108 protein-coding genes, 1 tRNA gene and 1 riboswitch (1 of these 110 only partly in view) are annotated in these 115,343 nt (G+C 42.8%); of the genes, 40 read left to right on the forward strand and 69 right to left on the reverse strand.

The genetic code is table 11. The features are described from left to right. Window positions 1–556: 556 nt before the first annotated feature. Together pyrE and rph are read right to left on the reverse strand one after the other, a co-directional pair. Window positions 557–1,201 carry an orotate phosphoribosyltransferase gene (pyrE, locus tag D0907_RS13855; RefSeq protein WP_118844632.1) on the reverse strand — a complete coding sequence of 215 codons (645 nt, stop codon included), beginning with the start codon at window positions 1,199–1,201 and terminating at the stop codon, window positions 557–559. A 23-nt stretch (window positions 1,202–1,224) separates the two neighbouring features. Continuing rightward, window positions 1,225–1,938: a ribonuclease PH gene (gene rph, locus D0907_RS13860; RefSeq protein WP_036973003.1), complete on the reverse strand. Its 714-nt coding sequence runs from the start codon at window positions 1,936–1,938 to the stop codon at window positions 1,225–1,227. A 180-nt stretch (window positions 1,939–2,118) separates the two neighbouring features. Between rph and D0907_RS13865 the strand changes: the two genes are divergently transcribed. After that, window positions 2,119–2,979, forward strand: a complete 861-nt coding sequence (locus D0907_RS13865; RefSeq protein WP_036973004.1) for a YicC/YloC family endoribonuclease — start codon at window positions 2,119–2,121, stop codon at window positions 2,977–2,979. Window positions 2,980–3,085: 106 nt separating this feature from the next. Here D0907_RS13865 and D0907_RS13870 read toward each other — a convergent pair whose 3' ends face one another. The 7 genes from D0907_RS13870 to D0907_RS13900 all read right to left on the reverse strand — a co-directional run bounded on the left by D0907_RS13870 (window position 3,086) and on the right by D0907_RS13900 (window position 14,739). Beyond that, complete coding sequence (locus tag D0907_RS13870; RefSeq protein WP_118844633.1) at window positions 3,086–5,551, reverse strand: S8 family serine peptidase; 2,466 nt, start codon at window positions 5,549–5,551, stop codon at window positions 3,086–3,088. 99 nt (window positions 5,552–5,650) lie between these two features. Further along, window positions 5,651–6,289 (reverse strand): response regulator transcription factor, encoded by a 639-nt coding sequence (locus D0907_RS13875; protein WP_036973006.1) that lies wholly within the window; start codon window positions 6,287–6,289, stop codon window positions 5,651–5,653. Window position 6,290: 1 nt separating this feature from the next. Further along, window positions 6,291–7,007 (reverse strand): sensor histidine kinase, encoded by a 717-nt coding sequence (locus D0907_RS13880; RefSeq protein WP_036973007.1) that lies wholly within the window; start codon window positions 7,005–7,007, stop codon window positions 6,291–6,293. Next, entirely contained in the window at window positions 7,000–10,326 is a 3,327-nt protein-coding gene (locus D0907_RS13885; protein ID WP_118844634.1) for a serine/threonine-protein kinase, read from the reverse strand. The genes D0907_RS13880 and D0907_RS13885 overlap by 8 nt, the downstream gene beginning before the upstream one ends. Before the next feature lie 19 nt (window positions 10,327–10,345). Beyond that, on the reverse strand, window positions 10,346–11,242 hold the full coding sequence (locus D0907_RS13890; RefSeq protein WP_051501919.1) for an FHA domain-containing protein: 897 nt from the start codon (window positions 11,240–11,242) through the stop codon (window positions 10,346–10,348). Window positions 11,243–11,271: 29 nt separating this feature from the next. Further along, the gene (locus D0907_RS13895) at window positions 11,272–12,108 is read right to left on the reverse strand and encodes a DUF6689 family protein (protein WP_065978361.1); all 837 of its coding nucleotides are present in this window, start codon (window positions 12,106–12,108) and stop codon (window positions 11,272–11,274) included. Between the two features lie 165 nt (window positions 12,109–12,273). Then, window positions 12,274–14,739, reverse strand: a complete 2,466-nt coding sequence (locus D0907_RS13900; RefSeq protein ID WP_065978360.1) for a S8 family peptidase — start codon at window positions 14,737–14,739, stop codon at window positions 12,274–12,276. Between the two features lie 269 nt (window positions 14,740–15,008). Here D0907_RS13900 and D0907_RS13905 point away from each other — a divergent pair, with 269 nt between their 5' ends. Beyond that, the gene (locus D0907_RS13905) at window positions 15,009–15,590 is read left to right on the forward strand and encodes a hemerythrin domain-containing protein (RefSeq protein WP_051501920.1); all 582 of its coding nucleotides are present in this window, start codon (window positions 15,009–15,011) and stop codon (window positions 15,588–15,590) included. A gap of 33 nt (window positions 15,591–15,623) precedes the next feature. On the opposite strand, the gene nrdD is transcribed toward D0907_RS13905, so the two are convergent. Further along, window positions 15,624–17,423, reverse strand: a complete 1,800-nt coding sequence (gene nrdD, locus D0907_RS13910) for an anaerobic ribonucleoside-triphosphate reductase (RefSeq protein ID WP_065978359.1) — start codon at window positions 17,421–17,423, stop codon at window positions 15,624–15,626. A 5-nt stretch (window positions 17,424–17,428) separates the two neighbouring features. Next, a complete protein-coding gene (gene nrdG, locus D0907_RS13915; RefSeq protein WP_074989800.1) occupies window positions 17,429–17,881 on the reverse strand; it encodes an anaerobic ribonucleoside-triphosphate reductase activating protein in 453 nt (150 codons plus the stop codon). 266 nt (window positions 17,882–18,147) lie between these two features. Between nrdG and mog the strand changes: the two genes are divergently transcribed. After that, window positions 18,148–18,675: a molybdopterin adenylyltransferase gene (mog, locus tag D0907_RS13920; RefSeq protein WP_036973017.1), complete on the forward strand. Its 528-nt coding sequence runs from the start codon at window positions 18,148–18,150 to the stop codon at window positions 18,673–18,675. Between the two features lie 85 nt (window positions 18,676–18,760). On the opposite strand, the gene D0907_RS13925 is transcribed toward mog, so the two are convergent. Both D0907_RS13925 and D0907_RS13930 read right to left on the reverse strand, forming a co-directional pair. Next, the gene (locus tag D0907_RS13925; protein ID WP_036973021.1) at window positions 18,761–20,233 is read right to left on the reverse strand and encodes a NarK family nitrate/nitrite MFS transporter; all 1,473 of its coding nucleotides are present in this window, start codon (window positions 20,231–20,233) and stop codon (window positions 18,761–18,763) included. A 331-nt stretch (window positions 20,234–20,564) separates the two neighbouring features. After that, window positions 20,565–21,755, reverse strand: coding sequence for an alginate export family protein (locus D0907_RS13930; protein ID WP_036973023.1), 1,191 nt, complete (start codon window positions 21,753–21,755; stop codon window positions 20,565–20,567). A 183-nt stretch (window positions 21,756–21,938) separates the two neighbouring features. Between D0907_RS13930 and D0907_RS13935 the strand changes: the two genes are divergently transcribed. Continuing rightward, on the forward strand, window positions 21,939–22,682 hold the full coding sequence (locus D0907_RS13935; protein WP_118844635.1) for a HesA/MoeB/ThiF family protein: 744 nt from the start codon (window positions 21,939–21,941) through the stop codon (window positions 22,680–22,682). Between the two features lie 16 nt (window positions 22,683–22,698). Here D0907_RS13935 and D0907_RS13940 read toward each other — a convergent pair whose 3' ends face one another. The 3 genes from D0907_RS13940 to D0907_RS13950 form a co-directional block, all read right to left on the reverse strand. After that, entirely contained in the window at window positions 22,699–23,142 is a 444-nt protein-coding gene (locus D0907_RS13940) for a putative zinc-binding protein (protein WP_051501921.1), read from the reverse strand. 147 nt (window positions 23,143–23,289) lie between these two features. Beyond that, a complete protein-coding gene (locus D0907_RS13945) occupies window positions 23,290–24,492 on the reverse strand; it encodes an NnrS family protein (RefSeq protein WP_196857407.1) in 1,203 nt (400 codons plus the stop codon). Continuing rightward, window positions 24,489–25,757: an MFS transporter gene (locus tag D0907_RS13950; RefSeq protein ID WP_065978355.1), complete on the reverse strand. Its 1,269-nt coding sequence runs from the start codon at window positions 25,755–25,757 to the stop codon at window positions 24,489–24,491. Before D0907_RS13950 ends, D0907_RS13945 begins: the two co-directional genes overlap by 4 nt. Window positions 25,758–26,078: 321 nt before the next feature. Between D0907_RS13950 and D0907_RS13955 the strand changes: the two genes are divergently transcribed. After that, entirely contained in the window at window positions 26,079–27,797 is a 1,719-nt protein-coding gene (locus tag D0907_RS13955; RefSeq protein WP_036973029.1) for a bifunctional protein-serine/threonine kinase/phosphatase, read from the forward strand. Here D0907_RS13955 and D0907_RS13960 read toward each other — a convergent pair. Together D0907_RS13960 and ubiU are read right to left on the reverse strand one after the other, a co-directional pair. After that, on the reverse strand, window positions 27,794–28,663 hold the full coding sequence (locus tag D0907_RS13960; RefSeq protein ID WP_118844636.1) for a U32 family peptidase: 870 nt from the start codon (window positions 28,661–28,663) through the stop codon (window positions 27,794–27,796). The genes D0907_RS13955 and D0907_RS13960 overlap by 4 nt on opposite strands. An 8-nt stretch (window positions 28,664–28,671) precedes the next feature. Beyond that, window positions 28,672–29,664 carry a ubiquinone anaerobic biosynthesis protein UbiU gene (gene ubiU / locus D0907_RS13965; RefSeq protein WP_065978354.1) on the reverse strand — a complete coding sequence of 331 codons (993 nt, stop codon included), beginning with the start codon at window positions 29,662–29,664 and terminating at the stop codon, window positions 28,672–28,674. Window positions 29,665–29,744: 80 nt separating this feature from the next. Here ubiU and ubiT point away from each other — a divergent pair, with 80 nt between their 5' ends. Then, window positions 29,745–30,263: a ubiquinone anaerobic biosynthesis accessory factor UbiT gene (ubiT, locus tag D0907_RS13970; protein ID WP_036973036.1), complete on the forward strand. Its 519-nt coding sequence runs from the start codon at window positions 29,745–29,747 to the stop codon at window positions 30,261–30,263. 134 nt (window positions 30,264–30,397) lie between these two features. On the opposite strand, the gene D0907_RS13975 is transcribed toward ubiT, so the two are convergent. After that, window positions 30,398–30,769 carry a ribonucleotide reductase subunit alpha gene (locus D0907_RS13975; protein WP_118844637.1) on the reverse strand — a complete coding sequence of 124 codons (372 nt, stop codon included), beginning with the start codon at window positions 30,767–30,769 and terminating at the stop codon, window positions 30,398–30,400. 69 nt (window positions 30,770–30,838) lie between these two features. Continuing rightward, the gene (locus D0907_RS13980) at window positions 30,839–32,452 is read right to left on the reverse strand and encodes an MFS transporter (protein WP_036973039.1); all 1,614 of its coding nucleotides are present in this window, start codon (window positions 32,450–32,452) and stop codon (window positions 30,839–30,841) included. Window positions 32,453–32,730: 278 nt separating this feature from the next. Between D0907_RS13980 and narL the strand changes: the two genes are divergently transcribed. Genes narL through D0907_RS13995 form a run of 3 tightly spaced genes read left to right on the forward strand, consistent with a single transcriptional unit; the run spans window position 32,731 to window position 34,943 of the window. After that, window positions 32,731–33,384, forward strand: a complete 654-nt coding sequence (narL, locus tag D0907_RS13985; RefSeq protein WP_036973040.1) for a two-component system response regulator NarL — start codon at window positions 32,731–32,733, stop codon at window positions 33,382–33,384. A gap of 2 nt (window positions 33,385–33,386) precedes the next feature. Continuing rightward, window positions 33,387–34,643: a molybdopterin molybdotransferase MoeA gene (moeA, locus tag D0907_RS13990; protein ID WP_118844638.1), complete on the forward strand. Its 1,257-nt coding sequence runs from the start codon at window positions 33,387–33,389 to the stop codon at window positions 34,641–34,643. A 15-nt stretch (window positions 34,644–34,658) separates the two neighbouring features. After that, the gene (locus D0907_RS13995; RefSeq protein WP_036973042.1) at window positions 34,659–34,943 is read left to right on the forward strand and encodes a hypothetical protein; all 285 of its coding nucleotides are present in this window, start codon (window positions 34,659–34,661) and stop codon (window positions 34,941–34,943) included. On the opposite strand, the gene D0907_RS14000 is transcribed toward D0907_RS13995, so the two are convergent. From D0907_RS14000 to D0907_RS14045, 10 genes are all read right to left on the reverse strand, one after another. Next, entirely contained in the window at window positions 34,940–36,115 is a 1,176-nt protein-coding gene (locus D0907_RS14000; RefSeq protein WP_162898056.1) for an ATP-binding cassette domain-containing protein, read from the reverse strand. The genes D0907_RS13995 and D0907_RS14000 overlap by 4 nt on opposite strands. Window positions 36,116–36,129: 14 nt before the next feature. After that, window positions 36,130–36,822 carry a molybdate ABC transporter permease subunit gene (gene modB, locus D0907_RS14005; protein WP_118844640.1) on the reverse strand — a complete coding sequence of 231 codons (693 nt, stop codon included), beginning with the start codon at window positions 36,820–36,822 and terminating at the stop codon, window positions 36,130–36,132. A gap of 4 nt (window positions 36,823–36,826) precedes the next feature. Next, window positions 36,827–37,579 carry a molybdate ABC transporter substrate-binding protein gene (gene modA, locus D0907_RS14010; protein ID WP_075593990.1) on the reverse strand — a complete coding sequence of 251 codons (753 nt, stop codon included), beginning with the start codon at window positions 37,577–37,579 and terminating at the stop codon, window positions 36,827–36,829. A gap of 10 nt (window positions 37,580–37,589) precedes the next feature. Beyond that, the gene (locus D0907_RS14015) at window positions 37,590–38,039 is read right to left on the reverse strand and encodes a molybdenum cofactor biosynthesis protein MoaE (RefSeq protein WP_065978350.1); all 450 of its coding nucleotides are present in this window, start codon (window positions 38,037–38,039) and stop codon (window positions 37,590–37,592) included. A gap of 2 nt (window positions 38,040–38,041) precedes the next feature. Next, window positions 38,042–38,287, reverse strand: coding sequence for a molybdopterin converting factor subunit 1 (moaD, locus tag D0907_RS14020; RefSeq protein WP_065978349.1), 246 nt, complete (start codon window positions 38,285–38,287; stop codon window positions 38,042–38,044). A gap of 15 nt (window positions 38,288–38,302) precedes the next feature. Continuing rightward, on the reverse strand, window positions 38,303–38,773 hold the full coding sequence (gene moaC, locus D0907_RS14025) for a cyclic pyranopterin monophosphate synthase MoaC (RefSeq protein WP_118844641.1): 471 nt from the start codon (window positions 38,771–38,773) through the stop codon (window positions 38,303–38,305). Continuing rightward, window positions 38,773–39,324 carry a molybdenum cofactor biosynthesis protein B gene (gene moaB / locus D0907_RS14030; protein WP_036973048.1) on the reverse strand — a complete coding sequence of 184 codons (552 nt, stop codon included), beginning with the start codon at window positions 39,322–39,324 and terminating at the stop codon, window positions 38,773–38,775. The genes moaC and moaB overlap by 1 nt, the downstream gene beginning before the upstream one ends. Continuing rightward, window positions 39,312–39,884: a molybdenum cofactor guanylyltransferase gene (gene mobA, locus D0907_RS14035; protein ID WP_118844642.1), complete on the reverse strand. Its 573-nt coding sequence runs from the start codon at window positions 39,882–39,884 to the stop codon at window positions 39,312–39,314. The genes moaB and mobA overlap by 13 nt, the downstream gene beginning before the upstream one ends. A 1-nt stretch (window position 39,885) precedes the next feature. Further along, entirely contained in the window at window positions 39,886–40,857 is a 972-nt protein-coding gene (gene moaA / locus D0907_RS14040) for a GTP 3',8-cyclase MoaA (RefSeq protein WP_075593988.1), read from the reverse strand. Next, window positions 40,845–40,976: riboswitch (molybdenum cofactor riboswitch) on the reverse strand. (Overlaps the previous gene by 13 nt.) Window positions 40,977–41,099: 123 nt before the next feature. Continuing rightward, complete coding sequence (locus tag D0907_RS14045; protein WP_083202715.1) at window positions 41,100–42,923, reverse strand: histidine kinase; 1,824 nt, start codon at window positions 42,921–42,923, stop codon at window positions 41,100–41,102. Between the two features lie 267 nt (window positions 42,924–43,190). Between D0907_RS14045 and D0907_RS14050 the strand changes: the two genes are divergently transcribed. From D0907_RS14050 to D0907_RS14095, 11 genes are all read left to right on the forward strand, one after another. Continuing rightward, window positions 43,191–46,916, forward strand: a complete 3,726-nt coding sequence (locus tag D0907_RS14050) for a nitrate reductase subunit alpha (RefSeq protein ID WP_118844643.1) — start codon at window positions 43,191–43,193, stop codon at window positions 46,914–46,916. Window positions 46,917–46,930: 14 nt separating this feature from the next. After that, window positions 46,931–48,466 carry a nitrate reductase subunit beta gene (narH, locus tag D0907_RS14055; protein ID WP_036973051.1) on the forward strand — a complete coding sequence of 512 codons (1,536 nt, stop codon included), beginning with the start codon at window positions 46,931–46,933 and terminating at the stop codon, window positions 48,464–48,466. Window positions 48,467–48,469: 3 nt separating this feature from the next. Then, complete coding sequence (gene narJ / locus D0907_RS14060) at window positions 48,470–49,183, forward strand: nitrate reductase molybdenum cofactor assembly chaperone (protein ID WP_036973052.1); 714 nt, start codon at window positions 48,470–48,472, stop codon at window positions 49,181–49,183. Window positions 49,184–49,193: 10 nt separating this feature from the next. Beyond that, entirely contained in the window at window positions 49,194–49,877 is a 684-nt protein-coding gene (narI, locus tag D0907_RS14065; protein ID WP_036973053.1) for a respiratory nitrate reductase subunit gamma, read from the forward strand. 45 nt (window positions 49,878–49,922) lie between these two features. After that, complete coding sequence (locus D0907_RS14070; RefSeq protein ID WP_036973054.1) at window positions 49,923–50,699, forward strand: peptidylprolyl isomerase; 777 nt, start codon at window positions 49,923–49,925, stop codon at window positions 50,697–50,699. 15 nt (window positions 50,700–50,714) lie between these two features. Next, window positions 50,715–50,855: a hypothetical protein gene (locus tag D0907_RS21060; RefSeq protein ID WP_162898057.1), complete on the forward strand. Its 141-nt coding sequence runs from the start codon at window positions 50,715–50,717 to the stop codon at window positions 50,853–50,855. A 112-nt stretch (window positions 50,856–50,967) separates the two neighbouring features. Further along, window positions 50,968–51,588, forward strand: coding sequence for a guanylate kinase (gene gmk, locus D0907_RS14075; RefSeq protein ID WP_036973055.1), 621 nt, complete (start codon window positions 50,968–50,970; stop codon window positions 51,586–51,588). A gap of 110 nt (window positions 51,589–51,698) precedes the next feature. Next, window positions 51,699–51,974: a DNA-directed RNA polymerase subunit omega gene (rpoZ, locus tag D0907_RS14080; RefSeq protein WP_036973056.1), complete on the forward strand. Its 276-nt coding sequence runs from the start codon at window positions 51,699–51,701 to the stop codon at window positions 51,972–51,974. A 130-nt stretch (window positions 51,975–52,104) separates the two neighbouring features. Continuing rightward, entirely contained in the window at window positions 52,105–54,210 is a 2,106-nt protein-coding gene (gene spoT, locus D0907_RS14085; RefSeq protein ID WP_036973057.1) for a bifunctional GTP diphosphokinase/guanosine-3',5'-bis pyrophosphate 3'-pyrophosphohydrolase, read from the forward strand. Window positions 54,211–54,221: 11 nt separating this feature from the next. Next, window positions 54,222–54,614, forward strand: coding sequence for a RidA family protein (locus tag D0907_RS14090; RefSeq protein WP_036973059.1), 393 nt, complete (start codon window positions 54,222–54,224; stop codon window positions 54,612–54,614). A 157-nt stretch (window positions 54,615–54,771) separates the two neighbouring features. Then, entirely contained in the window at window positions 54,772–56,376 is a 1,605-nt protein-coding gene (locus D0907_RS14095; protein ID WP_118844644.1) for a DUF342 domain-containing protein, read from the forward strand. A 48-nt stretch (window positions 56,377–56,424) separates the two neighbouring features. Here D0907_RS14095 and asnA read toward each other — a convergent pair whose 3' ends face one another. Further along, window positions 56,425–57,420, reverse strand: a complete 996-nt coding sequence (gene asnA / locus D0907_RS14100; protein ID WP_036973062.1) for an aspartate--ammonia ligase — start codon at window positions 57,418–57,420, stop codon at window positions 56,425–56,427. A gap of 187 nt (window positions 57,421–57,607) precedes the next feature. On the opposite strand from asnA, the gene asnC reads away from it, so the two are divergent. From asnC to recG, 3 genes are read left to right on the forward strand one after another with little or no spacing between them, the layout of a single operon-like run. Beyond that, window positions 57,608–58,066, forward strand: coding sequence for a transcriptional regulator AsnC (asnC, locus tag D0907_RS14105; protein ID WP_036973064.1), 459 nt, complete (start codon window positions 57,608–57,610; stop codon window positions 58,064–58,066). Window positions 58,067–58,120: 54 nt separating this feature from the next. After that, window positions 58,121–58,837 (forward strand): tRNA (guanosine(18)-2'-O)-methyltransferase TrmH, encoded by a 717-nt coding sequence (gene trmH, locus D0907_RS14110; RefSeq protein WP_065978344.1) that lies wholly within the window; start codon window positions 58,121–58,123, stop codon window positions 58,835–58,837. Window positions 58,838–58,875: 38 nt separating this feature from the next. Further along, a complete protein-coding gene (gene recG, locus D0907_RS14115) occupies window positions 58,876–60,957 on the forward strand; it encodes an ATP-dependent DNA helicase RecG (RefSeq protein ID WP_118844645.1) in 2,082 nt (693 codons plus the stop codon). Between the two features lie 54 nt (window positions 60,958–61,011). Here recG and D0907_RS14120 read toward each other — a convergent pair whose 3' ends face one another. Together D0907_RS14120 and D0907_RS14125 are read right to left on the reverse strand one after the other, a co-directional pair. Then, a complete protein-coding gene (locus D0907_RS14120) occupies window positions 61,012–61,944 on the reverse strand; it encodes a porin (RefSeq protein WP_036973069.1) in 933 nt (310 codons plus the stop codon). A 196-nt stretch (window positions 61,945–62,140) separates the two neighbouring features. Beyond that, window positions 62,141–62,995 carry a LysR family transcriptional regulator gene (locus D0907_RS14125; RefSeq protein ID WP_036973070.1) on the reverse strand — a complete coding sequence of 285 codons (855 nt, stop codon included), beginning with the start codon at window positions 62,993–62,995 and terminating at the stop codon, window positions 62,141–62,143. Between the two features lie 90 nt (window positions 62,996–63,085). Between D0907_RS14125 and D0907_RS14130 the strand changes: the two genes are divergently transcribed. Then, window positions 63,086–63,460 (forward strand): MaoP family protein, encoded by a 375-nt coding sequence (locus D0907_RS14130; RefSeq protein WP_036973071.1) that lies wholly within the window; start codon window positions 63,086–63,088, stop codon window positions 63,458–63,460. 79 nt (window positions 63,461–63,539) lie between these two features. After that, window positions 63,540–64,775: a GGDEF domain-containing response regulator gene (locus D0907_RS14135; RefSeq protein ID WP_065978342.1), complete on the forward strand. Its 1,236-nt coding sequence runs from the start codon at window positions 63,540–63,542 to the stop codon at window positions 64,773–64,775. A gap of 2 nt (window positions 64,776–64,777) precedes the next feature. Here D0907_RS14135 and rarD read toward each other — a convergent pair whose 3' ends face one another. Beyond that, window positions 64,778–65,701 carry an EamA family transporter RarD gene (gene rarD, locus D0907_RS14140; protein ID WP_036973073.1) on the reverse strand — a complete coding sequence of 308 codons (924 nt, stop codon included), beginning with the start codon at window positions 65,699–65,701 and terminating at the stop codon, window positions 64,778–64,780. 389 nt (window positions 65,702–66,090) lie between these two features. Here rarD and recQ point away from each other — a divergent pair, with 389 nt between their 5' ends. The 4 genes from recQ (at window position 66,091) to D0907_RS14165 (ending at window position 70,626) form a co-directional block, all read left to right on the forward strand. Continuing rightward, the gene (gene recQ / locus D0907_RS14150) at window positions 66,091–67,914 is read left to right on the forward strand and encodes a DNA helicase RecQ (RefSeq protein ID WP_036973074.1); all 1,824 of its coding nucleotides are present in this window, start codon (window positions 66,091–66,093) and stop codon (window positions 67,912–67,914) included. Window positions 67,915–67,921: 7 nt separating this feature from the next. Then, window positions 67,922–68,218: a DUF3630 family protein gene (locus tag D0907_RS14155; protein ID WP_118844646.1), complete on the forward strand. Its 297-nt coding sequence runs from the start codon at window positions 67,922–67,924 to the stop codon at window positions 68,216–68,218. Window positions 68,219–68,285: 67 nt separating this feature from the next. Then, the gene (locus D0907_RS14160; RefSeq protein ID WP_051501926.1) at window positions 68,286–70,001 is read left to right on the forward strand and encodes a BamA/TamA family outer membrane protein; all 1,716 of its coding nucleotides are present in this window, start codon (window positions 68,286–68,288) and stop codon (window positions 69,999–70,001) included. Window positions 70,002–70,065: 64 nt separating this feature from the next. Beyond that, window positions 70,066–70,626, forward strand: coding sequence for a mechanosensitive ion channel domain-containing protein (locus D0907_RS14165; RefSeq protein ID WP_036973077.1), 561 nt, complete (start codon window positions 70,066–70,068; stop codon window positions 70,624–70,626). A 45-nt stretch (window positions 70,627–70,671) separates the two neighbouring features. On the opposite strand, the gene D0907_RS14170 is transcribed toward D0907_RS14165, so the two are convergent. The 3 genes from D0907_RS14170 to D0907_RS14180 are packed head-to-tail and all read right to left on the reverse strand — an operon-like array spanning window position 70,672 to window position 73,144. Further along, window positions 70,672–71,730: a succinylglutamate desuccinylase/aspartoacylase family protein gene (locus tag D0907_RS14170; RefSeq protein ID WP_036973078.1), complete on the reverse strand. Its 1,059-nt coding sequence runs from the start codon at window positions 71,728–71,730 to the stop codon at window positions 70,672–70,674. A gap of 33 nt (window positions 71,731–71,763) precedes the next feature. Then, window positions 71,764–72,669 (reverse strand): 30S ribosomal protein S6--L-glutamate ligase, encoded by a 906-nt coding sequence (gene rimK / locus D0907_RS14175; RefSeq protein ID WP_036973079.1) that lies wholly within the window; start codon window positions 72,667–72,669, stop codon window positions 71,764–71,766. Between the two features lie 52 nt (window positions 72,670–72,721). Then, window positions 72,722–73,144, reverse strand: a complete 423-nt coding sequence (locus tag D0907_RS14180) for an ATP-dependent zinc protease family protein (RefSeq protein ID WP_036973081.1) — start codon at window positions 73,142–73,144, stop codon at window positions 72,722–72,724. 160 nt (window positions 73,145–73,304) lie between these two features. On the opposite strand from D0907_RS14180, the gene D0907_RS14185 reads away from it, so the two are divergent. Next, on the forward strand, window positions 73,305–74,276 hold the full coding sequence (locus tag D0907_RS14185) for a zinc transporter ZntB (protein WP_074989354.1): 972 nt from the start codon (window positions 73,305–73,307) through the stop codon (window positions 74,274–74,276). A 7-nt stretch (window positions 74,277–74,283) separates the two neighbouring features. Here the strand turns inward: D0907_RS14185 and D0907_RS14190 are convergent, their stop codons facing one another. Together D0907_RS14190 and D0907_RS14195 are read right to left on the reverse strand one after the other, a co-directional pair. Beyond that, on the reverse strand, window positions 74,284–74,505 hold the full coding sequence (locus D0907_RS14190; RefSeq protein WP_036973086.1) for a Rho-binding antiterminator: 222 nt from the start codon (window positions 74,503–74,505) through the stop codon (window positions 74,284–74,286). 64 nt (window positions 74,506–74,569) lie between these two features. Next, window positions 74,570–74,644: transfer RNA gene (locus D0907_RS14195), tRNA-Arg, on the reverse strand. A gap of 199 nt (window positions 74,645–74,843) precedes the next feature. Here D0907_RS14195 and D0907_RS14200 point away from each other — a divergent pair. After that, the gene (locus D0907_RS14200) at window positions 74,844–75,026 is read left to right on the forward strand and encodes a hypothetical protein (protein ID WP_036973088.1); all 183 of its coding nucleotides are present in this window, start codon (window positions 74,844–74,846) and stop codon (window positions 75,024–75,026) included. Here D0907_RS14200 and D0907_RS14205 read toward each other — a convergent pair. From D0907_RS14205 to D0907_RS14215, 3 genes are read right to left on the reverse strand one after another with little or no spacing between them, the layout of a single operon-like run. Further along, window positions 75,023–75,829, reverse strand: coding sequence for a phosphotransferase family protein (locus D0907_RS14205; protein WP_065978322.1), 807 nt, complete (start codon window positions 75,827–75,829; stop codon window positions 75,023–75,025). The two genes, D0907_RS14200 and D0907_RS14205, sit on opposite strands and share 4 nt — an antisense overlap. Next, window positions 75,830–76,453, reverse strand: a complete 624-nt coding sequence (pnuC, locus tag D0907_RS14210) for a nicotinamide riboside transporter PnuC (protein ID WP_036973092.1) — start codon at window positions 76,451–76,453, stop codon at window positions 75,830–75,832. It abuts the gene before it with no gap. A gap of 23 nt (window positions 76,454–76,476) precedes the next feature. After that, window positions 76,477–76,734, reverse strand: coding sequence for a YkoF family thiamine/hydroxymethylpyrimidine-binding protein (locus tag D0907_RS14215; protein WP_036973093.1), 258 nt, complete (start codon window positions 76,732–76,734; stop codon window positions 76,477–76,479). A gap of 114 nt (window positions 76,735–76,848) precedes the next feature. Here D0907_RS14215 and D0907_RS14220 point away from each other — a divergent pair, with 114 nt between their 5' ends. Further along, window positions 76,849–77,088 carry a DUF2960 domain-containing protein gene (locus D0907_RS14220; protein ID WP_036973096.1) on the forward strand — a complete coding sequence of 80 codons (240 nt, stop codon included), beginning with the start codon at window positions 76,849–76,851 and terminating at the stop codon, window positions 77,086–77,088. A 9-nt stretch (window positions 77,089–77,097) separates the two neighbouring features. Here D0907_RS14220 and alr read toward each other — a convergent pair whose 3' ends face one another. The 17 genes from alr to radC form a co-directional block, all read right to left on the reverse strand. Further along, complete coding sequence (alr, locus tag D0907_RS14225; RefSeq protein ID WP_074989353.1) at window positions 77,098–78,177, reverse strand: alanine racemase; 1,080 nt, start codon at window positions 78,175–78,177, stop codon at window positions 77,098–77,100. After that, complete coding sequence (gene dnaB, locus D0907_RS14230) at window positions 78,177–79,556, reverse strand: replicative DNA helicase (RefSeq protein WP_036973100.1); 1,380 nt, start codon at window positions 79,554–79,556, stop codon at window positions 78,177–78,179. Before dnaB ends, alr begins: the two co-directional genes overlap by 1 nt. A gap of 159 nt (window positions 79,557–79,715) precedes the next feature. Next, window positions 79,716–80,657, reverse strand: coding sequence for a DUF4097 family beta strand repeat-containing protein (locus D0907_RS14235; protein ID WP_036973102.1), 942 nt, complete (start codon window positions 80,655–80,657; stop codon window positions 79,716–79,718). Between the two features lie 11 nt (window positions 80,658–80,668). Continuing rightward, on the reverse strand, window positions 80,669–81,157 hold the full coding sequence (locus tag D0907_RS14240; protein ID WP_083202712.1) for a hypothetical protein: 489 nt from the start codon (window positions 81,155–81,157) through the stop codon (window positions 80,669–80,671). Further along, entirely contained in the window at window positions 81,144–81,695 is a 552-nt protein-coding gene (locus D0907_RS14245; protein WP_036973104.1) for an RNA polymerase sigma factor, read from the reverse strand. Before D0907_RS14245 ends, D0907_RS14240 begins: the two co-directional genes overlap by 14 nt. A gap of 125 nt (window positions 81,696–81,820) precedes the next feature. Next, a complete protein-coding gene (locus D0907_RS14250; RefSeq protein ID WP_244223132.1) occupies window positions 81,821–83,557 on the reverse strand; it encodes a DUF7305 domain-containing protein in 1,737 nt (578 codons plus the stop codon). Further along, window positions 83,550–84,074, reverse strand: coding sequence for a prepilin-type N-terminal cleavage/methylation domain-containing protein (locus D0907_RS14255; protein WP_118844648.1), 525 nt, complete (start codon window positions 84,072–84,074; stop codon window positions 83,550–83,552). Before D0907_RS14255 ends, D0907_RS14250 begins: the two co-directional genes overlap by 8 nt. After that, window positions 84,074–84,472 (reverse strand): type IV pilus modification PilV family protein, encoded by a 399-nt coding sequence (locus D0907_RS14260; protein ID WP_118844649.1) that lies wholly within the window; start codon window positions 84,470–84,472, stop codon window positions 84,074–84,076. The genes D0907_RS14255 and D0907_RS14260 overlap by 1 nt, the downstream gene beginning before the upstream one ends. Further along, entirely contained in the window at window positions 84,469–84,921 is a 453-nt protein-coding gene (locus tag D0907_RS14265) for a GspH/FimT family pseudopilin (RefSeq protein WP_036973108.1), read from the reverse strand. The genes D0907_RS14260 and D0907_RS14265 overlap by 4 nt, the downstream gene beginning before the upstream one ends. 5 nt (window positions 84,922–84,926) lie before the next feature. Then, window positions 84,927–85,349 (reverse strand): type IV pilin protein, encoded by a 423-nt coding sequence (locus D0907_RS14270; RefSeq protein ID WP_118844650.1) that lies wholly within the window; start codon window positions 85,347–85,349, stop codon window positions 84,927–84,929. Between the two features lie 369 nt (window positions 85,350–85,718). Then, entirely contained in the window at window positions 85,719–86,171 is a 453-nt protein-coding gene (gene rplI / locus D0907_RS14275) for a 50S ribosomal protein L9 (protein WP_036973111.1), read from the reverse strand. Between the two features lie 35 nt (window positions 86,172–86,206). Continuing rightward, window positions 86,207–86,434: a 30S ribosomal protein S18 gene (rpsR, locus tag D0907_RS14280; RefSeq protein ID WP_002962753.1), complete on the reverse strand. Its 228-nt coding sequence runs from the start codon at window positions 86,432–86,434 to the stop codon at window positions 86,207–86,209. 12 nt (window positions 86,435–86,446) lie between these two features. Beyond that, window positions 86,447–86,749: a primosomal replication protein N gene (gene priB, locus D0907_RS14285; RefSeq protein ID WP_036973732.1), complete on the reverse strand. Its 303-nt coding sequence runs from the start codon at window positions 86,747–86,749 to the stop codon at window positions 86,447–86,449. Window positions 86,750–86,816: 67 nt separating this feature from the next. After that, window positions 86,817–87,158: a 30S ribosomal protein S6 gene (gene rpsF / locus D0907_RS14290; protein ID WP_036973113.1), complete on the reverse strand. Its 342-nt coding sequence runs from the start codon at window positions 87,156–87,158 to the stop codon at window positions 86,817–86,819. A 244-nt stretch (window positions 87,159–87,402) separates the two neighbouring features. After that, window positions 87,403–87,558: a 50S ribosomal protein L33 gene (gene rpmG / locus D0907_RS14295; protein ID WP_022946036.1), complete on the reverse strand. Its 156-nt coding sequence runs from the start codon at window positions 87,556–87,558 to the stop codon at window positions 87,403–87,405. A gap of 11 nt (window positions 87,559–87,569) precedes the next feature. After that, window positions 87,570–87,806, reverse strand: coding sequence for a 50S ribosomal protein L28 (gene rpmB, locus D0907_RS14300; protein ID WP_036973115.1), 237 nt, complete (start codon window positions 87,804–87,806; stop codon window positions 87,570–87,572). A 274-nt stretch (window positions 87,807–88,080) separates the two neighbouring features. Next, the gene (radC, locus tag D0907_RS14305; RefSeq protein ID WP_036973117.1) at window positions 88,081–88,755 is read right to left on the reverse strand and encodes a RadC family protein; all 675 of its coding nucleotides are present in this window, start codon (window positions 88,753–88,755) and stop codon (window positions 88,081–88,083) included. Between the two features lie 143 nt (window positions 88,756–88,898). Here radC and coaBC point away from each other — a divergent pair, with 143 nt between their 5' ends. From coaBC to D0907_RS14330, 5 genes are all read left to right on the forward strand, one after another. Beyond that, a complete protein-coding gene (gene coaBC, locus D0907_RS14310) occupies window positions 88,899–90,092 on the forward strand; it encodes a bifunctional phosphopantothenoylcysteine decarboxylase/phosphopantothenate--cysteine ligase CoaBC (RefSeq protein WP_065978320.1) in 1,194 nt (397 codons plus the stop codon). Between the two features lie 112 nt (window positions 90,093–90,204). Beyond that, the gene (gene slmA, locus D0907_RS14315) at window positions 90,205–90,792 is read left to right on the forward strand and encodes a nucleoid occlusion factor SlmA (protein WP_036973120.1); all 588 of its coding nucleotides are present in this window, start codon (window positions 90,205–90,207) and stop codon (window positions 90,790–90,792) included. Window positions 90,793–91,008: 216 nt separating this feature from the next. After that, window positions 91,009–93,771 carry an alpha/beta hydrolase family protein gene (locus D0907_RS14320; protein WP_118844651.1) on the forward strand — a complete coding sequence of 921 codons (2,763 nt, stop codon included), beginning with the start codon at window positions 91,009–91,011 and terminating at the stop codon, window positions 93,769–93,771. Between the two features lie 188 nt (window positions 93,772–93,959). After that, window positions 93,960–96,173 carry a catalase/peroxidase HPI gene (katG, locus tag D0907_RS14325; RefSeq protein WP_036973125.1) on the forward strand — a complete coding sequence of 738 codons (2,214 nt, stop codon included), beginning with the start codon at window positions 93,960–93,962 and terminating at the stop codon, window positions 96,171–96,173. A 178-nt stretch (window positions 96,174–96,351) separates the two neighbouring features. Beyond that, window positions 96,352–98,052 carry a sensor domain-containing diguanylate cyclase gene (locus D0907_RS14330; protein ID WP_118844652.1) on the forward strand — a complete coding sequence of 567 codons (1,701 nt, stop codon included), beginning with the start codon at window positions 96,352–96,354 and terminating at the stop codon, window positions 98,050–98,052. A gap of 143 nt (window positions 98,053–98,195) precedes the next feature. On the opposite strand, the gene D0907_RS14335 is transcribed toward D0907_RS14330, so the two are convergent. Beyond that, a complete protein-coding gene (locus D0907_RS14335) occupies window positions 98,196–99,380 on the reverse strand; it encodes a BaiN/RdsA family NAD(P)/FAD-dependent oxidoreductase (protein ID WP_118844653.1) in 1,185 nt (394 codons plus the stop codon). A gap of 322 nt (window positions 99,381–99,702) precedes the next feature. On the opposite strand from D0907_RS14335, the gene D0907_RS14340 reads away from it, so the two are divergent. After that, a complete protein-coding gene (locus tag D0907_RS14340; RefSeq protein ID WP_065978316.1) occupies window positions 99,703–101,829 on the forward strand; it encodes a S8 family peptidase in 2,127 nt (708 codons plus the stop codon). Between the two features lie 62 nt (window positions 101,830–101,891). Here the strand turns inward: D0907_RS14340 and D0907_RS14345 are convergent, their stop codons facing one another. The 5 genes from D0907_RS14345 to prlC form a co-directional block, all read right to left on the reverse strand. Further along, window positions 101,892–102,365 (reverse strand): peroxiredoxin, encoded by a 474-nt coding sequence (locus D0907_RS14345; protein WP_036973141.1) that lies wholly within the window; start codon window positions 102,363–102,365, stop codon window positions 101,892–101,894. Window positions 102,366–102,485: 120 nt separating this feature from the next. Then, a complete protein-coding gene (locus D0907_RS14350) occupies window positions 102,486–104,411 on the reverse strand; it encodes a methyl-accepting chemotaxis protein (RefSeq protein WP_118844654.1) in 1,926 nt (641 codons plus the stop codon). Window positions 104,412–104,527: 116 nt separating this feature from the next. Further along, complete coding sequence (locus D0907_RS14355; protein WP_036973144.1) at window positions 104,528–105,283, reverse strand: class I SAM-dependent methyltransferase; 756 nt, start codon at window positions 105,281–105,283, stop codon at window positions 104,528–104,530. 104 nt (window positions 105,284–105,387) lie between these two features. Then, complete coding sequence (locus D0907_RS14360) at window positions 105,388–106,566, reverse strand: response regulator (protein WP_036973146.1); 1,179 nt, start codon at window positions 106,564–106,566, stop codon at window positions 105,388–105,390. 107 nt (window positions 106,567–106,673) lie between these two features. Continuing rightward, window positions 106,674–108,725 carry an oligopeptidase A gene (gene prlC, locus D0907_RS14365; RefSeq protein ID WP_118844655.1) on the reverse strand — a complete coding sequence of 684 codons (2,052 nt, stop codon included), beginning with the start codon at window positions 108,723–108,725 and terminating at the stop codon, window positions 106,674–106,676. Between the two features lie 151 nt (window positions 108,726–108,876). Here prlC and gorA point away from each other — a divergent pair, with 151 nt between their 5' ends. Then, window positions 108,877–110,238: a glutathione-disulfide reductase gene (gorA, locus tag D0907_RS14370; protein WP_118844656.1), complete on the forward strand. Its 1,362-nt coding sequence runs from the start codon at window positions 108,877–108,879 to the stop codon at window positions 110,236–110,238. Window positions 110,239–110,416: 178 nt separating this feature from the next. Continuing rightward, window positions 110,417–111,151 (forward strand): glutaredoxin family protein, encoded by a 735-nt coding sequence (locus D0907_RS14375; RefSeq protein ID WP_036973154.1) that lies wholly within the window; start codon window positions 110,417–110,419, stop codon window positions 111,149–111,151. Between the two features lie 72 nt (window positions 111,152–111,223). On the opposite strand, the gene D0907_RS14380 is transcribed toward D0907_RS14375, so the two are convergent. From D0907_RS14380 to D0907_RS14395, 4 genes are all read right to left on the reverse strand, one after another. Further along, a complete protein-coding gene (locus D0907_RS14380) occupies window positions 111,224–111,472 on the reverse strand; it encodes a hypothetical protein (RefSeq protein WP_051501928.1) in 249 nt (82 codons plus the stop codon). A 159-nt stretch (window positions 111,473–111,631) separates the two neighbouring features. Then, entirely contained in the window at window positions 111,632–113,071 is a 1,440-nt protein-coding gene (tldD, locus tag D0907_RS14385; protein WP_036973157.1) for a metalloprotease TldD, read from the reverse strand. Next, window positions 113,068–113,898, reverse strand: a complete 831-nt coding sequence (locus tag D0907_RS14390) for a carbon-nitrogen hydrolase family protein (protein WP_118844657.1) — start codon at window positions 113,896–113,898, stop codon at window positions 113,068–113,070. The genes tldD and D0907_RS14390 overlap by 4 nt, the downstream gene beginning before the upstream one ends. Then, window positions 113,888–115,343: the 3' portion of a YhdP family protein gene (locus tag D0907_RS14395; RefSeq protein ID WP_118844658.1), read on the reverse strand. The gene runs 2,405 nt beyond the window's last position; 1,456 of the gene's 3,861 nt are visible here — the last part of the coding sequence; its start codon lies off the right edge, out of view; its stop codon occupies window positions 113,888–113,890. Before D0907_RS14395 ends, D0907_RS14390 begins: the two co-directional genes overlap by 11 nt.

Consider the following 115,343-nt stretch of genomic DNA (forward strand, 5'->3'; position numbering starts at 1 on the left):
ATCTTTCGATGTTGAATTGACTGTGCTGAAATAAGTAAACTTATTTCCGTTGGTCACTCAGTTCAATTGAGACTCTAAATTTGTTTGTCTTACTACCTAAGTAGCTCGACTGTTAGAACTCAATCTGTACGAGTGCCCACACAGATGATTGCTTTATATTGTTAAAGAACGTTGCGATTAAAGCGTTTCACTTTAACTCGCTAGGGCTGCGTATATTACGCTTTCCTATTTTTTTGTCAATACTTAATTTTGAGAAAATTTAATTTTTCGAAACCAAGTTTTACTTAACACCCTGAGTTGCTCTTGCCTCGCTAAGCGTTGCTGTCTGCCGTCTCAGTGGGGTCGCATTATAGGGAGATGGATTTTTTACGCAAGCACTTTTTTCTAAAAACTTTAAAAAAAAGGGCTTTTTCACCAATTCTTATCTAAACAGCACAAAAGTGAAACTTTATTAACGCTTAAATAACCTTTTTCCTTGTTTAAGGCCCACTAAATCAAAACAAAAAGCCCAGCTAATGTAGCTGGGCTTTTTAAAATTGATTAATCAATTAACTAATTATGCAATGCCGTATTGGTCACGATACGCTTTAACCGCGGCTAAATGCTCATCCATTGTGCCTTTTGCTTCTAGGTAACTAATTAAGTCTGCTAGTTTCACAATAGAGATAACTTTTGTTCCAAAGTCACGTTCAACTTCTTGAATCGCAGAAAGCTCAGCTTTGCCTTTTTCTTGACGGTCTAGAGCAATAAGCACACCACTTAAATCTGCACCATTATCTGCAATGATTTCCATTGATTCACGAATGGCTGTGCCAGCGGTGATCACGTCATCAACTAACATGATTTTACCTTTAAGCTCAGAACCGACTAATGTGCCCCCTTCACCGTGTGCTTTTTTCTCTTTACGATTAAAGCAATAAGGTACATCTTTATTGTGGTGATCCGCTAATGCAACCGCGGTAGTTGTTGCAATTGGAATACCTTTATAGGCTGGACCAAATAAAACATCGTATTCGATGCCTGCATCTTCCAGTGCCGCAGCATAAAAACGTCCCAAGCGAGCAAGATCACGACCGGTATTAAACAAACCTGCATTAAAGAAGTAAGGGCTAGTACGGCCTGACTTTAAAGTAAACTCACCAAATTTAAGCACCTGCTTTTCAAGTGCGAATTCAATAAACTCTTTTTGATAATCTTTCATTACTAAATTAACCTACTTCTAAATTATGCTAAAGCTTGCTTTTGAGCATCGATAATTTCACGGATAGAATGCTTAGCCAGTGAAAGTAGCTCATCTAATTCATCAAACGAGAAAGGTTCACCCTCGGCAGTCCCTTGGATTTCGATGATTTTGCCGGTTTCAGTCAAAATAACATTCATATCGGTTTCTGCTTCAGAGTCTTCTAGGTATTCAAGGTCTGTAATTGGTTGACCTTTGTATACACCCACAGAAATAGCTGCAATCATATGTTTAAGTGGATTAGAGTTGATCATGCCTTTGCTGCGCATGTACGTCAGCGCATCAACAAGCGCAACACATGCGCCGCTGATTGATGCAGTACGAGTTCCGCCATCAGCTTGAATTACGTCACAATCAATTGTAATGGTGTTTTCGCCTAACGCTTTTAAATCAACCGCAGCACGTAATGCGCGTGCGATTAAGCGTTGAATTTCCATTGTACGACCGCCTTGCTTCCCGCGAGCTGCTTCGCGACCATTACGGGTATGTGTTGAACGTGGCAACATACCGTATTCAGCCGTAACCCAACCTTTACCTTGGCCTTTCATAAAGCGTGGTACACCTGCTTCAACAGTTGCAGTACACAATACTTTCGTATTTCCGAACTCTACTAATACTGAACCTTCAGCATGCATAGTGTAATTACGTGTAAATGTAACCGGTCTAATTTGGTTAGGTGTTCTTTCGCTTGGACGCATTAACGATCCCCTTAAATCTGAATTTGCCACATTATAAGTATATATACGTGTAGATGCCATGTTGATTTACATAATTAAATGAATGTGAAATATGCAGCTGAAAAAATTTCCGCTAGAGGTTAAAGGCTGATACGGTATAATCAACCAAATTTGTAAATAAATAACACTAGGAAATCATCCATGATCCACAGCATGACAGCTTATGCGCGTCGCGAAATTAAAGGCGAATGGGGCACTGGCACTTGGGAAATTCGTTCAGTTAACCAACGTTACCTTGAAACTTTTATCCGCGCACCAGAGCAATTTCGTGGGATGGAACCTGTTATCCGTGAACGTTTACGCAAACACCTACAGCGCGGAAAAGTAGAAGTTTTCCTAAAATTTGCAGCAAACCCAGCACATGTTGGTGAGCTAACAATTAATGAATCTCTGGCTGAGCAGCTTATTAAAAGCGCGCAATGGGTGCAGCAACAAAGCAATGGCGACATCAACCCTGTTGATATTTTACGTTGGCCAGGTGTGATGGAGGCTGAAGAGTTAGACATGGATAGTGTGAATACTGCACTGATCGCAGGCTTTGATGAAGTAATCGAAGACTTTAAACAAGCACGAGGCGATGAAGGCGCTAACCTTCACGAAATGATTGCAACCCGTTTAGATGCAATTTTAGAGCAAGTAGTCATTGTTGAGAGCCACTTACCAGAAATAGCTAAATGGCAACGCGACAAACTAAATCAAAAACTAGAAGAGTTAAAAACGGATATCGACGAATCACGTCTTGAGCAAGAACTTATTTACCTTGCTCAAAAACAAGATGTGGCCGAAGAACTAGACCGCTTAAAATCGCATGTTAAAGAAACTAAAAAAATATTAACGAAAGGTGGCGCTTGCGGTCGTCGTTTAGACTTTATGATGCAAGAGTTTAACCGCGAAGCGAATACGCTTGCGTCTAAGTCAATTAACAGCGACATCACAAACGCAGCTGTCGAACTTAAAGTGTTAATTGAACAAATGCGCGAACAGATCCAGAATATTGAATAACTCTGTTGTTATTTTAAAACAAGAAAGACCCAGCTGTTGCTGGGTCTTTTGTTTTAAAAACCACTCTACAGGGGAATAAAGTGGTATTAGCATCGGTGAAGGGAGGCTAATTATTGTAAAAACGTGTTGCAGCTACAGCGTAGTCAGCACGCGTTACCGATTCATCACCATTGAAGTGTACGGTTACTTTTGGCTCTAAGTCGAAGCGGCCTTGGTGTACATCAAAGTACGCATTCAAAATGCCAAGGTCTAGCGCCAGCTGTACATACCCTTTTAGGTGGTCAGGAATGGTATGTTGATCTTCCAGTGTATATCGCTCATCGTTGTAAACCACTGTAATATCACCGCTAAATGTAGCTGCTGTTTCTTGCAGTGCTAATGATTGCACGAGCGAGTAAGCAAGTTCACTTCGGCTCACTTGCTCTGTTGGTAAAAACATCGTTGTATCAGTCAACATTACAGGCGCTTGATCTTGTGCTGTATTACGAAGCGCAGCCCCTTTTTGTGTTACTGCATTAATTGCTGCGCTATACGAAGCATCAACATCGGTATAGCTTATTTGTGTCGCTTTGTTTGATTGTCTCACTCCTGCGCCGAGTGTTAAAAAGTCGGCTAATTCTTGGCGAAGTAAAAAGTCATCGGGTTTAAATCCATTCTCTGTTGCATCGACTAACTGCTCACTCACTGCCATTTCAATAAACGCTTTTGCAGGGTGATCAGCGGCTACATCATCAAGTCCAGTGTAACCATCTGTTTTAACTATTTTTACTTTAACAGGAATCGAGCCTGGCACAGCATAACCATTGGTTACACCGAGGGGGTCAACATCTACCCCAGACAAACCGCCAATACCACTGGCTTTTAGCACCCATTCGCCGGCTTCTGCAGGGGCTGTTACAGCAATATTTTGGCCCAGTACTGGCAACGCAATACTCGAGCCATAACGTTTACCCGAAGGACTGGTGAGTGACAACCCAACGGTGTTGTCAGATACATTGGCACTCACCATCAACATTGACGCATCTGGGCTAACATTAATAAGGGTGCCTGAATTATCACCCACGGGGCTAAAATCAACGGTGTCATTGTACTCAGCCTGCACTGATGTTTGCGCTTGAGCATTAAAGTTACGGTTAAGTTTAGTCGTGGTACCAAACGTGCGTTGTTGATCAACGACTGACTGTACTGCGGCATAAGCATTTGCATAGCCTGCCCCGACTTCCCAATCTTCAAGTCCGGGCATATTTGTCGCGGTTTCTTGCAAAATGGTTTTCACCTCACGCCATGTCAGGTTTGGATTCGCCTCTAACATCAGCGCGACAATACCTGAAATATGTGGTGCAGCCATTGAGGTGCCGCTCATTGATGTGTAATACGGCACATGATTAATATCCATAATTTCACTGTCATCAGCTAGACTCAAGGTGCTCAAGCTTGAAAGTGAAGCTCTTGCTGAAATAACATCAACACCTGGCGCCGTAATTGTTGGTCTATCTTGCCATTCGAGCTGTTCACCATTAATGCTAACAACGCCACCTTTACCTTTCACACCGCGAGAACTAAAGCTGGCCAAATTACCGGTTTTATCACCGGCTGCCACAGTAATAACCCAAGGTGCTTTTTTGAAATTGCCAGTAATCGTGCCTTCACCGCTTCCTGAGTTACCCGCTGAGAAAACAACAATTACCCCATTGTCTGCCAACTTTTTGGTTGCGATATTTGTTGGATCATCTGGGTTAAAATCTGTGCCTGTGTCGCTTGTATTACCAAACGAGTTTGAAATAACACGAATGTTATAATCGAATTGATGTGTTAAAGCGTAATCAAAACCACCCAGTGTATCTAGAATAAATAAGCCCGCACCCGACCCATAACCGATAATTTTTGCACCCGGCGCGACCCCTTGATACTTACCACTCGACATTGCACCATTACCACCAATAATGCCCGCTACATGTGAACCATGACCGCCCGCAATATCAGTGTTATCAACGTCTTCTTGGTAAGTAATGGGTAATACACTCGACAACGAGTTTAAGTTTGTTTGCGCAAGCACGTTTTGTACTACGTGGTTAGGGTATTTGATGTCGCCATGCGTTCCATCCACCCCTGAATCATTAACGACAACACCAATGCCGCGACCAGAATACGGCATGCCTTTATGTCGTAAAGAGCTATCGGCACGTAATCGGTCAACACCAGTAATTTGAGTTGAACCATCATTTTCTAGTGATAGTGGCGCGTTGTACCAAATTGAACGAACTTTGTCTGATGCGTAGATAGCCTCGATTTGAGCTTTAGTTGCCGTAATACCGACCATAGGCAGGCTTTTTAAACTCACACCGCCTAACACACCTGCCGACTGAATGACGCTCATCAGTTCAGAGTCGACCGCTTTATTACCTTCAAACGTAACAATAACTTCGAACACATCTTGTTCTGTTGCTTGGGTCAGTAACTGACTAATTTCTGGCCCCAAAGATTTAGCTGATAAATTCAGTGACATTAAGCTTAGTCCTGCGCCAACAAGACCCGCGAGTAGTTTTTGTGATTTTAATTGAGTGTTAAGCATGAGAGTAAACCTTAATTTGTTTTGACTCTCTCAGCATGGCAAACACGTAGGCTTTTAAAAATGAGGGAAAACCCCTAGAGCAAGAAGGTTAAAACACCTTTATATGAGTAAATTATATTTTGCAGCGTAACGGACCAGTTCAGCTGCATTGGCGACTTGTAACTTATCAAGTACTTTACCACGATGATTTTCAGCCGTTTTTACACTGATATCTAAAGAGCGTGCAATGTCTTTGGTGGTTTTACCTTCGATAATAAGATGAAAAACTTCACGCTCACGACTGGTTAAATTACGATAAGGGTCATCCCAGGTTTCAGCCGGTTTTAATGACATGGTTGCTAATACACTGGCAGCGTATTGGCTAAAATAGGTTTTCCCTTGAGCAAGTGCTTTTACGGCATCAATAAGCTCATCACTGGCGCTGTCTTTTAACAAGTAACCAGATGCACCAGCCCGTACCATATGTATTACGTATTCTTGCTCTTCATGCATGGTTAACACCAGTACTTTAGCTTCTGGTAACTGCTCATGAAGTCGTTTAACCGCTTCCATGCCGTTTAATTCTGGCATGCTAATATCAATAACAATCACCATTGGCTTTAATTCAAGTGCTTTTTGTACGGCAGATAAACCATCTGCCGCTTCAGCAAGTACTCGAATATCAGGGTCATTGCTCAGTAAACTCACCAGACCTTGGCGCAAAATAGTGTGGTCATCAGCAATCAGTACGCTAATCATATTAATTATTTCCTGTTACTAGCACTTTAATTTCGCAGCCCTGCTGTGGCGCAGTCGTGACCGTTAGCTGACCACCGTATGCCATAACTCGGTCTCGCATTGCCCCTAAACCAAAGCCTGTTGTTAGATCATCAGGTTGTAGTTCCATACCTTGACCATTATCTTTTACTTTGACCATTAACATGCTTTTTGTTGCTATCACATTAATGGTAATTAGGCTTGCCTTCGCATGTTTAATGGCGTTGGTCAGCGCTTCTTGTACCACTCTAAATACCAAGGTTTGTATATCACTGGCTAGGTTATTATCAACTTGGTGATGTAAGTTAATAGTAAACGCCTGCTGTTCAGACATCACTCTCACCAACCACTCAAGTGCAGGCACAAGGCCTAAATCGTCTAATATGCGCGGTCGCATAAGCCGTGATATAACCCGAGTATCTGATAATGCTTGGCGAGCTAATTCAATACTCTCATTGAGAGCATGGCTGGGAGCTTCATTTTTTGCTTGCTGTAATTGATTTATTAAAGCGGTGAGTAGCTGCCCAACCCCATCATGCAGCTCTTGTGCTATTTGCTTTCGCTCATTCTCTTGCACCTGCCAAACACGCTTTGCTAAACCACGCATTTGCTCATTAGAGTTTGAAAGTTGCTGCGAAATTTGCTGCTGCTTTTGGTTAAGTTCTGCCACCAGCGAGGTGATATCCTTATCATTATTCATAACCAGCCAAGTCCTGTAACGAATCATCAAGTTGAAAATAACTTTGATAGTTTAAAAATTCAGCCTTTCTGTCTTTAGGAAGATTGGCCAATAAAGTGTTTAACTCTGAATTAAGCTTTGCTTTTAAGCTACTGGGTGCTTGCTCATTGTGATAAGCAAACTGCACTCTTAATCGATCAAATTGAAAACTCCGCCAGTACCCTCCCATCTTACGAAGTAGAATATCAGCCTGTTTTAGCGTTGCCTGAAAATCAGGCCATTGCTGTTGCATAAACTGCTGTACAGCAAGCAGCTCTAAATACTCAAGATAGGCATATTGATATAAAGTAAAATCAACATTACCCAGCGCCGCTAAATGAGCACTAATATCTTGCTGTTGACGCAGTGCTTCACGAGCCGCATAAATGAGCTTGGCAATATAAATAGCGCCCTGACTATAATCTTTGCTCATGGGCTCACTCATTTGTTGTTGAGTGATCATCTCACCCGTTATGAGCTCACTGTAAAATGCAAGTCGGCTAAAATACTCACGGTTGCCCTTATCGGCGATATCTTGTTTTAAGCTCGCGATTGTTGACGCTGCGCCGGTGATATCACCTAATTGATACGACCAATCAACAAGCCACAAGCCAAATTCACTCATCGCGCGAATATCTTGCAATGACTTTGCTTGCTCATAAATGGCACTTAACTCAGTGATGCTATTTGCAAAATTTCCTTGTAAAAAGGTCAATTTAGATAAGTAACTACGCGATACCCATTGCTCAAAGGTGCTATTGAGTTGTTTAGCATCTGCCAGTGTATTATTGAAAAGATGGTACGCGTTTCGCCAATTTCCCTGTGCTAATTCAATTTGCCCTAAATTCTGCCTTACATGGATGATACCCAAGGGGTATTGAATACCTTGATACAGTTGCTCAGCCTGACGCCAATAAACCAACGCATGCTTTTTATTTAACAGCATAAAATACATAAAACCGATGTTATTCATACTCTCGGCTTGCAGCATTTGGTTGCCAAGCGTCATGCGTATGTCGAGGCCTTGCTGATAATATTCAAGTGCTTTTTGATACAAAGCCTGCTCTTCTTCAAGCACCCCTAACTCGTTAAAAGTATGCGATAGTCCTTCTTGATCGCCTAGTTGCTCGTACAATGAAATGCTCTGTTGTAAATAGCGTTCTGCTTCTGTGTACTGTGCTTTAGCAAGGTGCAATGAAGACAGGTTACCCATGGTGGTTGCCATTCCAGCAATGTCGTCAATGTTTTCGCGGATAGCGAGTGCTTGACGGTAGTAATCAAAGGCTAAATCAATCTCCCCGAGTTGATTGTAAACAACACCAAACGCATTCAGCGCTTCGCCTTCTTGATACGCATTTTTCGATTTTTTGGCAGTTACTAAGGCTTTAACAAAATACTCATCAACCGCTTTTTGATACTGCCCTTGTAAAAATGCAGCTCGGCCAAGCATAAACCATGCATCGGGATGGTAAGGGTCAAGGTTAACGACCTCAAGCAACAGCGTTTCCATTTTTTGATGTTGTTCTGTCAGAAAATAAAACTCAGCAAGGGCTATTTTTAATTCCACATCATAAGGAAATGCCTTTACAAGGGCTGCATAGTCAGCTTGAGCTTGCTCTGCTTTACCGGCGAGATCATTAAGCCTCGCACTGGCAAATTTTGCTGTGTAGGTTTTATCTTCCGCAAACTTAAGGGCCTGATTGTAAGCATTCTCAGCATCGAAAAATTGCTGGGTGGCAAGCAATAATTCACCTTGCAATAACCAACCTAGCCCTGAATTTGGGTGCTTGGTTAAAAACTGCGATAACGATGTTTGCGCTTTTTCAAACTCACCTTTTTGCAGGAACGACTTCACAATAAACAACTCACCTGCAGGTTGAGGGTCAACTTGTAATGCCTTCACTTCAGTTGATAATTGCAATTGCTGTGAAAAACGCTCGGTAAAACTCGACACGCTTTGTTGCCAATTAGCTTGGTTAAAATCGCTCGTTAAGAGTGTATTTTGCTGTAATGTGTGCCCTTCAAGCTGATAAACATTAAATTTAATATCGTGTTGCTCTGAACCACTTGGGTATAGTTGCGGAGCAATCAGGTAGCTTACATTTAATAAGTCAGCCACCAGCGCTAGCTTTTGCTCATCTAACGGCATTGTAATTCCAAGTTGAGAGAGCAACTGACTTAGCCTGCCTTGCTCTACTACTCGTAAATGACCTAATTCATGCAGTTGATAGTTAATATATTCAGCAAGCCCTTGTGCAACGCTATCGTCACTACTTTGTAAAGGTAAAACAGCCACTGCATAGTATTCTTTCTCAGGCTGTTGGGGAGTATCGTGTGGCATGCTTAAAAACACCGCAGCCATAATAAATAAGCCTATAACCACCACGACAGCCATCAACATAGAGTGTTTTTTAATGTTGTGCGGTTTTTCTTTAATTTGTTTTAAAAATGCCGTTTGTGCCTCAGTGGCATTTTTAAAACGTGCGTTAACTTGAGAATGAATAAGTTTGTTGATAAATGGCGCAATAAAAGCCAGTTGTTTATGCTTTACGCGACATTTTGCTTTATTAAGCTGCTTTGCCGTTAATACCTCATCAAGGCTTTGTCCAGTAAAGGGAAGTTCACCACAACACAGCTGATACAACACCACGCCAACCGCGTATAAATCAGTAGTCGAATTTACAGCCCCAAACTGCAAATACTCTGGAGGGGCATAATGAACCGTCCCCACAATATCGCCCACATCTGCGCTGCCTCCTAACACCGATAAACCAAAGTCTGAAATATACAGTCGTCCCTTTTTATCGAGCATAATATTGGCGGGTTTAATATCTCGGTGAACAACATTGGCTTGCTCCACAAAAACCAATGCCTCTAATAACTGGCTGACAAATGTAATAAGCTCTTCACGACTCTGAAAAGTCAGGCTAGCCTCTTCTAGCGATTGGCCATCAATCCAATCCATCGTTATAAAATGTAGATTTTGCCAATGATAATATTCATGAACACGTAAAATAGTCGGGTGGCTTAATTGACGTAAATGCAGTAATTCTTGTTTGAACTTTGCAATCGCATCTGATTGCTGACTAATTGATTGATTAAGTACTTTAATGGCAATGTGTGTATCAAGCTGTTTGTCGTAGGCGCGGTAAACACACCCATACTGACCTTGACCACACATGGCTTCAATCTCAAAACGGCCAAGTAAACATTCGCCAGGCTTAAGATAAGTCGGTGAGCTAATTACCTGAGTTTCATGCAATTCATCACTGCTATTTTTAGAAACGTCGTTATTGCTCATATCACCTATTTAACAGGGGTTAATGACATAAATTAAATAAAGTATAGCCAGTATTTTCGTTAACGTGCTTATCTGTAACCACTTTTTGTAAGTTATCAATAGATTGTTGCAACAGTAAGGCTTGCACTGCAGCCTCGATTTGAAGTCCCATGCTGTGGAAAATTTCAATGTCTAAATCAGTCAGTACTTTTCCCGCTAATTGGCTGTCGGTATACACGACCCCAACAACTCGACCGTCAAACAGTAACGGGATACACGCGAGCGAGGATATTTTTTTCAACTGAATACTGTCGCGGTGTTTGAGTAAATCATGTACCGACACATCCATAGCCACCACGGGTTCTGCTTTTTCAAAGCAACGAGAGATTGCACCAACACTGCCTTCAAAGCGTTTCAATTTAAAATCACCCGTTTTGAAACCTTGCGCAATACATACTTGTAATGAATCTAATTGTTCGCCTAATAGCAACACACCACGCTGCGTGCCTGTTAACGTAATTAGGTTATGTAATTGGGCAATTAAGCTTTCTTTTAAATAGTCTGTATTAGAAGACGGTGAGGCTAACTTACTTTGTGTTAATCGCCAGGTGTTATGCTCATTAATGGCCGCTATTTGCGACATTGACTTTGCTTCAAACAAGCAATCTAAATCACCAATCGAAATGATTGCATCATCAGCAAGGGTTGAGTGAGTTACAACGGCACCGTTTACTTTCGTGCCGTTTAAACTTCGTTGATCATTAAGTTGCCATGCATCATTACTGTGCGACACACGAGCATGCTGACGTGACACCGTTGGGTGTTCCAAAATTAACTGACACTCTTTCGCACGTCCTATGAGGTATCCACTCTGTTCGTATAAATAGCTTTCCATCGCAGGCTGATCAGTATAACAAACCGTAATTCTAGCGGGCATACACAACTACTCTACAAACCTTATTATTCTTAATTGGCAAGTCTCAAACTAAAGCGTAACGTATTTGCATAAGCTATGAGCTCACCCATCACATTATCGACATCTCGGCTTGAGCGCCACACATCTGGAATTGCTTGGCCTCGATTAGCTTTCACATTATTAATAAACTGGCTAACTTCACTACTCGCTGAGCTGTAATCAAGCGTCATGATTGCTTGGTTAATATCGGCGACGTCTTGCAATAGTGTTGAATAAACAACACTGTCAATCTGGCTAGAAAAAGCATTTAACGCCGTTTGTAAGTCGTTAAACTTTGTATTGATCACAACGGTTGCAGGGCGTAAGTCAGCGACAATTATAAACTGTGAAAAGCGGCCTGTTGAACCGCGAGCACGGTAACTCCCCGCCCCCATTGTTGTGGTAATATCTTTAAACTCACCGCCCAAAGGCGCTTTAAAAAAGCGTAGCGGCGTACCCGCTGTGTACTCTAAATTGTGCGTATGAATGTCAACACTGGCGACTCCCGAAAACGAAAAACCGCCACTGGTATCAGGCTCAATGGTAATCATCATTGGAAAAAGCGCTTGCAAAGAAATATTGCTACTGTTTGGTAATCGCTGCAAAAGATTAAGCGACGTGATATCAATAATTTCGGCTGTAATACCTATATTATCAGCGGTAAGGCCTACTGCATTTTCAAATTCAAGGATAATATCTGCTGAAATATTTGCAGGGAGGTTAATCACGGCCTCAACAGTATTACCTTGAACATTGACACTGACTAATTCTGTGCTGTGTGATACGGGGCTTGAAAGCATCATTATTAAAGCAAATGCAATGATGTAAAACGTCTTGAACTGGCTCATATTCTCAACTCTCTCGTGACGACGGCAAGCCGAAGTAACACGTTTATTTAACAAACTACAACATTAAACTTACTTTCGACTGGGGTATTTCGCAAGTTTTTAATGAAAAATAACGAATAAAAACCAACCATTTTTCAGGTTGGTTTTTATTCATCAAGGACTTAACTATCTTAAATATTGATTGAACACTCGACCAATAATCACCGCGTAATCACCCCGGCTTACTACGGTGTTTGGTTCAAAGTAAGCAACAAGCGTCGGTGTTAAATCATAGCGACCCTGTTCAAGCTCAAAACGGACACCTAACAGCGACATATCAACAGCCAATTGCACATACCCTTTTAATTCGCTAGGTATCGCATTGCTATCACGAAGCGGGATTTGTTCGCCGTTGTAAGCAACCGTGATATCGCCCGTGTGATTGCCAGCCTGCGATTGTAAGCCAAGTGCTTGCACTAATGAGTACGCTAAATCGGTTTTGCTAACTGTGCCCGTCGGATTAAATGACTGCCCCGATACTGACATTACTGGATTTTGCTCTTGTTTACGGTCTTTTAACGCTGAGCCTACTGACGTAACGGCATCGACAAACGCTTCGCTACCAGACATAACATCCGCAAAGGCCGGTTTTTGTGTCGCCAGAATGTCACGTTGTTGTCTGATTGCCATTCCCATCACAAGATACTGAGCAAGCTCTGCACGTGATAGGTTTACATCAGGTCGGTAGTAGCCATCATCGTGACCATCAACGAGTCGTTCACTAACCGCAAACTCAATCGCTTTTCGAGCTGGGTGAACAAAAATATCATTAAGCCCTTGGTATCCACCTGACTTCAAAATACTAATTTCACCACTAATAAACTCAGGTAAGCCTGGGCCATTTGTGACACCTGTAGGATCGGCTTCTACACCTGATAACGAGGTCAAACCAAACGCAGATAACTTCCACTCTCCGGCTTGTGCTGGCGCTGAAACACGCATTGAAGTATCAAGTACTGGCAAGGTTAAGTTGCCAAAATAAACCGTGCCATCGGGTGCTTCAAGTTTGAGTTTAGTGGTGTTCGCCAGCACATCTGCAGCCACATTGATAAACGCAGCATCACTGCCAACAGTAAAGGTAAATTCCTCTGGTTCACCCACTGGTGAATAGAACACTTCAAATGGGGTGGGTGAGCTGTCATCCACAATAATGGCATTCGCATTAAAGTCGTTTAAGTTATTTACTGTGACACTATTTTCAGCGTTATAACCCAATGCGCCTGCTACAGCGGCATACGCATTGACATAACCAGCGCCCACTTCCCATGCTTGATAGCCCGGCATGTTTGTCGCTGTTTCTTGCATAATCTGTTTAATTTGAAGCGGTGTTAAGTCGGGGTTTGCTTCCAGCATCAGCGCAGCCACACCCGCAACATGGGGGGTGGCCATTGACGTGCCTGAAATCATTGTGTAATAAGGTAAGTATTCAGCTTCAATTGCGTCAATGTCATCTGCACCGCCGTTCGACACGATGTTCGTTTTTGCGCGTGTCGAAATAATATCCACTCCCGGTGCGACTATTGTTATTTCATTTTTATACTGCCACTCACTGCCGTCTGGCATAGTAAAGGTGCCTTGTTCACCACTTTTACCCCGTGATGAAAAATCAATTAAATCACCTTGCTTTGTGCCTGCACCCACCGACATTCCCCATGGAATTTGTGCATATGGGTTGTGAGTATCTTCGCCTGAACCTGAATTACCCGCAGCAAACACTGATAACATACCCAACTTGTAAGCTTTATAAGATGCCAATGAAATAGGATCATGGCTTTCAAACTTACCACTGCTTCCCCATGAGTTACTCATGATACGAATCGGCGAATTAAAATCCCAAATATGGGTAATGGCATAGTCATAACCACCCAGAGCATCCAAAATAGAAATACCTGCGCCAGAACCATAACCAATTAAATCAGCACCCGGTGCTGCACCTTGGTACTTACCATCAGAATGGCTTCCCCAACCAGCCACAGTGCCCGCACAGTGTGTGCCATGACCTACATTTAAATCGGTGTTAAGTTGGCCTTCAATCCACACACCACTTGCACCAGTAATTGAAATAGCACTGGCATGAGTAATCCCTTGCACGTTTTCAATGACTTTAGCGCCATACTCTAAATCAGCGAGTGACGCATCAATGCCAGAATCATTGACAAGAACGGTGACGCCCTTACCTGTGAACGTCATCCCATTATTAGCCGTGAATTCGTCTGATTGAAGCTTTTCAACCCCCGTAATTTCTCGCGCTTCTAGGTTGTAATAAGTTAAAGGTCTATTTGCAAAAATAGAGCGAACCCCTTCCATTGCTGCTAACTTTTTAATTTGTGTAGGTGATGCAACAACACCAATCATTGGTAATGACTTAAATTGCACACTTTGTGTGATACCTAGATTAATTAACTTACTTATTTGTGTGGCTTTAAGTGCTTCCATTTGCTCGTAACTTACAACCACCATCGCTTTGTCTGTGAGCGACATAGTTTTAAGCTGTTGCTCTAATTGAGAGCCTATCACTGCGGCTGCCGCTGCGTTTAAACTGAATCCTGCAAGCGTTAAACCAACCGCCATATTTTTCATTAATAGTTTCATCTGACACCTACCTTGCGTGAATTGACGCCTAAAATGGTTAATGTTTTATTTACATTTCTAATTAAATAGCCGAATGAAGTTGGCAGCTATCAGGATCAATCCCTACATGGCATGAGGGAAATCCCCTATTAGGTAAGGTATTAAATGAATTTTTACGGGCACTACCTAGTAAAGGTTAAGCGTTTTCTATCCCCTTTGAGGAATATCTTTCGTCCTATGTTTCAACTAGATTGATTAAACCATTCGTCATTTAAAAGTAAGGATTGAGAATGTCTGCTCGTACAGAAACATCAAATGATATAGCGAGCGAAAGCGCTAATGCTATTGACCTTGTCAATGAGGATAACTCAACCACCAAGCAACACACTCATATTGGACAAGCTATTTCAGGCAGTAACATAAACTGGGAGGCACAATCGCCCATCAAGCTCATTGCGCATATCATCGATAATTTTCATGAAAAGCACAGAATGCAATTTCAACAATTGATCCAATTAACCAAAGCAGTGAAATTAAAAAATACTGATCATTGTGACTACCCTCATCATCTGGAATCTCATTTATCGCAAATGAAATATGAACTTGAAGAACATATGATGAAAGAAGAGGCCATTTTATTCCCAATGATCATGAAAGGTTATTATCCATCGGGTCCTATTAGTGTGATGGAAGCAGAACACTTAGAGCACGAGAAGGCACTCGAAAAATTAACCACACTCACCAATAAGTTTACTCCTCCGCACGATGCTGATGAAGACTGGCAGCGTCTTTATGCCAAAATACATGAGCTCTACAACGATTTAAACGAGCACATTCATTTAGAAAATAATATTCTTTTTATGCAAGGTTAAGGCAAAAGGGGCAATAGACGCCCCTTTACATTGTTAGGCTAACGCTGATTGTTGTACTTTTGTGCATTGGTAATGTCGCAATTTGTGCTCTTTGCGTCGGCCATGACTAAATGACGACACTCTTTTTAAGTAGCCAATCACGCGTGTGCCATAATCAATATCTGTTGAACCACACTGTGAGCATGATTGCCTTGAGCGCTTATCGATATACTCACAGTGATTACAAATGGTGATCCTCACATTAATGCAAAAATAATTGCACCCCGTTCGCGCTGCCACATTAAATAACTGCATATATTGCTCAGTGTCTAAATGCTCTTCTAAATTCAAATGCAGTGCTGAGCCACCATCTAAAAACTCTGTCATCGATTTACCATGCAATATAAACTTATCAAGGTGATTTAGTGTTGTGTCTTCTACTAAATAGAAATAACTGTTGTAGCATTCTCTTGGCGTGAAGTAGCCATCTTCGCTATCCCATTTGGCATTTTTTATCCCTAAATTTTCAGCAGGAACAAACTCAGTGTTAAATAAAAAGCCGGTCTCTTTTGTTGCTAAGCGATTCTCTTTATAAATCACTTCTAACTGACTTTTCACCCATTCTTTATACGCATCATTAACCCCCACTTGAATACCTAAATACTCTGCGGCTTCAACCATGCCATTAATACCAATGGTTAAAAATTGCTTGTTAAAGGAAATAAACCCTGCGTCGTACACCGGTAGCATGCCCGCTTGCTGGTACTCTTCCATTAAGGTGCGATACGCGATTTGATAAGCATGTATTTTTCTTATTTCTGTTGCTAGGTCTCTGCCATCTTGCACCAATCGATTCATATTGAGTGTAATAACATTGATAGAGCCCGTCGAAACGCCCCCCGCGCCTAAACTATACGAAAAACTATGATCGCTAATTTCATTACGAAGTCGACAGCATGAGGCTAATGAATCAGCATCGGTTGATTGATAAACAAAAAATGAGCCGCCTTGACTTAAGTTTTCGGCACACATCAATGCAAATTCTTTATCTTTAGGTTCATTGTCTTCTACTAGCATGGCAGCGGTGACAACAGGGAATGTTAAAACAGCTTTGTTTCGCTCTTGGTTAAACCAATTTAAAAACATGCTTTGCAGTGCCTTTAAAGACGACCAATCGGGAGCCGTCATATCAGGAAACACAAAATGACCAAACATAGCCTCAAAGTATGCACTATCGTACAACGAGATATTCCAAAATACGCTTTGATAACCTCGTGCAGCAGCGGGTTGATTTAAAGCGTACACGACGTGCTGTAAGTGATTTTCTATCTGTTTATAGTGAGTAACTAAATAATCATCGCCGTAATCCTTACGCGCAAAGTAATCAAAATACATTAAAAATTCGACCGTCGCGACAGCCCCTGCAAACTGCGCGCTAATTGCAAAAACAAGATTCACAAAACTGCCGCAGAACGATTCTAAATGCTTAGGTGCCTTAGACTCTCCCCCTAATTTGGTTAGCCCATCCAATAAAAATGGATACATGGTGATAGAAGTACAGTAAGGCTTTAAGCTCGTTTCATCATGCACATAAATTTCATGGTTCTCAATTTGTCGAAGGTACTCTTTGCCCAATGACTCGCCGAAAAGCGCGGTTATTTTATTGCTCACCTGAGTGCGATTAACGTGAATGAAAAAGTCTTTCATTATTTCTGATTCTAGCGTCGCTATATTTTTTAATGTCACATTTGCATTCGCATCCACTTTAGAACCATCGGCCGCATTCTTGGCCTGTGTATAGTTTTCGATGAAACGCATTTTTTCTTTTAATTGTTCACAATTCAGCATAGACATTTTTGTTATCCTTTTAAAAATAATGAGTTAAGTACCTTACCCGAAGCAATTTCAATAAATCGTTGATTAGTTAAATGGCTCGCCAGGCCACCTAATTCAGCGACATAACGGCCCGTTTTTACATAAGTCAGCTGTGCTTTTAATTGCTCCGACACATCCTCAAGCCCGGTATACAAACACGTTGCTAAGCCTTGCTGCGTTGCTAACTTTAAAAAATAAACTAAATCACCTTCCTGCCATTCTCCGCCAAAAAACACCACACAAGTCATCAAGTGCTTATAGCGCTCAAGTAACCCTAGAAAGCGTTGCGATGTTAACCGCTCACCATGCTTTGGATCCCATGTATCAACGCTATGACACCCAGGACAGCGCAAGGGGCACCCCGTGCATACAAAGCCTAACGCAATGTGTCCGGGGACTTCTTGAAAGCAAACTTGGGGTTCTAATACATTAAACATAAACCACTACATATTGTGTTTTAGATTTCAATATTATCAATATATAGTACCAACACCGTTTTAAGCCAGTTTAAAACTTGATCTAGATCAAAGCAGCTTAGTTCTGCCAAAAGAACAAAATGGGTAGCCAATCAAAACCCCGCTCCTGTCAAAAATAAAATGCAGCGAAACGGAGCGCCACCCAGACACCTCTACCTACTTTGGAGGAGTTACCTTTACCCATCACTTTGCTAGAGTGCGAATAAATGAATTGTAAAGAGATGAAAATGACTGCGAAAATTGGAATTTTGACTGTTAGTGATCGCGCAAGCCGAGGCCAGTACGATGACTTATCGGGACCCGCTATCACCGATACATTAAATGACTATTTAAGTTCGCCATGGCAGGCATGCTATCGATTAGTCGAAGACGAGCAACATTTAATTGAAGCGGCATTATGCGAGCTTGCCGATCAAGAACAATGCGCTTTAATCATTACCACAGGTGGAACGGGTCCCGCCAAACGAGACATAACCCCCGAAGCCACAGAAGCGGTGTGTGACAAAATGATGCCAGGATTTGGTGAGTTAATGCGTACTGAAAGCTTAAAATACGTGCCAACGGCTATACTCTCTCGACAAACAGCGGGGATAAGAGACCGCTCATTAATTATTAACTTACCGGGCAAACCCAAAGCGATTCGTCAATGTCTTGATGCCGTATTTCCTGCGGTGCCTTATTGTATTGATTTACTTGAAGGGCCTTACTTAGAATGTGATGAATCTGTGGTTCAAGTATTTAGACCTAAGTCATAAATAAGGTTTGTCATAACGTTAAAACATCCCCTTAGTTAATAACGAAAAAAGCCAGCTTAAGCTGGCTTTTCTATCGTATTAAGATTTATTTGTGTGATACATCAATCAGTTCAACAGTCCCGTCTTCGCGTACTTCAGCAATTTGACCTCGCGGTTCATCCATAAAGAACAAAGTAACAAAGCCAATCATTGCCGTACCGGCGATAACATAAAAGAAAGTTGCATAATCAACGAACGATAACACAGTTAAAAATGTAACTGCCCCAACGTTACCATATGCCCCTGTCATCCCTGCAATTTGACCTGTTAAGCGACGTTTAATTAATGGCACGACCGCAAACACAGCACCCTCACCTGATTGAACAAAGAAAGAACACGCCATGGCTGTTGCAACTGCTAACCATAATGGCCACTGCGAATTAACCATGCCCATTAACAGATAACCTGCGGCTAAACCGGCGGTTAAAATAAGTAACGTTGTACGGCGACCAAACTTATCTGAAATAAACCCACCTGCTGGGCGTGACATTAAGTTCATAAATGCATACGCACCGGCCACCATCCCTGCCATAACAGGGTCGAGCGAGAAGGTCTCAGCAAAAAATAGCGGTAGCATTGACACCACAGCAAGCTCAGAACCAAAATTTGTAAAATACAAAATATCCAGCACAGCTACTTGCTTAAAACTATAGCGATGTAACTCAGGTACTTCTTGCTCAAATACCGTTTTATTTACGTTCCACACTTTTTTAACTTCAAACAAGTACAACAGCACTAACCCACCATAAATAAGGTGTACGACATTTGCTTCAATCATCCCAACACCATTGGGTGAGAGTTTCCAAGCCAGTAATGCCATTGCTGCATACATAGGGATTTTCATGATTAGGAGTAAGAAAAAATCGCCTTTAGAAGTGACTTCCATCGCCCCTAAATTTTTAGGGCGAAAGTACGTCGAGCCTTTAGGTGTATTGGTTACATTAAAATAATAAATAAAACCATAAACAAAGCTCATTATACCCGTAATACCAATTGCATAACGCCAACCATCATCGCCGCCAAAAATTAATGCCAACGTAGGCAGTGAAAAAGCCGCAGCAGCGGAACCAAAGTTACCCCAGCCACCATACACACCTTCTGCGGTGCCTAATTCGTGATGAGGGAACCACTCAGACACCATGCGGATACCAATAACAAAGCCTGCGCCGATAAACCCAAGTAAAAAACGAGCAATGGCAGCTTGCAAAAAGCTATCAGCAAAAGCAAACATTAAACAAGGTACTGCGCTGACAATCAGCAAACATGAATAGACTAACCTTGGCCCATATTTATCGGTTAGCATGCCAATAATCACGCGGGCAGGAATGGTCAAAGCCACGTTCAAGATCAGTAGTGTTTTTACTTGCTCTGTACTTAATCCCAAGGTGGTTTTTACAGCCTGTAGTAACGGTGCAAAATTAAACCACACAAAAAAGGTGATAAAGAATGCAAGCCAACTAAGATGTAAGATTTTCATTTTTCCTTGAAAGGAAAAAAGGTTAAATTTTTCACTCGCCATTGTCGTCTCCAAACGGTTTTATTAATTTGATTCTGAGCCGACTTACTAAAAAAGAATTGATGTAAATCAAGGAATAAAGGTAACCGCCGTGCAGCCAAAAACACCTCTACCCCCTATGAATAGGCGCACTGTAAAGCAATGCCTTTATTAACTGCGCTTACTACCTACTAAGGTGTATTAACACTCCCTATCACTCTACGAGGGAGATAAAAGGAGATATTGGAGGAATAACAATGAGGTTTTGGGATATCACACAGAAAAAAGCCTCCGAAGAGGCTCATAATTGCAGGGAACTGAAACTAATCTAGCGGCTAAAAAGCATGCTAAGCGATTAAAACTTATGAGTGAGCATCAACCATACCTTATCGGTATCCGTGGCATAATCATCAGCGTTGTACATGGCATATTTAAACAGCACATTACAGTTGCTTGAAAGTGCATATGCAGCCGTTAAATCAAGCTCTTGGCCATAATCGATGCTGTGTGCATCACTATCAAAAAAGTGATAAGTCGCGCTCAGCTTTATATCTGCCAACTGCCCATTAACGCCAAAGTATAAATCAGCAAGTCCATTACTTGGGGTCGCTAAAAACTTATCTGCAAAACCTTGGAACTTGTGCCCTGTTGCCAGTGGTGTACTAAAACCTATGTTGTTATCTGAGCCTAACAGCTCATAGCCAACTTTCCAGCCAAGCTTACTCACTTTGCCCTTTAGCTCCGCTAATATATAGTCAGCATCAAACGAATTGGGGTTATCGGCATAATCTTGTTGAGTTGCATAACTGAGCGTATAACTCAATGAATCGGATAATTGGCCTGTTGCGCGTACACCCATTGTTTGTGTTGAGCTGGCTAAAGCAGCATCAAAGTCATAGAGATAGGCAAACACACTGACATTAAATTGCTTATTAACTTGGTATGCAGCATTGGCAAAGTGTAATTTACCGTGCAAATCGCTTTTATTGCTGTCTTCACCAAAAATACGATTCACATTAAACACATAGCTGTAGTCGAACTTTAATGACTCTGTTGGTTTATAAACGACTCTGTAACCATCAAAAGTTTGTTCATTCTGGCGCCATGCGACACCCCCTACAAATCGTTGGTCATCAAGGTTGATACGTTGTCTACCCGCAACAACGTGCAACTCTTTATTTTTGAATTGCAAGCTTGCTTGATTAACCTCAGTACCTTTAGGGTCAGCAACAACGGGGTGATCCGTATGACCATTAACCGTACTGTTATAATTGTCATTACCAATCTCGGTAACATTATCAAACTCGAGAAGTGCTGAAACGCCTTTGAGTGTCGCCGTTGTATAATTAATACGCGTGAGTAATGTTGATGCATGTGCTTGTTCAGCGATCCCCGATTGATCGACATTTTCATATCGATAACGCAACATGCCATGCACTTCACCATTCGCCAACATGTTATGAATGCCATTATCTTCAGTTGCACTCACTTGCGTACTCAAAGCAAATGTAACTAACGCTGTTAGAACTGAGAGCTGTGTTTTCATATCACTACCTTGCTATGTTTTTAAGTTATGCACAGATTACGGCTATGCATAACTATGAAAATTGATTTAAATCAATTTTTTCATAGCGTTACCTAATATGACTCACTGCACCTCCAAAGAGGTATAACAACACTGCCCTATTTAATGTAGGCTTATAGACGCGTTCTAAAGAAGGAAAATTGCATGTTATTAGAGAGTGCCAACACCCTGCGTTATTGCCGTCATATTCTGCTTCCTCAGGTTCAAGAAGAAGGGCAAGAAGCCATTATGGCAAGCCACGTACTCGTTGTCGGAGCTGGAGGACTGGGTAGTGCAGTACTCCCTTACCTTGTTGCGGCAGGTGTCGGAAAAATTACTTTATTTGATCATGACACAGTGGATATAACTAACCTGCAACGACAAATATTACACACCGAAAACAGTGTGGGTCAGTTAAAAGTTGAATCAGCTAAACAGCAATTAACAGCACTCAATAGCCAAGTAAAGATGACAACCTATGCTTCTGAGTTTACGACACACCATGAGCCAGAGTTAATCAGCGCTGATGTTGTCGTTGACTGCAGTGATAATCTCGCAACACGCTTACTGCTTAATCGCCTGTGTTGGACACATAAAACGCCCCTAATTTCAGGTTCTGCAATTCGTATGGAAGGGCAACTCATTCACTTTCCAATGCGTGACGGCGATCCCTGTTATGCCTGCGTTGCTCGGCTATTTAAAGAACCCTCATTAAGCTGTATGGAAGCTGGGGTCCTTGCCCCAGTAGTTGGCACTTTAGGTTCATTGCAAGCCACAGAGGCGCTTAAAAGCCTGCTATCTATGCCCCCTAAAACAGTGTCAATGCTGTTATATGATGCAGAGCACCTGACATTTAAAGAGTTTATTATTCCAAAACAACCCCACTGCGAGGTGTGTGCAGAGCGTTAAAGTTACATTGCTAACCTTAACGCTCTGCACACGGAAACATCGCGATCACTTTGCTTCCTGCGGCTTCCTTTTGATTCACTCTATGTTGCTTTGGTAGGACAGACGCGAGTTGATACTGCACCGTTTTTGTCACTTGCAAACAGGCCGCTAGCGAAGGTTTGCCCACGCCATTGTTTATTTTCTGAAGCTGCTTGGTCATATCAAAATGATAAAATGTATTAATAGATAACTTTTCGAGGCTTAACTTCGCACAGTTAAGCCCACAGCCATCAAAAACAATAATCGCAGGAGAAGATGCTAACTTTTGCCAATGCATAGCAGAACCTGCTGTTAATGCCGCAATGGAGACTTTTTCAACTTTCCCCTGCATAATTAAACTTTGTGATAAGTCTTCAGCCAGCTCTGCACCATAACTACAGCCAGAGCACGTTAACAATATTGGTAAAGATTGCTCCTTCATGCTTTCCACTCTTTTTACTGATACGTAAATATCAGCTTAGTAAGCGTACAAAAATTCAGCTTGATCTACATCAAGAGGAATGAAGTCCACACTAATTCAAAAGAGGTAGCTACTTTACCTAAACAACCATATTGACGTATAGAAACGTTAGCCTGCGCGGCCATCTGCTCTTGGTTGTGTTAACACCGGAAAATACACCAAGCAGAATAAACCATAAGCCATACACCATGTAATCACAGATAAAGAAATAAAATACAGGCTCAATTGTGAATTTATCAACACACCAAATACGCGTAATAAGGCCGCAATTAATACCGCACCAAATGCAAAAATAATGGCGTGCTTAACCACTAATTTTCTTCCAGTGTGGCCTAAGCTAACACGCGCCATCATGCTTAAAATCATATTGCCCATAGCCCCCACAGTCAGTGCATGGAAAGCGGTCGAAATTGACAATAAATCAGTGAAATAAGACATCCCCATTAATATAATTCCCACAGGAATAAACCAATAAGCCAAATGCAAACTCCACAGCAGTGGAACCGCTAAGGTTTTAAAAAACGGCCATCGCGCCGCACGAAGACAATGAAATACAGCACATATAATGAGCATGCCGCCAATGAGCTCATTGCTCAGGTAATAAACGGCACCAGTAAAAAACAACACAAAAATAAACCAGGTACTGCCAAGCGCTGCAATCTCTAACCAAGGTTTACCGTCGACCTTCTTTGTCGCAGTTGCATTTGCAGTGAAAAAGGGAATTACACGCCCGCCTAATACACTCATTAATAACGTAATTAGCCAAATAGCAGACATATAACCATGCTGATACAACTCAGGCATCCCCAGTGTCACGCCTAAGTGCATTAATAAATTGGCAGCACTGAGTAATAAAATAATCGGCACAAAAAAGAGGTTTCGCATTTGCCCTTTAACAATGATTGGTTTTGCTAACCAATAACCCGCTAAGGGCAAAAACACCATATCAATACCAAATACTAACCAGTGCGGCAAAGCGGGCACCACCATGGCAACTCGCGCGATTAACCATGCAAGAGTTAACAGCAGCAGCTTTCGACCATGAATAGAGCGTAAACCTGTCCAGTTTTGTACCGCGGTTAATAAAAAGCCGATAACAATAGCGCACACAAAACCAAACAGCATTTCATGGCTATGCCAAAACAAAGCCCCTCCATAAGGAGAAAAAGACCAGTGACCATTGAGTACTAATCCCCACACAACCAAAGCAATACAGCTAAATAGGCCCCCACACAAAAACAGCGGACGAAATGCGAGCTGAAATAAGGCAACGTCACTTTTGGTTTGTTGTTCATCGGATATTTGCATCATAAACTATCATCTTCTAAAAAATTATAACTCGCAGCTTCATTCAATCTTCGTTGATAGCGCTCAGCACGCACCGCGAAATACATCAGCATCATACAGACAGCTAACACAGCGTAAAGCAACATAAATGAGGCACTGTAAAAGCCAAATAAATCAACCACCGCACCAAACATTATCGGTAATGTGAACCCTCCCAAGGCCCCAATGGCAGCAATAAAACCGCCTACCTTGCCCATTTCTAACGGGTAGTTTTCATGGATAACTTTAAACACACTGGCACGCCCAAAACCTTGCGCTAAGCCAATCACAAATAATAAGCCGGTAAACACCCACACATTCACCGACACAGATAAATTCACATCTTGCTTAATACCATGAATGGTCATTGTTGTGGGCGGGTAGCTTAAGAAAAACAAACACACTAAACACACCCAAAATACGCTCCAGTTAACACTACGACCGCCATACTTATCGGCAAACCACCCACCAAGAGCCCGTATCACCGACGACGTTGCAACAAAAAACAATGTAAAGGCCATCGCTTGTTTAATTGATAATTGGTAGGCCTGCATATAGTAATATGGCAGCCAAAGCAGTAAGGCCAAAAAAGAACCAAACACAAAATAATAATAGAGCCCTAATCGCCAAACTTGCGTATTTTTCAGTAACAGTGTCCAGGTTTGCGGTTTACTATTAATAACATGAGCGTTATCTGGCTGGCTGGGGGCAAACACACCATACAGCACCGCAACAAATAACAAACCAAACGCATACACAGGCCCAACCCACTGCCAACCATAGCGCTCCATTAACCAAGGCGCTAACACGAGTGTAATAGCGGCACCGGCATTACCCACGCCAAAAATCCCCATCGCGGTTCCTTGTTGACTGCGTTGATAAAAATCACACACATAACGGATACCGAGGGTAAATGAGCTACCACTGAGACCAATCCATAAACCGAGAAAAAGTAGTTGAGAATAGCTTGTCGTTATATACAAGCATGCAAGGGCGGGCACACACACTAACATTTGCACAACAAAGAGCACTTTTGCCGAATAGCGGTCAGCCAATTCGCCAGCGGGGATCCGAGACAATGCACCTGTGAACATCGGGGCTGCAAGTAAGCCACCTAACTCAGTGACCGTTAATTGCCATTGCGATGATAAAGGCAATACTATCGCCGCATACAATGTCCATACGGAAAAGTTAGCCGCAAAAGCTAAGGTAGCAAATAATAACGCACGTTTAGCGCGAGACTCTGACATGCGATGCTCCAATTAAAAACGGTCGATGAACACGTCATCTATAAATCATTAACCCATTCTACCTAAAGCACGCGCTTTTTATGAGGCTCTACCCACAATGCCACAACTTAAAAATATCAACAGACAAAAACGACGAATAAAATAAAAAGCACATAAAAATCAAAACATTAAAAACAACAGCAATTACCCCAAAAGAGGTAGTTAAGCTTATTTGATAATAAACAGACCTGAAAAACTGACCGTTTATTGATCTGTACAGGTTGAATACTCCCCCCGTTTTCTTGCACTATTTTGATATTATTTCAAAGCTAACTACACATTATGCAAAGCACTCAGGTTGATGCAGGATTTCATACCTCACGCGGAATAAAAGAAATCAACGAAGATTGCGCAGGTCTTTTTATTCCAAAAGATGAGTACCTCAGCAATATTAAAGGTGCCGCATTTTGTGTTGCCGACGGTGTCAGCTCAGCAGAAGCTGGTAAAGAAGCGAGCGAAACAGCCGTTGAACGCTTTCTTAGTGAATACTTTAAAACCCCCGATACATGGTCTGTTAGTCGCAGTGGCGAACAAGTGTTATCGGCAATCAATTTACGTCTTTTTCGTAAAAGCCATGCATTTTCACAAGAAAATAAAGGCTACTTATCAACCTTAAGCTGCCTGATTTTAAAAGGAAATCATGGTCATATTTTTCATGTGGGTGATAGTCGAATTTATCGCTTTAGAAATGGAAACTTAAAGCAACTCACAGCCGACCACACCACCAATTTAGGGCAAGGAAAATCGTTTTTATCGCGTGCCATTGGCATGGATAACAACTTACACATTGATTACAGCAGCAATGAATTACAACAAGGTGACATTTACTTATTAAGCTCTGACGGGGTGCATGATTTTCTCCCGACCGATATCTTAATAGATAACTTATTGAGTTATCAACCAGCCTCTAAAATAGCAGAGCAACTGTGTATAGAAGCCAAAAAGCATGGCAGTGATGACAATATCAGTTGTGTCGTTTTAAAAATAAAAGAGCTGGCATATCAAAATGAAGCTGAATATAGCGCTGAGCTCACAAAATTGCCTTTTCCACCGCCGCTTAAAGCAGGTATGAAATTAGATGGTTATCTTGTCATTGAAGAGCTGTTTGCCTCATCACGTAGTCAACTTTATTTAGTGGAAGATGAGCTTACAAAAAAGCGTTACGCAATGAAAACGCCTTCAGCCAACTTTGACGACGACACACATTACATCGACCGCTTTATTAAAGAGCAATGGATTGGCAGCCGAATTGACTCCCCTTATGTGGTAAAAATTTATCAACATTCACGGCCAAGAAGTGCCCTGTATTATTTAATGGAATGGCTCGATGGCACCAGCCTCGACAACTGGTTAGCTGAGCATCAACCACTAAAACCTAAACGAGCAATCGCCATCGTTAAACACATTGCAGCGGCCTTAAATGCTTTTCATAGTAATGATGCGATTCACCAAGATCTCAAACCTGGCAATGTGATGGTATTAGAAAATGATGAAATCAAACTGGTTGATTTTGGTTCCGTGTTTGTTGCTGGAGTTGCGGAGCTTTATCAGCCAATAGAACATCAAGGGGCACTTGGCACGGCCAGCTATTCAGACCCGAATTATTTGCTGGGCAAAAATGCTGCCGTGCAAGGTGATGTGTATAGCCTCGCGACTATTTGCTATGAATTATTTACTCACCATTTACCCTATGGCGAAAAAGTTGAGCAATGCACAAGCATGGCAGACTACGACAAACTACGTTATCACAGTGCCATTAAACATAACCCCGTTATTCCAATTTGGTTTGATAAAGCACTGCAAAAAGGGGTTAGTTTTGATTTAACAGAGCGCTATCAAACCGTGGATGCACTCATGCATGACTTAACCGTCCCTAATCCTGAATTTTTAAAACCGGATCCTGAACCGAAGGAAGCCAGCAGTTTATTATTTTGGAAAATGGTAAGTGGTTTTTGGTTTATCACACTGGCTCTCATATTGTATTTATTTAGCCAGCACTAAGACTGGCAATGCATACCCGCAATGTGATGCCAAAAGCCATTAATATGTTCATCCGGTCGCTTAGAGTCGGTGCCCAAAGCAAACGACTCAATCCATTGTAAGTCGTCCATATCGTGCATACTTAGCCGCGCGATATCCGCACTGCTATTGAGTGCATGGCGGTCTTCACACAAGTTATACACTTGCCCAGACATTGTTTGAATGCCATTTAAGGTAAACACCTTTTTACCGTCTTGGCTGTGGGTCATTAATCCCGAAGGGTGCTTTTGACAAGTGAGCTCACATTGATCTTTAGCTAAGTCATAATGGCGAGCCGTGAAGCATCGCGCACTGTAAGCCAAAGGCAACAAGCCATAACTAAACACTTCAAATTGCATCGGTAAATCTGTCAAACCCGCGTATTCGTGTTTTAAAGCCACCAGCCAATCTCTCGACAATTCAACAGGCATAACCCAGCGCACAGCTCCCATTTGAGCAAACTTTGCTAGCGTATAACCGTTATAAACATTAATTGCGGGGCCAATCACAAATGGTAATCCCAAGCTATGTAATTGCTGCACGGCGGCAAGATCATTCGCCTCTATTAAATACGCGCTTTGACGACACACACGTTTTAACTCTTGAAGTTGAGCCCCCGACTCCAACAAGGCTAAGCTAGACAGCACCACTTCTTTTCCTGCTTGCTCTAGCATTTTAGCCCACTCAAGGTAATCATTTAGGCGACTTAAACGTCGCTTTCCACAGACGGTTTCGCCTAAATAAACAATATCGGCTGTCGACTGCGCTACCCGCTCATAAAATTGTTCGAGCAACTCCTTTTGCCACAAAAACAACATGGGCCCTACCGCAACTTTCAACTGTGTCATTGTTACTCCTATTTCCACTTGCGATGATACGCACCTAAGGTGGTTTGCTGCCCCTCAGATAAACTGTCCAGCGTCGTTTGCCAATGCGTTTCAACACTGAAGTCAGTCGCATTTTGCTTTGCATGGTCAATAGCCTGTCGCCAAACGCGTGTAACTTGCTCAACATAGGCAGGGCTGCGCTGTCGGCCTTCAATTTTAACGGCCGCAATATTCATGGCTAATAACTCAGGTAACAGAGAAAGCGTATTTAAGCTCGTTGGCTCTTCTAAGGCATGGTAGGTTTCGTTATTAACAACAAAACGCCCTTTACATAACGTTGGATAACCGGCTTGCTCATCGTCAGTGAACTGATCAATCAATACATCATTCAAGCGTGATTGCATTCGATCGCCCTGTTGTTGCCAACGAACAAACTTGGCCGGCGAACAGGCACCTGTTGTATTAGGTGATTCGCCTGTTAAATATGAAGATAAATAACAACGCCCTTCGGCCATAATACATAAACTACCAAAGGCAAAAAGCTCAAGTTCGATGTCGGTGGTGGTTGCCAATTGCCTGACCTGTTGCAAACTTAATACCCTAGGCAATACCACTCGCTTCACACCAAACTGCTTATAAAAATCAATTGCGAGTGCATTTGTCACCGATGCCTGCACACTGACATGCATTTCTTGGTGCGGATAATTATTCGCAATAAAATCAAGCGCAGCAATATCAGCAACAATCAGGGCATCTACCCCCACTGCAATCGCTTCATCAATGGCATGCTTCCATCTTGTAAAATGATTGGGGTGAGCAAAGGTGTTAATAGCAACATGCAATTTTCTTTTATGCTGCTGACAATAGTCTGCCGCTTCAACGAGTTGCCGCTCATTCAAGTTTAGGCCCGCAAAGTGACGCGCATTGGTATCATTGTTTAAGCCAACGTAAACCGCATCAGCGCCTTGCGCTATCGCCCTTTTTAACGAGGGTAAGTTTCCTGCTGGGCAAAGTAACTCCATACCCACTCCTGATTATTTAAACTAAGAAATAAATTATCAATAATGGTAAGCCAGCAAACCTAATAAGGTAATCTACTAATATGATTAGTCTCACTGATATTATGAAGCATAAAACTCCGCCATTTTTTACCCCGAAATGGCTAACTGCTATTACTCATCTCACGCCAACCGCAGGCATAAGTTGGCTGATAGAACAGCGAATAAACCTCATTTTTAAAACACAGATCAACGACGGTGAGCTCGACTTTTTAATTGATAAACAGTTATGCATTGACGTCGATAACCTGCCACTCAGCTTGCTTATTTCACTCAATGCAACCTCTAAACGGTTAACTATTTTCTCTATAAAACCGTGGTTACTCCCTAAAGAACACCTCAAATACGACGGAAAGTTAACGGGGAGTAGTGATACATTTTTAAGTTTGATGAGTGGAAAATACGACCCTGATACACTTTTTTTCTCACGTAAATTAGCAATCCAAGGCGACACAGAACTGTGCCTAACTGTTAAAAACTGGCTCGATACGCAAGACCCACAAGCAAGCTTGCCAGACTGGTTATTTAATCAGTTAACAGAGTACGTAGAGTCATTACAATAAAAAGAAGGCAGCGAGTAGCTGCCTTCTGTTTACATTTAGGAGAGTTGTGCACAGAGCACACTAACGGCCATTAATCAGTTTAATATCGACCACTTACTTTGTGCCATTATTGCCGTGCAATTTTTTATGCTGACTTAACTACCGACCATTTCTACAAGGTTATCTTCTCTGTCGAGGACAACATACAACGCCGTGTTTTTACCACTTTGTACGTCTTTAATCATCTCCTTCATGCTACTTTCAATCAGGCTGACCTCTGTATTAGCACCAATACTGGTGACAAATAATAAATCCCATGCTTGGTTTATGTTATCTGCTTCGTGACAAAGCGCCGTATAGTCAGTTAACTCACTAGGCAGTTTATCAACACACATAACAGGCTCAATCACCCCTTTATTGACATCGTTAACTGAACTTTCAACATTTGCTTTTGTAAATAACAACAGTAGCTTAACGGGTTCAGCTTGATGGCGAGCCATGGATAATAATTCTTGAAACTTACTCATATTCTTTTCCTGCAACAATAGAAAAAGAGCCAAAAACCGAAGTTGATGGCTCTGGACAAGTGGAGATCGTTATGGATTATAAAATTCGCCGTCTTTTCTTAAGTAGAACCACCAATTAATAATCAAACATAGCGCATAAAATACCGCGAAACCAATCAGTGCTACCTCAGGTGTTGTCGCTTTAATTTGCTGACCAAATACCATTGGAATATAAAATGCACCGTATGCAGCCACTGCCGAAGTCCAACCTAATACAGGGCCTGCTTGTTCTTTAGGAAACACCATCGCAATCGTTCTAAAGGTTGAGCCATTACCAATCCCTGTTGCTCCAAATAGCACTAAGAATAAGATGAAAAATGGCATAAAGAACTCTTCAGGTGTAGGCGACTGATAAGCCTCTTTCATGTAATAGGCCGCACCTAATGACGAGGTAATCATTACCACAGAACACACTTGTGTTACTAACGCACCACCCCATTTATCAGCAATCCACCCACCTAGTGGACGAATTAATGCCCCAATAAATGGTGCCATCCACGCATACATGAGCGCACTTGGGCCATTTGGGTTTAAGGTACTATGGGTCATCACACCATCAACCATAATGTGTTGAAAACCAAAAATAACTTTGATTGCTAACGGAAATGCTGCCGCAAAACCAATAAATGAACCAAACGTCATGGTGTAAATCGTGCTCATTACCCAGGTATGTTTATTATTAAAGATTTGATATTGCTTAGTGAGGCTTTTACCAATCGCCCCCGGTATCATCTTCAGTAAAAATACGGTAATAGCAACAACCAGCACCAGTACCAACTCTTTCGGTACCCCAAAGCCAGAACCATTTGCTGATTCAGGAAGCATCAGCCACAGACCAGCCGCCGCAGTGGCAAGACCAATCGTTAGCATCACAGAAATCATTGCAAATGCACTCAGAGGGCTGCCTAAGTTTGGTGACACTTCTGGCGTGCGAATGTTATTCATACCAAACCATGTTGCAAAGAACAGCGGTATTAAGAACAGTAGCCATAAAAAGCCACCGTTTTGCAGCCAAGTTTCAGAACCGGCTGGAATTTTACCAATCAAACTTCCCGACGTGCTCACCAACGTAATTGGGTCGCCGCCCAATGCACCAAACACCCCATATGTCATAAACAATGGAATCAAAATCTGCATCGTTGTCACACCAAAGTTACCTAACCCTGCATTGAGACCCAGCGCTAAACCTTGTTGTTTTTTTGGAAAGAAAAAGCTGATATTTGACATTGAAGAAGCAAAGTTACCCCCACCAATACCCGACAACAAAGCAAGTAACTGATATTGCCACAATGGTGTCGTTGGGTCTTGTAATGCCAAACCGGTAAATAGAGCCGGAATTATGAGTAGCGATGTAGTGAAGAACAGCGTGTTTCTGCCACCACAAAAGCGAATGAAGAAACTACTGGGAATACGTAATGTAGCACCAGAAAGTCCAGCTATCGCCGTCAGCGTAAATAGCTCATCTGCGCTAAAACTAAACCCTGCATTCATCATCTGAACGGTCAAGATTCCCCAGTAAAGCCAAACAGCGAAGCCACAAAGTAAACTTGGGATCGAAATCCATAAATTCCTTTGCGCAATTTTTTTACCTTGGGAATTCCAGAAAGCTTCATTTTCCGGTTCCCACTTGTCTAGTTCAGCCATATGCTGCTCCATTTCGTTCTAATTGAACTTACTATGCGCACATAAAATCAACTCAACAATTCACATTGATGGGTAAGCCACACACAGCATAAACAGCAAACAACTACCACTTAGTGGGTATATTTAAGCGTAAGTAATTGTTTATCATTAAATAATATAAGAAAGCTTAAGGTTATTAGGAGTAATAGGGAGGCTTTTTGGTGAATACTTTATTGATCCACGTTAAGATATTTTTAAACCGCCAGTCTTTCAGGCTAAAGCCAACAAAGAGTTAAAGTATGAATGCACTAACCAGCTCAATTTTATTAGTTGATGACCACCCATTACTACGCAAAGGCCTACAACAGTTAATCGATTTAGAAGACGAACTTGTCGTCATCGGTGAGGCAGCAACAGGCAAAGAAGGGCTACAGTTAGCTATAGAGCATGATCCCGATCTCATTATTCTTGACCTTAATATGCAAGGAATGGATGGCTTAGAAACCCTTAAAGCCATGCGTGCCAGTGATGTTACATCGCGTATTATTATGCTAACGGTTTCTGATAACGATGAAGACGTGCTCACTGCAATCAGCTATGGCGCAGATGGTTACTTACTAAAAGACATGGATCCTGAAGAAATTCTCGAAAAAATAAAACAAGCGGCACTGGGTAAAATGGTGCTGAGTGAAAAGCTCACAGGGGTACTCGCCCAAGCTATCCGCAAACCTGATGTATCGCAAAAAGCGAACATCCTCAATTCACTCACTAGCCGTGAATTTGAAATCCTCAAGTTAATTGCGAAAGGGTTATCAAACAAGTTAATCGCACGAGAATTAGATATTTCTGATGGCACCGTTAAAGTGCATGTAAAACACCTGCTGAAAAAGCTAAACCTGCGCTCACGTGTTGAAGCTGCCGTGTGGATAATCAATCAGCAAAAAGGGGCTTAATAATGAATCAGTTTTCGAGTGAGCAGCCCCTGCTCTCTTTTCAACACGCTAGCGAAGCACTTTTATCAGACACGCCGTTATTAGTTAAAACAGAGACACTGCCTTTATCGGCTGCTCATCGTCGTATTCTTGCTGCACCGATTATCGCCGACATTAATGTGCCTAACGCAGATAACTCAGGAATGGATGGTTTTGCATTTCGTTTTAGTGACTTAAATGAACACACACATTTAAATATTATTGGCACTGCCTATGCCGGGCATCCATTCAACGGCGAATGGCAATCAGGTTGCTGCATACGCATCATGACAGGCGCACATATTCCGGCTGGTTTTGATACGGTGATAATGCAAGAACATGTCACGGTCTCCACTGAACAAACAATCACTTTAAACACTAAGCCTTGCTTTGCACAAAATGTACGTAAACAAGGTGAAGATATCAGTATCGGCAGCCAATTATTTGCATCAGGGCAACGCTTAACAGCCACAGATATCGGTATGCTTGCCTCGCTTGGTATTGCCTCTGTTAGCGTTTATAAGCCACTTAAAGTGGGGGTTATTTCTACGGGCGATGAACTTTTTGAACCCGGCACGCCACTTTCACAAGGTGGAATTTACGATACTAACCGTTACACGATTCAGGCTATTTTAACTAATTTAGGCTTTGCGGTGCAGGATTTTGGCATCATTGCTGACGACCCTGACGCGCTAAAGTTGGCTTTTGAAGAAGCACTTTCAAATACCGATGTCATTATTACCTCGGGTGGTGTGTCGGTCGGTGATGCTGATCACACAAAAACAGTGCTCACAGAGCTTGGTCAAATGCAGTTTTGGAAAGTAGCAATAAAGCCAGGTAAACCATTCGCATACGGTCATTTTAAGCATTTAACACAAGACGGCCACAACAAGCGATTTATGGGATTACCAGGCAACCCGGTTTCAAGTGTTGTGACATTGCATCAACTCGCGATACCTGCGCTTCGTAAAATGGCTGGTGAAACAGTGCGTACACAGCCTCCCCTTCAGTTACCTTTAGCGTGTGATATTAGTAAAAAACAAGGTCGCGCTGAATTTATTCGTGCTTCATTAGTTGTCGATAACACAGGAACCTATATTGAGCCTTTAAAAGGACAAGGTTCTGGCATGCTCAGTACTTTTGCAAAAAGCCAAGGTTATTTATTGCTTGATGCTGAAAAAACTCAGTGGCAAAGTGGCGACTTAGTGCCCTTTATTCCTTTTGATTGTGCATTAAATTAGAAGCAAAGCAGTCAAATGCAAACACGTAAACCTGACCGCGTCACCGCCATGCAGCAATTAATCGAGCAGGTAAAAGTAGAGCTTCCCTTATACGAACCTGATACCTTTTTTTGTGGCACCGATAACTCGTGTATCGGCTGCCCTAAAAAGCTAATGGAGTTGGTTGATACCGAACTATGCTACTGGGAACACCAGCTGCAAATAGGCACAATCCCTAATTTTGACGATATTTCTCGATTCGCGAAGCTCTGCAAAAATGTAAAACGCGGTTTAGTAAGAAATAACTTAGTCGATAGTTAACCGTGTAATGCGTCCGCTTTACCTATTAAAAACCACGTTTCATCTAATTTAGGCTGTAGTTGATTAAATGATAAGCGCGTGATCCACACATGCAATGATGCGGGTTTATGCACACCGTCTTGTTCGCTGTTAGCGAGCCTTACTTTCACCAACATACCTTGCTCTTTTCCCATATTAACGGGGTAAAACGCCGTGATCCGCACTTTTAATTGGTTCACAAAACTACTCTCTGGTAGTGCTATTTTTGATAAACCCAGACGATTTGCTTTCAGTATTAATGGCTGCAAACGCCCTATTTGATGCTCTGAATTATACGCAGCAAAGCAGCGCTGCCCGCCAACGTGATACTCCGTTAAGCCCAGCGCAGGAAAGTGAGCATGAACCTGTCCGTAAAACATAGAGGTAAATTGACTTCCCTGTATGTTCTCACTCGATTGGCTCTCTAGTAACTGCTGCTGATAACGCTCAACACCTTCATCCACAGGGAACATTTGCCACTGTGTACTATTGTTTATCGTATGCTGCAATAAGCAGCTATCAGCTAAAGCTAATACATCATCCAGTTGGTGGCATGCTAACAAAGCAGCACCTTGCACTTTACAAAGGTAGTCTTTTATAACCCTTATACAGGCTTGCTTATTAAGTTGATCGAGACCGGTAAGCACTTCATCTAATAATAATAAAGGCGCTCCTTTTATCATCGCAAGCAAAAGCGCAACGCGCTGGCGCTGTCCACCACTTAATTGGTGAGCCCGATACACTAGTTTGTCGGTCAGCCCTAAGGGGTCTATTGCCCAACTTATATCAAATGGCTGCGCTTGTTGCTTAGCAACCAACTTTAATAAAGCGGCAATGCTTAGGTGGTCAAATAACAAAGGAGACTGTGTTACGTAAGCGATGCGGCGCTTATGTGCTGGCATACCTAACTGCTGCTGCCCTGTTACTTTTAACCCGCCAGAAGCAGGAGCAACACCCGCAATTGCATTAAACAAACTGCTTTTACCTGTACCACTTGGGGCTAATAACACCGTTATTTGCAAGGTCTTAAGCTGACAATCAAGTTGCTGAGTAACAGGCTCTGAACAATTAAGTTCAATATGCGCAACCACAGGCTTAGACGTACACTGTGGGTCTGAAATACCCATGCTGCTGTCGCTATTTAATGCCATCATCTGTTTAAACCTATTCAAAGCAAGCTGGTTGGTGTACTTACATGCTGCGTTTGCCTTTGCCACCATTGACATGCAAACACAACGGCAAATGAGAACACGAGCATCAGCCCTGCAAGCATATTTGCAGCCTGAAGATTAAAACTCTCAACATGATCAAATAACGCCAGTGACACAACTTGAGTTTCTCCTGGAATATTACCGCCAATCATTAAAATAACACCAAACTCCCCCACCGTATGGGCAAAGCTTAAAGTCGCAGCGGTATAAATAGCCGGTTTAATCATGGGGAGTACTAACCATAAAAACTGCTTCCATGGCTTAAAGCCCAATAAGGCAGCACTGCTGTATAAGTTATCTGGCAATTGTTCAAATGCACTTTGTAAGGGCCGAAAAGTAAAAGGTAAGCTGTAGATCATCGACGCCACTAAAATCCCCGAAAAGCTAAAGACTAACTGTATACCCAAGGTATTTTGCAGCCATAAACCGATACCTTGTTGCGGCGAAAATAACACTAAAAAGTAATACCCTAATACCGTAGGAGGCAAAACTAAAGGCAAGGTAATTAAGGTTTCGAGGAAGGGTTTTATGGCCCGTTTACTTCGCGCAAGCCAATATGCGCAGGGAATCGTTATTACTAACAACGCCAGCGTACTTAACGCAGCAAGTTTTAACGTAATAAAGATGGCTTGCAAGTCTCCCTCGCTCATAGTATTACCTATAGCCCATTGATTTTATTAACTGTTGTGCCTGTTCAGTTTGAACAAAATGATAAAACTGACGCGCAAACACTGAGTCTTTTACTAATAAAACATGCTGCTCAATTGGCTGATACCACTCACTGGGAATGGCGATAGCCGTGCCATTATGTGGTTGTTGCAGTAGGCTTTTTGCAATTAAGCCTAACTCTGCATTTTGGCTTTCAACATATTGAAAAGCATGCAAAATAGATCCCCCCGTTACTGTTTTTTTCGGCTTGGTTTGTAAGTGAGCCAATACCTCAACCGCAGCCTGTCCATAAGGTGCATAACGTGGATTCGCAATAGCTAAAGTAATATGGGGCAAACGTGTCATAACGCCTTCCAAACTGTCATAGCCCTCGGACGAATAAAACACCAATTCGCCAAGCGCATACACTGTGCTTTCAATGCCAAAACCATCGGTTTTTAGTTGTGTAGGTAATATTGCATCGGCTGAAAAAAATACGTCATAAGGGGCTCCATAACGAAGCTGTGTTGCGAGTGTGCCTGACGAGCCAGTCACCACTTTAACCTGTATATCGGTTTTAACCTGTGCTTTAAATACTGGCAGCAACTGATCCATTACAGCGACAAAGTTAGCCGAGCAAGCAATCGTTAGCGAAGAGGATGTGTCTTTATCATTAGCGCTTGCAGGCGAAACACAGCACAATAAAACCAGCACAGTCGCTATCGTGTATGTGGTTAGTTTATTTGTTAGCCACTGCATTGTTTCAACCCTACAGCCACTGGGCAGCCGCTATTTGATCTTTATGATTGGCACTCACCCAACGAGTCTGCTCTCCTTCAACGTGCTCTTTTTTCCAAAATGGCGCACGCGCTTTAAGTAAATCAATTAAATACTGTGCCGCTTCAAATGCAGCTTCGCGGTGGACACTCGACACTGCCACCAGCACAATTTGATCTGTTAAGCTTAATTTACCAACGCGGTGAATTAAGGTTACCTTTTCCAAAGGCCATAATGACAACGCTTGCTGCTCTAACTGGGTAAGGTATTTCTCTGTCATCGCCGGATAATGCTCTAGATATAAACTATCAACTTGGTGGCCTTGATTAATGTCGCGAACACGGCCTACAAACATAACCACGGCGCCCGACACCGAGTCGTCAGCTAACATGGATTGATACTCTTCGTTCATATCGAAATCATGTTCTTGTACACGGATCATCACTAACCTCCAGTGACAGGTGGAAACATAGCAACCTCATCGCCAGTGCCGACCGCAGCATTATCATCAACCAAAATTTGGTTTACGGCCACTAACACATCTTTATCGAGTAACCAGGTGTGCCAACGCTCATCTCGTTCAGCCAATGTTTGGCGTAACTGCCTAACCGACATACCTTGTGCATCTAGTTGCACCGAGTCACAGCCTAAACGTTCACGTAACTGTGCAAAAAAAAGTACCTTATTCATACATACTCCCCTTAATTAGCCAATATAGGTGCCGCGTCTGCCACCACTTTTATAGGTAACTCGCATGTTCTGTACTGTCATGCCTTGGTCAACCGCTTTACACATATCGATAATAGTGAGTGCTGCAATCGATACCGCAACTAACGCTTCCATTTCAACCCCGGTTTGCCCAACTAACTTGCAATAACTGTGAATATCAACCGCACAGCCTTGGTTGTTAATAGAAAACTCAACCGCCACTTTACTTAACGCCAACGGATGGCAAAGGGGGATCAAATCAGCTGTTTTTTTTGCTGCTTGAATTCCTGCAATACGTGCGACAGCTAATACATCGCCTTTGTCTAACTGATTTTGCTCAATAAGAGCGAGCGTTTCTGGCTGCATCACGACCGTTGCGCATGCACGCGCTTCTCGCACTGTTGCTGATTTATCTGCAACATCAACCATGCTTGCTTGACCACTTTTATCTATGTGCGTTAACTGCATTAATTCATCTCCCGAGAATGGCACTGTTCAACACGATGTGATTTAAGCTCTGCTACAAAATTACATGGCCCACACCGCGAATCGAGTTGCTGACATAAAATCTCATCCCAGGCGGTAGCACACGCATTTGGGCTACCCGGCATAGCAACAACAAGGGTTCTATTCGAAAGCCCTGCTAACGCTCTGGATTGCAGTGATGAGGTGCCAATTTGCGAACAAGACAAATGCCTGAATAACTCACCAAAACCGCTCACAGACACATCAAATAACACATCAATTGCCGAAGGCGTAATATCATCCGGTGTCAGTCCAGTGCCACCAGAAATCAGTACCACGTCAATATCGTCACTGGCTATCCATGTAGCGACTTCCGCGCGTACTTTATAAATATTGGCTTTATGTAATTGTCGATTAAGCACATGATGCCCACTGTCTATGACTTTTTGCTGCAACAAATCACCCGCAGTGTCTTGCTCAGGGCCTCGACTATTACTCACTGTTAAAATCGCTATGTTTAATGGTACAAAGCGGTTGCTTTTTACTCGCGCCATGCGTAATCCTTTTGATCAACCAAACAACGAGCCTGTGCCCATTGTTGTGGTGTATTAACGTTATATAGTTCACGACCCTCGCCATTTGACTCAAACAATTCAATGACGGCCGCTCCAAGCTCTTCAAGTAAACCACTGACAGAGCGCTGCCCATGCTCTAAACGTTGCTGGGCAATTAAACTCGCGCGTTCAAGCCGATTGAGGTAACAAGGCAATACACTGTGTGCAAAGTAACAGGCACAATCTCGTCTGCGCCCTTGGTTGATAAGGGTGCGTAAAGTTGTTTTAGATAGCAGCGGCATATCAATAGGAATAACAAGCGCATCATCATACTCAGCGTGATTCAAACAGGCATGAATACCTGCAACAGGTCCTTGCTGTACAAATTTATCAACGATAAAACCGCTGCTATTTCGACTCACAATGACCTCATCGCAGCCCGCGTCTTTAAGGCAAGCAATCGCGCGTGTTAATTGCGTTTGACCATTAATTTCAAGTAAAGCCTTATCTTGCCCCATGCGGCGAGAAAGCCCTCCAGCCAGAACAATACCCACTAACATACTAACCCCCTAACATAGCCAGTTGTTTGGTCAGCCCTGTTCGTCCCATTTGTAATTGATGGCCTTGCCATTTATGTTGAACACTGCTTAAAAGGTGAGTGGCTAAGCCTCTAACATCTTGATTATCTAACCATGGCGTTAAGTCATCATTTGCTTCACCAAATAAACACAAATGCAATTTGCCTTCAGCAGAGACGCGTAAGCGGTTGCAGCTTGCACAAAATGCCTTACTGTAAGGCATGATCAAGCCAATTTGACCCGCATAGTGAGGGTGAAAAAATTCTTCGGCTGGGCCCGCATCCACCGCTTTGGGGGCTGCTCGCCAACCCGACTGTAAAAGCTGTTGTTTAAGTTGCTGACCTTGTACATGTTGGGCATTGAAATAAGCCCGGTTATCACCGGTTTGCATCAGTTCAATGAAACGAAATGTGACAGGCTTATCTTTAATATAATCAAGAAATTGCTGTAATTGGTTGGCATTGTATTGCTTGAGTAAGACCGCGTTTAATTTAACTTTTTTAACACCCAGCTCTAAGGCTTTATCAACACAGCTAAGTACTTCATGTAATGAGTCACTGCCGGTGATTTGCGAAAATGTATAAGGATTCAAGCTATCGGCGCTCAGGTTTAGGTTTGTTAAACCACTGGCCACTAAACGAGGAAGTTTTTCAAGTAAGCGATAGCCATTGGTTGTCATTGCAACGGTATCAATACCTTGGGTTTCACTGCATGCTCCGACGATATCGGCAAGATCTTTGCGCAAAGTAGGCTCGCCGCCAGTTAAGCGTATTTTTTTAGTACCCGCCATCGCAAAGGCGTTTACCAAGGTGCTAATTTTATCAACACTGAGGGTTTTCGGACGAGCATCACACACGTAGCCATCCGGTAAGCAGTAATTACATTTAAAATTACAGACTTCCGTTACTGACAAGCGTAAGTAATTATATTTTCTATCAAAATTATCTTGCAACATCACAGCCTTTCCAAGTCGGGAGGCAAACAAATTTCTTTATTTACCCGGTGGTCACCCACGGTACATTAACCATGCTAAAAACTAGTTTAGGTCGATGTACTTCAGCATCTTGGATACAGCTTAGAGAGTTTGCATTTGCATCACCATACAAAAGAATGGGCAGACAAACTACCCACAAATAAGTAATTTACAGCAACAAGCCCACTATCAATCATGCGCTTATACATTATAAAATCTTTAAATCACTGATACAGATCTTTACCGCCGACAGGCAAAAACGTCAGTTTTACTTGTGTCCCCTGCTCTTCTCGAGGTAATACCACTAACTCACCATTAAGGTGTTTGGCTCGCTCTTGCATAATAGCCATGCCATAATGGTTTAATTTCTCTGCATTGTGGCTAATCCCTACGCCATCATCACTAATAGCAAGCTCTAATTGACCATCATCAAGTTGCTTTAAGGTGATCCACGCATTGTTCGCCTGTGAATGGTGCACGGTGTTTTGGCTTGCCTCTCGTGCAATTTGTAAGATATGAATTTCTTCCATTGGTGATAAAGGCACTTGCTTAACGGCAAACTCTAAATGAAACGAAATGCTGCTTTGCGAGGCTAACTGATCAATGGTTTTATTCAGCGATGCCTCTAACCCCTCTTCCACCATTTTTAAACGAAAAGTGGTTAATAGTTCACGTAATTGCCGATATGCAGAATCTAACCCCATTTTAAGTTCATCAATAATCGGCTGCTGCATATCATATTGCTGCTTATTCTGCGTTTTCGACAAGCGCGTCACTTGAATCTTCAAATACGATAATGCTTGTGCTAAAGAGTCATGTAACTCACGCGCAATCACCGTACGCTCATGGAGTAACGCGATACGACGGTCTTGATTATGCTGCTCGTCAAGGTTAAGCGACAAGGCAACTTGGTCGGTCACCGACTGAACAAGCTGTAACTGCCAAGAATCTTCGGCAAAGCATTTGCCTCCACGCACAACAATCACACCGTAATGGTTATCCCCATACACTAATGGAAAGCGTGTTACGGTGCAGTCATCAATTGATACAAATGCAGCGCTCCCAATACAGTTATCACAACTTTGAGCGCGGCATGCTCCCTTGTCATCGTGTGTTGGTTTTATTTGTACATACGGCTGGTCGCCACCCGATGTCATTAAGCATAACTCAATGTCATTAACGCCAATGAGTTGCGACAACTCATCAAACGTTTGCTGTAAGTCATGCTTTTTTTCTCTGGTTTCCAGTAGCAAACGGGCTGTTTTAAACAAAAACGCAAGGGTCTGATTATTTAACTCAAGCTTTTCAGTTTGCTGCTTTACGCGTAATTCAAGTTGGCCATACATTGATGCTATCGCCTCGCAGGTATGGTTCAAGGTGGCTCCCATTAACGCCAGTTCGTCATCGCCCTGTAAATCAACATGATGCGTAAAATTTCCTTTCCCGATAGCGTAGGCAGCGTGAGTCAGTTCAGCCAAAGGCTTTTCAACCCTTAAACTGATTAAATGCAAGGTAAACATGCCCACCAATAAGGTAATAAACAACGCGCCAACTTGAATAGTGCGCAGTAATCTAATTTTGCTTTCAGCATCTATTTGCACCGCATAAACAAATGCATCAGCATTTTGAGCGAGTGTTTTTACATAGAGATTAAATTGAGCCTTATCTTCTATCGGTAGGTTAAGCAGTGCTGGCTTTAGGAATGATTGCCAATGAACAATGGTTTGCTGCCACAACACATTTAACTGTTCATCATTTTGTAGCTTCTGAAAAATGGGGTTTCTTAGTTTTTCTTCAAATATTGCAATGCGTTTATCTATTTCCTGTTTGTTTCCTTCAAGGCCGTACATTCCCAGCTGATACGACTCCATTCTCAGCGAGCCACTCAAATTAATTGCGCGAGCATCTAAGTCGGCTAATTCTGTGATCCAATACGATGCAAACAAGGTCGTAATGGCCAGACTAATAATCCCGACCAATGACCCTTTGATATACACCATGACCGAGCCATTAAATCGATTTTTTAGTTCATTTAACCGAATACCCACAATAATTACCCACCTTTTCTATGTTACGAAACCATAACGCTTGTATGTTATCAACACCAGTATTTTCACCCTAACAGCCCCACATTTACACTACCTCTTTGTAGGTATTCTCATAATATTCATGGCCTTACCCCCCATTGAGATATTGATCCTCATCAAGTTACTGTAGCGGTGAAACACTATATTTGATTTGCAATGTAGCTTTCTGCCGCTTCAAGGTGCCTAGTGATTGAGCGCTAAAGTTGAGCAGGATAGGAGAATAAGTAAATGAGCCATTTGTTGAATAAAATGCGCTTTTTCAAGACTAACAAGCAAAGCTTTGCGGGTAGTCACGGTGTAACAACTGATGAAAATCGCGATTGGGAAGACGGCTATCGTCGTCGCTGGCAGCATGACAAAATTGTACGCTCTACACATGGTGTAAACTGTACAGGTTCATGCAGTTGGAAAATTTATGTAAAAGATGGGCTAGTTACCTGGGAAACTCAGCAAACAGACTACCCTCGTACACGTCCTGACTTACCAAATCATGAACCTCGTGGTTGTCCTCGTGGAGCAAGCTACTCGTGGTATATTTACAGTGCCAACCGCTTAAAATACCCTAAAGTTCGTCAAGCATTATTAAAACTGTGGCGCGAAGCTAAGCAAGTACATAGTGATCCAGTTAAAGCATGGGAATCAATTGTTACTGACCCTGCTAAAACGAAAAGCTACAAGTCAAAACGTGGTTTAGGTGGCTTGATCCGTGCTAAATGGGATGAAGTGAACGAGATCATCGCGGCTTCTAATGTTTACACCGCAAAAACGTACGGCCCCGACCGTATCATGGGATTCTCACCTATTCCTGCAATGAGCATGGTTAGCTACGCGGCTGGTTCGCGTTATTTATCACTGATTGGTGGTAACTGCTTAAGCTTCTATGACTGGTATTGTGATTTACCACCTGCATCGCCACAAATTTGGGGTGAACAAACAGACGTTCCAGAATCAGCTGATTGGTATAACTCAAATTATATCATTGCTTGGGGCTCAAATGTTCCACAAACACGTACTCCTGATGCTCACTTCTTCACTGAAGTACGCTACAAAGGCACCAAAACGGTTGTTATTACTTCTGACTACTCTGAGTGCTCTAAATTATCAGATATTTGGTTATCGCCAAAACAAGGTACCGATGCCGCTCTGGCAATGGCCTTTGGACATGTAATTCTAAAAGAATTCCACATTGAAAAACCAAGTAGTTATTTTACCGACTACGTTCGCCGCTACACCGATATGCCTATGCTTGTCGTGTTGGATAAAACCGACCAAGGCTACACACAAGGTGCCTTCTTACGTGCAGCAGACTTGGCTGATAACTTAGGCCAAGACAACAACCCGAAATGGAAAACCATTGGTCTTGATGAAACAAGCAATGAACTTGTCTCACCAACGGGGGCTATTGGCTATCGTTGGGGTGAAAAAGGCAAGTGGAATATTGAGCAACGTGAAGGAACAAACGGCAGCGATATCAAGTTAGCGCTCAGCTTAAAAGATCACTCAGATAAAGTTGAATCAGTATTATTCCCTTACTTTGGTGGCCAAGCACATGAACTTGGTTACTTCCAACATACTGAGCATGACGATATTCAAGTTCGTAAAGTCCCTGTTAAAACAATTACCCTCAAAGATGGTAGCGAAGCACTCGTTGCCACCGTATTTGACTTAATGATTGCGCATTACGGCGTTGACAACGGCTTGGACGACCCTGCGGTTGCAAAATCATATGAAGACAATGTGCCGTATACACCGGCATGGCAAGAAAAAATCACCGGTGTTAACGCGGCTCACGTAATCCAAGTAGCGCGTGAGTTTGCCGATAACGCAGACAAAACTCGTGGCCGTAGCATGGTCATCGTGGGTGCTGGACTTAACCACTGGTACAACATGGATATGAACTACCGTGGCTTAATCAACATGCTGATGATGTGTGGCTGTGTGGGTCAATCAGGTGGTGGCTGGGCTCACTATGTAGGCCAAGAAAAGTTACGTCCACAATGTGGCTGGTTACCGCTTGCGTTTGGTTTGGATTGGCAACGTCCACCGCGTCAAATGAACGGGACGTCTTTCTTCTATAACCATTCTGATCAATGGCGTTATGAAAAACTTGAAATGACCGAAGTGCTGTCTCCTTTAGCAAATAAAGAGAACTGGACTGGCTCAATCATTGATTACAATACACGTGCAGAACGCATGGGCTGGTTACCTTCTGCCCCTCAACTTGGCATGAACCCACTGCAACTGTGTAAAGATGCAGAAAAAGCAGGATTATCAGCTAAAGATTATGCAGTGCAGCAACTTAAATCAGGTGATTTAGACTTTGCATGTGAAGACCCTGATAACCCTAAAAACTTCCCGCGTAACATGTTTATTTGGCGCTCTAATTTACTGGGTTCATCGGGTAAAGGTCACGAATACATGCTGCGTCATTTCCTTGGTACTAAGCATGGCTTGCAAGGTAAAGATCTTGGCGAAAGCGGAGATAAAAAACCTGAAGACGTTGTATGGCATGAAGATGCGCCAGAGGGCAAAGTTGATTTATGGGTCACACTCGATTTCCGTATGTCAACGACCTGTTTGTATTCCGATATCGTGTTACCAACCGCAACTTGGTACGAAAAAGATGATATGAATACATCCGACATGCACCCATTCATTCACCCACTTTCAAAAGCGGTTGATCCAGTGTGGGAATCACGTTCGGATTGGGATATTTTCAAAGGCATTGCGAAAAAATTCTCTGACTTATGTGAAGGTCACTTAGGCGTTGAGAAAGATTTAGTAACATCGCCACTCATGCACGACACGCCAAGCGAGTTAGCCCAGCCAGACGGCATTAGTATGTGGTGGAAAGGCGAATGCGATCTGATCCCTGGTGTCACAGCACCCAATATGATCGAAGTTGAGCGCGACTACCCTAATACCTACAACCGCTTTACCTCTCTTGGGCCACTGCTCGAGAAACTCGGTAATGGGGGTAAAGGTATTAATTGGAATACAGACCAAGAAGTGAAGTTTTTAGGTGAGTTGAATTACACGCACACCAGCGAAGGCCCACAAAAAGGTCGTCCAAAAATAGACACCGCTATTGATGCAGCTGAAGTCATTTTAAGTCTTGCTCCTGAAACCAATGGTCATGTTGCTGTTAAAGCGTGGCAAGCATTGGGTGAGTTCACGGGTCGCGACCATACACACTTAGCAACCCCTAAAGAAGATGAAAAAATTCGCTTCAGAGATATTCAAGCACAACCACGTAAAATCATCAGCTCGCCAACATGGTCAGGGCTTGAAGATGAGCATGTGTCTTACAACGCAGGCTATACCAATGTGCATGAACTGATCCCTTGGCGTACCGTTACCGGCCGTCAACAATTTTACCAAGATCACCAATGGATGCGTGACTTCGGTGAAACCATGGTGTCGTACAAACCACCTGTAAACTTAAAAACTACTCAACCATTATTAGATAAAAAACCTAATGGTAATAAAGAGTTAGTTTTAAACTGGATTACGCCACACCAAAAATGGGGGATTCACTCAACCTACTCAGACAACCTACTTATGCTGACATTAAGCCGTGGTGGTCCGATTGTTTGGATCAGTGAAACGGATGCCACAGAAGGGGGTATTAAAGATAACGATTGGATCGAAATCTTCAATGTAAATGGTGCCATTGCAGCACGTGCCGTCGTATCACAGCGTGTACCACAAGGTATGAGCATGATGTACCACGCACAAGAGCGCATTGTAAACACACCAGGCTCTGAGATATCAGGAACTCGAGGCGGTATTCATAACTCAGTTACCCGCGCCATCATGAAACCAACCCATATGATTGGGGGTTATGCACAGCAATCATACGGCTTTAACTACTACGGTACTGTGGGCTGTAATCGTGATGAGTTTGTAATTGTCCGTAAGATGGACAAGGTTGATTGGCTAGATAACGAGTAACCGAGGATAAAATTATGAAAGTACGTGCACAAATTGGCATGGTCCTAAATTTAGATAAATGCATCGGTTGCCATACCTGTTCAATCACTTGTAAGAATGTATGGACTAGCCGAGAAGGTGTTGAATACGCTTGGTTTAACAACGTAGAGACCAAACCGGGTATTGGTTATCCGAAAGAATGGGAAAACCAGAGCAAATGGAATGGTGGCTGGAAACGCAACAGTAAAGGCGTATTAGAGCCCAAACAAGGTAATAAACGCCGTTTATTAGCTAATATTTTTGCTAATCCAGATTTGCCTGAAATTGATGATTACTACGAGCCGTTTGATTTTGATTATCAACATCTGCATAACGCACCTGATAGCAAGCACCAACCGGTTGCTCGCCCTCGCTCGTTAATTACGGGTCAGCGTATGGAGAAAATCAACTGGGGACCTAACTGGGAAGAGATTCTCGGGACTGAATTCTCAGAGCGTAAAAAAGATAAAAACTTTGACGACGTAGTACAAAAAGACATTTACGGGCAATTTGAAAAAACCTTCATGATGTATTTACCACGCCTGTGTGAGCACTGCATCAACCCAGCCTGTGTTGCTAGCTGCCCTTCTGGTGCGATTTATAAACGTGAAGAAGATGGCATTGTCTTAATTGACCAAGACAAATGCCGTGGCTGGCGGATGTGTGTATCAGGTTGTCCGTATAAGAAAATTTACTACAACTGGAAATCGGGTAAATCAGAGAAATGTATTTTCTGTTTCCCTCGAATCGAAGCAGGTCAACCCACCGTGTGTGCTGAAACCTGTGTAGGTCGAATTCGTTACTTAGGCGTCTTACTTTATGATGCAGACCGCATAGAAGAAGTTGCAAGTGTACCGAATGAGCAAGACTTATACCCTGCACAGCTTAGTATGTTCTTAGATCCGAACGATCCTGAGGTCATTGAAGCAGCACGCAAAGAAGGGATCCCTGAAAATTGGTTAGAGTCAGCACGCCAATCTCCTGTCTATAAAATGGCAATGGACTGGAAAGTAGCACTGCCTCTGCACCCTGAATACAGAACCTTGCCAATGGTTTGGTATATTCCACCATTGTCGCCGATTCAATCAGCGACAGAGGCTGGTCATGTTGGCATGAATGGCGTTATTCCTGACTTGAAGTCATTACGTATCCCCATGCGCTACCTTGCTAACTTACTTACGGCAGGTGATGAGAAGCCCGTTGTACGAGCACTTGAACGCATGATTGCTATGCGCGCTTTCAAACGTTCGCAACAAGTCGATGGCGTTGAAGATCTCGAAGTACTTCAGCAAGTTGGACTAAGCGCTGACCAAGTTGAGCAAATGTATCGTTATATGGCGATTGCCAATTACGAAGACCGCTTTGTGATACCCACCAGTCATAAATCGTATGCTGAAGATGCCTACGATATGAAAAATGGCTGTGGTTTCAGCTTTGGTAATGGCTGTAGTGATGGTAACAACGGCGTAAATTTATTTGGTGCCAAAAAAGCCACCGTGAAACAAATTATCCCCGTTGAGATCAAGGAGTAAGTTATGCAAGTTTTAAGTGTATTTTCTCATTTACTTGATTACCCGACTGCTGAGCTTGTAGAAGCGAAAGATGAGCTAATTAGCACACTTAAGCAAAGTTCACTAACAGAGCAAAATCAACGTGCTGTCTGTGATTTTATCACCACACAATGCGAAAAAGACATACTCGACTGGCAAGCAGAGTATGACGGATTGTTTGAACGTGGACGCGCGCTTGGTCTGTGGCTTTTTGAACATGTTCACGGCGAAAGCCGTGACCGTGGTCAAGCTATGGTCGACTTAGTAGAGCAATATAAACAGGCAGGTTTAGAGTTAAGTCAAAATGAACTACCTGACTACATTCCCCTGTTTTTAGAGTTCTTAGCAACCCAAGGTGAGGAGAATGCTCAGTCTTGGTTAGTTGAAGTTGATCATATTTTTGGTCTGCTATTGTGCCGACTCGAAAAACGAGAGAGTAACTACTCATTACTGTTTTTAAGCTTGCTAGAGCTTGCACAGAGTGACCTAGACCTCGAGGTATTACGCAAGCAAATCAACGGTGAAAAGCGCGACGATACGAAACAAGCAATTGACAAAGAATGGGAAGAAGAAGCCATTACTTTTGGTGCACAAGATGCAACTAACTGCCCAAGTTCAGTCAATCGCCCTGACGAAACTCAGCGCAAAGATCAATATGTTCCAGTTAGCTGGACTGACTTTAATCAAGAAGCCAGTTAAGGAGTTCATCATGAGTTATTTAAACACCTTTTTCTTTGGGATTTACCCCTATATCGCCTTAGCCGTGTTTGTTATTGGCTCGGTAATACGTTACGACCGAGAGCAGTACACATGGAAAACAGGCTCAAGCCAACTACTTGAAAGCAAAAAACTCAAGCAAGGCAGCCGCGCATTTCATATTGGTATCATTATGGTATTGCTCGGCCACTTTGTAGGCTTACTCACACCAGCAGAAGTATGGCATGTGTTTGGTATTGAAGCGGGTCACAAGCAACTGATTGCCATGACGTTAGGCGGTGTGTTTGGTTTGATTTGTTTTTACGGTCTAACCATTTTAATCAAACGCCGCTTATATGAACCGCGCATTAGAGCCACCAGCAGTAATATGGATATTGCAATTTTACTGCTGTTATACGTGCAGTTAATTTTAGGTTTATTGTCAATTTTTGTCTCAGCAGGTCATTTAGATGGTGCAGAAATGCTACTCCTAATGAGCTGGGCACAAAACATTGTGACCTTTGATTTAACCGAAGCAACCGCAGCAATTGCACAAGTACATTGGATTTATAAGCTACATGTTGCACTAGGTATGACGTTATTTGTGGTATTCCCATTTAGTCGCTTAGTTCATATTGCCAGCGTACCGGTACAATATTTAGGCCGAAACTACCAAGTGGTTCGTAGCAAATCTTAACCTATCATGCCCTGTTTCGACAGGGCATTCCCCCTCGAGGTCGATATGATTAACGTTAATCAACACACTATTAGCGAAACACAAATTCTTAATGAAATGCAGTATCACCCAGCCGACGATCATCGCGCTGCGATGGTAGAGGCGGCACAGAGTTTGATCATTGGCGAATTGTTACAACAACGCGCACAAGCGCTAAATATCAATCTAGATACGCACGCTTCAGACACCGACGAGCAACGCCAAAATAAATTGCTCGAAAAACTTATCGCTGCAGAAGTGCAACTGCCCCGTGCCAGCGCGACTGAGTGCGAACATTATTATCAACAAAACAAACCCAAGTTCACTACACCTCCCCTCATTGCAGCAAAACATATTTTACTTGCAGCACCGAGTAGTGATGAAAAAGCGCGAAGTCATGCGCTGAACCAAGCCGAAAACCTGCTTAACGCACTCTCGCAAGGCGCTTCTTTTAGTGAGCTTGCACAGCAATATTCAAAATGTGATTCGGCTCAGTTAGGAGGCCAACTTGGTCAAATAACAAAAGGGCAAACCGTCAGCGAGTTTGAACGTCAAGTATTCAGTGCTGATGTTGGCTTAATTGCTCACCCTATTGAAACCCGTTTTGGTTATCACCTTGTTTATGTTGATCATAAAGAGCCTGGGCTGCAACTGCCTTTTGAAGCCGTGGAGTCACGTATTGAGGACTACCTGAATAAAAAAGTAGAGCGCAAAGCCATCGCGCAATATATCCAACTATTAATTGCTGACGCCGATATTGAAGGCTTCGACTTTAATGTCAGCAGCAGTCCGCTTGTACAATAAAATAAAGGAAAACACATGAGTTGTTGTGGAGCCTGTGGTGGGCAAGAGAATACAAAACCAACCGATCAAGACAATACGCCAAGTGAGCATGCTTTGGCGGATACCGCAAAGCACAAAGATGAGGGGCAAGCAGTCCCTGACAATGAAGACGAGTAATCTCACTGAAACTTGAGCACAACGCGTCAAATAAAGTACACTGTAGAATACAGTAAAGGCTTGTTGGAGTATTCGCTCCTACAAGCCTATTTATTTTCAATAGAGACAGATCATGGCGCAAACTCGCGGAAATTTATTTATCTTATCGGCCCCTTCAGGCGCAGGTAAATCAAGCTTAATTAGTGCATTACTAAACAAACACAGCGATATGAAAGTATCGGTTTCACACACAACTCGTTCACCTCGCCCAGGTGAAGAAAACGGTGTGCATTATCATTTTGTGTCGGTTGAGGAATTTAAAGCACTGATTGAAAAGAATGATTTCTTTGAATGGGCGCAAGTGTTCGATAATTACTACGGCACTTCAAAGCAAGCAATTGAGACTCAGCTTGCAGCAGGCATTGATGTATTTTTAGATATTGACTGGCAAGGTGCACAGCAAATTCGTAAATTAGTCGAAGATGTTGAAACCATTTTTATTTTGCCCCCCTCAAAAGAAGAGCTTGAATCACGCTTAACGAACCGCGGCCAAGATTCGAGTGAGGTTATTGCAGGAAGAATGGCCAAAGCCCAGTCTGAAACCTCTCATTACAATGAATATGATTACGTTGTAGTAAATGACGACTTCGACACAGCCCTTGCTGAAATCGAAACAATTGTTATGGCAAAACGTTTATCACTCAAGAGCCAAGCACAGCGCCATCAAACGCTTTTAGATAATTTATTAAAGTAAGACACGCGTTAATTAACGAATAGAGATAAAAATTAACCACTAGCTATTGGCGAATCTGACTTGGTGCAGTAAACTACGCCTTTGCTTAAGAATTTATTTGGAGTGCTAAGATGGCTCGCGTAACTGTTGAAGATGCAGTAGATGCAATTGGTAATCGTTTTGACTTAATTTTAGTTGCGGCTCGTCGTGCCCGCCAAATCGCGGTAGGTGGAAAAGATCCACTTGTTGACGCAGAAAATGACAAGCCGACAGTCATTGCTTTACGTGAAATTGAGAAAGGGTTAGTAAATAGCTCATCAATGGACTTAATTGATCGTGAAGAACAACAACACCAAGAAGCAGCAGAAATGGCTGCAGTGGCTGCTATCGTAGGTGGCAACCAATAATCAAGCTCCCCGCTTTGATTTCGCTAAACGGCTAGTATTTCAGCACTAGCCGTTGGCAAGCCCTTCTTTTCATCGTATATTCTATTCATACCGTTACCGATTTACTTCATTTGCGCATTGGAGTGTGACTTTGTATCTTTTTGAAGGTCTAAAAAAGAAAATATCCGAATATTTGTCTCCCGCCGATATCGAGCTGGTGCAAAAAGCTTACGTGGTTGCTCGTGAAGCCCACGAGGGTCAAACACGTTCAAGTGGCGAGCCCTACATTACTCACCCTGTCGAAGTGACACAAATTCTTGCTGGCATGCATCTCGATCACGAAACTTTAATGGCAGCATTAATGCATGACGTGATTGAAGACACCGACTTTAGCCAACAAGATTTAGCTGAGATTTTTGGCGATACGGTTGCCGAATTAGTTGAAGGCGTTAGTAAACTCGATAAGCTGAGCTTTAAAGACAAAAAAGAATTCCAAGCGGAAAACTACCGTAAAATGATCATGGCAATGACACAAGACATTCGCGTGATCTTAATTAAGCTGGCAGACAGAACGCACAATATGCGCACACTCGGCGCACTTCGTCCCGACAAGCGTCGTCGTATTGCCCGCGAAACACTCGAAATTTATGCGCCAATTGCAAATCGTTTAGGTATTCACGACATTAAAAATGAGCTGGAAGATTTAGGCTTTCAGGCACTCTATCCTATGCGTCATCGCGCTTTGAAATCTGAAGTGATCAAAGCCCGCGGTAATCGAAAAGAAGTCATCAGTAACATTAAAAGTGAAATCGAAGCACGCCTTGAAGAGGCTGGTATCGACGCCACGATTTCTGGGCGTGAGAAACACCTCTACAGCATCTATAAAAAAATGCTGAACAAAGAGCTCTCTTTTAACGAAGTCATGGATATTTACGCGTTTCGTATCAATGTAGATAACATGGATACCTGTTATCGCGTTTTAGGTGTTGCGCACAACTTGTATAAGCCAATTGAAACGCGCTTTAAAGATTACATTGCGGTGCCAAAAACCAATGGTTATCAATCATTGCATACATCATTAGTGGGCCCACATGGCATTCCGGTCGAAATTCAAATTCGTACCCACGATATGGATCATATGGCCGACAAAGGGGTTGCCGCTCATTGGATGTATAAAAAAGCCGGTGATAGCGCAGGTCACACCGCACAACAGCGTGCACGCCAATGGATGCAAAGCTTACTTGAGCTACAACAAAGTGCTGGGTCATCGTTTGAGTTCGTAGAAAACGTTAAAACCGAGCTATTCCCTGAAGAGATTTATGTTTTCACGCCAGATGGCCGTATTGTTGAACTGCCCATGGGGGCAACCGCCGTTGACTTTGCCTATGCAGTGCATACCGATGTAGGTAATACCTGCGTGGGGGCACGTGTAAACCGCAAACCGCATCCACTGAGTAAAGCGCTTGATACGGGTCAAACCGTCGAAGTTATTACCAGTTCTGGCGCACACCCTAACGCCACGTGGCTCAACTTTGTGGTAACAGGTAAAGCCCGCTTAGGGATTCGTAACTACCTTAAAAGCCAACAGCACGAAGAAGCCTTGTTACTAGGGCGTCGCTTACTCGACTCAGCCCTTGGTGAGCAAAAACTGGATGACATTCCAGATGAAAATATTCGCCGCGTGCTTCAAGAACATGAACTGAATACCGTATTAGAGCTGTTGGTCGAAATAGGCTCTGGTAACTTAATGAGCGTCTTAATTGCCAAGCGCCTAATGCAAGTTGAGGCCGACGACCTTAATGCGCTTGCCAGAAAAGCCAAAGCGACCATTATCGGCACCGAAGGTATGCTCGTTAATTACTCTAAGTGCTGCCGTCCCGTTCCTGGAGATGCCATCACCGCTCATATCAGCCAAGGTAAAGGCTTAACGGTTCACCGCCAAGAATGTAAGAATATTCGCGGCTGGGAGAATGAACGTTCGAAATACTTGGTTGTAAAATGGGACGATAATCCCGAGAAAGAATACATTGCCGCCCTTCGTATTGAAATTATCAATCATCAAGGGGCACTCGCTAAGCTCACCAATGTCATCGCCTCAACCCAAGCAAACATTGTCGAGATAGCCACCGACGAAAAAGAAAGTAATCTATACATGATAGACTTAGGCATTACCGTGAAGAACCGTGTTCACGTTGCCAATATTATGCGTCGCATTCGTGTGATGCCAGATGTACAAAAAGTCTACCGTAAAAAGTAACAAGGATAATCATGAACAAATCTTTTATTTCTACTGACAATGCACCCGCAGCAATCGGCACTTACAGCCAGGCTGTTAAAGTAGGTACCGCTGTTTACTTATCAGGTCAAATTCCTCTTGTACCAGAAACAATGGACGTTATTTCTGAAGACTTTACAGAGCAAACACATCAAGTATTTAAAAACCTAACGGCTGTTTGCCAAGCCGCGGGTGGTCAAATTCAAGACATGGTTAAAGTCAATATTTTCCTGACTGACCTATCAAACTTTGCAATTGTTAATGAAGTGATGAGCCAGTACTTTAAACAACCTTATCCAGCTCGCGCTGCAATTGGCGTGCGTGCACTACCTAAAGGCGTGCAAGTTGAAATTGACGGTATTATGGAATTACCTTCAACGAACTAATACACACAGTGCCAGCAACCCCCTTGCTGGCACTTTTTTAGACAAAGTTACTATTTTCCTCAGCCGAAGTTCTTGACTCACAAACCATTCTCTAGCAATCTGTGTAGTAATAATAATTAGAAACCTTTAACTATTGTAGTACAAAAGGATCCCCCACGTGTTTAAGCTGGCTCATAATGGAAACGTCTTATTAGATGTTCACGAACACTCACCACCCAGTGCTGCGTTTATTATCGAAGCATTAGAAAAGTCATCCTTCTGCGAATGCAGAGTGGATCATGATGCGATCAATAACTTTTTTAAAAATAAATCTACTGAACGTATGCTCGTTGTAGCTTCAAAGCATGATGCAAGCCTTGAGCTATCATTAAGTGATGACAAAATGCTGGCCACTGGTGAGTTGACTATCGCTGAAGGCGGCAAAGCCCTAACCCTTGAAAACGCGAAAAAAGAACTCATTAAAGCCGGCGTAGCACGGGGTTATAAACAAGCATTTTTAGAACAGTTATTACAAAAACAGTTTGAGCTTCCCGCAGGCACTAAAACCAAAGGCGTATTAGCAAAAGGCCGCTTGCCCATTGATGGCCAGCCCTCAAAACTAGTGCCGCAAGTAGAAACGTTAAAAGACCGTTTAAAACAGCCCAAACTACGTGAAGATGGCACCGCCGACATGCGTGACTTTGGTAAGTTAGCCAGCGTAGAGCCGGGTGTACTGCTTATAAAACAAGTGCCTGCCACTCCCGGTAAAGAAGGGTTTACTGTCACCGGTGATGTGCTACCAGCTAAAGCTGGTGAGAGCCATGCCTTAGTTGCAGGTGAAGGCACTGAGATTTCAAAAAACAATCCGCTGGAGCTGATTTCAGTGATCGCAGGGGTGCCTGTTGATATTGCCAATGGCATGCGTGTAGATGACATTTTTACGATTGCTGATGTTAACGTTAAAAGTGGCCATGTTGATTTTGAAGGCAGTGTCATCGTAACCCATAACGTTGAACCCGGCATGCGCATAAATGCGAAAGGCGACATTACCGTCATGGGAACCGTTGAGTCAGGTCACTTAACTGCGGCAGGCGATATCACCATAAAACAAGGTGTAATAGGCCACCAGCTCGATGATAAAAGCTTATCTTGTCATATTGTTTGCCAAGGCGACATTCATCTATCTCATGGTCAATACAGCTACCTTGAAGGGAATAACATTATCATTGACCGCCAATCAAGCCATTGTGTGATGAAAGCCGCTAAGTTGCTGCAGTTAGGCAAAGAAGACAACCCTCAAGGTAAGTTATTTGGGGGCACTATTTTAGATGCACAAATGGTGATAGCAGGTGAAATTGGTAATGAATCAGGTGCCAAAATGGTTATTAACCTCGCGGCCTCTGGCGCACAAGTCACCGCACAAACCGATCAGTGTTTAAAAGACCTAGCACAAACCGACTCACAGCTAGATAACTTGCAAGAAGCCATTGAAAAAGCCGACCAAGTCAAAGACGCTGAAAAGAAAAAGCTGTTATTGGCTAAGATAGGCGCTACACAAATGCATTACTGTGAACAAGCAGAGCAACTCGAGAAAAAGCTCTCAAACTTAGAGCTTCATTTACATGAACTGCTTGAAGGCGCACAACTCGTCGTTAATAAAACATTGCACTCGGGAGTTGAGATCCATATTTTCGATAAGGTGTTACTCACTAACCGCCAATACCCACCTTGTAAAGTCAAACTCGAAGAAAGCAAAATTGAAGTAGAGTTTAAAACAAGTTAAAAAAAAGAGGCTTAAAGCCTCTTTTTACCAGGGTCATTAATCTTTAAACTAAAGAATTCCTTCAACTTGCTGCTTTAACTGCTCAGGCCACACGCCGACCTGCACTTGCCCGATATGGTGCTTTTGTAATAGCAGCATCGCTAAACGAGACTGACCAATACCGCCACCAATCGTTTGTGGGAACTTTTTCGCTAATAACGCTTTATGCCAATCAAATTCAAGACGCGCTTGGTCGCCCGTAATCGCCAGTTGTGTAGCCAATGCATCAGGACTTACACGAATTCCCATCGACGAAATTTCAAACGCATCTTCAAGTACTGGGTTCCACACTAGAATATCGCCATTTAAACCAGCAAACTTGCTGCAGGTTTGCGTCGACCAATCGTCGTAATCTGGCGCACGCACATCATGAATTTTACCATCTGCAAGCGCTCCCCCAATACCAATTAAAAATACCGCGCCGTATTCCTGCGCAATCGCTTTTTCACGCTGTTTCGCAGTGAAATCAGGGTACATTTGGCGTAATTGTTCACTGTGAACAAAAGTAATTTTTTCAGGTAAAAATGGGGGGATATCAAACTCACTTGCAACATAACGTTCAGTCGCTTTTATCGCTTGATAAAGTAACGTTACTGTTTCTTTAAGTTTATCTAAAGTACGTTCAGTGCTTTCGCAAATCACTTTTTCCCAGTCCCATTGGTCAACATACACTGAATGAATCGGGCTTAATGACTCTTCGTCTGGGCGTAATGCTTTCATGTGAGTATAAAGCCCTTCACCGACAGAGAAATCATACTCGGCAAGCGTTTTACGCTTCCATTTAGCGAGTGAATGCACCACTTCAAACTGGCTACCAGGAATCGTTTTCACCGCCACCGATACAGCATTTTCAGTTCCACTCAAGTTATCTTGAATGCCATCACCTACTTTTGCCAAGATAGGGGCTTGCACCTCAACTAAGCCAAGTTGTTGCTCTAATTGACTCGAAAAAAACTGTTTTACTTTACTAATTTGCTGCTGTTGCTGCAGGTAGTGTGAACTCATAATAATTGGCCTCATTCCCAGTTATTGTTACTTGCTTATAGAGAACTAAAATCTCTTCGTTAAAACAATCCTCAACCAAATGAAGATTATTTTCAATAACCCGCAACAAAAAGAACTTAACATTGCAATTATCGTAAAAATAATGCTATAAATTTTAGATAATCAATAATTACAACTCGGTTAATTCATGGAAAATTATCAAATCGATAATCTCGATAAAAACATCCTCAACGCATTAATGGAAAATGCACGCACCCCATACGCAGAATTAGCCAAACGCTTTGCCGTCAGTGCCGGCACTATTCATGTTCGCGTCGAAAAAATGAAACAAGCCGGTATAATCACAGGCACCCAAGTGAGTATTAATGCAAAGCAACTCGGTTACGATGTCTGCTGTTTTATTGGTATTAATCTCAATAATGCCCGTGATTACCCAGACACCTTACTGCACCTAAAAGAGCTCGAAGAAGTGGTTGAGGCCTACTACACCACGGGTAACTACAGTATATTTATCAAAGTAATGGCGCGCTCTATTGACCACTTACAGGATGTGTTGATCAATAAAATTCAAGCCATAGAGGCCATTCAATCAACTGAAACGCTTATTTCGTTACAAAACCCAATAAGTAGAGCGGTAGTGCCCTAGCCTTATACTGGGTATAATCAGCGCCAATTAGAATCCGTCAACGAGCACACAACTATGGATACAACTCGCTTTGAGCGTGTAAAACAGGTGTTAGAACGCCGCCAAACGGACCTAACGGTTTGTTTAGAAGAAGTACACAAGCATCATAATTTATCAGCCATTGCCCGTACTGCTGACGCAACAGGCTGTCATCATGTGCACGCAGTGTGGCCTGACAATCAAAAATGGCTAACCAATAACACCTCGGGTGGCAGCAAAAATTGGTTAGAAACGCACTTGCATCGCACCATAGACGACGCCGTAGCGATGATGCGAGCCCATAATCCAGAAGTGCAAATTTTAGCAACTAACCTCAGTGACGATGCGGTCGACTTTCGCGAAATTGATTACACCAAACCAACGGCTGTGATTGTAGGCCAAGAGCGTGATGGAATTTCGCCTCGCGCACTTGAGCATGCTGATAAACACATCATTATTCCAATGCAAGGGATGGTGCAATCGCTCAATGTATCCGTTGCAGCCGCATTAATTTTGTTTGAAGCACAGCGCCAACGCGAAGAAGCCGGCCTGTATGAACGTAATATGTTAGATGACAGCATAAAACACCGTATTTTATTTGAGGGATGCCACCCTATTATTGCAAAGCAATGCCGCGAAAAAGAACTGCCTTACCCCGCGCTTGATGAAAGTGGAGAAATAGTCGCTGATGATGACTTTTGGCAGATTTTAAAACATACGCAATCGCTTGAAGCCGCTAACGACTCACAGTAAACTGAAAAAAGTTTACTAATTAATAATTTGAGTCTCCATTGAGTCATTGTAGCTTAGCGTTATACCCGATAACTGAATTAAAAGGCGTTGGCCCCAAAATGGCCGAGCGCCTTGCTAAGCTTGGGATTCATACAGTGCAAGATATGCTGTTTCATTTACCGCACCGCTATGAAGACCGTACTCGCATTCACCCCATTTGTGAATTACAGCCACACAGCCATGTGAGTGTCGAGGCCACAATTGAAACCAGCCAAATTACATTTGGCAAAAGACGCATGCTGGTTTGCCAAGTTAACGATGGCACCGGTCGTTTAACGCTGCGTTTTTTTAATTTTAGTGCGGCACAAAAAAATGCGCTCAGCGCTGGTAAAATTATTCGCTGTTTTGGTGAAATACGCCGTGGTCGGGTTGGGTTTGAAATGACCCACCCTGAATACAGTTTGTCAGACACGCCATCAGAACAACCGACGAACACCACCCTAACACCCGTTTACCCTGTTACTGAAGGCCTTAAGCAGCTGTCTATCCGCGCTTTAAGCGACCAAGCCTTAGCTTTACTTGCTAAATATCCCGTTGAAGAATTACTGCCAGAACAATTTCAACCCACAGGCATGCGCTTAAGTGATGCACTATTGACCTTGCATCGCCCGCAAAACGATGTCGATTTAACGGCGCTTGAGCAAGGCTTTCACCCTGCTCAGCAACGATTAGTATTTGAAGAGCTGCTCGCACAAAATTTAAGCTTGTTGAAGCTACGCCAAAAAGGCCAAAGTGTAAAAGCTATTGCATTAAAGCCTCATAACCCGCTAGAGACAGAGTTTTTGTCGACACTGGCATTTAGTCCTACCACGGCACAAAGCCGAGTTGTGGCTGAGATCAAGGGCGATCTTCAACACCCTTTCCCAATGATGCGCCTTGTTCAAGGTGATGTAGGCTCAGGAAAAACCCTTGTTGCCGCACTCAGTGCGCTAACAGCAATTAGCGAAGGCTACCAAGTTGCCTTAATGGCTCCGACCGAAATTCTTTCTGAGCAGCATGGTATCAACTTTAGCCAATGGTTTAACAACTTGGGCATTGAAGTCGCATGGCTTGGAGGCAAAAGTAAAGGAAAAGAGCGCACCGCCACACTTGAAAAAATAGCCTCGGGTGAGGCGCAAATGATTGTTGGCACTCATGCGCTGTTCCAAGAGCAGGTCGAATTTAATAACCTTGTCTTAATCATTATTGATGAGCAACATCGCTTTGGTGTGCACCAACGATTATCACTGCGTGAAAAAGGGCGTTTTGGCGACTGTTATCCCCACCAACTGGTTATGACAGCCACACCTATCCCACGCACGTTGGCTATGACCGCGTATGCAGACTTAGAAACCTCTGTGATTGATGAATTACCGCCAGGTCGAACGCCTATCACAACCGTTGCCATTCCAGATACTCGCCGTGATGAAATCATTCAACGAGTCAGAACAGCCTGCACAGCGCAAGGCCGTCAAGTGTATTGGGTTTGTACGCTTATTGACGAGTCTGAGGTATTGCAGTGCCAAGCCGCAGAGGACAGCGCAGCACAATTAAAAGAAGCCCTGCCCGAGCTAAATGTCGGCTTAGTACATGGCCGAATGAAAGCCGCTGAAAAGCAAGCGATTATGAGTGAGTTTAAAGCGGGTAATATTCATGTTTTAGTCGCGACAACGGTGATTGAAGTGGGTGTTGATGTGCCGAATGCCAGCCTGATTATCATTGAAAACCCCGAACGCTTAGGACTTGCGCAATTACATCAATTAAGAGGCCGTGTTGGTCGAGGGGCGATAGCATCGCACTGTGTTCTTCTTTATCACGCGCCTTTATCTGCAACAGCACAAAAACGCTTAGGTGTATTACGCGAAAGTAATGACGGCTTTGTTATTGCCGAAAGAGACCTTGAAATCCGTGGTCCAGGTGAAGTGCTCGGCACCAAGCAAACCGGTTTAGCCGAATTTAAAATCGCCGACCTTAATCGCGACAAACAAACGCTGGCCCATGTCAGACCCATTGCCTTTAAAATGTTAACCGACTACCCAGAGCAATCAAACAAGCTAATTACACGTTGGTTAGCCGGCAAATCAGATTACGCGCTCGCATAAAAAAGCCCCGCATCAATGCAGGGCTTAAAATAAGGGAGTTATCCGTGTGAACGGTTAGAATTTGTATTCAATACCAACGCCTAGGTAATCTTGATCCACTTGGTTGTCCATATCAAATGTTGAGTAGAAACCAAATACTTTGGTGTTTTTGCTAAGCGTGTGATCAACACCAGCAGAGATAGCCGTTTTCTTATCGCCTTCATCAAAATCAATCACTTGGTATTGAACTTTGAACGTGTTGCTATTCATTTTATACGCCGCATTCACCAAGTAACCATCCGCTTCTGCGCTGCCATCCACTTTCTCTTGTGTTTGGTACATAGCACCTAGTTTAAAGTCGCCGACTTTACCTTGTACGGTTGCACGTACAATATCGTAGCCTTTCACTTCACTATCTGCTGCAACAGAGGCATACAGTTTGCTGTCTTTTAATTGAGCGTCACCGTAAGTAACTGCAAGTGAATAACCGTTATCTGCATCAACATCATCTTCTGCAATATAGGTTGCAAGCACTTTAAAGCCACTGAAATCGTTAGATGCGTAAGAAATCGTATTACCTAAACGGTTTTCACCTTTAAATACATTTTTAATATCGCCTTCAAGGTCATTGAATAAATCAATTTTGCCTTGAGATAGCTTCATTGCTGTGTCGTTACGACCAATCACAACCTGACCAAAGCCACCTTTAACACCTACGTATTGGTTACGTGCAGTGATGTTGTCATCATTGTCGCCTTTTGAATCAGCGTCAGATACGTCAACACCAAACTCTAGTTTATAAACAGCTTCTAAGCCTTCAGTTATTTTTTCAGAGCCTTTCAGGCCAAAACGTGAGTTATTGCTTTTGATTTCAGTGAAAGACCCTTCACCATCGTCAGATGATTGAACAGTCACGTTTGCTTTACCATACACATCAACATCCGCTAATGCTGAAAAAGATAAACCACCAAATAAAGCTAAGAATAAGCTAGACTTTGCAAATTTCATGTCGTTTCCTCAATAATCGCAACAAAAACACGTGCTCGTGTTTCAATGCGGGCAGTTTGCCAGCGAAAAATGACAGAAAAATGACAATTGAAATAAAATCGTAAATTTACCTTCATGAAATGTAATTATTTCTGAAATAAAAACGTAACTTACTACTGCAAAATAAAATTTTATTTAAAGCATCGTTTAAAATTTTTTAAGCTTTAATTTTTAATTCAGTCAATAAAGTCACCAATTTCTCTAATAGTGGCGTTTGTTCATTATCTCTGTGGTAGGCAACAAACACATCTCGCGAGGTATGCGCCACATCTTCAACATGATATAGCTCACCCGCTTTAAGCTGCTCCTCGACTAATAACTGAGGAATAAAGGCACTACCGCCACACTTCAAAATTAAGTCTAAGGCAATACGCCCGGTGCTGGTTCTAAAATAAGGAGGAGCGTGACCATTAAACTCACGAGCATGCCATAACGAAAACGAGGTGCCCCAGTCTACATACACATACTGGTTATCAAAAAAGTTCTCACTGTTTGCTGTTTCGTATGCACTCACCGGAATGATCGGCAATTCACAAATACGCTCAACAATTAACTCATCTACTTTAGGGGGATCGAACAGCACGGCTAAATCGAGTGTGCGCTCAAGTAATAAACGCGTGCTCTCTTGCTGCGCCTTCACTTCAGCAACCAATGAAACTCCCGGCATTGCCGAGACAATATTCGTGATCCCAAACTGTAAAAAAGCATCCCAAATATTCGGAGTGCCTGCTAAACTAATTTGCTTATGCATATTATCAGCAAGTGCCACATCGACTTTAGCCCTTTGCATGCCGGTGATAATCATTTGTGCGTGAGGTAAGAGTCGTTCACCCGGCGCTGTTAGCTGTATATTATTACGCTGACGAATAAATAAATTAACGCCTAAACCTTGCTCTAATTGACGGATCCGAAAACTCACAGCAGACTGGGTAATGTACAGGTTTTCAGCTGCCTTACCAAAGTGACGTGTGCGCACCACTTCAACAAAGGTCTTTAATAAATCGATATCCATTTTTTACCCTTACGATAAAAATAACTTGTTTAATAAAATCGACAACTTGATCCATACTCCTGCAAGAAAATAGGGTATGAGGATACAGCCATGAGCAATGACATTTCATCACTTCGTCAGGCATTCGTAAGCCAACGTCAATTTTATGATGATCAAAACTTCCCACGCGGTTTTGGTCGTAGTGGTCACTTCACTTTGCTAGAAGCCGACATTCTCGAACAGCATGGTGTTGTACTAAAGGGTTTATACAACAAAACCCTAGAACCACAAAATGAATTTCAAACTCAATTTGTGCAAGTAGTCACAGGTAACCTAGAAGCAACCAACCCAATTGAGCGCGCTTGGATAAAATACCTAAAACAAACTACCTGCAAAACTAAGTTTCATACTTTGTTCGGTCGTTCTCGTATCGCGAGCCCGACACCACAAAGCGTTGATTATTATTCTGAGTCGGATAGTTTGTAAGCAAGTTGCTTTTTTAACTTTTTAGAGTTACAACATGTAATAACTTACGCTACGCGATAAAGTTATTACAAGGTAAAACGTGACCAGAAAAATATTAATCATTGAAGATGCACCTACTATTGCGCGAGTGCAAAAGCATATCGCGCAAAAAGTAGGGTTTGAAGCAGACATCGCAACATCGTTAGCTGAAGCTAAACAACTTATTGCTGAAAATAACTATTTTTGCGCCGTTGTTGATTTTATCCTTCCAGATGCACCCAACGGTGAAGCCATCCCCTGCAGCGTCGATGCCGACATTCCTACCATCGTTATGACCGGCAATTTAGACGAAAAAACCCGAAACACGGTCGAAAAGCATCCTATCATTGATTACATCACCAAAGAAAATAAACAAGCCTATCAATACTTAGAAAAACAACTGACTCGCCTACCGCGTAATGAACAAATATTAGTTTTAGTGGTTGATGACTCACCCGCAACTCGCCGTCACATTTGTAATCTACTCGCACGACATAAGTACCAAGTTATTGAAGCGGTAGATGGCGTAGATGCACTGCGAGTCTTAGCAGAAAACCCCTCAATCTCTGTGATCATTACTGATAACGAAATGCCTAATATGAATGGCGATCAGCTCTGTGTCGAAATTCGTCGCCTGTATAACAATGACGAAAAAGCCATAATTGGTATTTCAGCACAAGATACCTTGCATTTATCAACGCGTTTTTTAAAGTCTGGCGCTGACGATTATTTAAGTAAGCCCTTTAATAACGAAGAGTTTTATTGTCGCTTAAGCCAAAACGTCGACATGTTAGAAAATATTAAAACGATTCGCTTACAAGCGAATACCGACTACCTAACATCATTGCCTAACCGCCGCTATTTCTTTGGCGAGGCGAGTCAGCATTTAAAAGCGGCACACGCGGCAAAAAAATCGGTCTCACTCGGCATGATTGATATCGATTACTTTAAATCAATTAACGACAAGTACGGTCATGACTCAGGTGATGATGTACTCAAATGCCTGTCACGGTGCCTGCTTAAGTACTTTAAAGATAATTTAGTCGGACGCTTAGGCGGAGAAGAGTTTGCTGTCTTTTTTGCTGATAATGATCCGCAACAAGCACAGCAACGATTAGAAAAATTTCGCCATTTCATCGAAAAACACAGCGCGGAATTTAGTCGTGACAACATTACATTTACGCTATCTATCGGATTTCATAATGGGCCTGTTTACAGCATTGATGAACTGATAAAACAGGCCGATTTAAAACTCTATCAAGCCAAAGAGACTGGCCGTAACAAGTTAGTGAGCTGATATTAAATAGGTTTAGTCACTGCTTTTAATGATGCTTTACGCTGCTTACGGCTTTGACGGTACGAATCCCAACTGAACAAAGCCAGCGCGCTCCATATACACGCAAACGTTATCACCCTTTCAGCATCAAATACTTCGCCATAAAATGCCACTGCCAGCACAAACATTAAACTTGGACCAATATACTGAAAAAAGCCCAATGTACTGTACTGCAAACGTTTAGCAGCGCCTGTAAAACACAGCAAAGGCAACGTGGTCACCACACCTGCACTAATAAGTAACAGATTGATATGCCAATCATTGGCAGTAAAATCAGAACTGGCTGTGGGCACCATTAACCACCAGTAAACCAAAGCAACAGGCAGTAAAATTAACGCTTCAAGTAATAACCCTGGCAGCGATTCGATAGGCAGCTTTTTACGCAGTAAGCCATAGATAGCGAACGAGCCTGCCAAAGAAAAAGCCACGATTGGAAAAGAGCCAAAGCTGAGCAATTGTAATAATACACCGCATAATGCAAGGCCAACGGCTACGCCTTGCCATTTACGCAGTCGCTCACCTAAAAACAGCATACCTAACAACACATTTAAAAGTGGGTTTATGTAATAACCCAAACTCGCATCGAGCATGTGGTTATTGTTTACCGCCCAAATAAACAAGCCCCAGTTAAAGCCAAGCAAACTGGCCGTTACCACCAACATTAGGAGCAACTTAGGCTGACCTAATACAACGCGAATGCGCTGCCATTGATGGCGTGCAGCAATAATGATCAACAAAAATAACACCGACCAAATAACACGGTGCATCAAGATTTCAAAGGCAGATATATTCTGTAAAAGTTTAAAATAAATGGGTGCTAAGCCCCACATAAAAAACGCTAAACATGCGAAAATAACCCCTTTTCGCTGTTCAAGATTGGTAGGCATAAGTCAGGCTTTATAGATTAAAAACACTATTTTACGCCGCCTATTTACTGGCGCAACTAAAACGCGGCAAATAAACCCATGTATACCCAAACCACCTCAAGATGCGAGTTTCAGTTGGAATTAAAAGCGATTTAGGCAAGACATTGATTGCAAGTAATAGTGGTTCTATTGTTAAAATCAATAACGCAGTATAAATCGCTTTTAAACCAACCCTTTGGGCGCTCCACAGGCACTTACTCTCATCGTTGTTACTTCTTAAAAGAGACTGCCATTGTTGCAAAGTAACGCCTTGATATTAAGCACCTGTGAAACGCTGAATTCTGCATATTGAGGTCGTTTGAGTATATTGCTACAGACATCATCCAAAAAAAACACTAAAATGCTCTGCGATGAATACCAATACCGCAATGACTAACACCCCCGTTCGATCACCACAAGCCGTACTCAAACAAGTGTTTGGTTACAAGGATTTTCGTGATGGTCAAGAAGCGATTATAGCCGCAGCGCTTGACGGACAAGACTCGCTCGTCTTGTTACCAACAGGTGGGGGAAAATCACTTTGCTATCAAGTACCCGCCTTGATCCTTGATGGTGTCACTGTCGTCATTTCGCCGCTTATTTCATTAATGCAAGACCAAGTTGCACAACTCAAAGCACTGGGCGTTCAGGCCGCTTATATTAACAACAGTCTGCCATTCGAAGAGCAGCAAGCGGTGTACCAGCAACTGCATTACGGGCAAATAAAGCTGTTGTACGTCGCACCTGAAAAAGTATTACAGCACGAATTTTTAGAGCGCCTTAGTCACCTAAAACTTGCTCTGTTTGCTATTGATGAAGCGCACTGTGTCTCGCATTGGGGCCATGATTTTAGGCCTCACTATTGTCGGCTTAATGAGCTAAAACAGCGTTTTATGCATGTTCCGATGATGGCATTAACTGCCACAGCCGATAAAGCGACACGTTACGATATTATTGAGCAGCTACAGCTTAATCAGCCTTACGTACACACAGGCAGCTTTGATAGGCCCAATATCCGTTACACCATCGAAGAAAAATTCAAACCCATGGTGCAGCTGCTGCGTTATTTAAAAGAGCAGCAAAACCAAAGTGGAATAATTTACTGCACCAGCCGTAAACGTGTTGATGATGTTGCCGAAAAACTCGCTGATGCAGGCTTTAATGCCGCGGCTTATCATGCCGGGATGAGTAACGAACAACGACAATTTGTGCAGTCAGGTTTTGCCCGTGACGATATTCAAATTGTAGTAGCAACGGTTGCCTTTGGTATGGGAATTAATAAACCTAATGTACGCTTTGTTGTGCATTACGATATTCCTAAAAGTGTTGAAGCTTACTACCAAGAAACAGGCCGTGCTGGTCGTGATGGCTTAGCCGCTGAAGCGATAATGTATTTTGATCCGGCCGACATAGGACGCGTTCGTCGCTTTTTTGAAGATATCGAAGATGAGCAACGCCGCCGAGTAGAAGAGCAGCGCTTTAATGCGATGGCCAGCTTTGCTGAAGCCCAAACATGTCGCAGACAAATCCTGCTCAACTATTTTAGCGAGTACAAACGTGAAACCTGTGGCAACTGCGATATTTGCTTAAATCCACCGACAAGCTTTGACGGCACGTTGGTCGCGCAACAAGCACTCTCGTGCGTATATCGTGCAGAGCAGCGTTTTGGTATTGGTTATATTGTTGAATTGCTGCGCGGGGCAAATACCAGCCGTATCCGCGATAACAATCACCACCAGCTGAGCACTTACGGTATAGGCAAAGATCACAGTGTAGAGTTTTGGCTGAGCATTTTAAGGCAGCTTATTCACCAAGGCTTATTAAGCCAAGATATAACTCAGGGCTCTTCACTGCGCTTAACCGAAGCAGCTCGTGCAGTACTTAAAAGTGAATACGCCCTGCAATTAGCCGAGCCACGCTTACAAGCCAAACACGTTTATCAAGATAAACTCGCGCAATTTAATTACGACAAAAAGCTGTTTGCTAGATTACGAGCTCTGCGTAAGGAGTTGGCTGATGCGGATGACGTTCCTCCGTATGTCGTTTTCAATGATAAAACGCTGGCTGAAATGGCACAGCTCATGCCGACCAATGATAGCGAATTTTTAAAAGTATCAGGCGTGGGGTTTACGAAGCTAAACAAGTACGGTTCTCCTTTTTTAAACACCATTCGCGACTACCTCGCCGCCCACTAGGATTACGATGACTAGCCTTATTTATGACGCCGAGTATGAAATAATTGTCATTAACTCACGCGACCTGCCTAACGACGAAGATTTTGAACTGTGGGCTACTCTCTTTTTGCACGCCCCCGCAATTAAAATTGCAGACTTTGATGCCGGTGCCGATCGTCATCAGTTAAGGTTTCACTTTACAGATCATAGTTTTAATCTAAACTTTGAACATTATAGCGAAAGTGTTTGGATAAACGCTGAAGGCGTTGAAGCGGCGAGTGTTTTGCCAAAACTTCATCAGTATTTAGTCATGCAGTTACAATAATAAGCTAGACTTTTTCTCACGCTTAGTATGTAGTAGTTGCATAGCAAATAAACAACTAAGGGTGTAAATGGGATTTAAGCAGTCGCACTTTGTTGCTCAGATTTTACCAATGGTGTTACTTAGCGTAACATCTCATGCCTATGCAGAGCAGGTACTCGCTGACAATAATAACTACTGTCACAACCAACGCACTCTTAAAACGCAAGACAACAACTTACGTCGCCAGCTCGATACTGACAATCCCCTCCCCGAAGCCGCCGATAACCGCAAAATCACTTCCATTAAGCTTGAACAGCTCAATGTCTTCAATACCGCACTTGAAGAAGAAAACAACGCGTTATTTCGCTTTGCGAATCGTGCTCATATGACAACCGAACCCGAAGTGATTCACAGTGTACTGCTGTTTTCAGAGGGGGATATTTATCAACCTCGTAAGTTACTAGAATCAGAACGACTCTTGCGTAAACAAGGTTATTTATACGATGCACGCATTCATGCTGAACTTGATTGCGACGGCAACGTGAATGTTAAAGTCGTTACGCGTGACTTGTGGACTTTGCTGCCCGAAATTAGCTTTAGTCGCAGCGGCGGTGAAAACGAATCAAGTATAGGCTTTCGTGAATCAAACTTTTTAGGCTGGGGTAAACGGGTGTCGTTCTCGCGTACGCACGATGCAGACCGCACCGGGTATTTATTTGTATACGATGACCCTAATATCTTTTCGAGTCGCTACCGTGGTCGACTCGAATATTCAGATAACGATGATGGTAAACGCCATTACATCGATGTTAGTTACCCATTCTACTCAATTGATACTCCTTACAGTTACGGTGCAACCAGTTACTCAGACCAGCGCCGTGAGCCACTTTATTATCGCGGCGAAGTTGTCAGTGAGTTCGAGCAAAAAACCACCCTCAATCGCGCTTACTTTGGACATTCAAGTCAACTTGCCCGAAGCTGGACACAACGAATCAGTTTAGGAATAGAAAACCGTGAAGACACCTTTAAAGCCATTGCTGCCACCCAGTTACCTATCGCAGATGATCGCAGCCTAAGTTACCCGTTCATCAGTGCGCAATGGTTCGAAGACCATTATGTAAAAGTAAGAAATTTCGACAGTATTTATCGTACTGAAGACCTAAATCTTGGCTGGAATATTCAAGCATTACTGGGTTATTCAAGTAAAGATTTTAGCGATGACGCCAGCCGGACTATTTATTCTTTGTCTCTGTCAAAAGCCCATTACAGCGGAGATAATCAGCTATGGCGCTTTAAAGCTGACATAGATGGTTATTGGAACGAAGAACAAGACGATGTCGAAAATCTCATAACCAGTAGCCAAGTACAATACTATTTGAATACCAGTTTACAACAAAGCTGGTATGCCAAAGTGCGCCTGCAATATGCCAAAAACCTGACAGCCGATAAACAACTCACCCTTGGCGGCGAAAATGGTTTACGTGGCTACCCGCTTGATTATCAAATTGGCGATCGTAGCTTTTTAGTAAGTCTCGAAAAACGCTATTATTGGGAATATGACTTACTGCAACTATTTAAAGTCGGTGGCGCGGCTTTTTACGACATCGGCCGCGCTTGGTATAACGACAAAGATAACGGCACGAATGGTAATGTACTGCAAAATATCGGTGTTGGCTTACGGTTAGCACCAAGTCGAGCAAATGCCGGAACGGTCATTCACCTTGATATTGCTGCGCCTATCAACAAAAAGGACAGCGACATTGATTCTGTGCAATGGCTTGTCACCGTTAAAAATACTTTCTAAGATAGTGTTATTCGGTTAGTAAAGAGCTAAAATCTCGACGCTTAACATTAATGTAGGATCCCCCTTGGACTTCGAAACACTCTTTAACGAGCAATACCATTTAATCGTGACGATTATCGCGATTTTACTTTACCCATTACTAAGAAAAACCACAAAGAAACTGCTGTTAAAAGCCATCAAAGGTAAAGCAGATCCTCATCGTGTTTATCGTGCAGAACTGCTACTAAACATTATTCTCGCCATTGTAATGCTGTGCCTAGTGTTAGTATTTTGGGGCATTGAGCTGCGCGGTTTATTAGTTTTAGGTTCATCACTATTTGCTATGTTAGGTGTCGCCCTATTCGCAGCATGGTCGTTATTGAGTAATTTAACCGCCTTTTTATTAATGTTCATTCAAAACGACTGTCGTGTGGGCTATTGGATACGTGTCATCGATGGCGCAAACTTTTTAGAGGGACGTATCATTGAAATGGGTTTGATGAACGTGGTGCTTGAGCATGTCGATGGCCACAAGGTTATTTATCCCAATAATATTTTTGTTACTCGCCCAGTAATGGTACTCAATAAAGCCCCTACTCCGAGTAAAACGCAATCAACAAAGCGTATTCTGGGACCCAAAAAATAAAGCCGCAAATGCGGCTTTTATTTTATGTATTGACGATGTCAGCAACTAATTATTGAGTTCAGCCGTTTTAAGCTCGTCTTCAATATCGCTTATTTCGTCAATAAAGGTTTCTAGCTGTTGCTCTACCAAGCTATTCGCATGCGCAAAGTAAGCAAGATGGAATACCGCATCGCCCTCATTTACAAGCGGCATGGTTTGCTGGCCAATTACAATGCCACTTCGTGGCGCTAATAGCTCAAGCTCAGCATCACCAAGTGGACTGCTGATATAAGCGAGCACTTGCCCTTTCATGACGCGCTCACCAAGGGATACTTGCGCACGGACAATACCATCAACCTCTGCACGCACCCAACTTGTTGAACTTGCAATCACCGGCTCTGGGAGTTTTTTCGCCCGCTTACCACGCACCATTTTTAAATGACGCATAACATAATCAACGCCTTGCACACCGGCTGCAATCGCAATGGGGTCGAATCGCAGCGCTTCACCCGCTTCGTAGGTTATCACTGGGATACCTAAATTAGCCGCTTCACTGCGTAAAGAGCCATTGCGTAATGAGGCGTCTATCACCGCTGGTGTACCAAATGCTTTTGCCATAGCCGCGGTATCAGGATCACTTAAGTTAGCCCTAATTTGCGGTAAGTTAGTACGATGAATCGCACCAGTGTGCAAATCAATAATGTGCGTACAGTGCATTGCCACCTGCGAGAAAAAGGCATTCGCCATTCGCCCAGCTAATGACCCCCGTGTTGAACCCGGAAAACTGCGATTCATATCACGACGGTCAGGTAAATAACGCGACTTATGGATAAAGCCAAATACATTCACTATTGGCACCGCTATAATTGTGCCGCGTAATTGTTCAGGCTCAATTTTTGCGAGCAATTGCCTTACAACCTCAACACCATTGAGCTCATCACCATGAATTGCCGCGCATACCATTAACACAGGCCCTTGCTGGACCCCATTAACGACTTCAATTGGAATATTAAGCGGTGAGTGGGTATAAAGCTTTGCTGCTTCAATCGAAAACGTTTTACGTTCACCCACACCAACCGTATCACCTAAAATTGAAAACGGAGTATTTTTCTTAACCTTTGCCACGCACTTTTCCTTTTACTAGAGCGCTTGTAAATCTTAGCCTTTACCACGTGTTGCAGTTCTTTTCGTTGCTGCATTTTTTTCAATAAAATCAACAATCATGCCTGCAATATCTTTACCCGTAGCGACTTCGATACCTTCAAGACCCGGCGATGAGTTAACTTCCATCACTAATGGTCCTCGTGCTGAGCGAAGTAAATCAACGCCCGCTACGTTTAAGCCCATTGCTTTTGCTGCAGCAACGGCTGTTTTTCTTTCTTCAGGGGTAATGCGAACCAATGTCGCACTGCCGCCACGGTGTAAGTTAGAGCGGAACTCACCTTCTTGTGCTTGACGCTTCATCGCTGCGATTACTTTATCGCCCAAAACGAAACAGCGAATATCTGCACCGCCCGCTTCCTTGATGTACTCTTGCACCATGATGTTCGCTTTTAAGCCCATGAAAGCTTCGATTACACTTTCTGCCGCTTTGCGCGTTTCGGCTAACACAACACCAATGCCTTGTGTACCCTCTAGTAACTTAATAACCACCGGTGTACCACCAACCATGCTTAGTAAGTCTTTAACATCATCAGGCTTGCTTGCAAACCCTGTGACAGGCATGCCTACACCTTTACGCGATAATAGTTGCAATGAACGTAATTTATCGCGAGAGCGTGAAATAGCCACTGATTCATTTACAGGGAACACACCCATCATTTCAAATTGACGTAATACAGCACACCCATAGAAAGTCACTGACGAGCCAATACGCGGAACAATAGCATCAAAATCTTTTAAATTTTCGCCGCGGTAATGAATTTCTGGTTGATCAGAATTAATGTTCATATAACAACGCAATGCATCAATCACTTTTACTTCATGACCACGTTGCTCAGCTGCTTCAATTAAGCGACGTGTTGAATATAAGTTTTGGTTGCGAGATAAAATACCAAGTTTCATAGTTAAAACCTTTACTGACAAACTCACACACTGAGCGTGCTATGAGCGCCTTTTATAATAAATGAGATAAAGCCGGATCGACGACTATGCGATTTTCCATTGCTGTACGCCCTAACAACATTCTAAACTTCATTGTTGAACGGTTACTTAAAGTCACTCTAACGGGCCAGCTTTGGCTTCCTGCGACTAACGTTGTTTCTATAAAGTAACGAAGCTCTCTTTGACCACTTGAACTGGTCACATACTTACGCTCCATCACTTTTGCACGACAGTGGACCACAGTATCCACATCATCCTGCAGAGGCTGGGTTGTGAATTTCACCCAGTTTTCGCCATTTTCTGAAAACTCTTCAATATCAAAAGCATGAATACACGATGTACGCGCCCCCGTGTCCACTTTTGCTTTGATTTTATCAATTCCTAAATCAGGAAGGCTTAGCCATTCGCGCCAGCCAACGATAATTTTTGCACTCATTAATGTGCCCTCTATAAAAAAGTGTCTTATACGCTACAGAGCTAGAAACACCAACAAAATATATTCATCTCATCGATAAATCGATTTCATTAATATAGTCTTGACTATACTAATGTATATACTCAACTATATCGCACTATTTGTAAAATGAGAGTTCAATATGATCAATGGGTTACTTCATGTCTTAATTTTAGACGAGCAAGGCGGTGCACGTGCTATTGACAATAGTACCGAGCTGGAGAATTGGCAACCCGAACATGGAAAACTTTGGGTTCATATGGATTACAGCCAAGCTGACGCTGTAAAGTGGCTTGCTGACAGTAATTTACTGACTGACTATGAATTAGCATCCCTGATTGCGGATGAGACGCGTCCACGCCTAACAAAAGTAACCAACGGTTCGATGCTCTTTTTACGTGGCGTTAATTTAAATCCCGCACAAAGCCCAGAAGACATGGTGTCTTTGCGCTTATTTATAAACGAAAACGTTATTATCACAACCCGCAAACGCCGTTTACTCTCAGTGCAAGATGTTGTTGCAACATTTGATGACAGTAACGGTCCATGTTCAATTTCAGAGCTTGTGTGTCAATTAGCGCAAAATCTTACATCGCGTATGCAAGGGGTCATTGATAGCCTTGATGACACGTTGGATATATTTGAAGACGAAATTGATGAGCCAAGCAAAGGTTTTGATAACCAAGCTTTAGCACAAATGCGCCGTCAGACCATCGCCCTAAAACGCTATTTAAGGCCACAAAAAGAGGCCCTTATTACGTTGTTAAACAACAAATACAAGTGGTTAGATGAAGACGACAAAGCCCGTTTAAACGAAACAACCAATATGTTGATTCGCTTTTTAGAAGAGCTAGACAGCTCAATTGAACGTGCACAAATTATTCAACAGACTATTGCTAACCAAGTGTCTGAACAACTTAATCAGCGTATGTATGTGATGTCGGTGGTTGCAGCATTATTTTTACCATTAGGCTTCTTAACGGGCTTACTTGGTGTCAATGTGGGCGGCATTCCGGGCACGGAAAGTCCGTATGCATTTAGCCTATTTTTAATCTTCTTAGTGGTCCTTACCGTTGGTATTGGTATCTACTTTAAGAATAAAAAGTGGTTATAAGCCTACCTTAGCGTGGCTCAACAGATTTGATTAAATCAAGGCGAACGGCGTGTTCGCCTTTTTTTGTGCTCAAAATTAAGTGCTCACCTTCAGGACTTATAATCTGTAAGTTAATCGCTTTGCCATTTACTTGCTCGCCTGAGTGCAATGTAATCTGTAATTCTGTTGAGTGCATACACCACAATTCGAATTGGTCGTAATCACCACATGCAATGGGTTGATAAGTCATGTTTTAAAATCATGAAGATAAAAAGGATATAAACAGTGTAGAAAATAACAAAAGAAGGAGCAAATGGCGCTCTCGGCAGGGATCGAACCTGCAACTTAGCCTCCGGAGGGCCACGTGATATCCATTTCACCACGAGAGCACATTTGTCGTTGTCAGTACCAACTCGCGATATCAGCATGACAACCCGGCAATGATAATGGCATCTTGCTATAAATGCTAGCATTGAACACTTTACATGCTTATAAATTCAGCAATTTTCATTAAAACACTTCACATTAAGGCAGAACCACGGTATTAACGTATACTTATAAAATTAATAACAAGGTGGGAATTTGATCATGAGTTTAATGTCAACAGAGCAAGTTGCAGAATTTTTAGGTGTAAAAGTAGAACGCGTGAAACGACTTGCTCGCGAACATTTACTGATCTCGAAATCACAAGATGACAAAGGTGAGCCTTTGTTCGAACACGATGATGTAAAAAAATACAAAGAGCTTGCCGAGCGAATTGGTGGCCTTTAGCGTTTTTGCTGTTTAATGAAGTGGTGAAGCTGCACAAGCAGTGGCGCCACTTTATCCATTGCCCCTCTTTGCTCGTACCAACAAATACACAATAATAAAAATAGCCCCTGAAATGCCGCCAGCTTGTTGAGCGAAAGGGTAAATTCGTGGTGGGCTGATACAAGTGTTCGGTATTGTTCAAGCAAAGCTTGCTGTTGTTCAGTATTCAGCTGAAAACTGACTACTAAGGCTGCCAAATCAAAATAAACATCATTACTTTTGGCATATTCGAAGTCAATTAAAAACATACCGCTATTATTCACAATGATATTTTCTTTAACCAAATCATTATGGCAAAAGCCCATATCTTTTGGTGCATTAGCAATATAAGCGAGTGACTCTTCTATTAATGTAAGATGCTGTTGGTAGCGAGTGGTGTGTTGATAACAATTAATTTCATAAGCGATGTCCATTGGCTCTGTGAGCAAGGGATACAGGTGCAGATTGACTAAATCTGGCAGTAAACTGTCACAAAAATCGCCGCTGGCAATACGACCTTCAACATAATCGAAAATAGCCGTGTCTGTGGCTTGTTCTAGCCAAAGAGGCGCTGGGCAGCAACTTTGTTTAGCAAAATGTGTTTGAGCAGCCAAGCCTAGTGCAGGCCAATGGTCGCGATAATGTTTTACCAAATAGCTATTGGTCGCTGTTTTTACTAAGTAATTATCGTTACTTAACCCTTCAACCAATGGACTGATTGACGTAATCGTTAACGCGGGATCAAAACGCGAAAATAGCGCGTTTATTTGTTGTTCTGTTTTCATTTAAAGTTGAGCTAATGGCTTAGCTTGATGTTGCTCATACTCTTCATACCAGGTTTTAAACCCCCACGCTGCCATAATGGTATAAAACACAAACAGCACCAAGGTCGGGTAATACCCTTTTTCAAAGTACAAATACATGGAAGCCGCATCTATAACAATCCAGTATAGCCAATTTTCAAGAACTTTTTTGGCGACAAGGTAGGTTGTAACCACAGCAAAACAGGTGGTAAAGCTGTCTAAATATGCAAAATCTGCATGCGTGTAATTGGTCATGATGAAACCAATCACCACCGAGGCTAATGAGGTAGTAAATAAGATCACGACATGCTTTTTTAATGACCACGAAACAATCGGCAACCGGTCTTTATGGTTTAAACCTCGTCGCCAAATTACCCACCCATACACAGCCATGTACATGTAGTATAAGTTAAGCAGCGACTCCATTAATAGTGCGCCATTCCAGTACATTACGGTGTAAATAAAGGTGCTTGCAAACGCGGCAGGCCAACACCATAAGCTCTCTTTAATCGCGAGCAACAAGTACGCCATCGACAACGCCACTGCAATATATTCCCAGTGCGACATTGCCGTAAAGCCAGAGAAAGTTTCGGTTAAAAATTCCATATCACGCCGTCGTTATCGATTACTTAATCATCGCTTGGCGACAAATCACCGTGTAAAAATTTACAAACAAAAATTGCTTTACCAAACTCTTCATAAGAGCGCTTAATTTCAGTGTTAAGTACAGACATGACTAAGTCGTAATCACCAAAAATCTGTGTAGATAGCGTATTAGTAATCACTTTAAGGCCATCATAGCTGTTTACGCGGTCAATAAAGCCTTTAATAAATGGAATGTAATCTTGATGAAGTGGGTATTTACTAATCTCTACAGAAAGTTTCATTTTAAGCTACCGAGTTTTTTAACAGTGTCGCATTGTAACCCGCTTATAGCGACAAGTCATGGCTAAGGCTCGTATTTAGTGTAAAATCAGCCCTATAAATTAAGAGGAGTCATTATGGCACGCCGCATTACATACACATTTAAAAACCAACCTCGCGAAATCAACTTTTCTAAAGACAAGTACCGCGACATGTACCACGCCATTGCGGCAGCTGAGGGAATTGACTTAAGCAATTATTTAAAGATGGAACAACAAATAGAAATGACCTCAAAAGGCTCTGCGGCAGTGCGTAATTTTCGTGACCAAGAGTTTGCAAAAATGGGTTTTAGCGACATCTATTTTATTAAAGAGTAACGTGCTTCGTTACTCTTGATACTCATAGCTGACTCGCGGAGTAATATTACACAGTAGCTCGTAAGGTATGGTACTAGCACACTGCGCTATTTCTTCGACAGGCAGCTCTGGGCCCCACATGATTACTTCGTCACCCACTTGAATATTGTCGCCATTATCGCCAATATCAACTGTTATCATATCCATCGCGACAGTGCCGACAATACCATAGCGTTGTGATTTAATGATCACCGGTGTGCCTTGTCGTGCATGGCGAGGATAGCCATCACCATATCCCATCGCGACAACCGCAAGCTTGGTTGGCTTATCACTGCACCAACGGCCTCCGTAACCAACACACTGATGCGCATCAACATCGCGAATCGCAATAACGCGTGTTGTTAAACGCATCACTGGCGCTAAACCGTGTTCTTTACCCACGCCATTTAGCATCGGCGAGACACCATAAAGCATTAACCCTGGGCGAACCCAATCACCATGCCCATGCGGCCATGCTAAAATACCCGCTGAGTTTGCTAAACAGTGCTGCTGAGCTTTGCCATCCGTTAATGAATCAAATAACGCTATTTGCTGGGTGGTTTTCTCATCGTTTACATCATCAGCACACGAAAAATGCGTCATTAATTTAATATCATCACGTGCATTGTCACTTGCTTTTAAACGATGATAAAACGATTCAAATTGTGATGGTGCAATCCCTAAACGGTGCATCCCTGTATTAATTTTTAACCAACATGCTATCGGTGCATCCAACGTGGCACTTTCAAGTGCAGCCAACTGATTTTCATCATGAATAATGGTCTGAAAGTTATTCGCGAGCAAAATAGGTAAATCGTCTTGATGAAAAAAGCCTTCAAGTAAAACGATTGGTTTTGTTAAACCTCCCGCCCGCAGCGCTAATGCTTCATCAATACGTGCCACTGCAAATGCATCAGCGGCACTTAGGTGCTGGGCAATTTTAACCAAACCGTGGCCATATGCATTGGCCTTTAACACCGCCATCACCTTGCAATTAGGCGCAAAGTGCTTCACTTGCGCTAAGTTATTAGCCAGTGCTTTTAGATTAATTTCGGCGATGGCTAAGCGCATTAATATTCGTCATCCATAGCTGGGCCCGCGTAGTTATCAAAACGTGAGAATTGACCTTGGAACGTAAGACGCACTTTACCGATAGGACCATTACGTTGCTTACCGATTATGATTTCAGCGACCCCTTTCTCGGCACTGTCTTCGTTATACACTTCATCACGATAAATAAACATGATTAAGTCGGCATCCTGCTCGATTGAGCCTGATTCACGTAAGTCAGAGTTGATTGGGCGTTTATCAGCACGTTGCTCTAGCGTACGGTTAAGCTGCGACAGGGCAATTACAGGGCATTGTAGCTCTTTGGCAAGGGCTTTTAATGAACGCGAGATTTCGGCAATCTCTAAGGTACGGTTATCAGATAAGCTCGGAACGCGCATTAGCTGCAAGTAGTCGACCATGATCATACTAATACCGCCATGATCACGTGCGATACGGCGTGCACGCGAACGTACATCGGTCGGTGTAAGGCCCGATGCATCGTCAACATACATCTTCCCTTTTTCCATCAATAAGCCCATGGTTGAAGAGAGGCGAGCCCAATCATCATCATCTAATTGGCCTGTACGTACTTTCGTTTGGTTAATACGACCGAGTGAGGCAAGCATCCTCATCATAATTTGTTCTGACGGCATCTCTAGTGAGTAGATAAGCACGGGTTTGTCTTGCGTCATTGCCGCATGTTCAGCTAAGTTCATCGCAAACGTGGTTTTACCCATTGATGGACGTGCAGCAACAATAATCAGATCTGAAGGCTGCATACCCGCCGTCATTTTATCTAGATCGGCATACCCTGTACTTACACCCGTTACACCATCTTGTGGCGATTGATATAACTCTTCAATCTTATCAACCGTTTTTTCTAGAATGCTATGTAAGCTTTGTGGACCTTCGGTACTTTTAGTACGTTGCTCGGCAATTTTGAATACTTTACTTTCTGCAAAATCGAGCAAATCATGGCTTGTGCGTCCTTCTGGACTAAAGCCCGCTTCGGCGATTTCGTTTGCAACACCAATCATTTCACGAATAACGGCACGTTCACGAACGATATTTGCGTATGCGTCGATGTTGGCAGCACTGGGAGTATTTTTTGCGATTTCAGCAAGGTAAGCAAAGCCACCCACATTGCTCAGCTGATTATTTTTTTCTAAGCTTTCAGAAATGGTGATCAAATCAATCGGGTCGCCTGCTTCTGCAAGACTCACCATCGCTTCAAAAATCAACTTATGTGTGCGGGTATAAAAATCCTGCGAGACAACCAACTCAGCAACACGGTCAAACGCTTGATTATCAAGCATTAAACCACCTAAAACAGATTGCTCAGCTTCAATTGAATGGGGAGGAACTTTTAACGTATCGACTTGCTTATCTGGTTTAGCCATATCTTCACAAAACTTAAATTGAATGGCTCTATTCTATCGACTTGCAAAGGCTGTGCAAATAGAAAAGCGGGAAATCTTCCCGCTTTATTGTAATTAAGCTAAACCTTGGTAACTAGACATATTACTCAGTGCTTAGATTAATGACGCTCACCTTAGTGATTATTTTTGTTTGCGCAGTTCTATGCGACCACTAATGGTATCCATTTCAATATCAGCGTTCCCGCCATTGACACTAAACTCAAGATCACTCGATGGCCCATACTTCGCTTTTATTGCTTTATCATCACTTAACTCATTAACAATTTTGCCGTTTGCATGTGCTTCTATTTCAAACTGGGCTGATACGTCAGCTGGGAAGTAAAACTCCGCATCTCCACTGACAGATTCAAAGCGCACATTTGCACCGGTGAGTAATTTATTAATATGCACTTCGGCTTCGCCGTTTACCGTATTGATACGTAGTTTTTTAATTGCATCAAATGCAAAGTCGATATTACCGTTTACATTTTCAAGACGCACATCTTCGGCTTTGGTTTTTGACTTGATATCGCCATTTACTGCTGTAAAACGCAGCGTACCTTGTGAGTTTTTATCATTAATTTCACCATTCACCGTTTCAAAACGAATGTCACCGTTTAGGTCAATCGCATTGACATCACCATTCACCGTTTCAAAACTCATGTTACCGCTAATATCCTGCACCGTTATATCACCGTTCACAGTATCAATGTCGGCGCCTGCTGCCAGCTCTTTGGCACTGACAGTCACATTCACCCCAGCAAATTCGAGCTCACTGCTTTTTGGCATATAAATCGTTAAACGTGAACCGTCGCCTTTGTTCCAGCCACTTATGTTACGTGGCATTTTGACAATAAACTCGACGCGGCTTCCTTCCACATCTAAACGATAACCGTCGGCTTTATCATCTAATTCACCTTCGATTTTTAACACCGGTTTATCCCACCCTTCAATACGCACATCACCACGTTGGTTTTCAATAAAAATGCGCTTATTCGCAGGTATATCAACCTGTTCATTGATTGTTTGTCCTGCCATTGCCATCAGTGGCAGTAATCCTAATGTTAATGCGAGTAGTTTCATGGTTATCACTCCTAAATCGTTTGCCACTTAGGTGCATGCACCTTATTAATTAAATCAAGTTGTTGCTGATAAACCTGCGACAGCATTTGTAATAACGCAGGATTTTCAGGTTCATTTTCCAGTGCTTGCTTAATGGCACTCTCTGCTTCTTCTAATTCTTTAAGCTGCTGCTGCCAATTGTCGGTAAGTGCAGGTTGATTCTGATATTGCACCAACAAGCCCTGTTTTTGCTTCGTAAAATAATCACTCATGGCTATCATCGTATTCGGCTCGGTCTGAGCAACAAACAATTGCACGCTAAGCAGTGCCGCAACACAGCATGCAGCAACGGCTGCAAGCTTATTCCACGTAAAACGTGACTGTTCAGCTTGTTGCTCTGTAGGGTGAGCAATTGCACGCTCAATACCCGGCCATAAGTTTTTATCTGGGCCGATATCTTGCTTAGGTTGATTAAGCGAGTCATTTAAAAACTGTTCAAAATCTGGCTTACTCATTTTCATACCACTCTTTTAATAACTGCCTTGCACGGTGAAACTGCGATTTACTTGAACCAACGGCCATATCAAGCATGCTGGCTATTTCTTCATGGCGATAGCCTTCAATTGCATGGAGTACAAACACCATACGCGCTCGTTCGGGCAACCTGAGTACTAATTTATCAAGGCCATTTAAACCCTGACAGTCCGCTGCACTTTGTTCATCCATGCCACTTTGCTCAAAGCTCACGACTTTCTGTAACCAGTTTTTATGTTTACGAATATAGCTAATCGCAATATTACTCGTCACGCTGTGTAACCAGGTCGTAAACTGTGAGCGCCCATCAAAATTGGCGATTTTGTGCCACAACTGTACAAACACTTCTTGTGTTGCATCTTCGGCGTGCTCTTTATCTGCAATAAGTCGCAAACAAAGGCTGTAAACACGTTTCACATGCAACTCATAAAGTGCTGCATAGGCAACTTGATCGCCGCTTTTTACGCGCTCAATCAAGGTGTGCTCACTTTGCTGTGCAAACGCTTGCTCTGCATCTATCAACATCCCGGATGTTGTCCTTTATGATTATTGTTGTGAATTTAGTGTATTAGACGTAAGGAGGGATTCAAAAGGTTTAAATGAAACTAAATATTTTTTCGAGCAAGTATCACCTTGCTCGAATTAGGTCATTATTGTGCGGGGCTCGGTTCACTCTGTGGCGGTGTTTTGTAGCTCCAGCCTAAAAACACAATCCGTGCAGGGGTTGACGGTTTCCCCCCATTTTGTACTTTAAGCAGACCCGCATCATAGTGCGCCCCACTGCCGCCTGATGAGGTGATCACCGCACCACGAACACTGCCAAATAGCTCGCCACTTCCCGACAATTTTACCGTGGTAAGCGGCGCATAAATTGCGGCATACAAGTTTGCAGCGCCACTAAATTGCACACCATTCACACCGTTAAATGACGAGTAAAACGACAGCGATGGATGCCCACTGGTCGTTAATCCTTCTTGTTCAGTGATCACTTTAGCACCGGCACCAATATTAACTTTTCCCGTTAATAATACAGTAAGACTGCTGTCTTTTTTGATCGTCAGGGTGGTATCACCTTCCATTGAAAAATCACCATCTATCAATAAGATGACATCGCCCCCTGAGACTTCCATTTTGCCATCACTGGTCATTTTCAAACCATCTAAAGCAAATACATACTCTTTAGAATGGCTCCCATTAGATTGATTTTGAATCTTCTTATCAAACAAAAATACATCAGCTAAGGTCGGCACAATAATTTGGCTGCCACCATTGCTGTGAAACCCTTGTTCAGTATTAAACTTAAATAGTTGAGTAGGCCCAACCGAAATAGAATCATACCCAGTGATACCAGCCATTATGTCAGTCATTTTTTCGGGCAAAATTAAAGGGTCACAGTTGGTATCAGGGTTACTCGGATCGTAATCAGGTGCCGTGGGGTCGGCCACAGTGACGGGTTCAACATTCGGGTTTATATTAAATTTACTATTACTGTAATGTACGCCGTCTTGCTGGTTATTGTAGGTGTCTTTAAAGTCACCAGTACCACCATACATGATATCGAGGGTCTCACCTTGAGTATTATCAATGTAAGTAGACCATTGCATTGTGGCATCACCATTTGCTCTTACTACACCTGAAATGCGGCCACCTCGGTGTTTATAGTAGCCCCGAGTATACACATTTCCATCGACTCGCAGACCACTACCTGGAGAAATATACACCCCCGTATTAGAGTGAATATTACCTATAATGGGCGATGACCCGTTTAAGTAAATTACACCACTGGCTTTTACATCACCTCTAATTGGCGAGTGCCCTGAAAGCACAACATCAGAGTCACCGGCAATAGTTGATACATCACCGTCGTCCGATTTAGTTTCTTCGTAAGTACCTTGGCTTGAATCATAACTGTCGATACTTCCACTGCCCGACAAATTAACCCCTTTACAGCCAACCATCGCATTGGTAAATACCGAGCTGCCTTTGGCACCTTGAATGCCAAAGCGTGCGACTAAATTACTCTGTGCATCGCCTTCAAAGCGCTGCCCTAGGCTGGCAATTTCAAGCTCGCCATCAGGGTTTTTAGTAAGGGTTGCACTAAAGGTAGCATCACTCGCAATAATGCCGGTACCAGACGCTAAATTCGTTTTATTAATTAAATCATCAACCGCTAATACGCCTTCACGGTTCAGTGTTTGTTGTAATAGTTTAGCTTGCTCAAACACCCCTTTTTCGGCTAGCAAACGGCTGTTTAACTTTTTCTGAAAATTACCGCTCAAACGTTCTTGCACAATATTTTCACGCAGTGAGCTCAGCACCACAAGACTGGCCATGCTCGTTAAAATCAGCACTGTAATTAAGGTAAAACCATGTTGCTTATTAAACACTGCCACCACCATATGCCTTCAGTAAGATTGTGTTTGTGAGCGCAATATCGATATTTATACCATTGCCGAATTGCCCAGGTAATTGCTCTGGTTTCACACTCACCGTCACTAATTCACCCGCGATATCAAACGATAAGCTCTCGACCCCAGTTAACAAACGCTCCGCAGCTGCGCCATTCAGTGAGCACATTAAGTTATTATCGTTTAAGCTATAAACTTCAGTAACTTGCACTGCGGTAACTTGACCATCACAGGCAATGACACCAGCAGGCTGAGTGATGGTTATCATGCTTTTATCAGCACTAATAACCGGGGTTATTTGAGTTTGCTTAATGCTGCGATTAAACACTTTACTCGTGTAACGAAGCACCTCTTGTGCATTTTCGAGCTCTTTGCTCACCTGAATCGTGCCTTTAATCGCCGAGTAAGACAAACTAATCCCAGCAAGTAAAAATGCTCCCGCAGCCAGCGCCACCATTAACTCGACTAAGCTAAACCCTTTTGTATGTTTTATCATTAACACACCGCCGACAAATCAGGGAAACTCGCATTCAAACTGATCTGGTTCTCAGCATTATCAGTCATGCGTTTATCGACCCAACTAACATTAATTTGCATGTCATTATTGTATACAGCAGGCAGAGTTATTTCGTAGTCACTAACCTGTGGAGAAAGACTCGCTCTAAAGGTCGCATCTTGAAATAAGCCGGGGTTGGTTTTTTGAATATCACAAATATGCGGCCAAAGTCGCTCTATGCTGTTTTGACCTTGAATAAGCGACACCGTGTAATGAAAACTGTTAGTAGCATACTGAAGCGATTTAAGTTGGGCAGCAGCCAACCCTAATAAAGCGATTCCGGCGATTACCACAGATATCATGACTTCTAGTAATGAAAAACCTTGCTGCTTAATCATGCACATCCTCGCTCTGAACTTTCAACTAACCAGTTTTGGCCACTTTTTAGTACACACATTACATAGTCAGTGGTGTTGCTGTGATTGTCTTTAATATCTATTTGCGCTTGCTGGTTAACCTCGCCACTGGCACTCACGGTCAAGGCTGCTAAATCAACCGTTATGCCAGATTTGGTTACACTAAATTCTTTAAGAACCGTAGCCACGCCCGCTTCATTTAGCGTTACCTGCCAGCGGTTGTTATTAACGACTAAGTTAATTTGTCGCTCACGCTTTACTGCTTCACTGCGCGCATATTTATAGACACTATTTAGTTGATTTGCGGTCGTTACAACGCGATCTTGCAAGATTTGCTGGCTAAATGACGGGAAAGCAAGACTAGCCATAATACCAATAATAACCAGTACGACCATTAATTCTATCAGTGTAAATCCGGCCTTTCGTCGCACTTCAACTACTCCCAACAATCATTCTCTGAGGCGGTGTAACTGCCATCATGTTTCACAGTGAGATCACCACAACGATCACTTGCTTGCGCCGAACCAGACTTTGGTGATGCTTTTAAACTATAACCACGGTTTTTAAAGTCACTGATTGCACCGGCGACTTTATCTGTAGGGGTGTAAGTGAAAGTATAAAAATCAGTATTTTGTGCCGTAAATGCGTTAGGGTAACCACCATTTCTTGAATAAATACGCTCAAGACTCGCGCTATATTGCAATAACTCTTGTTGTATGTCGGCACGGCGACTGCGTTGCATTTGTTCGGTATAAACAGGTAACGCTACGCTATATAAAATACCTAAAATAGCGATAACGATCAGTATTTCAACAAGTGTAAAACCACTGTGTTTTCCCGATGATAATGTCTCCTTCAACTTTCATTCCTTACAACTTTTTTATGAAACCACTATAAATGACAGCGCTGTCGCTGTCAATTTAACCAATTCTAACTAACTAGCCTGATTATACTAACTAAAAATAAAAAATTAAGACAAAAGGCTGTTTGTGTTTAAAATAGGTAAACAAAACCCCATTCCATTAAACATTAATGCAAATAGCACAACTATTGACAGGGAAGCAAAGCAAAAAGAGTAGTAAGTAAGTAAGTAAGTAAGTAAGTAAGTAAGTAAGTAAGTAAGTAAGTAAGTAAGTAAGTAAGTAAGTAAGTAAGTAAGTAAGTAAAATTTAGATACAAAAAAGCCGCGCTTAATAAAGCACGGCTTTTTTTCTACTTAATATTGCTATTAAGCTTCAGCGATAACGATTACTTTGATAGTAGCCGTAACGTCTGAGTGTACTGCGATTGCAACGTCAAATTCGCCAGTCTCACGGATAGTACCTAGAGGTAAACGAACTTCTGATTTTGCAACTTCAACGCCAACAGCTGAAATAGCTTCAGCGATGTCGCGAGTACCGATAGAACCGAATAACTTGCCTTCGTCACCAGCTTTAGAAACTAGTGTAACTTCAGCTAATGCTTCTAACTTGTCAGCGCGAGCTTGAGCAGCAGCTAGATCTTCAGCGATCTTAGCTTCTAACTCAGCACGACGTGCTTCGAAAGTTTCGATGTTAGCTTTAGTTGCAGGAACTGCCTTACCTTGTGGGAAAAGGAAGTTACGTGCGAAGCCAGATTTAACTACAACCTGGTCACCTAGGCCACCTAGGTTTGCGATCTTGTCTAGTAGAATAACTTGCATGTCTCTACACCTTTTAAAAACTGTTAATCCGCTGCTTACTTATGTAAGTCAGTGTATGGAAGAAGGGCTAAGTAGCGAGCACGCTTGATAGCAGTTGCTAGCTGACGCTGATATTTAGCGCTAGTACCTGTGATACGGCTAGGTACGATTTTGCCACTTTCTGTAACATAGTTTCTAAGAGTAGCTAGATCTTTATAATCGATTTGTTGTACGCCTTCCGCTTTAAAGCGGCAGAACTTACGACGTCTGAAATAACGTGCCATGAGTTTAATTCCTCAAAAAATTCTTTCTATATGCTGAGCATGCAAGACCAATTGGCTTAAACCATTTCGGCCTTCGTGTCGGTTTAAAAAACCCGTCACTTGCACTTGTTGCCCAACGTGCAATTGTTGAGTCTGTTGTTGCATTGGCGTGCCACTGGCAACAACTTGAAGCCTGACATAACTATTACGGTTAAGGTCTGCTTCAACTTGCATCGATTTATGTTCAAGAACAAAAATACAATGCGGTATACCAGCAGGGCTTTGACTATATTTTGGGGTTTTACATACAACCCCAGATAACGTCAGCTGATTCATAAAAGGATTAACCGGTTGGCTCATCTTAGTGTCTCAACTGCAAGCGCCATGCTTGGACTCAAAACGATTAAGCAGCTGGTGCTTCTTTCTTCTCTTCTTTCGCAAGAGGAGATGCTTCAGTTACAGCGTCTTTAGTACGCATAACTAAGTTACGAAGCACTGCATCGTTGTAGCGGAAAGTAGTTTCTAGCTCGCTGATTACTTCAGTAGGTGCTTCAACGTTCATAAGAACATAATGAGCTTTGTGAAGCTTGTCGATTGGGTAAGCCAATTGACGACGGCCCCAGTCTTCAAGACGGTGGATAGTACCACCAGCTTCAGTGATAGAACCAGTATAACGTTCGATCATACCAGGTACTTGCTCACTCTGATCAGGGTGAACCATGAATACGATTTCGTAATGACGCATGGATATTCCTTACGGTTAATAGAGCCTTCTACCGTTTCGGCCAGTCGGTTTAAGGCAAGGAATTAAATTTAATAAGCCGAAATGAGCGCGCATTTTACGCTTAGATTGATAATTAAGCAAGATAAAACAGCAAGCCAAGTTACAATCTTATAAATATTTGCAATAGCCTAATTTTCTAAGGTAGTTAAGCATAAAACAAAAAACCCAGCCGAGGCTGGGTTTTTGAGATTCTGAAAAACTAAAATTACTTGATTTTAGCTTCTTTGAAAATCACGTGTTTACGAGCTTTAGGATCGTATTTTTTGATTTCCATTTTTTCAGGCATGTTACGCTTGTTCTTGTCGGTAGTGTAGAAAAAACCAGTACCAGCAGTTGAAACTAAACGGATCTTATCGCGCATGATTCAGTTCCTTAAACTTTTTCGCCACGAGCACGGATTTCTGTAAGAACCGCGTCGATGCCTTTTTTATCGATAATACGCATACCTTTAGTCGTAGTGCGTAATGTTACAAAACGTTTTTCACTTTCAACCCAAAAACGGTGAGTTTGTAGGTTAGGTAGGAAACGACGTTTAGTCGCGTTTCTCGCGTGTGAACGGTGGTTACCAACCGCTGGACGCTTACCTGTAACTTGACATACTTTAGACATGTCTATATATCTCCAATAACTTCGCTCGAGCTTAATTTTCCCTTAGGCCATGTATTTGTGCCCCGGGATAAATCGAAGGGCGCTCTTTATACAGCTTATACAGGCAAAGATCAAGTAACAGATCTTATCCAATCAGCTCATGTGTAAATTTGATAGCGGCTAATTATAATGATCGAAAGCCCTTAGGGAAAGTAAAAACTGCATTTAAATTAAACTAATTTCTAAAAACAGCCTAAACTGCTCATTTTTAACACACTCTCTCGGGCATACAGCCTTATATAAGCCCTCGCTCGGCAAAAGAAACACAATTTTTACCGCCCACAATGATGTGATCCAGCACATTTATGTCAACCAACGACAGCGCTTGCTGTAATTTTTGCGTTATGAACTTATCGGCTTGACTGGGTTCTGCCACACCACTTGGGTGGTTATGAGCCAAAATAAGTGCCGCTGCATTATTTCTTAATGCGGCTTTAACCACTTCGCGAGGATAAACAGATGCGGCATTAATTGTGCCATAAAATAGCACTTCATCTTTAATCAACTGGTTTTGGCTGTCTAAGTACAGCACCATAAACACTTCTTGCTGTAACCCCCGTAGTTTAATTGTTAGGTAGTCGTACACCGACTGAGGCGAATTAAATACAGCCTCTCTATGACATTGCTCGAGCATGTATCGCCGGCTAAGCTCTAACACGGCTTGTAATTGTACATACTTTGCAGCACCTAGGCCCCTTTGTGCACAAAACTCATGTTCTGTGGCATTAAACAAGTTGTGCAATGTACTATTTATACGCAATAGATGCTCAGCCAACTCAACCGCGTTCATGCCCGGCACGCCAGTACGTAAAAATATCGCTAATAACTCAGCATCTGAAAGCGCTTTAGCTCCCTGTAAAAGCAGCTTCTCACGTGGTCTCTCTGCCAATGGTAAATCCGTTAATGGCATCATTTGTCCCTAAAAACATTACTTTGGTCATTAAACTGTAATATAAAATCCAGTTTTTTCCTGTCTTTAAAAAAGAAAACTTCATGCAATCGGCAAAGATTTGCTATCGTTAGCCCATATCGACAAAGGTAAAATTTCACGTAATGACAAAATCAGTTAATAAAAAAATCCTGTTAGGTATGAGTGGTGGCATTGCAGCCTATAAATGTGCAGAACTTGTTCGTCGTTTAAAAGATGCGGGCTGCGACGTTAAAGTGGTCATGACCGACTCAGCCAAACATTTTATAACACCACTGACAATGCAAGCTGTGAGTGGAGAAATTGTCTCTGATTCATTACTTGACCCTGCAGCCGAAGCAGCAATGGGACACATTGAATTTGCCAAATGGGCTGACCTGATTTTAGTCGCCCCCGCGACCAGCAATATCTTAGCGAAAATGGCGATGGGCATTGCCGATGATTTACTGACTACGTTATTGTTAGCCACACCTGCTAAAGTAGCGGTTGCTCCTGCAATGAACCAACAAATGTATGCTCACCCAGCGACTCAAGCAAACCTTAGAACTCTCAAAGATCGCGGCGTCGCAATTTGGGGACCCGGTAAAGGTGAACAAGCCTGTGGTGATGTAGGTGCCGGAAGAATGTTAGAACCTCATGAACTAGTGGCGCTGTGTACGCAACCAGACATTGAGCCATTATTGGCAGGTAAAACAATCACAATTACCGCTGGCCCCACGCGTGAAGCCCTCGATCCTGTGCGTTATATTTCGAATCATAGTTCAGGCAAAATGGGTTATGCCCTTGCAGAAGCAGCGCTTGCTTTAGGTGCTAAGGTCAACCTTATTTCAGGGCCCGTCGCAATTACAGCACCCGCGAATGCAAAGCTCACCAATATTGAAAGCGCAGAGCAACTTTTAACTGCGTCGATGGAACTTGCGGTGCAGTCTGATGTTTTTATTGGGTGTGCTGCAGTCGCCGATTACCGCGCAGCCGCAATTCAAGATCAAAAAATGAAAAAACAAGGTGACGAACTCACGCTCACTTTAGTCAAAAACCCTGATGTGATCGCAAACGTAGCTGGGCTTAGTAAAAACCGCCCTTACACTGTTGGCTTTGCAGCAGAAACGCAAGATGTGGCTAGCTACGCCCAAGGTAAATTAAAAAACAAAAACCTCGACATGATCTGCGCGAATGATGTGTCAAAAGAAGGTCTTGGCTTTAATTCAGATCATAATGCTTTAACACTGTTCTGGCATAATGAGCAGCTAGATTTAGCCATGGGTAGTAAAAAGGATCTCGCGATGAGCGTAATGACTGAGCTTGCCAAGCGTGTGTAAAAATGCTGGAAAGAAGCTGAATAAAACATTAACATAAGCGCCTCATTTGCACAAAAAATGGCTTGTCTGACTCTACTGAGCACAAGTAATAAATTATAAGAAAGGAATGGTCATGCCTGCGACAAAAAGAAGTAATCGCAAAGAGCAGATTCTGCAAGCACTCGCACAAATGTTAGAAACCAGCCCAGGTCAACGTATCACCACCGCAAAATTAGCGGCTGAAGTGGGCGTGTCTGAAGCTGCGTTATATCGTCATTTTCCGAGTAAAGCACGGATGTTTGAAGGCCTAATAGAATTTATTGAAGATACGCTGTTATCACGCATTAACCTCATATTAGAAAATGAGAAAGAAAGCCAAACCCGTGTTTATAATATCTTGCTGTTATTATTAGCCTTTGCTGAGAAAAACCCAGGAATTACTCGCATATTAACCGGCGATGCCCTGCAAGGTGAGCAAGAGCGTTTACGCGAACGAGTGCAAGGCTTATTCGAAAAGCTTGAAACACAATTTAAGCAAGTATTGCGTGAGCGAAAACTACGTGAAGGCAAAGCATTTCAATCAGACGAAACCACGTTAGCCAATTTCTTACTTGCCTATGTCGAAGGTAAGATGAATCAATTCGTGCGTAGCGACTTTAAAGCAAAGCCAAGCTCACAATTTGAAAAGCAATGGCCAGAATTACAAAAAATCTGGTTGTAAAACAAGCTTTATAAGCGCGATGTCATATCGCGCTTAATCCCCCACCTTTTGATTGTCCCCCATAAGCGAGTCCTCGTAGCTCATTTCTCGTAGCGCGTTTCACGTAACTAATAACTTTAACCCACCTTAGGAAACTGGCAACTTATCGTATCTACTCGAATTGTTTATTAAAAACGCTACACTGGGGCATAAACTTAAAAACAATGAGAAAGGTAAATGAAAGCGCAATTATCACTTTTGAGCTTAGCCTTGGTGACTAGCCTAGGCAGCACACAAGTCAGTGCTAAGGAAGCCCTGCAATTTAAAGACGTGTTTGATTTTAAATACGCAAAAGGCACACAACTGTCTGAAGATGGTCGTATCTTAACCTTGAGTGCAGACCCTTATCGCGGCAATGCACAAGGCCAAGTATACACGCTTAATAACAATGCCTTACTAAGCACCGTTGAACGCGGTACGCGCCCTACTATTAATAAAGCAGCAAACTGGGTCGCGTTTACACAAGTACCAACCCTACTTGAAAAAGAAACCACCAAGAAAAAAGATGAGCTAAAAAACAACCTAGTTTTAGTGAATACTAAAGACGGTGAACAACAAACGTTTAACGATGTAAAAGATTATACGTTATCAGATGATGGCGTATGGCTTGCTTACCGTCTTGATCAAAAAGCAGATAAAACTGAGGCCAAAGACGACCAAGAAAAAGACGAAAACAGCAGCGAAATCAAGCCAGACAAAAAAGATAAACGCTTTGATTTAGTGCTTGTTAACCTTCAAGACAAAACCACTCACACTATAAATAATGTATTTAGCTATGCGATTAGCAGCACTGGCGAGCAATTATTAGCAAGCCAAAGCTTTAGTGATGGTGCCGACAACCAAATCGTATTAGTCGACTTAACAAATAGTTTTAATACCAGTGTATTAATTGATGAGCCAGGTGTGGTTGCAAACAAAATTGCATGGCAACCTAACAGCAATACCGCAGCGCTTTTAGTGGGTAATTATGTGAACGATGATACAAGACGTCGCGACCACAGCTTACAGCTTTTAGAAAACGGGGCTCTATCAACCATTAACTCTGCAGATAGCAGCTGGACTATCGGTAAAACAGCCTCACTCACATGGTCTGAAGACGGTAAGCGTCTATATTTCGAGAATCACCCAAAACTGGCTGATAAAGTAAAAGCCAAAGAGTATACAGACGAAGCCTCTTTATATAATTTCGATACAATTCGCGACCATAAGGGCTTAAATGTTTGGCACAATAAAGACGTTGAAATTAAACCTCGTGAAGAACAACAGTGGAATGAGGCTAACAAACTTCGTCACTACCAAGCGGTTTACCACGTAAACGGTAAACAGGTTGTACAATTAAGTACACCCAATATGCCCGAGGTATCACTTAACACTAATCGTGACGCGCTTTTAGGCTACTCAGACCTGCCGTATTTAGAGCGTGTTATGTATGGTGGTTTCTTTGCTGATTACTTCAGTGTTGACGTTAAAACAGGTAAACAAACACCTATCGTCAGTGACTACCCCTTTAGACCCAGCCTTGCGCCAAATGGTCAATACGCGGCATTTTTTAAAGACAGCCACGTTCAGCTAAAAGACCTAGGTAACAACAAAGTTTCGACGTTATCTAAGGCAATTAACGCTATTTTTGCCGATGATAAGCATGACTACCCATCACCTCAACCGGGTTATGGTTTTGCAGGCTGGTTAAACGACAGCAGCCAAGTACTGGTTTACAGCAAATTTGATATTTGGGCTTTTGATGTCGCAACACAAAAGGCAACGCGCTTAACGCAAGGTAAAGAAACAAATACCCAATATCGTGTTATTAAACTTGATAAAGACCACGTTGGCTTTGCTAAAGACGACACATTATTACTAAGCGCAACTAACTTACAAGATAAGCAAACCGAAATTGCCAAGCTTGACTTAACAAGCAATAAAGTAAGCAAAGTACTGTCGGGTAAAAAGCGCTATGATGTGGTGAAAAAAGCTAAAAATGCCGACAAATACCTCTTTACTGCGCAAACGTACCAACAATTCCCTGATTACTACCAAGCAGATTTTAGCTTCAAAAACCCACAGCGTGTGACGAACCTAAACCCGCAAATTAGCAACTTTGCTTGGGGCGAAAAACCTGAACTTATTAGCTATAAAGGCTTTGATGGTGAAGACTTACAAGGTGTTCTAATCAAGCCGGCAGGCTACAAAAAAGGCGACAAAGTGCCCGTCGTTGTGTACTTCTATCGCTATATGAGCCAGCGCATGTATGACTTCCCGAAAATGGAGTTAAATCATCGCCCTAACTTCCCTATGTTTACTTCGAATGGTTACGCCATTTTCTTACCGGATATCCGCTTTGAAATTGGTCACCCAGGTAAATCATCGACCCAAACCATGATCAACGCGACTCAAAAACTGATTGATTTAGGCATTGCCGATCCTAATAAAATAGGTTTACAAGGTCACTCATGGGCAGGCTACCAAAGCGCCTTTATGATCACCCAAACAGATATGTTTAAGGCGGTTGTATCGGGTGCACCTGTATCTAACATGACCAGTGCTTACAGCGGTATTCGCTTAAAATCAGGTCTTGCGCGTCAGTTCCAATACGAAACGGGGCAAAGCCGCATTGGTAAAACATTATTTGAAGCACCTGAACTTTACATCGAGAACTCACCGGTATTCTTTGCAGATAAAGTAAACACACCTATTTTAATTATGTTTGGTGACAAAGATGACGCCGTACCCTGGCACGAAGGCGTACAGTACTATTTGGCACTGCGTCGTGCAGGTAAAGATGCTACATTCTTACAGTATGAAGGTGAGCCACATCACTTGAAGAAATTCCCTAACCAAGTGGATTTTTCAATTCGCATGATGGAGTACTTTGACCATTATCTAAAAGGTAAACCCGCCGCTGAGTGGATCAAAAACGGCGTGCCCTTTATTGAAGAGTAACCAATAAGCTGAATATCAGCTTATCTGCCCCCCTTCCAGAGCCAGCATTGTTGCTGGCTTTGTTCTATAAAATCAATCATTCCATCTATTTTTTCGATTTTATCAATCGATTTAAACCCCAGTTTGTAAGTGGAAAGTTAACCAGAACAGCTCTATATTTCACGCAACTTCCAACTGGAGACAACACAATGTTAAAAAAATCAACCTCAGCATTTTCAAAAGTCGCTGTTGCTGTTTCATTACTCATCGCAACAAATGTACACGCCACTAACGACATCAAATCAAACCAATTTTGGTGGCCAGAGCAACTCGACTTAAGTCAACTGCGCGCACACGGCGCTGAATCAAACCCAATGGGTCCTTACTTTGACTACAAAAAAGAATTTTTAAAGTTAGACCTTAATGCAGTGAAAGCCGATATTGAAAAAGTGCTTACTGACTCTCAAGACTGGTGGCCTGCCGACTACGGTCACTATGGTCCATTCTTCATTCGTATGGCGTGGCACGCATCAGGTACTTACCGTACATTCGATGGCCGTGGTGGCGCTGGCGGTGGTCAACAACGTTTCGACCCACTAAACAGCTGGCCAGATAACGCCAACTTAGACAAAGCGCGTCGCTTACTTTGGCCTATTAAACAAAAATACGGTCGCAGCATCTCATGGGCAGATTTAATGGCCCTAACAGGTAATGTGGCACTTGAATCAATGGGTTTCAAAACATTCGGCTATGCCGGTGGTCGTGAAGACGATTGGGAGCCAGATTACGTTTACTGGGGCCCTGAAGGCAAAATGTTAACTGACGAGCGCCGCGACAAAAAAGGCAAACTAAAAGGTCCATTAGCAGCGGTTGAAATGGGTTTAATCTATGTGAATCCAGAAGGTCCACATGGCAACCCAGACCCACTTCTTGCGGCTGATGATATTCGCTTATCGTTTGGTCGTATGGCAATGAACGATGAAGAAATCGTTGCACTTATCGCAGGTGGTCACAGTTTTGGTAAAGCACACGGTGCGAAAAAAGCGACTTGTTTAGACAAAGAACCCGCCGCAGCCGCTATCGAAGAGCAAGGTTTAGGTTGGAAAAACAAGTGCGGTAAAGGTCACTCAGAAGATACTGTTACTTCAGGTCTTGAAGGTGCATGGACCGTGACGCCAACGCAATGGTCAATCAACTACTTACAAAACTTATTTGCATTTGAGTGGGTTAAAACAAAAAGCCCAGCAGGCGCAACACAATGGATCCCAGAAAATGGTCAAGCGTCTAACCTAGTGCCAGATGCGCACATTAAAGGTAAGCGTCATGCGCCTATCATGTTCACAACTGATATCGCGTTAAAGGCAGATCCCGCGTTTCGTAAAATTTCAGAGCGTTTCTTAAACGACCCGAAAGAGTTCGAACTAGCGTTTGCTAAAGCATGGTTCAAGCTAAACCACCGTGACATGGGCCCACGCGCTCGTTACTTAGGTGACTTAGTGCCAGAAGAAGTGCTAATTTGGCAAGATTACATTCCTGAAGTTGACCACAAGCTAGTTGATAGCAAAGACATCGCGTCACTTAAAGCAAGCATTTTAGATTCGGGTTTATCTGTATCTGAACTGGTACGTGTGGCGTGGGCATCAGCAGCAAGCTACCGCGATACTGACATGCGTGGTGGTGCAAATGGGGCACGTATTCGTTTTGCTCCACAAAAAGATTGGCCAGTAAACAACCCGAAAGAAGTGGCAAATGTACTGAGCAAGCTTGAGAAAATCCAAACTAAGTTCAATAAAAATGCAGCAGGTGGAAAAGAAATTTCACTGGCAGATATGATTGTTCTGGGTGGCGCGGCTGCTATCGAAAAAGCAGCAAGTGATGCAGGTTTTTCTATTGCAGTACCATTCAAGCCAGGTCGTATGGACGCATCACTCGAAATGACTGACGTTGAATCGTTTGAAGTACTTGAGCCAACGGCAGACGCGTTCCGTAACTACTACAGCTCAGCATGGAAATCACCTGCTGAAATGTTAGTTGAGCGTGCTGATTTACTAAGCTTATCGGTGCCAGAAATGACAGCACTACTAGGTGGTATGCGTGCCCTTAACGCTAATACTAACCAAACACAACACGGTGTATTCACGAAAAAACCTGGCACATTAAGCAACGATTTCTTCGTTAACCTACTCGATATGTCAACGAAGTGGTCTAAGTCATCTGAAGAAGGTGTTTACGAAGGCCGTGACCGTCAGTCAGGCAAGCTTAAGTGGACAGCAACACCGGTAGACTTAATCTTTGGGTCTAACTCAGAGCTACGCTCTATTGCTGAAGTGTATGCATCTGACGATGCTAAACAAAAGTTTGTTGACGACTTCGTTGCAGCATGGACTAAAGTAATGACGCTAGACAGATTCGACCTACGTTAATACCTATACCAACTCGCTTAATTCAGTATTATTGCGCGTTGGTATTCATTTTTCGCAACCCATTAAGCCGCTTTTACAGCGGCTTTTTTATGTTCAGTTTAAAATGTGCTCGACAATGCAGCTAATTACGTTAAAAATAACACTTTATTACTAAACAATTTAGACATAGGCACCAAGGATGATCGCACGTTTATTATTGCTATTTTTTATCAGCCACTCCTTCTTTGCCTTTGCACAAAATAGCCCTACCACATCCGTTGACTCCGTTATATCGCTTAACAATGAACAGGTTAACTTAACACATTTCGATATGAGTTATTTTATTGATAAAACAGGAAAAATGACACTATCGCAAATACAAAATCAAACATTCACAGCCAGTAAAAATGAGCTCACTCTGGGCACTAATGCCAAAACAACGTGGTCAAAAATAACCGTCAAAAACAACGACAGCGATACCTTACGTTTATTTATTCACAACCCCGATGCTTACCATCTAGAAGAGGTAGGATTTTACGAAACCCACAATGGGCAACTCATTAATCAATCTGAAATTCAACTAGATACATCGGGTCCAAAAGCCAATATGTTCGGCGGCAGTGCTGTGTTTTCGTTCTATATTGCCCCACAGCAGCAAAAAACTATTTATGTAAAAAGCGTTACTTTTTCGCATCAATGGTTTGCTCTAAATATTTATAATGAAGAGCATTCAAAACGCGCCCTAGTTGGCAACGGCAACTACATTGCATTACTGGTTGGCATGATGCTAGCGCTGATGATCTATAATTTTTTCTTGTACTTATCGGCACGTAAAATAGAAAATATTGTTTACGCCCTGTATTTAATATCGGGCACGGTATGGGTGGCGCTTTCGTATGGCGTAGCTGCTAACTTTTTTGGCATTTTTAGTGCTGAAGTACTGCAACTTAATTCTAGTTTGCTCAGTATGCCCAGCTTTTTAGTAATTTTTGTGATGCTAATTTTCGAAACTAAAAAGCATTACCCAAAAGAGCATATAGCCCTGTCGCTCATTCTCGTATTACTAGTTGGCGACTTTATCTACAGTTTATTCGATGTCGTTGGCGCACTAAAACCAGCCAGCACCCTTGCTGCAATGATGATGACCGTCACCTTTGGTGTCTCTATTTCACTGTGGCGAAAAGGGGATCCACTCGCCAAATATTTTTTACTTGGCCATTCACTGTTCGTTATATTCAATATGCTGGCCGTGCTTTATTACAAAGGCATCACCGACGCGAACGTGATAAACAGTCATGGCGTCGGCATAGGTATTTTACTCGAAGCATTAATGATGGCGTTTATATTGTCTTACCGTATAAAAACGCTCGAAAAAATCAAAGCACAGCAAAAAGAATTAACGCGCCTTGTCGATACCGACCCAATGACAGGCCTGTATAACCGACGCTACTTTGATAGAAAAAGTGAAGAGCTCATTGCTGCAATGGCAAGCAATCATCAAGAGTTAACGCTGATCATCGCCGATCTCGACCATTTTAAAGCCATTAACGACACTTATGGCCATGATATTGGCGATAAAGTTATTATTGAGTTTGCAAACATACTCACTACACAACAACGAAAAGACGATATAGCCTGCCGCTACGGCGGTGAAGAATTTGTACTTTTACTGCATTGCAGCCTACACGACGCCAAATCCGTGGCCGAGCGCATCCGCGAAAAAGCAGCAAACACCCGCATCAAAAGCAATGATGCTCAAGCCGTAAAGTTTACCGTAAGCCTAGGCGTTCACAGCGTTGCCCATGCCTCAACCACAATAAAAGAAACCCTATCAATTGCCGACAAAGCCCTTTATAAAGCAAAAAACAATGGCCGAAACTGTGTTGAAGTAGCGGTGTAAGCGAGTTCACATAACGGTAATGAACAAGTTATTCACCGTCGGTCATTTTATACAACTGCACGTTTAAAGCACTTCGCACATACTAAGCCCAACTAATAAGCAAAAGCGGAATTGGCGCAAAGCCGAGCGACTAGAGTCTATTATCAACAATACTGCCCTGCTGCAAAGCCACAGCTCCAAGCGTATTGGAAGTTGTAGCCGCCTAACCAGCCTGTCACGTCGGTAACTTCGCCGATAAAGTAAAGGCCGGGTGACTTTTTGGCTTCGAAGGTTTTTGAGCTTAACTCATCGGTGTCTACACCGCCTAGCGTGACCTCTGCTGTGCGATACCCTTCGGTGCCGTTAGGTTTTATTTGCCAGTTGTGGATGTAGTCGTGCAGCGCATCTATTTGCGTGTGGGTTAGCTGATTAACATTACAATCAGGAATAGCTTTGGTGTCGTGCAGCATCTCTACAAAACGCTTTGGCAATATCGTCGCGAGGGTATTTTTTAGCGACTTTTGGCCTTGGCTTTGACGCCACTCTTCAAGCTGCTGTTTTAAATCGAGCGCTGGTAATAAATTAATATACACACTCTGCCCTGCGCGCCAAAACGAGCTAATTTGTAAAATAGCAGGTCCCGACAAACCTCGGTGAGTAAAGAGTATGTTTTCTTTAAATTGTGTACCGTCTTCACTTGTTACCACACACGGAATACTGATCCCCGATAGTCCATCAAAACGGTCTTTATCGTGCTGGTGCAAAGTGAATGGCACAAGCGCTGCCATTGTGGGTAAAACCGTTAAGCCAAATTGCTCAGCAATTTTGTAGCCAATGGGCGATGCACCCAGTTTTGGCATTGTTAAGCCACCCGATGCAACCACCAGCGATTCACATTGATAAGTATCTTGCTCGGTTATTACCTCGTACCCTGCATCAGTTTTTGTGACGCTAAGCACTTCGTTGCGCAAGGCTATGTTCACGCCCGCCCACTCACATTCAGTCAATAAAATATCAACAATATCTTGAGCGCTATTGTCACAAAATAATTGACCCAGTGTTTTATGGTGATACGCCAAACCATGGCGGTCTACCAACTCAATAAAGTCGTGTTGGGTATAGCGACTTAAACACGACTTTACGAAATGAGGGTTTGTACATAAGTAATTATCTGGGCTGGCATTTTCATTGGTGAAGTTACACCGCCCACCACCGCTGATTAAAATTTTACGGCCCGGCTTTTTACCCATATCAAGCACTGTAACCGCTCGGCCTCGGTAACCTGCTTGTGCTGCACACATTAAACCTGCGGCACCGGCGCCAATCACAATTACATCTACTTGGGTCATTACTCATACTCATTAAAAAATTTAGCTGATTATAACAAGTTATTTTATACGCGGTGTTAACAGAAAGGTGTTTTTACAAAAAAGATAAACCTAAAAAACGAAATAAAGCAAAAACTCTAAATAGAAAAATTAAAACTTTAGAATGAGAAAACCACCTTAAAACCCAGTTAAAAGTCAGATTTAGCCATCTATACACTTGTTTATAACTAAAATAGAGACAAACATAACAAAACGATATTTTAACTTAATTTACATTTATTTTACCTTTGTCCCCCTTCGCGAAAAACATTGCGAAGAAACTTATAACAATCTAGGGATCATTATGACAACTAACAATAACTTAAAAAAGTGCGCAATCGCACTGAGCCTCACTGCGTTGTTTGGGACGACGGCAGCGATGGCAACGCCAAACCAAATGATGTCACCGTCTATGGCGGAAACAGCCGCTAAGCTACAAGGCCAAGACGGTTTTGGTACACAATTCATCATTAAATACAAAAATAACAATGATGAAATGATGACTATGTCGGCTGCAGAACAAACGCCGATGCTAATGAATAAAAAAGCGCAGGGCTTTGTTAAAAACTTCACAAGTAAAAAAGGCCAAGTGAAAGCACAATACGTGCGTGCAATGGCAATGAGCAATCACCACGTTATGCGTGCTGATAAAAAGCTATCAGCTGAAGAAGCTCAAGAGTTTATGCAAGAAATGGTTGCAACGGGTAACGTTGAATACATCGAAATTGACCAAATGTTAAAGCCATTTGCAACGCCTAACGATCCACGTTATTCAGATCAGTGGCATTATTATGAGCAAGCTGGTGGTTTAAACCTGCCTACAGCATGGGATACAGCAACAGGGAGTGGCGTTGTGGTTGCGGTACTTGATACGGGTTACCGCCCACACATTGATTTAAATGCCAACATTTTGCCGGGTTACGACATGATCTCTAACCTATCGGTAGCAAATGACGGTGGCGGTCGCGATAGCGATGCACGTGACCCAGGTGACGCAATTAGTGCTAATGAGTGTGGTTATACACACGGCGCACAAAGCTCAAGCTGGCATGGTACGCACGTTGCGGGTACTGTCGCTGCTGTGACTAACAACGGTGAAGGTGTTGCGGGTGTTGCGTATGACGCCAAAGTTGTGCCTGTACGTGTACTTGGTAAATGTGGTGGTTTAACATCAGACATCGCCGACGGTATCATCTGGGCATCAGGTGGTTCTGTATCTGGCGTTCCTGCGAATGCAAACCCTGCTGATGTTATCAATATGAGTTTAGGTGGCAGCGGTTCATGTAGCTCTACAACACAAAGTGCTATCAACCAAGCTCGTAATAACGGCACTGTGATTGTAATTGCAGCAGGTAACGATAACGACAACTCAGCTAACTATAATCCTGGTAACTGTAATGGCGTAGTAAACGTTGCGTCAGTTGGCCGTAACGGTGGCCGTGCTTATTACTCTAACTACGGTAGTAATATTGATGTTGCTGCACCGGGTGGCGCGCAAAGCTTTGCTAACGATTCAGAAGGTGTGTTATCAACTCACAACTCAGGCTCAACTAGCCCTTCAAGCGACAGCTATCACTATTCACAAGGTACGTCGATGGCTGCCCCACACGTTGCCGGTGTCGCTGCGCTTATTAAGCAAGCGAAACCTTCTGCAACACCTGATGAAATAGAAAGCATTTTAAAATCAACAACTCGTGCTTTCCCAGCAACATGTACTAGCTGTGGTACTGGTATTGTAGATGCGGCAGCAGCGGTTGCTGCGGCGTCGGGTACTACACCTCCACCGCCAACAGGTAACGTGTTAGAAGATGGTCAAGCTCTTACGGGTCTTAGTGGTGCGGCTAGCAGCCAAACTTTCTACACAATGGAAGTTCCAGCAGGTGCTACAAACGTAACATTCACGATGAGTGGTGGTACAGGTGATGCCGACCTTTACGTTCGTGCAGGTAGCGCACCAACAACATCAACATACGATTGTCGCCCATACAAAGGGGGTAATGAAGAAGTATGTTCGATTGATAACCCAACTGCAGGCACTTATCACGTTATGCTTAACGGCTACTCTGCTTATTCAGGTGTGAGCCTAGTGGGCGATTTAACAACATCTGGTGGTACAGGTGCACCTCAAGCAGGTGGCGGCACGGTTACTGATATTTCTGCAAGTGCGGGTCAGTGGAAACACTACACACTAGAAGTACCAGCAGGCATGGCAAGCTTCACTGTCACGACATCTGGTGGCACTGGTGATGCTGACTTGTTTGTTAAATTTGGCAGCCAGCCTACAACATCAAGTTATGACTGTCGCCCGTACAAAAATGGCAATGCTGAAACATGTACATTCAGTAACCCACAAGCAGGTACGTGGCACTTAAGCTTAAATGCGTATCGCACCTTTTCAGGTGTAACACTTGATGCACAATATCAGCCTTAATGGTTGAATACTCCCGTTTCCCCTGGGACTTTTAGCCGGACTCTCGTCCGGCTTTTTTGTACTTATAGCTTTTCTAAAATAGCCTCAGCACGACTTACTGCAAACTCTTTATCTTGTTCAACAAATAAGCCTGCTACCGTTTGGTTTTCTACGATCATTGCATAACGCGTCGAACGAATACCACCAAAACTCGCGGTGTCTTTATCTAAACCAAGCGCTTTAGTAAAACTGGCATCACCATCAGCTAACATACGAATGTGTTCAGCGTTGTGCGCCTCACCCCATGCCTTCATTACAAACGCGTCGTTTACCGATACGCAGTAAATAGCATCAACACCTTTCGCCATAATTTTATCGGCAAGTGCCACAAATTCAGGTAAGTGTGCATTTGAGCACGTTGGTGTGAAAGCACCTGGCACTGCAAATAAAACCACTTTTTTGCCTGCAAACAAAGACTCTGTTGAATGCGTTTGCATTCCTTCGCTCGTTAGTTCTGTTAGGCTTGCTGTTGGTAAAGTTTGGCCTTGTTCAATCATCATAATTCCTTGAAATTTTAGTATGAGTTCAGAGTATATACCCAAACGATACATTGCAGCACATGCTTCATTTTACGATACACAAAAGTGCGTGATATCTGCGAAGCCATTTTCGGCTAATTACAATCCTAAGCTACGTTTAATGGTATTCATTTGCTGTTGTAGGCGCTGTTGAATATCGCTCACAAGAACATTTGATTCGCTTACTTGGCCTTTCATGCTGAGCATTGACTGACTAAAGTTTTCGAGCAAAGCATTTTGCTGCTTTGCAAGCTCCATGGCATCAAACGCGACTTTATTGGCGTCTTGTGCATTTTCGGCAACCCCTTCTGAGTTGCGCTTTAACTCTTGGGCATTTTGCGTTTGTAACTCGGCATCACTCGCAAGCGCACTAATTTGTGTTGATACCATGGTTGAGTTTTCACTTAAGCGATTAAGCTGGCTGTTAATATCATCCAGTGAGCCTTGGGTTTGTCTTGCTAATTTACGCACTTCGTCAGCGACAACGGCAAAGCCGCGACCATGCTCTCCTGCCCGCGCCGATTCAATGGCGGCATTAAGTGCCAGTAAGTTAGTTTGTTCGGCAATATTTTTAATGACTTCGATCACGTGGCCAACATCATTTACGCCACTTAATAGTGCTTTTAAACTTGTTAAACCTTGCTCTACACGTTGCTCAGTGTGTGAGCTGGCTATGAGCATGTTGTCAGCAAACCCTAAGCTTTGCTCCATGGCATCAAATGTGTGCTTGGCATTGTCGGCCACTTGGCTATTTATACTGTTAACTTGCTCGCCGATATGCTGAATATCATTGAGTAAAGCTTGATTTTGCTCGACCTGTGTTCGGCTCGCATCAGTTTGCTGACCAATCGTGTGGAGGTGTTCGCTCATTTCTAGCATAAAGTCATTAATGACTTTAAGCATTTGCGCCCGTTCTTCGGCTTCACCGCGTTGACGCTCAATTAGCTGGTTAAAGTAATGTGCTATTTCGCCCACTTCTGTCTTGGGGTTATTACTTTGAATATTTTTTAGTTCGTTGCTTTCAATTAAAAATGCAAACCCATCACGTAATTGACGCAGTGGATTTAGCACTTGATTACGCTGTACAAAGTACACGCCAGCCGCTAACACCACTAACATGCCAATAGCAAAGCAAAACACAATAAAAACCTGTTGCTTAAGTTGCCCTTGTTGCTCTTTTAATTTTTGCTCGGCACCGAGTACCGTACTAGACAGCGCGTTTATTTGCGCACGTAATGCTTGCATGCCTGTTTGGCGTTGCTCTGCTTGCGCGATGGTCGACGCTAAGTCGCGCGGAAAGCGCTTAGGCCAGCTGCTTAGCTCTGCTTTTATGTCGCCTGCTAAGTCTTCAGCCTCTTCGCCAAAAAATAAGGCGTCTTCGTCAACCTCGCTCATGACCCCTAAATTATCAAGTTGCGCTATTTTATTGGCAAGGGTGTTAAGGTTCGCCACACTTTGATTAAGGCTGGTTTTGGTGTCTTGATCAAAACTAACAATGAGTTTGTAAGTATATAAGGCAAGGGTCGTTACTTCGCTGTAGTAATCACTTGCAAGTTGATAATACTCAAGCGCTAATGCAGTTTGTGGCTTGGCTTGTGTTGCATAACCCACTAACGATGATGCCGACCCTGCCATTTGCCTGAGTGAATTATCAAGCAGCGCCATTTCGTTACCTGAAAGTTTCCCCAGTGCTCGGTATTTACCGTTAATGTCTTTATCTAATTCGCTGAGTTGTGCCGTTAGTTGGCTTGCGAGCTCGTTTGGTAAGCTTGCTAAATGCTGTTTTTTAACATCGCTGATCAGGGTAGAGGCTTGATTTAAATGTTGGCTATCACCTTGCTCTAAATAATCATCAAGGTGGCTTTTTAAATCAATAATAATGGTGTTTTTTAGCTTGTTGTAAGCGTTATCTTGTTGCTCTAAGCCGAGTAAGGTTTGGCTTGCCCAAAACAAGGTGGCCGCCAGTAAGATACTGGCAAGAGTGAGTAAAACGGCTAATAACCGAGTAAATGATGACACGCGCATGAACTACATTCCCAAAAGTCGTTACGCGCGTAGAATATTAACCTTTTATGACAATTTGATGTAAACCATCCAAATTAACGTCAAATGTAATCACAAATTAATACTTAATAACTGCACTACACCATGGCAGCTTTTACATACACATCAAAGCGGTTTTTCTTGGTTTTGATTTGCATGCTGGGGGTTTTGTCATTTAAAAAAGGCGCGTAATCAGGTCGCTTAACAACAACCCGCTTAGTAGCTAATGGATACGCAAATTCGAGTAAATCGTCTGCATCGTTGTCCGCACCCACCAGCTCTTGGAATACACGCATTTCTTTTTTAACCAGTGCCGACTTTTCTCGATGTGGAAACATAGGATCTAAATAAACAACATCTGGTACGTTGTTACACTGAGCCAGTAATGTGTGGCTTGAGCCAAACACTAAGCTCATTTTTTCTTTCATCCATGGACCAATATCAGCATCGTTATAGGCTCGCTCTAGGCCATCGTATAATAACGCAGCAACCACAGGATGGCGCTCATGCAAAATTACATGACAACCTAACGACGCAAGCACAAAGCCATCTCGGCCAAGGCCTGCTGTTGCATCAAGCACAACGGGAGTGGCTCCTTTATTTAAGCCCACCGCTTTGGCTATCGCTTGACCTTTACCGCCACCAAACTTGCGACGATGCGCCGCCGCACCACTCACAAAATCAACATGAATAGCGCCCAGCTTCGGCTCATCCTTTTTTTTAAGGCTTAGGCCCTGATCGTCATAGTGCAATGAAAAGCCATCATTATTTTTAGCCCATTCGGCTAAACCGAAACGTTGCTCTATGGCGTCTAAATAAGGACGCATTTCTTTAAAAGGACAATGAATTACCACAATTTACTCCGTGAACCGAATGCAACGCAAGTATATACCCAAACGTATTTAAGATACATGGTTCACAGGTGTGCAAAGTAAAAGTTACGTCACTATTTAAATCGCTAAAATAGCTCGATATCTGTTTGCGAGGTGACATCTTCAGTATGGCGTGGCTCTGCAATTTTTTGCAGGTTTTCTAGTAACTCATTACGCGATTCAATAATGTGTTTAAGCTGATATTTAATAAATGCTAAATCATCATTAAGCGATGCAAATAACAACTGGGTTTGCTGTAACTGCTGAAGGTGAAAGACCACTTCATCACTGCTTGATACGTTACTTTGTTCCACTGACTTAGTTAGCTCAACTAATTGTGCGGCAAACTTTTCGACAGCCCGCTCTCGTGAGTCACTATTTTGATACATCTGTTCCGACAGCTCATTAAAAGCATTACCAATTTGCTGTGCTTGGGCTAACGCGCGCTCGTTCACTTCCATATCTTGTACTTTGGCGTTAGTCACTTCGAGAATATGCGGAAACAAATCTTTGTAACGCCCATAAAGCTGCGCATCGTCTAATGGCATGTTTTTTACTAACATCGATATTTTTGGGTAATTAACAATGGTGCGATGCCCAAAATCAACAAAGCGGTTTGCGTCACGGTGTTTTTCAAGTAGCTCTTGCTCAAGCGGACATACTCCACCTTCTGCACTGCAAAATACGCCGATATCTTGATACCAGAATGCAAGAACCACATCGAGATCCATCGGATTAAAAAACTCAAACATGTGTTCAGACAACGCTTTAATATCATGCGCATGATAACTTTGCCCTACGTAACGCATTATACGCCCCATATCGCCCGAGTCTGTCATGGCTATTTCGGCGGTGATCTGCGCACGTTCAACATCACTTTTTAACTTTTTAGAGTGCTGACGATATTGGTATAACACGCGAATACGCGCCATAAGTTCTTCAGCGTTGAACGGCTTAACAATGTAATCGGCTGCACCGGCATTGTAGCCCTTAACCCGGTCGGGCAATTCGGTTTTACCCGATAAAAACATCACCGGTGTATCTTTCGTTTGTGGGTGTGCTTTAAGTTCAGTGCATACTTCAAAACCCGTTTTGCCGGGCATTTCAATATCCAGCAAAATAATATCTGGATTATATTTAAGTGCCTGTCTTAATCCTTCTTCGCCATTTTTAGCATGGATCAATGTGCAAAAGCCCGAGAGCGACTCTTCGATGACATGATGTACGTATTTATCATCATCAATGGCTAACACCAGTTTTGACATGCTTTATTCCTGTAAATGCTTTTCTAAAAAGCATAGTACGCAAGATTGATTTTGCTAAGATTTATTAATAAAAAAAGCGCCTTACGGCGCTTTCATTTAATAATAACTTAGGCTGCAATGCCACTGTGTCTGAGGAGTGCATCGACTTGTGGTTCACGACCTCGGAACTTTTTAAATAATTCCATCGGCTCTTCACTGCCCCCTTTCTCTAAAATGTTCTTTAAGAAAGCGTGACCCGTTTCTTTATTAAAAATACCTTCTTCTTCAAATTTAGAGAAAGCATCTGCCGACAGAACTTCAGCCCATTTATATGAGTAATAACCGGCACTGTAACCACCGGCAAAAATATGGCTGAAACCATGCTGAAAACGGTTAAAGGCGGGGGCTTTAACAACCGCAGTTTTACTGCGAACTTCATCAAGCGTGGCTTGAATATTACAAGGTTCACCCGCTTTGTAATCATGGTGAATGGTAAAATCAAACAGCGAAAACTCTAACTGACGTAGCATTTGCATGCCCGATTGAAAGTTCTTCGCAGCCAATAATTTATCAAGCAGTTCTTTTGGCAGCGGCTCACCCGTTTCATAGTGACCCGAGATAAAGTTAAGGGCCTCTTCTTCATAACACCAGTTTTCTAAGAACTGGCTTGGCAGCTCTACAGCATCCCATGCCACACCATTAATGCCCGCCACTGGCGCAGCATCAACTTGGGTCAACATATGATGAATACCGTGTCCAAACTCATGGAATAAAGTTGTCACTTCGTTATGAGTAAACAGCGCAGGTTTATCACCCACTGCTTTATTAAAGTTACAGACTAAGTAAGCGACAGGCGTTTGTAATTCGCCATTGGCGCGCACTTTACGCCCCATGCAATCGTCCATCCAAGCGCCACCACGTTTACGGTCACGTGCATATAAATCAAGATAAAAACGGCCGCGTAGCGTGTTACTGCTATCGTAAATCTCGAAGAAGCGCACATCAGGATGATAGCTATCAAACTCATGCACTTCTTTCACGCTAATATCAAACAAGCGGTTTACTGTGGTAAATAACCCGTTTAAGACCTTATCGGCAGGAAAGTATGGGCGCAGTACTTCATCAGAAATTGCGTACTTTTCTTGCTTTAATTTTTCTGCGTAATACGCGTAATCCCATGCTGCAAGCTCGCTTACACCATGTTTTTCTTGTGCGTAGGCTGTTAATTCAGCAAGCTCTTGCTCAGCTTGTGGCTTTGACTTAGCCGCTAAATCTTCTAGAAACGAGAACACTTGCGACTCAGATTCGGCCATTTTAGTTGCTAATGACATTTCTGCGTAGCTGCTAAAACCGAGTAATTCGGCCAGCTCATGACGAAGTGCAAGCTCTTCGCTCATGATATCTGAGTTATCAAACTCACCTGCATTAGGGCCTTGGTCAGACGCACGAGTTACAAACGCAGTGTAAGTTTCTTCACGTAATTTACGATTATCGGCATAGGTCATAATAGGCAAATAAGAAGGGAAATCTAAGGTGAATACCCAACCATCAAGCTCTTTGCTTTTTGCTGTATCGGCACCGAGTGCCAGTGCTGACTCAGGTAAGCCTGCTAATTCACTTTCATCTGTAATGTGTTTTTGCCAAGCGAGTGTCGCATCCATCACATTATTGCCAAACTTAGAGGCAAGCTCTGATAAGCGCGCACTAATTTCACCGTATCGTTTTTGTTGCTTAGGCTTTAAGGCAATGCCCGATAATTCAAAATCACGCAACGCATTAGTAATGGTTTTTTGCTGTGCAGTGGTGAGTGTTTTAAATTCTTCGCTGCTATGTAAAGCATTATAGGCATCGTATAAACCTTGATGCTGACCAACAAAGGTTGAGTACTCAGATAACAACGGCAAACATTGCTCATAAGCTTCGCGTAGCTCGTCGCTATTTACCACCGAATTCATGTGCGATACTGGCGAAAATAGTCGTGATAACTTGTCATCAGCCTCTTCAAGTGGAAGAACTAGGTCATTCCAAGTGTATGACTTACTTGCCAATACCTCATCAATTTTGGCACGACAGTGTGCAATCGCTTCTTTTAATGCCGGCACAACATGGGCTGGTTTAATCTTAGAAAACGGCGGAAGCCCTTCTAATCCAATAAGTGGGTTATTTTCTGCAATTGTCATTTTCGTTCTCAATTTTTATGCGAATATGGTGTTGAAGTTGGGGCGAATTGATGAAATACAAGGGGCTTAACCTCGGTCTTTATTATGCTATTATCAACTTATTAATAAATCGATTAATTAATAAAAAACTATCTGTTTTTGAGGACAAACTATGGCTCAGCATTTTGATTACATTGCAATTGGTGGTGGCAGTGGCGGTATTGCCTCTGCAAACCGTGCAGCAATGCGTGGCGCAAAAGTCGCACTTATTGAAGCAAAACACATGGGTGGCACCTGTGTGAATGTAGGTTGTGTTCCAAAGAAAGTAATGTGGCATGGCGCACAAATTGCTGAAGCAATTAATGCATACGCACCCGATTACGGCTTTGATGTCGAATTAAAAAGTTTTAGTTGGGCTAAATTAGTAGAAAGCCGCGAAGCTTACATTGGCCGTATCCACCAAGGGTATAACAAATACTTATCAAGCAATGGCGTAACGGTAATCAACGGTTTCGCGACCTTTGTTGATAACAAAACCGTTGAAGTTAACGGTGAGCTATACACCGCTGACCATATTCTGATTGCCGTGGGAGGTCGTCCAACGATTCCTAACATCCCAGGTGCTGAACTAGGTATTGATTCAAATGGCTTTTTTGAGCTAGATGCCCAACCTAAGCGTGTTGCTGTTGTGGGTGCTGGTTACATTGCTGTCGAAATCGCAGGTGTACTTCACAGCCTTGGCACTGAAACGCATTTATTTGTTCGTAAAAATAAACCATTACGTACTTTTGACCCTTACATTGTTGATACGCTTGTCGACATTATGGCGAAAGAAGGCCCGACACTTCACACTGACTGCACACCAAAAGAAGTGATTAAAGAAAGCGATGGCAGTTTAACTATTCACTTTGAAAATGGTCACAGCCAAAATGTCGATGAAGTTATTTGGGCAATTGGCCGTACACCAACAACCGATAAACTGAATATCACAGCGACCGACGTTGAGCTTAACGAAAGTGGCTACGTAAAAGTTGATGAGTATCAAAATACAACCGCTAAAAACATTTATGCCGTTGGCGACATCATCGAACACGGAATAGAGCTCACACCCGTGGCTGTAAAAGCGGGCCGTATTTTATCAGAGCGTTTATTCAATAACGAATTACCAAACGATTTAAAAATGGACTACGAGCTAGTACCTACTGTTGTATTCAGTCACCCACCAATCGGCACGATTGGTTTAACAGAGCAAGAAGCAATTTCGCAATATGGTGCTGAAAACGTAAAGGTTTATAAATCAAGCTTTGCAGCTATGTACACAGCAGTTACTCAACACCGCCAAGCATGCAACATGATGCTTGTATGTGCAGGTGATAACGAAAAAGTTGTTGGCTTACACGGCATTGGCTTTACTGTTGATGAAATGATCCAAGGCTTTGCAGTCGCAATGAAAATGGGCGCAACCAAAGCAGATTTTGATGCCGTAGTAGCGATTCACCCTACTGGCTCAGAAGAGTTCGTGACGATGAGATAAACTCGCGTTGCGAGAAAACATTAAAAACCTTGTGGTGCTGCCGCAAGGTTTTTTTATGCCTTGTAGAAAGTCGGCACAAACCTTGTAGCTACGACGTTATACCAAGATTTTGCCATTGTTTACTGTGTTATCGAGTAAAGATTACGCAATAAGCTTGGCATTTTTACAAGGAGGCACTGTGTCTAAGTCTGCAATTTTATATCGCATGGTAACCGATGAGCATATATGCCCATTTGGTTTAAAATCTAAAGATTTGTTAGAGCGCAATGGTTACGAGGTTGATGACCGCCACCTCACTAACCGCGAAGAAACAGATGCATTTAAAGAGCAGCATCAAGTAAAAACCACGCCACAAACCTTTATCGATAATAAGCGTATTGGGGGGTATGATGATTTGCGCGACTTTTTCAATCTGCCCGAAGCGGGTCAACAAGGCACAACTTATACCCCTGTTTTAGCGATTTTTGCGGTTACCCTGCTCTTAAGCTGCGGGTTTAGCTACGCCAGCGGCACAGCTTTACTGTCGATGCAAAACTTAATGCTGTTTGTTGCACTGACAATGGCGGTGCTCGCTATTCAAAAACTACAAGATCTGTACAGCTTTTCAAACTCATTCATTACTTATGATTTACTGGCAATGCGTGTTGTGCCTTATGCCTATGTTTACCCGTTTATTGAAGCCTACGTTGCCATAGGTATGGTGGCTAAGCTGCCAGCTTTAGCTGTCGCGCCATTTTCGTTGTTTATTGGTGGCATAGGTGCGGTATCGGTGTTTAAGGCCGTTTATATCGATAAGCGAGAGCTAAAATGTGCCTGTGTGGGTGGCGACAGCAATGTGCCGCTGGGCTTTATTTCTCTCAGCGAAAACTTATTTATGATAGCGGCAGGTATCTGGATGCTGAGTACACTTTAGCCATTTATGCTAAAGCTTTAGGTGATAATTTTCAGTGGCTTAATAAGACGTTAAGCCACTGTAATGGGCGTGCTACCCGCCATTGCGTAAGTCACGCTCAAACTCAGTTTCTGTTTTAACCGGATGACAAGTCGACGTCACTGAACCTTTGCTGCTGTCATCTTCGTCTGTACTAAAAATGGTATAGCTGTAATCGGTTTCTAGTTCACCGCCTAAACACTCGTGCTCGGCATACACTTCATTTGCAGACCCCTCTCTTACTTCCTGTGATGCACAGCCGGTAAGCATGAGTAGTATTAATAAAATTGGCGTTACTTTCATATTTTCACCTTAAAATTATTATATTTACTGCGAACAGTAACGAATATAGTGGTATTGATGGTACCTATATTGATACATTTTTACTGCAAAGTGAAGTGTTATGAAATGAGGCAGGTTAAAAATTTAACCTGCCTTACTGAAGCGGGAAAAAGAGGGCGACTAAGCCGTACCACCGACCGTTAAGTTGTCAATTTTAAGGCTTGGTTGACCAACCCCTACCGGCACGCTTTGACCGTCTTTACCACATACCCCTACGCCTTTATCAAGCGCAAGGTCGTTACCTACCATCGAAATTTGCTGCATCACTTCTGGGCCGTTACCAATCAGTGTTGCGCCTTTGATAGGCTGAGTAATTTTACCGTTTTCAATTAAATACGCTTCAGAAGCGCTAAATACAAACTTCCCTGAGGTGATATCAACTTGACCACCCCCAAAGTTTGGCGCAAAGATGCCTTTTTTCACAGAGCTAATAATATCAGCCTGGCTGTGCTCGCCCCCCAGCATGTAGGTATTAGTCATACGCGGCATAGGTAAATGAGCATACGACTCACGACGCGCATTACCTGTTGGGTTTACACCCATTAGGCGTGCATTGAGCTTATCTTGCATGTAGCCTTTTAGAATACCGTTTTCAATAAGTACGTTATACGCAGCAGGTGTGCCTTCGTCATCTACATTCAGTGAACCACGACGGTCGGCTATGGTGCCATCATCCACTACAGTACACAGCTCGGAAGCCACCTTTTGACCGACTTTACCGCTAAACGCAGAGGCGCCTTTACGGTTAAAGTCACCTTCAAGACCATGGCCCACGGCTTCATGCAGTAACACACCCGGCCAACCTGCCCCCAGTACCACTTCCATGCTACCTGCTGGCGCATCAATGGCTTCTAAGTTCACTTTAGCTTGGCGTACAGCTTCTTCTGCGTATTCCATCCAGCGCGGCTTACCATCAACTAACTCTTTAAAGTAGCCGTAATCTAAACGCGCACCGCCGCCTGCACCACCGCGCTCACGGCGACCATTCTTCTCAAGTAATACGGAACAATTTAAACGAATAAGCGGGCGAATATCGGTGGCAAAGGTGCCGTCGCTTGCTGCAATGAGTACCTCTTCGTACACTGCTGACATAGAGCTAATCACTTGCTCTGCGTCGGGGGCTAACTCGCGAATGTAGTTTTCAAGTTCGCGCAATAGGCTCACTTTGTCGTTATCGCTCATACTTTGAATTGGTTGATGCGGTGCATACTGCTGTTTTGCTGCTACATCGCTAAATACTTGAATCGTTTTGCTTTCGCCTGCATTAGCAATGCTTCGTGCTGCTGTTGCGGCTTTATTCAGCGCTTCAAGATTGATTGCATCTGAGTACGAAAAACCCGTCTTTTCACCGCTTACAGCGCGCACACCCACACCACGCTCAACGTTGTATGAGCCTTCTTTTACGAGACCATCTTCTAACACCCATGATTCATGGTGGCTAGATTGAAAATACAGATCGGCATAATCCACTTGATGCTGATGAATAAAAGCGAGCGTTTTTTCTAATTCTTCTCTATTTAGCTGGCTGTCATGTAATAAATGCTGTTCAACCGTGTTCATAATAAATGCTCTCTAAATCGTTGCTGAGACTGCACAGGCATGTCTTGGCGAATTGTATTCAGTCGGTTTAAATCAAGCTCATGGCTGATAAAACCAGTGCCTGAGGCAAGCTCACTGAGCGTGTTTCCCCATGGCGAAATAATAATGCTGTGGCCATATGTTTGTCGGCCATTTTCGTGCTCACCCCACTGTGCAGCGGCTACCACATAACATTGCGTTTCAATCGCTCTGGCAGCCAACAAGGTATGCCAATGAGCGGCTCCTGTTACAGTGGTAAAGGCACTGGGTACTAAGATGAGCTCAGCCCCTTGGCGCTGCATCGCAGTGAATAAACCACTAAAGCGTAGATCATAACATACTGCTAAGCCGATTTTACCAAAGGGTGAATCAACCACCACAATATCTTTGCCCGCTTCGGTGGCATCAGACTCCCGATAATTACGCGTGCCATCGGCAACATCGACATCAAATAAGTGGATCTTATTGTACTGCGCAACCACCTCACCTTGGTTATTAAATAAAAACGAGGCGGCTAAATATTTACCGTTAGGTTGTGATACCGGCACTGTCCCAGCAGCCAACCAAATATTATGTTGTTTACAAAGCGCAGCCAGTGCAGCTATGTACTGTTCAATGTGTAATCCGAGCTGATAACTTGCTTGAGTGTGCTTGCTAAAAATTAAAAAGCTTTCGGGTAGGCATACAAGCAGCGGACGTGTCGTGGGCAATTGCGTAAGCGTGTCTGCTAAAAAAGCCAAATTTTGCTCCGCATTCATTCCCGAGCACATTTGCACTGCTACAACCTGCGGCTGAGTATTAACTGTCATTGTTATCGAAGCTCGCTGAGGTGGCTGCATCTTTTAATTTAAGCCTTGTTGATGACTGCGGCTGGCTTTGTGCCGCTTGCGGTAAGGTTACTTCACGGCTCTTACGATCAATTTCTTCAACAACCGGATCATTCATACTGCCTGTCACCTTAAAGTTGATTTCTGAGATCACTCTCGCAGAGTGAATTACTTTATCGATTGCAAGCGCCGCAAGGCCACTTACCGGGTTGACCATCCATGCCACGATCACTGGAATACTTGAGGTAACCTGCGGGGCAACGGCTAGATCGTAGTCTATTTCAAAGGTATTTAAGTTAGTGTGGCCTTTAATCGTTAAGTCGGCAGGCACACCATCAAGCTTGGTATCTTGAGTGTAAGCAATCCCTTTCTCTAACTGCATCGTGCCTTGCATCTTGTTATAAAAGAAGCCTTTTGAAAATACATCTCTAAAATCAAGTTTGAGCTTACGTACCAGTGAGTCGAGACTAAGCAATGAAAACACCCTAGCACCACCGTCACTCACTTCCGCTAAATGCCCTTCACCTAAACGCCAATCTAACTCGCCTGCTAGCGTAGGCACATCAAAATTATACGGCGCACCTTGCCAAGCGAGGGCAAATTTTATGTCGGCATCGGAGTCTTTTACAGTAGTAGTAATATCAAACTCATCAAATAAGTCGCCAATATCATCACTTTGTAGATGACCGTTAAAACGCGTTGAGCCATCAGCAAATTGCCCTTTTGCTCTCAGTATATGGTCGCCTTTATCTATCACGAGCTCAGTAAATATCAAGCTATTATTATCACCACCAAACGTGGCTTTTACTTTATCAAGTTGGTACTCGGCTAGTTTGCAATCTTCACAGTTAAATTCGATGGCTGGAATACGTGTTAACCAGCTTAAGTCTTCAGGTTGTTCAACTTCGTGTGCAGACTCCGTCGCGGTGTCATTAAAGTTAACCCGTAAATAATCAGTAAATATTTGAATAGGTCTACGTGTATCGCCTGTCGGAATGAGTGCATCAGCTCTAAGCTCTTTGGCATTTAGTTTAAGCTCTAAATCGGCTTGCTTTGGTGCTAGCCTAAACTCAACATCATTAAAATCGATATTTTGAACCGCTAACTTATTAAATTGACCCGTTACATTGTTAAATGCAGGCATTACGCCAGGACCGCCTGATTTAGCCTTGGTCAAATCGATAATTTGCTCAATCAACCCAAACCATGGCACAAGCTTAGTTTCTGGTAGGTCAATCGATACCGCAAAACCATCTCGGTTAAGGCCTAAATCTTTTGAACCTAAAATAAGGTGTGCGTTATTAAACTGCTTTTTGCCATTATCTAAAATAGCATTGAAAAACAGCTGTTCATTGATATTTGCAGTGATCAAATTAGAAATATGATCGCCCTGCACTACCGCTTTGATAGGCCAAGCATTGTCAGCA

Source organism: Pseudoalteromonas lipolytica, assembly GCF_003515105.1.
Lineage (GTDB): Bacteria > Pseudomonadota > Gammaproteobacteria > Enterobacterales > Alteromonadaceae > Pseudoalteromonas > Pseudoalteromonas lipolytica.

What these genes read in the sequence shown, in the direction of transcription:
- pyrE (WP_118844632.1), bottom strand. Translation starts at nt 1,201, where the DNA reads ATGAAAGATTATCAAAAAGAGTTTATTGAATTCGCACTTGAAAAGCAG.
- rph (WP_036973003.1), bottom strand. Translation starts at nt 1,938, where the DNA reads ATGCGTCCAAGCGAAAGAACACCTAACCAAATTAGACCGGTTACATTT.
- D0907_RS13865 (WP_036973004.1), top strand. Translation starts at nt 2,119, where the DNA reads ATGATCCACAGCATGACAGCTTATGCGCGTCGCGAAATTAAAGGCGAA.
- D0907_RS13870 (WP_118844633.1), bottom strand. Translation starts at nt 5,551, where the DNA reads ATGCTTAACACTCAATTAAAATCACAAAAACTACTCGCGGGTCTTGTT.
- D0907_RS13875 (WP_036973006.1), bottom strand. Translation starts at nt 6,289, where the DNA reads ATGATTAGCGTACTGATTGCTGATGACCACACTATTTTGCGCCAAGGT.
- D0907_RS13880 (WP_036973007.1), bottom strand. Translation starts at nt 7,007, where the DNA reads ATGAATAATGATAAGGATATCACCTCGCTGGTGGCAGAACTTAACCAA.
- D0907_RS13885 (WP_118844634.1), bottom strand. Translation starts at nt 10,326, where the DNA reads ATGAGCAATAACGACGTTTCTAAAAATAGCAGTGATGAATTGCATGAA.
- D0907_RS13890 (WP_051501919.1), bottom strand. Translation starts at nt 11,242, where the DNA reads ATGCCCGCTAGAATTACGGTTTGTTATACTGATCAGCCTGCGATGGAA.
- D0907_RS13895 (WP_065978361.1), bottom strand. Translation starts at nt 12,108, where the DNA reads ATGAGCCAGTTCAAGACGTTTTACATCATTGCATTTGCTTTAATAATG.
- D0907_RS13900 (WP_065978360.1), bottom strand. Translation starts at nt 14,739, where the DNA reads ATGAAACTATTAATGAAAAATATGGCGGTTGGTTTAACGCTTGCAGGA.
- D0907_RS13905 (WP_051501920.1), top strand. Translation starts at nt 15,009, where the DNA reads ATGTCTGCTCGTACAGAAACATCAAATGATATAGCGAGCGAAAGCGCT.
- nrdD (WP_065978359.1), bottom strand. Translation starts at nt 17,423, where the DNA reads ATGTCTATGCTGAATTGTGAACAATTAAAAGAAAAAATGCGTTTCATC.
- nrdG (WP_074989800.1), bottom strand. Translation starts at nt 17,881, where the DNA reads ATGTTTAATGTATTAGAACCCCAAGTTTGCTTTCAAGAAGTCCCCGGA.
- mog (WP_036973017.1), top strand. Translation starts at nt 18,148, where the DNA reads ATGACTGCGAAAATTGGAATTTTGACTGTTAGTGATCGCGCAAGCCGA.
- D0907_RS13925 (WP_036973021.1), bottom strand. Translation starts at nt 20,233, where the DNA reads ATGGCGAGTGAAAAATTTAACCTTTTTTCCTTTCAAGGAAAAATGAAA.
- D0907_RS13930 (WP_036973023.1), bottom strand. Translation starts at nt 21,755, where the DNA reads ATGAAAACACAGCTCTCAGTTCTAACAGCGTTAGTTACATTTGCTTTG.
- D0907_RS13935 (WP_118844635.1), top strand. Translation starts at nt 21,939, where the DNA reads ATGTTATTAGAGAGTGCCAACACCCTGCGTTATTGCCGTCATATTCTG.
- D0907_RS13940 (WP_051501921.1), bottom strand. Translation starts at nt 23,142, where the DNA reads ATGAAGGAGCAATCTTTACCAATATTGTTAACGTGCTCTGGCTGTAGT.
- D0907_RS13945 (WP_196857407.1), bottom strand. Translation starts at nt 24,492, where the DNA reads ATGATGCAAATATCCGATGAACAACAAACCAAAAGTGACGTTGCCTTA.
- D0907_RS13950 (WP_065978355.1), bottom strand. Translation starts at nt 25,757, where the DNA reads ATGTCAGAGTCTCGCGCTAAACGTGCGTTATTATTTGCTACCTTAGCT.
- D0907_RS13955 (WP_036973029.1), top strand. Translation starts at nt 26,079, where the DNA reads ATGCAAAGCACTCAGGTTGATGCAGGATTTCATACCTCACGCGGAATA.
- D0907_RS13960 (WP_118844636.1), bottom strand. Translation starts at nt 28,663, where the DNA reads ATGACACAGTTGAAAGTTGCGGTAGGGCCCATGTTGTTTTTGTGGCAA.
- ubiU (WP_065978354.1), bottom strand. Translation starts at nt 29,664, where the DNA reads ATGGAGTTACTTTGCCCAGCAGGAAACTTACCCTCGTTAAAAAGGGCG.
- ubiT (WP_036973036.1), top strand. Translation starts at nt 29,745, where the DNA reads ATGATTAGTCTCACTGATATTATGAAGCATAAAACTCCGCCATTTTTT.
- D0907_RS13975 (WP_118844637.1), bottom strand. Translation starts at nt 30,769, where the DNA reads ATGAGTAAGTTTCAAGAATTATTATCCATGGCTCGCCATCAAGCTGAA.
- D0907_RS13980 (WP_036973039.1), bottom strand. Translation starts at nt 32,452, where the DNA reads ATGGCTGAACTAGACAAGTGGGAACCGGAAAATGAAGCTTTCTGGAAT.
- narL (WP_036973040.1), top strand. Translation starts at nt 32,731, where the DNA reads ATGAATGCACTAACCAGCTCAATTTTATTAGTTGATGACCACCCATTA.
- moeA (WP_118844638.1), top strand. Translation starts at nt 33,387, where the DNA reads ATGAATCAGTTTTCGAGTGAGCAGCCCCTGCTCTCTTTTCAACACGCT.
- D0907_RS13995 (WP_036973042.1), top strand. Translation starts at nt 34,659, where the DNA reads ATGCAAACACGTAAACCTGACCGCGTCACCGCCATGCAGCAATTAATC.
- D0907_RS14000 (WP_162898056.1), bottom strand. Translation starts at nt 36,115, where the DNA reads ATGATGGCATTAAATAGCGACAGCAGCATGGGTATTTCAGACCCACAG.
- modB (WP_118844640.1), bottom strand. Translation starts at nt 36,822, where the DNA reads ATGAGCGAGGGAGACTTGCAAGCCATCTTTATTACGTTAAAACTTGCT.
- modA (WP_075593990.1), bottom strand. Translation starts at nt 37,579, where the DNA reads ATGCAGTGGCTAACAAATAAACTAACCACATACACGATAGCGACTGTG.
- D0907_RS14015 (WP_065978350.1), bottom strand. Translation starts at nt 38,039, where the DNA reads ATGATCCGTGTACAAGAACATGATTTCGATATGAACGAAGAGTATCAA.
- moaD (WP_065978349.1), bottom strand. Translation starts at nt 38,287, where the DNA reads ATGAATAAGGTACTTTTTTTTGCACAGTTACGTGAACGTTTAGGCTGT.
- moaC (WP_118844641.1), bottom strand. Translation starts at nt 38,773, where the DNA reads ATGCAGTTAACGCACATAGATAAAAGTGGTCAAGCAAGCATGGTTGAT.
- moaB (WP_036973048.1), bottom strand. Translation starts at nt 39,324, where the DNA reads ATGGCGCGAGTAAAAAGCAACCGCTTTGTACCATTAAACATAGCGATT.
- mobA (WP_118844642.1), bottom strand. Translation starts at nt 39,884, where the DNA reads ATGTTAGTGGGTATTGTTCTGGCTGGAGGGCTTTCTCGCCGCATGGGG.
- moaA (WP_075593988.1), bottom strand. Translation starts at nt 40,857, where the DNA reads ATGTTGCAAGATAATTTTGATAGAAAATATAATTACTTACGCTTGTCA.
- D0907_RS14050 (WP_118844643.1), top strand. Translation starts at nt 43,191, where the DNA reads ATGAGCCATTTGTTGAATAAAATGCGCTTTTTCAAGACTAACAAGCAA.
- narH (WP_036973051.1), top strand. Translation starts at nt 46,931, where the DNA reads ATGAAAGTACGTGCACAAATTGGCATGGTCCTAAATTTAGATAAATGC.
- narJ (WP_036973052.1), top strand. Translation starts at nt 48,470, where the DNA reads ATGCAAGTTTTAAGTGTATTTTCTCATTTACTTGATTACCCGACTGCT.
- narI (WP_036973053.1), top strand. Translation starts at nt 49,194, where the DNA reads ATGAGTTATTTAAACACCTTTTTCTTTGGGATTTACCCCTATATCGCC.
- D0907_RS14070 (WP_036973054.1), top strand. Translation starts at nt 49,923, where the DNA reads ATGATTAACGTTAATCAACACACTATTAGCGAAACACAAATTCTTAAT.
- D0907_RS21060 (WP_162898057.1), top strand. Translation starts at nt 50,715, where the DNA reads ATGAGTTGTTGTGGAGCCTGTGGTGGGCAAGAGAATACAAAACCAACC.
- gmk (WP_036973055.1), top strand. Translation starts at nt 50,968, where the DNA reads ATGGCGCAAACTCGCGGAAATTTATTTATCTTATCGGCCCCTTCAGGC.
- rpoZ (WP_036973056.1), top strand. Translation starts at nt 51,699, where the DNA reads ATGGCTCGCGTAACTGTTGAAGATGCAGTAGATGCAATTGGTAATCGT.
- D0907_RS14090 (WP_036973059.1), top strand. Translation starts at nt 54,222, where the DNA reads ATGAACAAATCTTTTATTTCTACTGACAATGCACCCGCAGCAATCGGC.
- asnA (WP_036973062.1), bottom strand. Translation starts at nt 57,420, where the DNA reads ATGAGTTCACACTACCTGCAGCAACAGCAGCAAATTAGTAAAGTAAAA.
- asnC (WP_036973064.1), top strand. Translation starts at nt 57,608, where the DNA reads ATGGAAAATTATCAAATCGATAATCTCGATAAAAACATCCTCAACGCA.
- trmH (WP_065978344.1), top strand. Translation starts at nt 58,121, where the DNA reads ATGGATACAACTCGCTTTGAGCGTGTAAAACAGGTGTTAGAACGCCGC.
- D0907_RS14120 (WP_036973069.1), bottom strand. Translation starts at nt 61,944, where the DNA reads ATGAAATTTGCAAAGTCTAGCTTATTCTTAGCTTTATTTGGTGGTTTA.
- D0907_RS14125 (WP_036973070.1), bottom strand. Translation starts at nt 62,995, where the DNA reads ATGGATATCGATTTATTAAAGACCTTTGTTGAAGTGGTGCGCACACGT.
- D0907_RS14130 (WP_036973071.1), top strand. Translation starts at nt 63,086, where the DNA reads ATGAGCAATGACATTTCATCACTTCGTCAGGCATTCGTAAGCCAACGT.
- rarD (WP_036973073.1), bottom strand. Translation starts at nt 65,701, where the DNA reads ATGCCTACCAATCTTGAACAGCGAAAAGGGGTTATTTTCGCATGTTTA.
- recQ (WP_036973074.1), top strand. Translation starts at nt 66,091, where the DNA reads ATGAATACCAATACCGCAATGACTAACACCCCCGTTCGATCACCACAA.
- D0907_RS14155 (WP_118844646.1), top strand. Translation starts at nt 67,922, where the DNA reads ATGACTAGCCTTATTTATGACGCCGAGTATGAAATAATTGTCATTAAC.
- D0907_RS14160 (WP_051501926.1), top strand. Translation starts at nt 68,286, where the DNA reads ATGGGATTTAAGCAGTCGCACTTTGTTGCTCAGATTTTACCAATGGTG.
- rimK (WP_036973079.1), bottom strand. Translation starts at nt 72,669, where the DNA reads ATGAAACTTGGTATTTTATCTCGCAACCAAAACTTATATTCAACACGT.
- D0907_RS14180 (WP_036973081.1), bottom strand. Translation starts at nt 73,144, where the DNA reads ATGAGTGCAAAAATTATCGTTGGCTGGCGCGAATGGCTAAGCCTTCCT.
- D0907_RS14185 (WP_074989354.1), top strand. Translation starts at nt 73,305, where the DNA reads ATGATCAATGGGTTACTTCATGTCTTAATTTTAGACGAGCAAGGCGGT.
- D0907_RS14190 (WP_036973086.1), bottom strand. Translation starts at nt 74,505, where the DNA reads ATGACTTATCAACCCATTGCATGTGGTGATTACGACCAATTCGAATTG.
- D0907_RS14200 (WP_036973088.1), top strand. Translation starts at nt 74,844, where the DNA reads ATGAGTTTAATGTCAACAGAGCAAGTTGCAGAATTTTTAGGTGTAAAA.
- D0907_RS14205 (WP_065978322.1), bottom strand. Translation starts at nt 75,829, where the DNA reads ATGAAAACAGAACAACAAATAAACGCGCTATTTTCGCGTTTTGATCCC.
- pnuC (WP_036973092.1), bottom strand. Translation starts at nt 76,453, where the DNA reads ATGGAATTTTTAACCGAAACTTTCTCTGGCTTTACGGCAATGTCGCAC.
- D0907_RS14215 (WP_036973093.1), bottom strand. Translation starts at nt 76,734, where the DNA reads ATGAAACTTTCTGTAGAGATTAGTAAATACCCACTTCATCAAGATTAC.
- D0907_RS14220 (WP_036973096.1), top strand. Translation starts at nt 76,849, where the DNA reads ATGGCACGCCGCATTACATACACATTTAAAAACCAACCTCGCGAAATC.
- alr (WP_074989353.1), bottom strand. Translation starts at nt 78,177, where the DNA reads ATGCGCTTAGCCATCGCCGAAATTAATCTAAAAGCACTGGCTAATAAC.
- dnaB (WP_036973100.1), bottom strand. Translation starts at nt 79,556, where the DNA reads ATGGCTAAACCAGATAAGCAAGTCGATACGTTAAAAGTTCCTCCCCAT.
- D0907_RS14235 (WP_036973102.1), bottom strand. Translation starts at nt 80,657, where the DNA reads ATGAAACTACTCGCATTAACATTAGGATTACTGCCACTGATGGCAATG.
- D0907_RS14240 (WP_083202712.1), bottom strand. Translation starts at nt 81,157, where the DNA reads ATGAAAATGAGTAAGCCAGATTTTGAACAGTTTTTAAATGACTCGCTT.
- D0907_RS14245 (WP_036973104.1), bottom strand. Translation starts at nt 81,695, where the DNA reads ATGTTGATAGATGCAGAGCAAGCGTTTGCACAGCAAAGTGAGCACACC.
- D0907_RS14255 (WP_118844648.1), bottom strand. Translation starts at nt 84,074, where the DNA reads ATGATAAAACATACAAAAGGGTTTAGCTTAGTCGAGTTAATGGTGGCG.
- D0907_RS14260 (WP_118844649.1), bottom strand. Translation starts at nt 84,472, where the DNA reads ATGATTAAGCAGCAAGGTTTTTCATTACTAGAAGTCATGATATCTGTG.
- rplI (WP_036973111.1), bottom strand. Translation starts at nt 86,171, where the DNA reads ATGCAAGTTATTCTACTAGACAAGATCGCAAACCTAGGTGGCCTAGGT.
- rpsR (WP_002962753.1), bottom strand. Translation starts at nt 86,434, where the DNA reads ATGGCACGTTATTTCAGACGTCGTAAGTTCTGCCGCTTTAAAGCGGAA.
- priB (WP_036973732.1), bottom strand. Translation starts at nt 86,749, where the DNA reads ATGAATCAGCTGACGTTATCTGGGGTTGTATGTAAAACCCCAAAATAT.
- rpsF (WP_036973113.1), bottom strand. Translation starts at nt 87,158, where the DNA reads ATGCGTCATTACGAAATCGTATTCATGGTTCACCCTGATCAGAGTGAG.
- rpmG (WP_022946036.1), bottom strand. Translation starts at nt 87,558, where the DNA reads ATGCGCGATAAGATCCGTTTAGTTTCAACTGCTGGTACTGGTTTTTTC.
- rpmB (WP_036973115.1), bottom strand. Translation starts at nt 87,806, where the DNA reads ATGTCTAAAGTATGTCAAGTTACAGGTAAGCGTCCAGCGGTTGGTAAC.
- radC (WP_036973117.1), bottom strand. Translation starts at nt 88,755, where the DNA reads ATGCCATTAACGGATTTACCATTGGCAGAGAGACCACGTGAGAAGCTG.
- coaBC (WP_065978320.1), top strand. Translation starts at nt 88,899, where the DNA reads ATGACAAAATCAGTTAATAAAAAAATCCTGTTAGGTATGAGTGGTGGC.
- slmA (WP_036973120.1), top strand. Translation starts at nt 90,205, where the DNA reads ATGCCTGCGACAAAAAGAAGTAATCGCAAAGAGCAGATTCTGCAAGCA.
- D0907_RS14320 (WP_118844651.1), top strand. Translation starts at nt 91,009, where the DNA reads ATGAAAGCGCAATTATCACTTTTGAGCTTAGCCTTGGTGACTAGCCTA.
- katG (WP_036973125.1), top strand. Translation starts at nt 93,960, where the DNA reads ATGTTAAAAAAATCAACCTCAGCATTTTCAAAAGTCGCTGTTGCTGTT.
- D0907_RS14330 (WP_118844652.1), top strand. Translation starts at nt 96,352, where the DNA reads ATGATCGCACGTTTATTATTGCTATTTTTTATCAGCCACTCCTTCTTT.
- D0907_RS14335 (WP_118844653.1), bottom strand. Translation starts at nt 99,380, where the DNA reads ATGACCCAAGTAGATGTAATTGTGATTGGCGCCGGTGCCGCAGGTTTA.
- D0907_RS14340 (WP_065978316.1), top strand. Translation starts at nt 99,703, where the DNA reads ATGACAACTAACAATAACTTAAAAAAGTGCGCAATCGCACTGAGCCTC.
- D0907_RS14345 (WP_036973141.1), bottom strand. Translation starts at nt 102,365, where the DNA reads ATGATTGAACAAGGCCAAACTTTACCAACAGCAAGCCTAACAGAACTA.
- D0907_RS14350 (WP_118844654.1), bottom strand. Translation starts at nt 104,411, where the DNA reads ATGCGCGTGTCATCATTTACTCGGTTATTAGCCGTTTTACTCACTCTT.
- D0907_RS14360 (WP_036973146.1), bottom strand. Translation starts at nt 106,566, where the DNA reads ATGTCAAAACTGGTGTTAGCCATTGATGATGATAAATACGTACATCAT.
- prlC (WP_118844655.1), bottom strand. Translation starts at nt 108,725, where the DNA reads ATGACAATTGCAGAAAATAACCCACTTATTGGATTAGAAGGGCTTCCG.
- gorA (WP_118844656.1), top strand. Translation starts at nt 108,877, where the DNA reads ATGGCTCAGCATTTTGATTACATTGCAATTGGTGGTGGCAGTGGCGGT.
- D0907_RS14380 (WP_051501928.1), bottom strand. Translation starts at nt 111,472, where the DNA reads ATGAAAGTAACGCCAATTTTATTAATACTACTCATGCTTACCGGCTGT.
- tldD (WP_036973157.1), bottom strand. Translation starts at nt 113,071, where the DNA reads ATGAACACGGTTGAACAGCATTTATTACATGACAGCCAGCTAAATAGA.
- D0907_RS14390 (WP_118844657.1), bottom strand. Translation starts at nt 113,898, where the DNA reads ATGACAGTTAATACTCAGCCGCAGGTTGTAGCAGTGCAAATGTGCTCG.